At 61.6% G+C, this 107,021-nt stretch carries 127 protein-coding genes, 1 tRNA gene and 3 pseudogenes (1 of these 131 running past the window's edge); 40 read left to right on the top strand and 91 right to left on the bottom strand.

Annotated features, from left to right (window positions below; genetic code table 11):
• Positions 1 to 438: the 3' portion of an endonuclease/exonuclease/phosphatase family protein gene (locus tag AC0L3I_RS19735; RefSeq protein ID WP_473527951.1), read on the top strand. 363 nt of this gene lie to the left of the window's left edge; the window shows 438 of its 801 coding nt (coding positions 364–801); its start codon lies off the left edge, out of view; the stop codon is at positions 436 to 438.
• 276 nt (positions 439 to 714) lie between these two features.
• Here AC0L3I_RS19735 and AC0L3I_RS19730 read toward each other — a convergent pair whose 3' ends face one another.
• From AC0L3I_RS19730 to AC0L3I_RS19710, 5 genes are all read right to left on the bottom strand, one after another.
• Positions 715 to 1,056: a hypothetical protein gene (locus AC0L3I_RS19730; protein WP_473527950.1), complete on the bottom strand. Its 342-nt coding sequence runs from the start codon at positions 1,054 to 1,056 to the stop codon at positions 715 to 717.
• Between the two features lie 216 nt (positions 1,057 to 1,272).
• Positions 1,273 to 1,362 (bottom strand) — tRNA-Ser (locus tag AC0L3I_RS19725).
• A gap of 73 nt (positions 1,363 to 1,435) precedes the next feature.
• Complete coding sequence (locus AC0L3I_RS19720) at positions 1,436 to 1,609, bottom strand: hypothetical protein (RefSeq protein ID WP_473527949.1); 174 nt, start codon at positions 1,607 to 1,609, stop codon at positions 1,436 to 1,438.
• Between the two features lie 517 nt (positions 1,610 to 2,126).
• Positions 2,127 to 2,492, bottom strand: coding sequence for a VOC family protein (locus AC0L3I_RS19715; protein ID WP_473487314.1), 366 nt, complete (start codon positions 2,490 to 2,492; stop codon positions 2,127 to 2,129).
• A 140-nt stretch (positions 2,493 to 2,632) separates the two neighbouring features.
• Positions 2,633 to 3,001: an HAD family hydrolase gene (locus tag AC0L3I_RS19710; protein WP_473487313.1), complete on the bottom strand. Its 369-nt coding sequence runs from the start codon at positions 2,999 to 3,001 to the stop codon at positions 2,633 to 2,635.
• Positions 3,002 to 3,345: 344 nt separating this feature from the next.
• On the opposite strand from AC0L3I_RS19710, the gene AC0L3I_RS19705 reads away from it, so the two are divergent.
• From AC0L3I_RS19705 to AC0L3I_RS19695, 3 genes are all read left to right on the top strand, one after another.
• Positions 3,346 to 4,620, top strand: coding sequence for a hypothetical protein (locus AC0L3I_RS19705; protein ID WP_473527948.1), 1,275 nt, complete (start codon positions 3,346 to 3,348; stop codon positions 4,618 to 4,620).
• An 83-nt stretch (positions 4,621 to 4,703) separates the two neighbouring features.
• The gene (locus AC0L3I_RS19700; RefSeq protein ID WP_473487310.1) at positions 4,704 to 4,952 is read left to right on the top strand and encodes a DUF982 domain-containing protein; all 249 of its coding nucleotides are present in this window, start codon (positions 4,704 to 4,706) and stop codon (positions 4,950 to 4,952) included.
• A gap of 8 nt (positions 4,953 to 4,960) precedes the next feature.
• Positions 4,961 to 5,089, top strand: coding sequence for a hypothetical protein (locus AC0L3I_RS19695; RefSeq protein WP_473487309.1), 129 nt, complete (start codon positions 4,961 to 4,963; stop codon positions 5,087 to 5,089).
• Between the two features lie 155 nt (positions 5,090 to 5,244).
• Here AC0L3I_RS19695 and AC0L3I_RS19690 read toward each other — a convergent pair whose 3' ends face one another.
• Positions 5,245 to 6,129, bottom strand: a complete 885-nt coding sequence (locus AC0L3I_RS19690; protein WP_473487308.1) for a class I SAM-dependent methyltransferase — start codon at positions 6,127 to 6,129, stop codon at positions 5,245 to 5,247.
• A gap of 226 nt (positions 6,130 to 6,355) precedes the next feature.
• Between AC0L3I_RS19690 and AC0L3I_RS19685 the strand changes: the two genes are divergently transcribed.
• The 5 genes from AC0L3I_RS19685 (at position 6,356) to AC0L3I_RS19665 (ending at position 9,836) form a co-directional block, all read left to right on the top strand.
• The gene (locus AC0L3I_RS19685; protein ID WP_473487307.1) at positions 6,356 to 6,721 is read left to right on the top strand and encodes a hypothetical protein; all 366 of its coding nucleotides are present in this window, start codon (positions 6,356 to 6,358) and stop codon (positions 6,719 to 6,721) included.
• A gap of 304 nt (positions 6,722 to 7,025) precedes the next feature.
• Positions 7,026 to 7,325, top strand: a complete 300-nt coding sequence (locus AC0L3I_RS19680; protein ID WP_473487306.1) for a DUF1236 domain-containing protein — start codon at positions 7,026 to 7,028, stop codon at positions 7,323 to 7,325.
• A 75-nt stretch (positions 7,326 to 7,400) separates the two neighbouring features.
• Positions 7,401 to 7,601: a hypothetical protein gene (locus tag AC0L3I_RS19675; RefSeq protein ID WP_473487403.1), complete on the top strand. Its 201-nt coding sequence runs from the start codon at positions 7,401 to 7,403 to the stop codon at positions 7,599 to 7,601.
• An 848-nt stretch (positions 7,602 to 8,449) separates the two neighbouring features.
• A complete protein-coding gene (locus AC0L3I_RS19670) occupies positions 8,450 to 8,749 on the top strand; it encodes a DUF982 domain-containing protein (protein WP_473487305.1) in 300 nt (99 codons plus the stop codon).
• Positions 8,750 to 8,984: 235 nt separating this feature from the next.
• Positions 8,985 to 9,836, top strand: coding sequence for an ATP-dependent DNA ligase (locus AC0L3I_RS19665; protein WP_473527947.1), 852 nt, complete (start codon positions 8,985 to 8,987; stop codon positions 9,834 to 9,836).
• Between the two features lie 68 nt (positions 9,837 to 9,904).
• Here AC0L3I_RS19665 and AC0L3I_RS19660 read toward each other — a convergent pair whose 3' ends face one another.
• The gene (locus tag AC0L3I_RS19660; RefSeq protein WP_473487488.1) at positions 9,905 to 10,558 is read right to left on the bottom strand and encodes an outer membrane protein; all 654 of its coding nucleotides are present in this window, start codon (positions 10,556 to 10,558) and stop codon (positions 9,905 to 9,907) included.
• 42 nt (positions 10,559 to 10,600) lie between these two features.
• Complete coding sequence (locus AC0L3I_RS19655; RefSeq protein ID WP_473487487.1) at positions 10,601 to 10,942, bottom strand: hypothetical protein; 342 nt, start codon at positions 10,940 to 10,942, stop codon at positions 10,601 to 10,603.
• A 16-nt stretch (positions 10,943 to 10,958) separates the two neighbouring features.
• On the opposite strand from AC0L3I_RS19655, the gene AC0L3I_RS19650 reads away from it, so the two are divergent.
• Positions 10,959 to 11,228 carry a hypothetical protein gene (locus AC0L3I_RS19650; protein ID WP_473487486.1) on the top strand — a complete coding sequence of 90 codons (270 nt, stop codon included), beginning with the start codon at positions 10,959 to 10,961 and terminating at the stop codon, positions 11,226 to 11,228.
• 235 nt (positions 11,229 to 11,463) lie between these two features.
• Here the strand turns inward: AC0L3I_RS19650 and AC0L3I_RS19645 are convergent, their stop codons facing one another.
• Complete coding sequence (locus AC0L3I_RS19645) at positions 11,464 to 11,610, bottom strand: hypothetical protein (protein WP_473487485.1); 147 nt, start codon at positions 11,608 to 11,610, stop codon at positions 11,464 to 11,466.
• Positions 11,611 to 11,851: 241 nt separating this feature from the next.
• Here AC0L3I_RS19645 and AC0L3I_RS19640 point away from each other — a divergent pair, with 241 nt between their 5' ends.
• The 5 genes and pseudogenes from AC0L3I_RS19640 to AC0L3I_RS19620 form a co-directional block, all read left to right on the top strand.
• Positions 11,852 to 12,034 (top strand): hypothetical protein, encoded by a 183-nt coding sequence (locus AC0L3I_RS19640; protein WP_473487484.1) that lies wholly within the window; start codon positions 11,852 to 11,854, stop codon positions 12,032 to 12,034.
• A 49-nt stretch (positions 12,035 to 12,083) separates the two neighbouring features.
• Positions 12,084 to 12,335 (top strand): annotated as a pseudogene (locus AC0L3I_RS19635) (hypothetical protein); the annotation flags it as partial.
• A gap of 406 nt (positions 12,336 to 12,741) precedes the next feature.
• Positions 12,742 to 12,981, top strand: coding sequence for a hypothetical protein (locus tag AC0L3I_RS19630; protein WP_473527946.1), 240 nt, complete (start codon positions 12,742 to 12,744; stop codon positions 12,979 to 12,981).
• 77 nt (positions 12,982 to 13,058) lie between these two features.
• Positions 13,059 to 13,427 carry a GFA family protein gene (locus tag AC0L3I_RS19625; protein ID WP_473487482.1) on the top strand — a complete coding sequence of 123 codons (369 nt, stop codon included), beginning with the start codon at positions 13,059 to 13,061 and terminating at the stop codon, positions 13,425 to 13,427.
• A gap of 386 nt (positions 13,428 to 13,813) precedes the next feature.
• Positions 13,814 to 14,018, top strand: a pseudogene (locus tag AC0L3I_RS19620) (cation efflux transmembrane domain-containing protein); the annotation flags it as partial.
• A 445-nt stretch (positions 14,019 to 14,463) separates the two neighbouring features.
• Here AC0L3I_RS19620 and AC0L3I_RS19615 read toward each other — a convergent pair.
• Complete coding sequence (locus tag AC0L3I_RS19615; RefSeq protein WP_473527945.1) at positions 14,464 to 14,736, bottom strand: hypothetical protein; 273 nt, start codon at positions 14,734 to 14,736, stop codon at positions 14,464 to 14,466.
• A gap of 36 nt (positions 14,737 to 14,772) precedes the next feature.
• Here AC0L3I_RS19615 and AC0L3I_RS19610 point away from each other — a divergent pair, with 36 nt between their 5' ends.
• The 8 genes from AC0L3I_RS19610 (at position 14,773) to AC0L3I_RS19575 (ending at position 22,799) form a co-directional block, all read left to right on the top strand.
• A complete protein-coding gene (locus AC0L3I_RS19610; RefSeq protein WP_473527944.1) occupies positions 14,773 to 15,993 on the top strand; it encodes a septal ring lytic transglycosylase RlpA family protein in 1,221 nt (406 codons plus the stop codon).
• A gap of 116 nt (positions 15,994 to 16,109) precedes the next feature.
• The gene (locus AC0L3I_RS19605; protein ID WP_473487479.1) at positions 16,110 to 17,276 is read left to right on the top strand and encodes a D-alanyl-D-alanine carboxypeptidase family protein; all 1,167 of its coding nucleotides are present in this window, start codon (positions 16,110 to 16,112) and stop codon (positions 17,274 to 17,276) included.
• A gap of 62 nt (positions 17,277 to 17,338) precedes the next feature.
• Entirely contained in the window at positions 17,339 to 18,010 is a 672-nt protein-coding gene (gene tmk, locus AC0L3I_RS19600) for a dTMP kinase (protein WP_473487478.1), read from the top strand.
• Positions 18,007 to 19,062, top strand: a complete 1,056-nt coding sequence (locus tag AC0L3I_RS19595) for a DNA polymerase III subunit delta' (protein WP_473487477.1) — start codon at positions 18,007 to 18,009, stop codon at positions 19,060 to 19,062. Before tmk ends, AC0L3I_RS19595 begins: the two co-directional genes overlap by 4 nt.
• Before the next feature lie 81 nt (positions 19,063 to 19,143).
• The gene (metG, locus tag AC0L3I_RS19590; RefSeq protein WP_473527943.1) at positions 19,144 to 20,697 is read left to right on the top strand and encodes a methionine--tRNA ligase; all 1,554 of its coding nucleotides are present in this window, start codon (positions 19,144 to 19,146) and stop codon (positions 20,695 to 20,697) included.
• The gene (locus AC0L3I_RS19585; protein WP_473527942.1) at positions 20,697 to 21,491 is read left to right on the top strand and encodes a TatD family hydrolase; all 795 of its coding nucleotides are present in this window, start codon (positions 20,697 to 20,699) and stop codon (positions 21,489 to 21,491) included. Before metG ends, AC0L3I_RS19585 begins: the two co-directional genes overlap by 1 nt.
• Before the next feature lie 3 nt (positions 21,492 to 21,494).
• A complete protein-coding gene (locus AC0L3I_RS19580; RefSeq protein WP_473527941.1) occupies positions 21,495 to 22,313 on the top strand; it encodes an MBL fold metallo-hydrolase in 819 nt (272 codons plus the stop codon).
• A gap of 15 nt (positions 22,314 to 22,328) precedes the next feature.
• Positions 22,329 to 22,799, top strand: a complete 471-nt coding sequence (locus AC0L3I_RS19575; protein WP_473527940.1) for a YbaK/EbsC family protein — start codon at positions 22,329 to 22,331, stop codon at positions 22,797 to 22,799.
• Positions 22,800 to 22,857: 58 nt separating this feature from the next.
• Here the strand turns inward: AC0L3I_RS19575 and AC0L3I_RS19570 are convergent, their stop codons facing one another.
• Positions 22,858 to 23,511, bottom strand: coding sequence for a TetR/AcrR family transcriptional regulator (locus tag AC0L3I_RS19570; RefSeq protein ID WP_473527939.1), 654 nt, complete (start codon positions 23,509 to 23,511; stop codon positions 22,858 to 22,860).
• Between the two features lie 243 nt (positions 23,512 to 23,754).
• On the opposite strand from AC0L3I_RS19570, the gene AC0L3I_RS19565 reads away from it, so the two are divergent.
• Positions 23,755 to 24,702 (top strand): homocysteine S-methyltransferase family protein, encoded by a 948-nt coding sequence (locus tag AC0L3I_RS19565; protein WP_473527938.1) that lies wholly within the window; start codon positions 23,755 to 23,757, stop codon positions 24,700 to 24,702.
• 188 nt (positions 24,703 to 24,890) lie between these two features.
• On the opposite strand, the gene AC0L3I_RS19560 is transcribed toward AC0L3I_RS19565, so the two are convergent.
• The 4 genes from AC0L3I_RS19560 to AC0L3I_RS19545 form a co-directional block, all read right to left on the bottom strand.
• Positions 24,891 to 25,424 (bottom strand): DUF2076 domain-containing protein, encoded by a 534-nt coding sequence (locus tag AC0L3I_RS19560; RefSeq protein ID WP_473527937.1) that lies wholly within the window; start codon positions 25,422 to 25,424, stop codon positions 24,891 to 24,893.
• A gap of 123 nt (positions 25,425 to 25,547) precedes the next feature.
• The gene (locus AC0L3I_RS19555; RefSeq protein ID WP_029352369.1) at positions 25,548 to 26,264 is read right to left on the bottom strand and encodes a Bax inhibitor-1/YccA family protein; all 717 of its coding nucleotides are present in this window, start codon (positions 26,262 to 26,264) and stop codon (positions 25,548 to 25,550) included.
• A 21-nt stretch (positions 26,265 to 26,285) separates the two neighbouring features.
• The gene (locus AC0L3I_RS19550) at positions 26,286 to 27,059 is read right to left on the bottom strand and encodes an anti-sigma factor family protein (protein ID WP_473527993.1); all 774 of its coding nucleotides are present in this window, start codon (positions 27,057 to 27,059) and stop codon (positions 26,286 to 26,288) included.
• A gap of 8 nt (positions 27,060 to 27,067) precedes the next feature.
• A complete protein-coding gene (locus AC0L3I_RS19545) occupies positions 27,068 to 27,586 on the bottom strand; it encodes a sigma-70 family RNA polymerase sigma factor (protein WP_473527936.1) in 519 nt (172 codons plus the stop codon).
• 341 nt (positions 27,587 to 27,927) lie between these two features.
• Between AC0L3I_RS19545 and AC0L3I_RS19540 the strand changes: the two genes are divergently transcribed.
• From AC0L3I_RS19540 to mazG, 3 genes are all read left to right on the top strand, one after another.
• Positions 27,928 to 29,082, top strand: a complete 1,155-nt coding sequence (locus tag AC0L3I_RS19540; RefSeq protein WP_095494856.1) for an OpgC family protein — start codon at positions 27,928 to 27,930, stop codon at positions 29,080 to 29,082.
• A gap of 202 nt (positions 29,083 to 29,284) precedes the next feature.
• Positions 29,285 to 30,469: an amino acid aminotransferase gene (locus AC0L3I_RS19535; RefSeq protein WP_473527935.1), complete on the top strand. Its 1,185-nt coding sequence runs from the start codon at positions 29,285 to 29,287 to the stop codon at positions 30,467 to 30,469.
• A gap of 133 nt (positions 30,470 to 30,602) precedes the next feature.
• Positions 30,603 to 31,427, top strand: a complete 825-nt coding sequence (mazG, locus tag AC0L3I_RS19530; RefSeq protein WP_123151460.1) for a nucleoside triphosphate pyrophosphohydrolase — start codon at positions 30,603 to 30,605, stop codon at positions 31,425 to 31,427.
• Positions 31,428 to 31,433: 6 nt separating this feature from the next.
• On the opposite strand, the gene hflX is transcribed toward mazG, so the two are convergent.
• The 8 genes from hflX to dusB all read right to left on the bottom strand — a co-directional run bounded on the left by hflX (position 31,434) and on the right by dusB (position 41,755).
• Positions 31,434 to 32,825, bottom strand: a complete 1,392-nt coding sequence (hflX, locus tag AC0L3I_RS19525) for a GTPase HflX (RefSeq protein WP_473527934.1) — start codon at positions 32,823 to 32,825, stop codon at positions 31,434 to 31,436.
• Positions 32,826 to 33,071, bottom strand: a complete 246-nt coding sequence (hfq, locus tag AC0L3I_RS19520; protein WP_006202172.1) for an RNA chaperone Hfq — start codon at positions 33,069 to 33,071, stop codon at positions 32,826 to 32,828.
• Between the two features lie 145 nt (positions 33,072 to 33,216).
• Positions 33,217 to 34,077 (bottom strand): D-amino-acid transaminase, encoded by an 861-nt coding sequence (locus AC0L3I_RS19515; RefSeq protein WP_473527933.1) that lies wholly within the window; start codon positions 34,075 to 34,077, stop codon positions 33,217 to 33,219.
• 194 nt (positions 34,078 to 34,271) lie between these two features.
• Complete coding sequence (ntrX, locus tag AC0L3I_RS19510) at positions 34,272 to 35,633, bottom strand: nitrogen assimilation response regulator NtrX (RefSeq protein ID WP_123151463.1); 1,362 nt, start codon at positions 35,631 to 35,633, stop codon at positions 34,272 to 34,274.
• Positions 35,623 to 37,908 carry a sensor histidine kinase NtrY-like gene (locus tag AC0L3I_RS19505; RefSeq protein WP_473527932.1) on the bottom strand — a complete coding sequence of 762 codons (2,286 nt, stop codon included), beginning with the start codon at positions 37,906 to 37,908 and terminating at the stop codon, positions 35,623 to 35,625. Before AC0L3I_RS19505 ends, ntrX begins: the two co-directional genes overlap by 11 nt.
• A 222-nt stretch (positions 37,909 to 38,130) precedes the next feature.
• On the bottom strand, positions 38,131 to 39,591 hold the full coding sequence (gene ntrC / locus AC0L3I_RS19500; protein WP_023799224.1) for a nitrogen regulation protein NR(I): 1,461 nt from the start codon (positions 39,589 to 39,591) through the stop codon (positions 38,131 to 38,133).
• Positions 39,588 to 40,730, bottom strand: coding sequence for a two-component system sensor histidine kinase NtrB (locus tag AC0L3I_RS19495; protein ID WP_473487462.1), 1,143 nt, complete (start codon positions 40,728 to 40,730; stop codon positions 39,588 to 39,590). The genes ntrC and AC0L3I_RS19495 overlap by 4 nt, the downstream gene beginning before the upstream one ends.
• On the bottom strand, positions 40,727 to 41,755 hold the full coding sequence (dusB, locus tag AC0L3I_RS19490) for a tRNA dihydrouridine synthase DusB (protein ID WP_473527931.1): 1,029 nt from the start codon (positions 41,753 to 41,755) through the stop codon (positions 40,727 to 40,729). The genes AC0L3I_RS19495 and dusB overlap by 4 nt, the downstream gene beginning before the upstream one ends.
• Positions 41,756 to 41,991: 236 nt before the next feature.
• Here dusB and AC0L3I_RS19485 point away from each other — a divergent pair, with 236 nt between their 5' ends.
• Both AC0L3I_RS19485 and AC0L3I_RS19480 read left to right on the top strand, forming a co-directional pair.
• On the top strand, positions 41,992 to 43,221 hold the full coding sequence (locus AC0L3I_RS19485) for a bifunctional 2-C-methyl-D-erythritol 4-phosphate cytidylyltransferase/2-C-methyl-D-erythritol 2,4-cyclodiphosphate synthase (RefSeq protein WP_473527930.1): 1,230 nt from the start codon (positions 41,992 to 41,994) through the stop codon (positions 43,219 to 43,221).
• A complete protein-coding gene (locus AC0L3I_RS19480; protein WP_473487459.1) occupies positions 43,218 to 43,727 on the top strand; it encodes a CinA family protein in 510 nt (169 codons plus the stop codon). The genes AC0L3I_RS19485 and AC0L3I_RS19480 overlap by 4 nt, the downstream gene beginning before the upstream one ends.
• On the opposite strand, the gene AC0L3I_RS19475 is transcribed toward AC0L3I_RS19480, so the two are convergent.
• The 14 genes from AC0L3I_RS19475 to AC0L3I_RS19410 all read right to left on the bottom strand — a co-directional run bounded on the left by AC0L3I_RS19475 (position 43,703) and on the right by AC0L3I_RS19410 (position 56,702).
• Positions 43,703 to 44,161: a type II toxin-antitoxin system RatA family toxin gene (locus AC0L3I_RS19475; RefSeq protein WP_123151468.1), complete on the bottom strand. Its 459-nt coding sequence runs from the start codon at positions 44,159 to 44,161 to the stop codon at positions 43,703 to 43,705. The two genes, AC0L3I_RS19480 and AC0L3I_RS19475, sit on opposite strands and share 25 nt — an antisense overlap.
• Positions 44,162 to 44,173: 12 nt before the next feature.
• Positions 44,174 to 45,139, bottom strand: a complete 966-nt coding sequence (gene lipA, locus AC0L3I_RS19470; RefSeq protein WP_473487458.1) for a lipoyl synthase — start codon at positions 45,137 to 45,139, stop codon at positions 44,174 to 44,176.
• 133 nt (positions 45,140 to 45,272) lie between these two features.
• Positions 45,273 to 45,530: a GlsB/YeaQ/YmgE family stress response membrane protein gene (locus tag AC0L3I_RS19465; protein WP_473487457.1), complete on the bottom strand. Its 258-nt coding sequence runs from the start codon at positions 45,528 to 45,530 to the stop codon at positions 45,273 to 45,275.
• A gap of 96 nt (positions 45,531 to 45,626) precedes the next feature.
• Entirely contained in the window at positions 45,627 to 47,090 is a 1,464-nt protein-coding gene (lpdA, locus tag AC0L3I_RS19460; RefSeq protein WP_473527929.1) for a dihydrolipoyl dehydrogenase, read from the bottom strand.
• 18 nt (positions 47,091 to 47,108) lie between these two features.
• Positions 47,109 to 47,747, bottom strand: coding sequence for an SGNH/GDSL hydrolase family protein (locus AC0L3I_RS19455; protein WP_292189368.1), 639 nt, complete (start codon positions 47,745 to 47,747; stop codon positions 47,109 to 47,111).
• Between the two features lie 145 nt (positions 47,748 to 47,892).
• Positions 47,893 to 49,275 carry a pyruvate dehydrogenase complex dihydrolipoamide acetyltransferase gene (locus AC0L3I_RS19450; RefSeq protein ID WP_473527928.1) on the bottom strand — a complete coding sequence of 461 codons (1,383 nt, stop codon included), beginning with the start codon at positions 49,273 to 49,275 and terminating at the stop codon, positions 47,893 to 47,895.
• 18 nt (positions 49,276 to 49,293) lie between these two features.
• On the bottom strand, positions 49,294 to 50,679 hold the full coding sequence (locus AC0L3I_RS19445) for a pyruvate dehydrogenase complex E1 component subunit beta (protein ID WP_473527927.1): 1,386 nt from the start codon (positions 50,677 to 50,679) through the stop codon (positions 49,294 to 49,296).
• Between the two features lie 15 nt (positions 50,680 to 50,694).
• A complete protein-coding gene (pdhA, locus tag AC0L3I_RS19440) occupies positions 50,695 to 51,735 on the bottom strand; it encodes a pyruvate dehydrogenase (acetyl-transferring) E1 component subunit alpha (protein WP_473527926.1) in 1,041 nt (346 codons plus the stop codon).
• 171 nt (positions 51,736 to 51,906) lie between these two features.
• A complete protein-coding gene (locus AC0L3I_RS19435) occupies positions 51,907 to 52,230 on the bottom strand; it encodes an FtsB family cell division protein (RefSeq protein ID WP_473527925.1) in 324 nt (107 codons plus the stop codon).
• Between the two features lie 180 nt (positions 52,231 to 52,410).
• Positions 52,411 to 53,685: a phosphopyruvate hydratase gene (gene eno / locus AC0L3I_RS19430; protein WP_473487450.1), complete on the bottom strand. Its 1,275-nt coding sequence runs from the start codon at positions 53,683 to 53,685 to the stop codon at positions 52,411 to 52,413.
• A 401-nt stretch (positions 53,686 to 54,086) separates the two neighbouring features.
• Entirely contained in the window at positions 54,087 to 54,452 is a 366-nt protein-coding gene (locus AC0L3I_RS19425) for a PRC-barrel domain-containing protein (RefSeq protein WP_095494874.1), read from the bottom strand.
• A gap of 192 nt (positions 54,453 to 54,644) precedes the next feature.
• Positions 54,645 to 54,848, bottom strand: a complete 204-nt coding sequence (locus AC0L3I_RS19420) for a dodecin family protein (protein WP_095494875.1) — start codon at positions 54,846 to 54,848, stop codon at positions 54,645 to 54,647.
• Between the two features lie 103 nt (positions 54,849 to 54,951).
• Positions 54,952 to 55,782 carry a 3-deoxy-8-phosphooctulonate synthase gene (kdsA, locus tag AC0L3I_RS19415; RefSeq protein WP_473527924.1) on the bottom strand — a complete coding sequence of 277 codons (831 nt, stop codon included), beginning with the start codon at positions 55,780 to 55,782 and terminating at the stop codon, positions 54,952 to 54,954.
• Entirely contained in the window at positions 55,779 to 56,702 is a 924-nt protein-coding gene (locus tag AC0L3I_RS19410) for a VOC family protein (protein WP_473527992.1), read from the bottom strand. Before AC0L3I_RS19410 ends, kdsA begins: the two co-directional genes overlap by 4 nt.
• Before the next feature lie 109 nt (positions 56,703 to 56,811).
• Between AC0L3I_RS19410 and AC0L3I_RS19405 the strand changes: the two genes are divergently transcribed.
• On the top strand, positions 56,812 to 56,937 hold the full coding sequence (locus AC0L3I_RS19405; protein WP_473527923.1) for a hypothetical protein: 126 nt from the start codon (positions 56,812 to 56,814) through the stop codon (positions 56,935 to 56,937).
• Positions 56,938 to 56,965: 28 nt separating this feature from the next.
• Here the strand turns inward: AC0L3I_RS19405 and AC0L3I_RS19400 are convergent, their stop codons facing one another.
• Positions 56,966 to 57,256 carry a Dabb family protein gene (locus AC0L3I_RS19400; RefSeq protein ID WP_192364685.1) on the bottom strand — a complete coding sequence of 97 codons (291 nt, stop codon included), beginning with the start codon at positions 57,254 to 57,256 and terminating at the stop codon, positions 56,966 to 56,968.
• Positions 57,257 to 57,361: 105 nt separating this feature from the next.
• On the bottom strand, positions 57,362 to 57,496 hold the full coding sequence (locus AC0L3I_RS19395; protein ID WP_473487446.1) for a hypothetical protein: 135 nt from the start codon (positions 57,494 to 57,496) through the stop codon (positions 57,362 to 57,364).
• Positions 57,497 to 57,743: 247 nt separating this feature from the next.
• Between AC0L3I_RS19395 and AC0L3I_RS19390 the strand changes: the two genes are divergently transcribed.
• Entirely contained in the window at positions 57,744 to 59,000 is a 1,257-nt protein-coding gene (locus AC0L3I_RS19390) for a class I SAM-dependent methyltransferase (protein WP_473527922.1), read from the top strand.
• 135 nt (positions 59,001 to 59,135) lie between these two features.
• On the opposite strand, the pseudogene AC0L3I_RS19385 reads toward AC0L3I_RS19390, so the two are convergent.
• Positions 59,136 to 59,569: pseudogene (locus tag AC0L3I_RS19385) on the bottom strand (NAD(P)/FAD-dependent oxidoreductase); the annotation flags it as partial.
• 268 nt (positions 59,570 to 59,837) lie between these two features.
• On the opposite strand from AC0L3I_RS19385, the gene AC0L3I_RS19380 reads away from it, so the two are divergent.
• Positions 59,838 to 60,434 carry a 5-formyltetrahydrofolate cyclo-ligase gene (locus AC0L3I_RS19380; RefSeq protein ID WP_473527991.1) on the top strand — a complete coding sequence of 199 codons (597 nt, stop codon included), beginning with the start codon at positions 59,838 to 59,840 and terminating at the stop codon, positions 60,432 to 60,434.
• Here the strand turns inward: AC0L3I_RS19380 and AC0L3I_RS19375 are convergent.
• Positions 60,431 to 60,904 carry an Lrp/AsnC family transcriptional regulator gene (locus AC0L3I_RS19375; RefSeq protein WP_023675099.1) on the bottom strand — a complete coding sequence of 158 codons (474 nt, stop codon included), beginning with the start codon at positions 60,902 to 60,904 and terminating at the stop codon, positions 60,431 to 60,433. The two genes, AC0L3I_RS19380 and AC0L3I_RS19375, sit on opposite strands and share 4 nt — an antisense overlap.
• Positions 60,905 to 61,063: 159 nt before the next feature.
• On the opposite strand from AC0L3I_RS19375, the gene ald reads away from it, so the two are divergent.
• Both ald and AC0L3I_RS19365 read left to right on the top strand, forming a co-directional pair.
• A complete protein-coding gene (gene ald, locus AC0L3I_RS19370; protein ID WP_473527921.1) occupies positions 61,064 to 62,179 on the top strand; it encodes an alanine dehydrogenase in 1,116 nt (371 codons plus the stop codon).
• A 266-nt stretch (positions 62,180 to 62,445) separates the two neighbouring features.
• Positions 62,446 to 63,624 carry an outer membrane protein gene (locus tag AC0L3I_RS19365; RefSeq protein WP_473527920.1) on the top strand — a complete coding sequence of 393 codons (1,179 nt, stop codon included), beginning with the start codon at positions 62,446 to 62,448 and terminating at the stop codon, positions 63,622 to 63,624.
• On the opposite strand, the gene AC0L3I_RS19360 is transcribed toward AC0L3I_RS19365, so the two are convergent.
• The 7 genes from AC0L3I_RS19360 to AC0L3I_RS19330 form a co-directional block, all read right to left on the bottom strand.
• Positions 63,597 to 64,064, bottom strand: coding sequence for a DUF1203 domain-containing protein (locus AC0L3I_RS19360; RefSeq protein ID WP_473527919.1), 468 nt, complete (start codon positions 64,062 to 64,064; stop codon positions 63,597 to 63,599). The genes AC0L3I_RS19365 and AC0L3I_RS19360 overlap by 28 nt on opposite strands.
• A 77-nt stretch (positions 64,065 to 64,141) precedes the next feature.
• Entirely contained in the window at positions 64,142 to 64,948 is an 807-nt protein-coding gene (gene dapB / locus AC0L3I_RS19355; protein WP_473487441.1) for a 4-hydroxy-tetrahydrodipicolinate reductase, read from the bottom strand.
• A 316-nt stretch (positions 64,949 to 65,264) separates the two neighbouring features.
• Positions 65,265 to 65,822 carry an OmpA family protein gene (locus AC0L3I_RS19350; RefSeq protein ID WP_473487440.1) on the bottom strand — a complete coding sequence of 186 codons (558 nt, stop codon included), beginning with the start codon at positions 65,820 to 65,822 and terminating at the stop codon, positions 65,265 to 65,267.
• Between the two features lie 99 nt (positions 65,823 to 65,921).
• A complete protein-coding gene (locus AC0L3I_RS19345) occupies positions 65,922 to 66,485 on the bottom strand; it encodes a GNAT family N-acetyltransferase (protein ID WP_473487439.1) in 564 nt (187 codons plus the stop codon).
• Positions 66,485 to 67,342, bottom strand: a complete 858-nt coding sequence (gene sseA, locus AC0L3I_RS19340; RefSeq protein ID WP_473487438.1) for a 3-mercaptopyruvate sulfurtransferase — start codon at positions 67,340 to 67,342, stop codon at positions 66,485 to 66,487. The genes AC0L3I_RS19345 and sseA overlap by 1 nt, the downstream gene beginning before the upstream one ends.
• A gap of 34 nt (positions 67,343 to 67,376) precedes the next feature.
• Positions 67,377 to 68,117, bottom strand: coding sequence for an alanyl-tRNA editing protein (locus AC0L3I_RS19335; RefSeq protein ID WP_473487437.1), 741 nt, complete (start codon positions 68,115 to 68,117; stop codon positions 67,377 to 67,379).
• Entirely contained in the window at positions 68,117 to 69,151 is a 1,035-nt protein-coding gene (locus tag AC0L3I_RS19330) for a cysteine synthase A (protein ID WP_473527918.1), read from the bottom strand. The genes AC0L3I_RS19335 and AC0L3I_RS19330 overlap by 1 nt, the downstream gene beginning before the upstream one ends.
• A 210-nt stretch (positions 69,152 to 69,361) precedes the next feature.
• Here AC0L3I_RS19330 and AC0L3I_RS19325 point away from each other — a divergent pair, with 210 nt between their 5' ends.
• Positions 69,362 to 70,183, top strand: a complete 822-nt coding sequence (locus AC0L3I_RS19325; RefSeq protein WP_473527917.1) for an SDR family oxidoreductase — start codon at positions 69,362 to 69,364, stop codon at positions 70,181 to 70,183.
• Positions 70,184 to 70,294: 111 nt separating this feature from the next.
• Positions 70,295 to 71,254 (top strand): alpha/beta hydrolase, encoded by a 960-nt coding sequence (locus AC0L3I_RS19320; protein ID WP_473527916.1) that lies wholly within the window; start codon positions 70,295 to 70,297, stop codon positions 71,252 to 71,254.
• A 101-nt stretch (positions 71,255 to 71,355) separates the two neighbouring features.
• Here AC0L3I_RS19320 and AC0L3I_RS19315 read toward each other — a convergent pair whose 3' ends face one another.
• From AC0L3I_RS19315 to AC0L3I_RS19305, 3 genes are all read right to left on the bottom strand, one after another.
• The gene (locus tag AC0L3I_RS19315; protein WP_473527915.1) at positions 71,356 to 72,759 is read right to left on the bottom strand and encodes a DEAD/DEAH box helicase; all 1,404 of its coding nucleotides are present in this window, start codon (positions 72,757 to 72,759) and stop codon (positions 71,356 to 71,358) included.
• 342 nt (positions 72,760 to 73,101) lie between these two features.
• Positions 73,102 to 73,389, bottom strand: a complete 288-nt coding sequence (locus AC0L3I_RS19310) for a type II toxin-antitoxin system RelE/ParE family toxin (RefSeq protein ID WP_473527914.1) — start codon at positions 73,387 to 73,389, stop codon at positions 73,102 to 73,104.
• Positions 73,390 to 73,395: 6 nt separating this feature from the next.
• Positions 73,396 to 73,632, bottom strand: a complete 237-nt coding sequence (locus AC0L3I_RS19305; RefSeq protein ID WP_473527913.1) for a transcriptional regulator — start codon at positions 73,630 to 73,632, stop codon at positions 73,396 to 73,398.
• A 196-nt stretch (positions 73,633 to 73,828) separates the two neighbouring features.
• On the opposite strand from AC0L3I_RS19305, the gene AC0L3I_RS19300 reads away from it, so the two are divergent.
• Positions 73,829 to 75,361: an acyl-CoA carboxylase subunit beta gene (locus tag AC0L3I_RS19300; protein ID WP_473527912.1), complete on the top strand. Its 1,533-nt coding sequence runs from the start codon at positions 73,829 to 73,831 to the stop codon at positions 75,359 to 75,361.
• A 35-nt stretch (positions 75,362 to 75,396) separates the two neighbouring features.
• Here AC0L3I_RS19300 and AC0L3I_RS19295 read toward each other — a convergent pair whose 3' ends face one another.
• A complete protein-coding gene (locus tag AC0L3I_RS19295; protein WP_473527911.1) occupies positions 75,397 to 77,400 on the bottom strand; it encodes a hypothetical protein in 2,004 nt (667 codons plus the stop codon).
• The gene (locus AC0L3I_RS19290; protein ID WP_473527910.1) at positions 77,397 to 78,920 is read right to left on the bottom strand and encodes an NAD(P)H-hydrate dehydratase; all 1,524 of its coding nucleotides are present in this window, start codon (positions 78,918 to 78,920) and stop codon (positions 77,397 to 77,399) included. The genes AC0L3I_RS19295 and AC0L3I_RS19290 overlap by 4 nt, the downstream gene beginning before the upstream one ends.
• Positions 78,921 to 79,298: 378 nt before the next feature.
• On the opposite strand from AC0L3I_RS19290, the gene AC0L3I_RS19285 reads away from it, so the two are divergent.
• Together AC0L3I_RS19285 and glnA are read left to right on the top strand one after the other, a co-directional pair.
• A complete protein-coding gene (locus AC0L3I_RS19285) occupies positions 79,299 to 79,637 on the top strand; it encodes a P-II family nitrogen regulator (protein WP_095494897.1) in 339 nt (112 codons plus the stop codon).
• A gap of 54 nt (positions 79,638 to 79,691) precedes the next feature.
• Positions 79,692 to 81,101 carry a type I glutamate--ammonia ligase gene (gene glnA, locus AC0L3I_RS19280; RefSeq protein WP_095494898.1) on the top strand — a complete coding sequence of 470 codons (1,410 nt, stop codon included), beginning with the start codon at positions 79,692 to 79,694 and terminating at the stop codon, positions 81,099 to 81,101.
• Between the two features lie 170 nt (positions 81,102 to 81,271).
• Here the strand turns inward: glnA and AC0L3I_RS19275 are convergent, their stop codons facing one another.
• Positions 81,272 to 82,312 carry a glutamine synthetase beta-grasp domain-containing protein gene (locus AC0L3I_RS19275; RefSeq protein ID WP_473487428.1) on the bottom strand — a complete coding sequence of 347 codons (1,041 nt, stop codon included), beginning with the start codon at positions 82,310 to 82,312 and terminating at the stop codon, positions 81,272 to 81,274.
• 317 nt (positions 82,313 to 82,629) lie between these two features.
• Here AC0L3I_RS19275 and AC0L3I_RS19270 point away from each other — a divergent pair, with 317 nt between their 5' ends.
• Positions 82,630 to 82,824, top strand: coding sequence for a DUF2735 domain-containing protein (locus AC0L3I_RS19270; protein WP_473527909.1), 195 nt, complete (start codon positions 82,630 to 82,632; stop codon positions 82,822 to 82,824).
• Positions 82,825 to 82,911: 87 nt separating this feature from the next.
• Here AC0L3I_RS19270 and AC0L3I_RS19265 read toward each other — a convergent pair whose 3' ends face one another.
• The 37 genes from AC0L3I_RS19265 to AC0L3I_RS19085 form a co-directional block, all read right to left on the bottom strand.
• Positions 82,912 to 84,801, bottom strand: coding sequence for an MFS transporter (locus AC0L3I_RS19265; protein WP_473527908.1), 1,890 nt, complete (start codon positions 84,799 to 84,801; stop codon positions 82,912 to 82,914).
• A 285-nt stretch (positions 84,802 to 85,086) separates the two neighbouring features.
• The gene (locus AC0L3I_RS19260; RefSeq protein ID WP_473527907.1) at positions 85,087 to 85,878 is read right to left on the bottom strand and encodes an ATP12 family chaperone protein; all 792 of its coding nucleotides are present in this window, start codon (positions 85,876 to 85,878) and stop codon (positions 85,087 to 85,089) included.
• Positions 85,879 to 85,889: 11 nt separating this feature from the next.
• Positions 85,890 to 86,747 carry a DMT family transporter gene (locus tag AC0L3I_RS19255; protein ID WP_473527990.1) on the bottom strand — a complete coding sequence of 286 codons (858 nt, stop codon included), beginning with the start codon at positions 86,745 to 86,747 and terminating at the stop codon, positions 85,890 to 85,892.
• Between the two features lie 68 nt (positions 86,748 to 86,815).
• Entirely contained in the window at positions 86,816 to 87,796 is a 981-nt protein-coding gene (locus tag AC0L3I_RS19250; RefSeq protein ID WP_473487424.1) for an RluA family pseudouridine synthase, read from the bottom strand.
• Positions 87,797 to 87,860: 64 nt separating this feature from the next.
• Positions 87,861 to 88,199, bottom strand: a complete 339-nt coding sequence (locus AC0L3I_RS19245) for a DUF190 domain-containing protein (protein ID WP_287342270.1) — start codon at positions 88,197 to 88,199, stop codon at positions 87,861 to 87,863.
• Positions 88,196 to 88,582: a fluoride efflux transporter CrcB gene (gene crcB / locus AC0L3I_RS19240; protein ID WP_473487423.1), complete on the bottom strand. Its 387-nt coding sequence runs from the start codon at positions 88,580 to 88,582 to the stop codon at positions 88,196 to 88,198. The genes AC0L3I_RS19245 and crcB (AC0L3I_RS19240) overlap by 4 nt, the downstream gene beginning before the upstream one ends.
• A 110-nt stretch (positions 88,583 to 88,692) precedes the next feature.
• Entirely contained in the window at positions 88,693 to 89,082 is a 390-nt protein-coding gene (gene crcB, locus AC0L3I_RS19235; protein WP_473487422.1) for a fluoride efflux transporter CrcB, read from the bottom strand.
• A 79-nt stretch (positions 89,083 to 89,161) separates the two neighbouring features.
• Positions 89,162 to 90,472: a replication-associated recombination protein A gene (locus AC0L3I_RS19230; protein ID WP_473527906.1), complete on the bottom strand. Its 1,311-nt coding sequence runs from the start codon at positions 90,470 to 90,472 to the stop codon at positions 89,162 to 89,164.
• Positions 90,473 to 90,523: 51 nt separating this feature from the next.
• On the bottom strand, positions 90,524 to 92,011 hold the full coding sequence (locus AC0L3I_RS19225) for a DegQ family serine endoprotease (RefSeq protein WP_473527905.1): 1,488 nt from the start codon (positions 92,009 to 92,011) through the stop codon (positions 90,524 to 90,526).
• 192 nt (positions 92,012 to 92,203) lie between these two features.
• A complete protein-coding gene (gene rplQ, locus AC0L3I_RS19220; RefSeq protein ID WP_023799277.1) occupies positions 92,204 to 92,635 on the bottom strand; it encodes a 50S ribosomal protein L17 in 432 nt (143 codons plus the stop codon).
• 39 nt (positions 92,636 to 92,674) lie between these two features.
• The gene (locus AC0L3I_RS19215) at positions 92,675 to 93,685 is read right to left on the bottom strand and encodes a DNA-directed RNA polymerase subunit alpha (protein ID WP_023799278.1); all 1,011 of its coding nucleotides are present in this window, start codon (positions 93,683 to 93,685) and stop codon (positions 92,675 to 92,677) included.
• 102 nt (positions 93,686 to 93,787) lie between these two features.
• Complete coding sequence (gene rpsK, locus AC0L3I_RS19210) at positions 93,788 to 94,177, bottom strand: 30S ribosomal protein S11 (protein ID WP_023799279.1); 390 nt, start codon at positions 94,175 to 94,177, stop codon at positions 93,788 to 93,790.
• A gap of 139 nt (positions 94,178 to 94,316) precedes the next feature.
• Complete coding sequence (gene rpsM, locus AC0L3I_RS19205; protein ID WP_029352234.1) at positions 94,317 to 94,685, bottom strand: 30S ribosomal protein S13; 369 nt, start codon at positions 94,683 to 94,685, stop codon at positions 94,317 to 94,319.
• A gap of 199 nt (positions 94,686 to 94,884) precedes the next feature.
• Positions 94,885 to 95,496, bottom strand: a complete 612-nt coding sequence (locus tag AC0L3I_RS19200) for an adenylate kinase (protein ID WP_473527904.1) — start codon at positions 95,494 to 95,496, stop codon at positions 94,885 to 94,887.
• Entirely contained in the window at positions 95,493 to 96,833 is a 1,341-nt protein-coding gene (secY, locus tag AC0L3I_RS19195) for a preprotein translocase subunit SecY (protein WP_095494912.1), read from the bottom strand. The genes AC0L3I_RS19200 and secY overlap by 4 nt, the downstream gene beginning before the upstream one ends.
• A 192-nt stretch (positions 96,834 to 97,025) precedes the next feature.
• A complete protein-coding gene (gene rplO, locus AC0L3I_RS19190; protein ID WP_029352230.1) occupies positions 97,026 to 97,499 on the bottom strand; it encodes a 50S ribosomal protein L15 in 474 nt (157 codons plus the stop codon).
• Positions 97,500 to 97,521: 22 nt separating this feature from the next.
• Positions 97,522 to 97,719 (bottom strand): 50S ribosomal protein L30, encoded by a 198-nt coding sequence (gene rpmD, locus AC0L3I_RS19185; protein ID WP_006205449.1) that lies wholly within the window; start codon positions 97,717 to 97,719, stop codon positions 97,522 to 97,524.
• A 25-nt stretch (positions 97,720 to 97,744) separates the two neighbouring features.
• Positions 97,745 to 98,308, bottom strand: a complete 564-nt coding sequence (rpsE, locus tag AC0L3I_RS19180) for a 30S ribosomal protein S5 (RefSeq protein WP_006333394.1) — start codon at positions 98,306 to 98,308, stop codon at positions 97,745 to 97,747.
• 155 nt (positions 98,309 to 98,463) lie between these two features.
• Positions 98,464 to 98,823 carry a 50S ribosomal protein L18 gene (rplR, locus tag AC0L3I_RS19175; protein WP_292405045.1) on the bottom strand — a complete coding sequence of 120 codons (360 nt, stop codon included), beginning with the start codon at positions 98,821 to 98,823 and terminating at the stop codon, positions 98,464 to 98,466.
• Between the two features lie 85 nt (positions 98,824 to 98,908).
• On the bottom strand, positions 98,909 to 99,442 hold the full coding sequence (rplF, locus tag AC0L3I_RS19170) for a 50S ribosomal protein L6 (RefSeq protein ID WP_023799285.1): 534 nt from the start codon (positions 99,440 to 99,442) through the stop codon (positions 98,909 to 98,911).
• A 112-nt stretch (positions 99,443 to 99,554) separates the two neighbouring features.
• Entirely contained in the window at positions 99,555 to 99,953 is a 399-nt protein-coding gene (rpsH, locus tag AC0L3I_RS19165; RefSeq protein WP_006205453.1) for a 30S ribosomal protein S8, read from the bottom strand.
• A gap of 12 nt (positions 99,954 to 99,965) precedes the next feature.
• Entirely contained in the window at positions 99,966 to 100,271 is a 306-nt protein-coding gene (gene rpsN / locus AC0L3I_RS19160; RefSeq protein ID WP_029352223.1) for a 30S ribosomal protein S14, read from the bottom strand.
• Positions 100,272 to 100,298: 27 nt separating this feature from the next.
• The gene (gene rplE, locus AC0L3I_RS19155; protein ID WP_023799287.1) at positions 100,299 to 100,877 is read right to left on the bottom strand and encodes a 50S ribosomal protein L5; all 579 of its coding nucleotides are present in this window, start codon (positions 100,875 to 100,877) and stop codon (positions 100,299 to 100,301) included.
• Complete coding sequence (gene rplX / locus AC0L3I_RS19150; protein ID WP_013531428.1) at positions 100,870 to 101,184, bottom strand: 50S ribosomal protein L24; 315 nt, start codon at positions 101,182 to 101,184, stop codon at positions 100,870 to 100,872. Before rplX ends, rplE begins: the two co-directional genes overlap by 8 nt.
• Positions 101,185 to 101,196: 12 nt before the next feature.
• The gene (gene rplN, locus AC0L3I_RS19145; protein ID WP_006205457.1) at positions 101,197 to 101,565 is read right to left on the bottom strand and encodes a 50S ribosomal protein L14; all 369 of its coding nucleotides are present in this window, start codon (positions 101,563 to 101,565) and stop codon (positions 101,197 to 101,199) included.
• Between the two features lie 82 nt (positions 101,566 to 101,647).
• Positions 101,648 to 101,887: a 30S ribosomal protein S17 gene (rpsQ, locus tag AC0L3I_RS19140; RefSeq protein ID WP_023799288.1), complete on the bottom strand. Its 240-nt coding sequence runs from the start codon at positions 101,885 to 101,887 to the stop codon at positions 101,648 to 101,650.
• A gap of 11 nt (positions 101,888 to 101,898) precedes the next feature.
• A complete protein-coding gene (gene rpmC, locus AC0L3I_RS19135) occupies positions 101,899 to 102,099 on the bottom strand; it encodes a 50S ribosomal protein L29 (RefSeq protein ID WP_006205459.1) in 201 nt (66 codons plus the stop codon).
• A gap of 13 nt (positions 102,100 to 102,112) precedes the next feature.
• On the bottom strand, positions 102,113 to 102,526 hold the full coding sequence (gene rplP, locus AC0L3I_RS19130) for a 50S ribosomal protein L16 (RefSeq protein WP_023799290.1): 414 nt from the start codon (positions 102,524 to 102,526) through the stop codon (positions 102,113 to 102,115).
• Between the two features lie 27 nt (positions 102,527 to 102,553).
• Positions 102,554 to 103,279, bottom strand: a complete 726-nt coding sequence (gene rpsC / locus AC0L3I_RS19125) for a 30S ribosomal protein S3 (RefSeq protein WP_077377560.1) — start codon at positions 103,277 to 103,279, stop codon at positions 102,554 to 102,556.
• On the bottom strand, positions 103,279 to 103,668 hold the full coding sequence (rplV, locus tag AC0L3I_RS19120) for a 50S ribosomal protein L22 (protein ID WP_023799292.1): 390 nt from the start codon (positions 103,666 to 103,668) through the stop codon (positions 103,279 to 103,281). Before rplV ends, rpsC begins: the two co-directional genes overlap by 1 nt.
• 2 nt (positions 103,669 to 103,670) lie before the next feature.
• Positions 103,671 to 103,949: a 30S ribosomal protein S19 gene (gene rpsS / locus AC0L3I_RS19115; RefSeq protein ID WP_006205463.1), complete on the bottom strand. Its 279-nt coding sequence runs from the start codon at positions 103,947 to 103,949 to the stop codon at positions 103,671 to 103,673.
• Between the two features lie 16 nt (positions 103,950 to 103,965).
• Positions 103,966 to 104,799, bottom strand: a complete 834-nt coding sequence (gene rplB, locus AC0L3I_RS19110) for a 50S ribosomal protein L2 (protein ID WP_029352208.1) — start codon at positions 104,797 to 104,799, stop codon at positions 103,966 to 103,968.
• Between the two features lie 23 nt (positions 104,800 to 104,822).
• Complete coding sequence (locus AC0L3I_RS19105; RefSeq protein ID WP_010909275.1) at positions 104,823 to 105,116, bottom strand: 50S ribosomal protein L23; 294 nt, start codon at positions 105,114 to 105,116, stop codon at positions 104,823 to 104,825.
• Positions 105,113 to 105,733 carry a 50S ribosomal protein L4 gene (rplD, locus tag AC0L3I_RS19100; RefSeq protein ID WP_473527903.1) on the bottom strand — a complete coding sequence of 207 codons (621 nt, stop codon included), beginning with the start codon at positions 105,731 to 105,733 and terminating at the stop codon, positions 105,113 to 105,115. Before rplD ends, AC0L3I_RS19105 begins: the two co-directional genes overlap by 4 nt.
• The gene (gene rplC, locus AC0L3I_RS19095; RefSeq protein WP_473527902.1) at positions 105,733 to 106,479 is read right to left on the bottom strand and encodes a 50S ribosomal protein L3; all 747 of its coding nucleotides are present in this window, start codon (positions 106,477 to 106,479) and stop codon (positions 105,733 to 105,735) included. The genes rplD and rplC overlap by 1 nt, the downstream gene beginning before the upstream one ends.
• A gap of 94 nt (positions 106,480 to 106,573) precedes the next feature.
• Positions 106,574 to 106,882, bottom strand: a complete 309-nt coding sequence (gene rpsJ / locus AC0L3I_RS19090) for a 30S ribosomal protein S10 (protein WP_006205468.1) — start codon at positions 106,880 to 106,882, stop codon at positions 106,574 to 106,576.
• Positions 106,883 to 106,945: 63 nt separating this feature from the next.
• On the bottom strand, positions 106,946 to 107,021 hold a 76-nt coding region (locus tag AC0L3I_RS19085; protein WP_454589835.1), incomplete at its 5' end, for an EF-Tu C-terminal domain-related protein.

The following is a 107,021-nucleotide window of genomic DNA, read 5'->3' as shown; positions in this document are numbered from 1 at the left end:
GGCATCGTTCGCAATGTCCATCAGATAAAGCTCCCGGGGCTGGAGCCGCGCGGAGCCCTGGTTGCCGAAATCGATCTGGACGAGAAACGAACTCTGCGCATTATCGCAGCCCATCTCGGCTTGCTGCGCCGATCGCGCTCCGAACAGGCCCGTGTCGTGCTCGAAATCATGAACAGACCGGACGAAAAACCAACACTGCTGCTCGGCGATTTGAACGAATGGCGACTCGGAAACCGTTCCGCGCTGAACACGCTGCACACGACTTTCGGTCCCGCGCCGCCGGCGGTCCCCACCTTTCCATCGAGTCTGCCGCTGCTGTCGCTCGACCGGATCATGGCAAATCGACACGGAATGATCTCAACCGTCGAAGCCCATGACACGCCGCTTTCGCGGGTCGCCTCCGATCATCTACCGCTTATAGGATTCGTTCGCCTATGATGTAGCTGCCCAGCCCCATGGATGGAGATCGGTTCAAAGGGAAGCTCTAGTCTAGACTAGCGGAGCGGGGGCGGCCCAGCGGCTTTGGTTGCGGGGGGAGGCCGCTGGGCCTGACCAGCGAGCCTTCGGGGGGCGTGCTCACGTGGCTGGTGAATACGTGAGTTAAAGCTAATGCAATCGAAACATGCGAACGAAGTACGTGTCGGTAATTCCGCTGCGCAGAAGCCATAAGGTGCCCCGCAATGGGTCAATAAGTCTGGCACGGCAGTTGCTTGGTCAGGTATGGGGGAAATGGGGCGGAGGCCCGTCGCTTCGCAAATGTAGCGGCGGGTCTTCTGCATAGAGGTCGCGTCCCAGCCTACGCGCTGCCGTCTCGCTTTCCTCATCGATCGTTCGGACTGGCAGATAGGCGTTGGTTTCCAGCCACTCGTGCGGCACGATCTGAATGAGGTCCGACCGGCCAATTTTCATTTCGGCCGCGATGGAGTTTAGAGCGTCCTCCGTCGCGGGCTCCAGCGGCACGCCGGCAACGTTTCTGAGCATCAATGCGGCGCGGCGCAGGATGATCTGCAGATCCGCCCCACGACATAGCTGCGATGCGGTCGGCGGCGCTTTCAAGCTCTCCCGCAAAAGACAGGCGGGTCATTCAGAGGGCCGAATGATCAGTGGCGGTGCAGCGCAAATTGCGACAATGCGGACCATCAAAGGCCAAGCACGGTTGTTAGCGGCGTTGATTTGGGCCTTCATCTTTTGTGGACGTTAGGAACGGAGTTAGGAACTAGCCTTGATAAAAAATGGAAAAGGTAACTTAAATCAGACACATAGCTTAATATCTGGCGGAGGGAGTGGGATTCGAACCCACGGTGGGCTTGCACCCACGCCGGTTTTCAAGACCGGTGCCTTAAACCGCTCGGCCATCCCTCCAAGTAGTTGTTTTCATTGCGCTATCTCCAACAAGCAACGGGTCTGAAAATGCCCTTTGCTACGCGCTTTGCAACTATTTGGCTTTTCGCTCGCTGCTTATAGCGGCCTGGAGCGCAGCGTCAACTTGCTCGGCAGCGTCGGCCTGCATGCCGGGCATAACATGCGAATAAAGGTCGAGCGTGATTCCGATAGTCGAGTGCCCAAGGCGTTCGCTGGCGACCTTTGGATGAACGCCGGCCGATAGCATCTGCGTGGCGTGGGTGTGCCGAAGGTCGTGAAAGCGGATGCGAGGCAGGGCGGTCTTCCCAAGACGCGCACCCACTCATGCGTAAGCGACCTTGGCTGCAATGGCGAGCCGTCGACTTGGGCAATTACGAAGCTGTCACCGTCCGGCCGCAGTCCAAGCCGCAGTTGTTCCTCGGCTTGCCGGGCTCGATGCGCTTTCAGCTCTGCAACGGTGCTGGCTGAAAGTGCCACTGTTCGCGCTCTGCCTGACTTCGGTTCTTTGTACCGCACCCCGTCAGATCGCGGTTGACGAGGATCGATCCCACCAGCGCTGACGGAGTTCGCACGGGTTGAACTTACGGCAGCCTCATTCTTTGTGACTTGAATGAGAGGCTCGAAGGCGCCGACAAGATCTCTAATGATTGTCTGTTCGCCAGCGCGCATACCGGCCAAAAATCTGCCGTCGGTGGCGGAACGCGACACATGACCAAAGCAGACGTATCAAAACCAACAGCCGCGATCAGCTTTACGTCAGGCTCTCAGTCCTTCTTGAACTCGAATAGCTCGATGACGTTGCCCGACGGGTCTTCGAGCAAGATGGCGCGTCCGGCACCGCCGTCGCTGATTTCGCCGCGGAATCTTGCATCAGCCCGGCGCAACCGCTCAATGAGGACATCGATCTCGTTCGTAACGATCATAAATCGGTTCCACCCGCCCGGCTTCGGATCGCCGCCCGCCTGACCACCGCTCCCCGCACCGGGGGCGCTGAGATACAGCGTCAAGTCGTCGCGCAGCAGCGCGGCGAACTTGCCCGGATTGTGCTTGTCGATCTTGAAAGCGAGATTGTCTCGATAGAACGCGACCGCCTCGTTAACGTCCGCAACGATGTATCGGACGGATGCCATTCAACCTTCTCCTCTGTCTTGTGGCCACAACGGTCAACTCGTGCAAAAGGTTTCCTGTCGGTGGCGCTGAGTGCAGAAGCGGGCTGTCTGCGTGCCAGCCGAAGTAGTCGGATTGAGGGTTTTTGGACGTTTATGACACCCTATACGACCGAGATTGGGTCGTTAGCTGAATGGCTGCTTTTGCCAACTGGATGCTCGAAAGCTTCCGACCTGCTTACGGCCCCAACTGGAACAGCCGAATCGACAGGGGATGATGGCGCAGAATGCTCGGAGAAGCCGGCCAGAATAGCCGGGAGAGACGACTCGCCCGTCCAGTGAGCAGCTTTCCAGCCCGCATTTTCTGCCGCGGCGACGTTCGCAAGAGTGTCTTCAACGAGCAAGATTTCGTTCGGAACGCGGCCCATGCGCAGGCCGATCTTCTGGAAGAAATGCCCTTCGGGTTTTCGGCAGCCCATCTCTGCGGGGTAGAAGATCCCGTCAATGTGCTCGGCGAGCCCAAGAACCTGCAATCAGGTAGATGGCTCTCATATGCTCCTGGTTCGTCGCCAGGGTCGACGTCGCGTTCTGCGGGACAAGACCGCGCACTCTGGGGCGCGGTATCGGATGGTCTGGATTCATCCCAACCGTTACTGGAGACGCCCAGCGGTCCGGGTGACGGAATTTTTTGATCGCCTGCAACGTTTATATTCATTCGGCTGCATTCCGTTTCGCGCGGCCAGAACCCGCGAACCCGAGATGACCGCCGATTGGCAATCATCTTTGGGAGGGACGTGACATGCCCTTGCGTTTCAACGGTACAGCAACAATTTTCGCTCTTCTTCTATCTTCAAGCTTGATCCCCGCCGCGGCTCAAATGAGCGCGAAAGGAAAAACAAGCGGGAAGGATTTCGACAACGCTGCCGCCGAGCAGGCCAAGCGATATCTCGAGGAAGGCCGCGAGACATTCCGCTTCGACACCTTCGGCAGCGAGGATTTCTGGGGCGGCAAACTGAAACTCCACGAGGCAATCGCAGGTGAGAAGCTGGGCGGCATAGGACCCGGCCTGAGCCCGGAGAAAGCCCTCGAACTCGGCCTCAAGGTCGATGTGAACGCCATTCCCAAGGATGTGGCCGATGCGCTCAACAAGGGCGCGGTCGACCTCGCGGATCCCGCGAGCACGCTTGTTCTGCTGAAAGCCAATGCCGTTGTCGGGGTGACCGGGTTCTTCGCTGAGGACGGAAAGACGCTGACTTCGGTGGGCATCCAATGCGCGGTGTGCCATTCAACCGTCGACGACACCTACGCACCCGGGATCGGGCACCGGCTGGACGGCTGGCCCAACCGTGACCTCAATATCGGGGCGATCGTTGCCCTCGCACCTGATCTCACGGCGTTCACCGAGATGCTGCAGATATCCGAAGCGGAGGTGAAGAAGGCGGTTGAGGCGTGGGGTCCCGGGAAGTTCGATGCCGAACTGAACCTCGATGGCAAAGCATTCCGGCCGGACGGCAAGACGGCCGCCACGCTCAATCCGCCGGCGTTCGGATTGGCCGGTGTAAACAATCACACATGGACCGGAGCCTGGGGCACGGTGAGCTACTGGAACGCTTATGTCGGCAATCTCGAGATGCACGGGAAAGGCGTGTTTTACGATCCGCGCCTTGATGACGCCGAGAAGTATCCGGTCGCAGCACGAACGAAGCAGGGCCACAAACAGGACAAGCAGGACCGGATTACAGCCAAGTTGCCGGCGCTCCATTTCTATCAGCTCTCGCTGCCGACACCGAAACCGCCGGAGGGCGCCTTCGACAGCGCGGCCGCAGAAAAAGGTGAGGCACTTTTCAACGATAAGGCCAAATGCGGCACTTGCCACGTGCCGCCGCTCTTCACGGAACCGGGCTGGAACCTGCATACGGCCGACGAGATAGGGATTGACGACTTCCAGGCGATGCGGTCCCCAGACGAGCGCTACAGGACGGCGTCCTTGCGGGCCTTGTGGGACGTGGAAAAGATCCACAAGGGCGGATTTTACCACGACGGCCGGTTCGCCACCCTCAATGATGTTGTCAAGCATTATGACGGCCATCTTCGCCTTGATCTGACCGATCAGGAAAAGAGTGATCTGATCGAGTACCTCAAATCGATCTGATCCGGCATTCGACGGCGCCAGCGCTTCTTTGAGGCGGCTGCCAGGGAGGCGAGCGTGTATCTCTCGCCTGAGTAGGAGGTGCCATGGCAACTCTTTGGTTCGTCCCTCCGGTGTTCGTGAAGAGTGAAACGGACGGTGTCAGGCACGGCTGCAACAATACGAGGGCAGCTCTTGAGCAGCTCAAGAGGTGGACCCGGAGAGGGCCTCGCTGGCACAAGGCGTGGACCCTCTGCCTGTCAGCACTGGAGGGCGATCCGATCGACCCTCATGTGATCCGAAAGGCTTTCGTGGCTGCCGCTAAGGAGGCGGAGATGTATCTCTCGCCCGAGTAGGAGGTATCATGGCTCTCCACTGGTATCACCCTCCGGTCTACATCGAGACGGACCGACCTGGGCTCACCTACGGCTGCAACAACGTCGAGGGGGCGGCTGCGGAACTCATGAAGTGGACCAAGCGGGGACCCAAGTGAGGTTAAGGCCTGCATTGAAGGCGAGGGCACAGCCGACGACGTAAGGAAGGCCTTCGAGGTTGCTGCCAAGGAGGAGGGTTTGCTACGCTCCTCCTCTAATTAGGCTCACTTTGCGTGGACGCTGTTGAACACCGGATGCCGCAGAGTCAGCTGCGCTATTTGCGTGCGAGCACGACGTGAGCCTCTTGGGGGACCATCAGCTCTCCTCCAGTTGAATAGATTGCCAGCGAGGAACTTACATCACTCATGATCGCTGCGATGACTGCGTCCCGCTGTCCGGCATCCATTCCGCTGACCAGCCCAGCCTGCGGAGTCGCTGCCAGCTGTAATCGCACATATTCCTTTGACGAGGGGAATCGGATGTTCTGTGTCGTCGTGTGGATGGTCACCTGACGAAATCCCGCCCCGGCCACCAATCGGTAGAGCTCGTCCGCATCGGCAAGTGAATGCTCGGACCGTTTCGTTGCCGAAGCGCCTGGACCGAGGTGTCGATCCAAGGCGTCCACCAGCGCCTTTGCCGCAGGAGTGCGCTCAATAGCGCTGAAAACGCTTAAGGCCAGTCGGCCGTCAGGCACCAGCACCCGGAACATCTCACGTAGCGCACTCGACCGGTCCGGGAAAAACTGCAGTCCGAGCTGGCAAAGAACCAGATCGAAGGTGGAGTCAGGGAACGGCATTTCGAGCGCGCTTCCCTTGTGCCAGTCGATACGCGGTCCAGCGCCTCTCGGGAGTGATCGAGCAACGGCAAGCATGCCCGTGTTGATGTCGAGGCCGACGACCTGCCCACTTCCCATACGCTCGGCCGCCGAGCGTGCCACCACGCCGGTGCCGCAAGCTACGTCCAGAACCCGCTCACCAGATAGAGGCGCGGCACGATCCACGAGGTCGGCAGCCCACAGGGCTGTGATTGCCGGGACCAGGTAGCGCTCGTAGAGTTCCGCGGCGCTGCCTTCCAGCTGCCACTGCTCCTGCTGGCCCACCGCGTCCCTCCCGCACAACAGCCGCTCGGCAAAAGGCCCAATCGGCGCTTTGAGCAGCATAAGCGTGTCTGTCAAACAAGCAACCGGGCCAACCGCCGGTTGGTAGACGTGCGGCCGACGGCGCGCGTAGGATTCTGCGCACCGGGCACACCACCCCCCGCCCACACCCCGTGCCTGGTGAACGACTGACGCGTCTCGCCCGCCGTGCCGAAAGGTGCGGCGGGCTTTTTTGCGTTGTGCAATTCGCTAAGTCAGGTTAGCTCCGCAAGTCCATCCGGAGGGTCACATGCCGATTTATCGGAAAGCTAAAGAAGCTGGCGTCTTCAATCCGTCCGATGTCGCCTTGCTGGGTCGCGTGTTCGACCGGCTCAAGATCGAGGGGCAATCCGAACAGCGGCCCGAAGCGCTCGCATCCCGACTCATTGCAAACTATTCGGCTGGTATTACGGATGAGGACGAGCTTGTCTCGTCTTCCAAACTGCCCTTGGGCGCTAAGGACCGGCTACCGGTTCAGCCTTCAACAGTTGGCGGACTTGGTCAGCCGTTCTTTTCTGCGGACCACCCGCCAAATCGAGGAATGGCGGGTGATCCCCTTATCAGCGCAGGAAGGGACTTAGCTGCGCAGATCTCAAATCGGGCGGCCCCTAGCTAACGATGATCCCTATCGCCCGGAATGCGACGGAGACGGCAAAGACCGGAGCGAGTAACCAGCGAGCTTGGTGGACACTATTCTCCATGGTCTCCTCCGGTGAGCACCTGGCGAGCAACGAGTGACCGGCAGTCGCGGTTCCGGGCTGCACTCGGCCCTCGTCCTTTGCCAGCAAGGTCAGACTTAGGTCCTATCTTTGAGAAGACCGAAGCCCAATCAAGGAACGTTTGCGGCCGCCCGAGGTTGGGTGGGGCTGGCGCGAAGACGATGTCGTGCAGCGCAACAGAACTCACGCAAGGAGGCAATTATGAGAATGCGTCTTTCAACTTTCGCCGCGGGATTTCTGCTGCTGGCAGGTATTGGCGCCGCTACCGCTCAGGACGTTGTCATCGCGCCTGAACAGGAGACGGTCATCAGGGAATATGTGAAGAAACAGCCGCTCGCCTCGGTGAAAATCCCTGGAGTAGAACTCAATATCGGCTCAACCTTGCCCGAGACGGTCGAGCTTCATGAAGTCCCCGACACCGAATACCGCTACGTAGTCGTCGACAACAGGACCGTTGTCGTTGATCCGGGCACACGTAAGATCATCAAAATTATCGACTGACCAAAGCGACTGGGAGCACAGCCCGCCGTGCCGAAAGGTGCGGCGGGAAGTCAGCAAGGGAGGAATGTGATCACCATGTCGAACCGTGAGATTGAAGCGTCCCAGGCGCTTCGAATGCGCGTGGCCGACCTCAATGAGAGGATGCGCGGCGCCCGGATTACCGAAAGTGAACTGAAGACCTTTCAAAAGGTCGCAGCCGTCATGGAGGACGGCAAGGGCAGAATCGATGCCGACGATTTGATTGCCGCATCCTTCGTCGTCGAGCCGCTGGACTAGCCAAACTGGCTTTAGCTCTTCAGAAAGCGAAACGTTGCAATGTCCCTCTCCCCCAGTCTCTTCTCTGTTGGCCTGACTTTCCAATGCCCGCAATGCGACTTCGCCGTCATCAAGAACGGCAGCTGGTTTCAGGTCGTTTCCCATTACAAGTGTGAGGGATGCGGACGCGAGATTCGGATTACCTACCCCGACAAGATTGCTATCTTCCAGAAGCACGCGCACTTGGCCACGACCCCGCCGGGAGCCGCGGAACCACGTTCCGTTCACTCTGGCTAATGTAAGCCGGCCGCTAGAACCGAATTAGCGCGCAAAATTGGGAGTTACTGGCGCTAATCGGGACATCTCAGATCTCATCCTAGATCCCATACCTCAGAGCAATGAAGACCACCGGTGCAAAGATCAGGAAGATCGCCATTACTATAATAACGGCAAGGGCCAGGTTCTCTGTTCGCCTGACAAGGGCAGCAACCTCATCGTCGCTCGACGAAACGAGATCAACCACCGAGAAATCCGTTGGGCTAGGGGTTTGATTGTCGTTTGCGGGTCGCCCTGCGACCTCATCGACGTTCTGTCTGCTTTGGATAAGGGTCACAGTTCTCTCCGTGATTTCGGGTGCCCGCTGTTCGGGGGGCAAACCGCGGGCACCCGGTGAACCACCGATGAAGGGACTTTGCTCGGCGGCCCAATACCAATGCAATGGTAATGTCTTGGTTGCCGGCCCTCAGCCCTATGTCCATGACGCAGGGACTTCAGTCTTACCGCTTGTCGACCATAGCCCAGCGGCGGAACCGAGTGCTGCCCGCCCCGTTTGCCGGCCAATGATAATTCAGAGGTAGGAGAGGTAGTCCATGGCTGGCGATCCAACCGTTCTTAACTCAGGCGAAAATGGCGGCGGCACCCTCATGGGCATCCATTGGTTTCACCCTCCGGTCTACATCGGAACCGACCGACCTGGGTTCACCTACGTATGTACCAATGTCGAGGGCGCCGCGGCGGAACTCATGAAGTGGACCAAGCGGGGACCTAAGTGGAAGGAGGCCATCGAGGCCTGCGTCGCTCTCATTAAAGGCGAGCGCACGCCCGACGATGTAAGAAAGGCGTTCGAGGCCGCTGCCGAGGAGGAGGGGTTGCTACGCTCCACTCATTAAGTTCGAGCGGCCCGACAGCCCCTCAAGGATCACGAGAAGCCGCCGGGCCTAACCGGCGGGGGTATCTTGCGGGGGGCGGTCGCCAGCTGGTTCTACCATAAGCTCTACATGCAACATTGCTAATTTAGTAAAATGGTCACGTTCCGTTCCCCTGGCTGTCAAATCGGATGAGCCTAGAGTCAATTTGGTGCCTAAACGAGTGAGTGCCGACCGCCGGCTAGAATTTATTCCTCCGATGATGCCCATCTTGGTCGCCAAGCCGCCCCAAGGCGATGACTGGATGCATGAAGCCAAATTCGACGGCTACCGCTCCCAGATCATCATCGACGCCGGCGGCGCTCGGATTTTCACCCGCCGCGGACTCGACTGGACCTCCAAATACCGCGACCTAGCTGCGGCGGCGCGAACGCTGGACGTCGAGAATGCCATCATCGACGGCGAGGTCGTCGTCTTGAATGAGGCTGGCCTTTCGGATTTTGCCGCGCTGCGCAAGGCAATCACCAGGCGCCAGCACGACCTCTACTTCGTGGCGTTCGATCTGCTGCATCTCAATGGCCACAACTTGCGCGACATGGCTCTTGAGGATCGGCGGGAAATCCTGGCCGGCCTCATAGGGTCCGACAGCCGCATCCAGTTCAGCGAGACGATGCCAGGCGAAGCTAACGCGATCTATCATCTAATCGACGCGGCCGGCCTGGAAGGGATGGTATCGAAGCGTCGAGACGGCAAATATCGCAACGGCCCGACCACCAATTGGCTGAAAACCAAGTCCTTCACCGAAAGCGCGTTCGAGCTTCTTGGCGTCGAACGAGAGCGGGGCAAGCCGGCGTTTGCCCTGATGGCCGAGCCGGGGACCCGCAAATATGTTGGCAGCGCCTTCGTCAGCGTCAACCGCGAGATGCGGGAGCGGCTTTGGAAGCGCGTCCAGGAACATGCCGGGCCACCGCCCAAGGGCATGCCAAAGCGGCCGGCAACGCAGTGGGTCAAGCCGGGAATCAAAGCTCGTGTGAAGCACCTTCGAGGCGAGGAAGACCTTCGGCACGCGTCGTTGCAGGATTTTTGGGAGGAATCGGCTGACGACGGCTAGGCCGTCAGCTCTTGGTAGGCTGAACCATCAGCCCCAGTTAGCATACTGCTATGCGATTCTTGCCCTTGTCAGAATTTATAGGCAATGGCGGCGCGAACGACGCTGAAGTTCGTCTCCACGTCATAAGGCGTCCCCGGCGAAAAACCAAAATCTTCCTTGCCAAGATCGACGTAGAGATATTCTGCGCGAGCAGTCCAATTGCTATTGAACGCATACTCAAGGCCGCCGCCGACCGCATAGCCTGTCTGGAACTTGCTCTCGCTCGCTGCAAAGACGTGCTCATCAATCTTCACTTCGCCCATCGCGACGCCTGCGGTGAAGTACGGTAGCCAGCGATCAAAGGCATAGCCGACACGGCCACGGATCGTCCCGAAAGCATCCAAGCTTGCTTCAGCGCTAAGCCCGCCGCCGAGGCCTGGCGAGAATTCTTCCTCGAAGCCGAGGTAGTTGATATCGCCTTCAATACCAAAGACCCATTGCCCGTACTGATAGTTCGCACCCACCAGGACACCGCCGGTGAAATTGCTGATGTCGGCGTTTCCGAGAACACCGATGAAGTCGCCGTCAACATCCCCGAAGGCCCCGCCCGCGTTTGCGCCGACATAGAAGCCTGTCCATGAATATGGGAGATCCATGGAGGCCACCGGTTCTACCACATCTGCTGCATAGGCCCCGGTTACGCTCATGGCCGCAGCCAAGAAAATTCCTGAAAAAATCCGCATAAATTCGCCCCTCGGTCAAACCACTCTCGTATGGGTTGTAACTCAAATGTTGAAAATTGCTGTGTCAGAATAGCCACACAGTTGATTAATTAGCATGACCGTTGGTCGCCTTGGCGGTCTGATCATCCACGCCTCTTCATAGAAATTGTTCGCCGTCGGCGCGGTGCTCGAAACAGAACCAGTGCGATGGCTGCCGCGGCTTGGCAAAGCCCCATCCTGCGTTCTTGCCGCAGCCAGGGATCCCAAAATCGGACGCTTTTTCAGCCGGAATAAATCGGGCGGGAGGAACGTTATCTCCTCATAGACGGCGGGTGAGGCAAAAGGGATATTTCGAGACATCCCTTCGTTGAAGCCGCCAGAATGGCTGCGGCTCGTTCTGGCCACTCAAAGGAGTCCAGAGATGAAAACGCACGCACTTATCCTTGCCGTCACATGCGCATCGCTCCTTGCCTTTGCTGGCGTTGCCAAGGCAGACGACCATCTGTTCGATGCCCTTCAGCATGGTCTCAGTCCGGATAGCCAACCCTTCCAGACCAACAAGGCTGGCCACAACGGCGATCTTGCGCCCGGGCAGGGCAGCCCGTTCACCGGTCATGATACACAGACCCCGGCCACGGACACGGAAGCAGCTAACGACCATGCGAATGTAAAGGCTCGCGAGCCGAAGTGATCAGAATCCGACGCGAGGGCCGGCCGCCAATCGGGCCGTGGATGGCATTGGACGAAAAAGGCCGGCGAAACGCCGGCCTTTGAGTCATGAAGCGGTGATCCGGGCCTGTAGTCGTGCTTGAACAGATCCACCGCCCTTTGAACCGTGATGGCCTCGGCCCGTGGGATGTAGAGCGGCCGAACGCGCTCGCCTGTTTCAGGCGCAGTTTTGGCAGGGAGACGGACAACGCTCGACCTCATTCCGCGCGCCCTTCCGGCCAGCAGCGCCACAACTCGCGATCGAGCACGGCGGCCACCATGTCGACAGACGGCGATCGTGGCGCGTCATGCGCGGTCTGGTGCTCTGCGAGGAACACCGCTTCCGGCCTCGGCGAAGCAGGCAAGGGCCGTCTCAATCCAGGCCGCGGCCGCACGAAATGCGGCGCTTTTTTCCGGGGTCGCGAACTCTTTTCTAGACGAATTGCGCAGGTGTTGGCCCCAGCGGTGTCCGCTTGCGCGGCGCCTGAGATTGTTGCCCTCCCGCCCCTGGTCATGCCGCGTGCCCATTTGCGACAGCGTAGGTCGGACGTCGGAACGAAAGGCGGCTCCGCGAATTCTACTGCTAGATAATCGGAATCGTCGCCCATGAGGCTCGCGACCCTCCACCTTGAAACTGCGAGATACGGGGACGTTTATCGCGCCGCAAGGCTCGTGCTGCTAAGGCAGCAAATGATGCGGCACATCAAGCGCACGGACGCCTCGGCGCAGAAAGTCGAGCAAGCGCTGGCCAGGCTGGCTGAAGCCAACGCGCTCACGGACTGGCAGTAGGGCCGCGCTCATGCGCGCCTCCGCAACATCGGCACGATGAGCGGGGGATTCAAAAAAGGTCGAGGCGCACGCCAACGCGGTTGGCCTCCACTTCATGTACTACAATTTTGTCCGCATTCATGCTTCGCTTCGCATGACCCCCGCGATGGCCGCTGGCGTCACCGGCAAGCTTTGGGAGATTGGCGATATCGTGGCGCTGATCGAGGCCAAGGAGGCCGAAAAACCGGCCGCTCGCGGGCCATACAACAAGCAAAAATCTGATATTGTCATTTCCCCCACGTCGGAGGGTTATTATTCATGACCCGTCATTGCATTATGCTGACGGGTGATGGTTGAACGTTGGGAGGTGGCAAATGCGCTTATTCTCTCCATTCGCTCTACGGACTGCTCGAACCCTCGCACTCCTACTGCTGGCTCTCACACTTGCACGCCCAGTCAGTTCGCAAACCACGGCGCCCGACGACACGATCCAAGTCATTGCTCAGCAGCAGAAAGTGATCAGTCAAATATACAAACTGGAAAGGGCCGGCGAGGGGGTCATGTATCTGGAAACTCTTGCGCTTCTCGCAGCCTATGGCGGCTGGACGCGGTGACCCAGAAATCACTTTTGGCAGCAAGAGGATAGAAAACCTTAAGCTTATCGAAGCCGTTGCGCGATTTAAGCTGTCAATCATTTATGCAAAGAAAGCAGTACAGAGAAACAAAGCATGTCTGAGGACGAACTGAAACGGTTTTCAGATATCTACCTTAATGTCGAGACTTTGTTCGCGGTGGCAAATGACGTGCATGACCTGCTTGAGGACGGCAAGATCGACGAAGCCAACGCTCTCTATCGCGACAAATCGATGCCCTTGATAGTCGCGATAAAGGCAGATTCATATACATTGATTTCGAGGTTCGAGGACAAGATTGATAAAGCTGCGCTTCATGCTCGTATCGCCAAGTAGGACGACGGGCGCGCCTCGCGGTCGCGGCGGCCTGCGCGTGTGAAGGCCATCAAAACCGCCAACATATCCCGCTTGGGATGAAGTGGAACGTTTCGCTGCTCCTTACCGTTGAAGCGGGAAGGAGAACGCCCGTGGCCGACCAAAATGTGCCATTTCGATCCGGCAGCTGCATTTGCCGTGGCGTGACGTTTCGCGTAACCGGCGATCCGCTCCGGGTTGGCATTTGCCACTGCACAGACTGTCGCAAGGCCAGCGGGTCGACTTTCTCTGCGTTTGCGGTGTGGCCACTGGAGGCATATGAACAAAGGACGGGCTTCACCGGCACATATGCGGAGAGGAGCTTCTGTTTGACTTGCGGCGGACGTGTCACCTCGATCCGCGACGACGAAGTGGATTATGATCGGCAGCCTCGACGAAGTACCAACGGACCTGACGCCCGAATATGAACTTTGGACATCGCGAGAGCTGGCTTAATCCTCTGCCATCCGCAACGCAGTTCGAAAAAGACAGAGAAGACCCCGGAAAAGAAACCGAGGTGGAACCACCTGAGCAGCCAGATCCCGACGCTGCAACTGAGCGCAATCCGCGTGGCTGACAATCTCGCCGGGCCGGGCCCTAACTTTAGCGACGCCTAGACGTACTGGGCGGTGTTCGGCGCGGCTCAACGCTGCCTCCTCTCAACCCTTATCTGCTGAGGGCCGCGCGCCACACCGAGCACGGTCTCGAGCATGTTTCATTGGAGCGCGGCGCCGAGCCACCGGAGCAATCCAAGGGCGGCAAGTTCCGTCAGATCGTTCCGCTTAAGTAAGGTGCCCTCCGCAACAATGGGATCATGGATTTGAATGCGTCGCTCCGCCGTGCCGTTATCGTCGTGGCGGCCCTCAATCTGAGTTATTTTGGCATCGAGTTCGCCGTGGCGCTGGCCATCGGCTCGGTGTCGCTTTTCGCCGACAGCGTGGATTTCCTCGAGGATACCTCGATCAATCTGCTGATCGCCTTAGGGCTGGGCTGGACGGCCCGCAATCGGGCACGGCTTGCCATGTCCTGTTGCTGGATGGAGGCGATGATTGGTCCCCACACTTATTGCAATTGGATCGGATGGTGTTTCCGGCGTTCGCCAAAACTCCCTATGTCGCTTCCATCGCGTGGATCTGCCGATACTCGCAGGAAACGCCTGGAAAGCAACGCGCGAACATGCTGAGAACGTGCTGCTACGCTTTTTGCAACGCAATGCTACGGTGTCGGAGGGGACGACGCGGCACGAACGGCGCTGGTTGGTCTTCAAATGCTTGACAGACAAGGCTTTGCAGGGACGCTGCGGGATGGCTCGGTATGGCTGGCACCGAATTTCAAGACCGGTGCCTTAAACCGCTCGGCCATCCCTCCATCGTGATTTTTCAATCACTTGGATGCTCGTCCTGATCTCAACTCATACCTGTCGGCACTGCTGCGCCACCCGGAGATCGTTCGCGCTTCATTGCTCTAGTGCGCCCGACGAAGTCCTGTCAACCAGCCGTTGCCTGTTCCTGCCATGGGCGTTTGACGGCGGAACTGAACCAGGACGAACATCGCTGCGCCGAAGATTGAAAAGCGGTGGTTTTTCACAACAATCGCCGGGACGGTTTGCGCCACAATCTCGCCCGGTTCCGACCACAATCGGTTAATACGGTGATAAACAATTCCTGTGCACAAGGGATTGCGAATCAAGGTGGCGCTGGCATTTGTCGAGTGGGTTTTGGCCCTGCCGACGGTCAAGTTGCGGTGCCTTTGTTGAGAGGGGACAATCGAAAAATGCAAAGCACGGCGCGCCCGCGTCTTCGTCGCGCTTCCGCTTTCGCGTTGTTTGCCCTGTCGGCTGCCTTGCTGGCGGCTTGCGCCGCGCCGCCACAGCCAAAGGCGATGGTCAACAAGAAACCCCGCTCCAAGGAATATTTTTCCGAATCCGAATACGGCGTGAAGGCCAGCCCGCGCGTCACCTTCAAGATGTCGGGCCTGCAGCGTGGCGGCGGACGCGACCAGCTCGGCAAGCCCTATCAGGTGCGCGGCAAGTGGTATTATCCGAAGGAAGACAAGCGCTATGCCAAGATGGGTCTCGCCTCCTGGTATGGCGAAGCCTTCCACGGCAGGCTGACCGCTAACGGCGAAGTCTACGACATGACACATCTGACCGGCGCGCATCCGACAATGCCGCTGCCGAGCTATGCGCGCGTCACCAATCTGAAGACCGGCAGCTCGGTCATCGTGCGCGTCAACGATCGCGGCCCTTACCATGACGGCCGCATCATCGATGTGTCGAAGCGCGCCGCCGAAATGCTCGACTATGCCAATATCGGCACGGCCAAGGTGAAGGTCGAATATGTCGGCAGGGCGCCGCTTGACGGCAATGACGATCGGTACCTGATGGCCTCCTATAATCCAGGCAACAGGGTGCCGGATCCGTCGGACGGCTTGCCCACCGGTGTCATGATCGCCATGAATGGACCATCGCCGAGTACGGCGTTGGCCGCCGCCGCTCCATTTCCCGGCCAGTTGACGAATTCCGCATCGGCACAGCCTGTCATTGCGGCGCAGGCGCCGGCCTCCGGCAATGTGACGCTGCCCGATTTCGGGCCGATCGTGCCGGAACGCCCGCAGATCAATCTGCCGGCGCAATCGCCGTTCAGCGTAGCGTCGCTGTCTTACGCGGACGAACGCGTGCAGCGCGCCCGCAATGTCTTTGCCGCGCTGGATAGCGCCGGAATGTCGCCTGCCGAAATCCTTCAATCGTGGAAGCGGCAGGCTCCGTCGCCCGCTGAGTATATCGCGGCGGGCTCATTCGATGATGCCGCCGAGGCGCAGCGTGTGGCGAGCCAGCTTTCCGGCTTCGGCAGGACCGAAATCCAGCGCTCCGAATTCGAGGGCAAGAACTGGTATTCGGTCGATCTCTATCCGGACGGCCATGCCAGCCTGGACGAGATGCTGCAGGCGGCATGGTCGCATGGCGCGCCAGACGCGCTCGTGGTTAGGAACTGACCGGCAAAACCCTGAAGTTTTGCCCTGTTGTCCATCGCGCGGTTGATCGGCCGGGACAAAGCCTGATAGCTTGTAGAGCTTGCCCCAGAAATGCCGGCTGACAGGTCGAACCTCTCATGAAATTTCGCTTCGCCGCGCCTCTCGCCGGGCTCCTGGGTTTTGGCCTCGTGCTGCTTTCGCTGGCTCCGGCCGCGGCGCAGCTTTTCGAAACCAAGTCCGCGCAGGCCTTCATGATCGATGCCGAAACCGGAACGGTGCTGTTTTCCAAGGATGCCGACAGGCCGATTCAGCCGGCATCGCTGGCCAAGCTGATGACGATGGAGGTGGTGTTCAACGCCATCAAATCGGGCCGCGTGACCCTCAACGATACATTCGTGGTGAGTGAGAACGCATGGCGCACCGGCGGCGCGCCATCCGGCACGTCGACAATGTTTGCCAAACTGAAGTCAACGATCCGGCTTGAAGACCTGATCCAGGGCGTGACGGTTCAGGCCGCCAATGACGGCTGCATCATCATCGCCGAAGGTTTTGCGGGATCGGAGGCGAATTTCGCGACTGAGATGACCGAGCGCGCAAGGCAGATTGGCCTCGAAAAATCGACATTCGTCAATGCAACCGGTCTGCCGGCCGACGGTCAGCAGACAACGGTTCGAGAGCTTGCGCTTCTGGCCCTGCATATCTGGCGCGAGTACCCGGACCTCTATCGCTATTACGGCCAAAAGGATTTCACCTGGAACAAGATCACCCAGAGGAACCGCAACCCGCTGCTGGCGATGGATATCGGTGCCGACGGCCTGGCGATCGGCAGGAGCGAGGCATCCGGGTTTGGCGTCGTCGGCTCGGTCAGCCACAGTGGCAGGCGGGTCATTGCGGCGATGAGCGGCCTGGCAAGTGACCGCGAGCGCGCCGAGGAAGCGCGAAAGCTGCTCGATTGGGGCCTTCGTTCCTTCCAGAAGACCGAGATTTTCGCCAAGGACGAGGTGGTCGGCGAGGCCCAGGTTTTCGGCGGTGCGAAATCCGGTGTGGCGCTGAAGGCAAAAGCGCCCGTGGTCATCTTCCTGCCCATCGCCAACCGCGACAAGCTGACCGCCAAGATCGTCTATGACGGGCCGGTTGCAGCTCCCGTGGAGGAGGGACAACCAGTGGGTGCGCTGCAGGTCTGGATCGGTGATACGCTGAGCCAGGAGACGCCGCTTTTCGCGGCCGAATCGGTTGGCGTCGGCACGCTGCCGCAACGCGCGCTCGATGCCGCCAAGGAACTGGCCGTCGGCTGGCTGCGTTAGCACCATGCGTGGATCTTTTCTCAAGTCAGGACTATTACGGTCCCGCAGCATGGATAAGGGCTTTGGCGTACGGATTTTTCATCACCTTCGAAGGCGGAGAAGGGGCAGGCAAGTCGACGCAGATCGAGCGGCTGGCCAGTAAGATGCGCGCCAAGAAATACGATGTCCTTGTCACGCGTGAACCGGGTGGCTCGCCGGGCGCAGAGGCGGTCAGGCATGTCCTGCTTTCCGGGGCTGCCGAGCCATTCGGCCCCCGGATGGAGGCGCTGCTTTTCGCCGCCGCGCGTTCCGACCATGTCGAGCAGGTCATCCGGCCGGCGGTCGAACGCGGCTCGATCGTGCTTTGTGATCGCTTCATGGACTCCTCGCGCGTCTACCAGGGCGTCACCGGAGGCCTCGACCCGGCGTTTATGGGAGCGCTGGAAAAGGTCGCCATCAATGGCATGGTGCCCGACATAACGCTGATCTTTGATATCGACCCGGCCGAAGGACTGCGGCGCGCCACGGCGCGGCGGGGCACCGATGCCGGCGCCGACCGCTTCGAAAAGGAAACACTTGATATCCACCAGCGCCGCCGCGAAGCCTTTCTGGCAATCGCCGCGGCAGAACCCGAGCGCTGCATCGTCGTCGACGCGTCCGCCGACCCCGACACGGTGGAGAATGTCGTCACCGCCGCCGTATTCGCGGCCCTGGAGACGATGACGCCGGCGCACAGGAAGGAGGCGCCGGGATGATTTTCGAACGGATCGCACCAGAACAGCACGACACGCTGGACGGCGTCCCGGAGCCATCCGAGACGCCGCGTCTGGTCGGGCATGGCCAGGCGGCGAACATGCTCGCCACCGCCTATCGCTCCGGGAAGCTGCCGCATGCGCTGATCTTTGTCGGACCGGTCGGCATCGGCAAGGCGACGCTCGCCTTTCACCTGGCGCATCATCTATTGAAGCATCCGGCGTTCGAACAGGCGCCGGAGGTCCTTGCCGTTCCCGATCCGGCGTCATCGCTGTTTCGCCAGATCGCCACCGGCGCGCATCCCTCGGTGCTGCATCTGACCCGCCCGCCGAACGACAAGACGAAGAGTTTTAAGACGGTCGTCACCGTCGACGAGATCCGCAAGGTCAGCCGCTTCCTGTCGCTGACCTCGCATGACGGCAGCTACCGGGTGGTGATCGTCGATCCGGCCGACGACATGAATACCAATGCTGCCAACGCTTTGTTGAAGAATCTTGAAGAACCACCGGCACGCACACTGTTCATCCTCATTGTCCATGCGCCGGGCAGCCTTCTGCCGACGATCCGCTCGCGCTGCCAGATGGTGCGGCTGACTCCGCTCGATGCCGAGAGCCTGATGACGGTTCTGGAGAGCGTCGAACCACCGCCACCGGACGATCCCGCGGCGCGCGCAGCACTGGCCAAGCGGGCAGGGGGCAGCGCGCGCACCGCAATCCTGTTGACGCAGTATGGCGGGCTGGAAATCGCCGAAACGCTCGACGCTCTGGCGACAGCGGGAAAGAGCGATGTTGCCGGCGCCTATCGCCTCGCGGAGGCGGTCGCCGGGCGCGACCGGGCCATCCAGTTCGATATCTTCAATCGCCGTGCGCTCGACCTGCTCTCGACCGGTGCAAGCCAGGCCGCGCTGGCGGGCGATCTGGCGCGGGCGAAAACGCTGTCGGATACTTGGCACGAGGCTTTGAACGCTATATCTGAGACCGACACCTACAATCTCGACAAGAAGCAGCACGCCTTGACCATGATCGACCGCCTGAATTCTGCAATGCGAATGTGACGGCCCATCGGGATGGCAATCGCCGTTTCGATACGATATCTCACCGGCATCTTTCATTCAGACATTCATGACGGCTCATCCATGGCACTCGAAAAATACTACCTCACGACGCCGATCTTCTATCCGAACGGCAAGCCGCATATCGGTCATGCCTACAATGTCATCGCCAGCGACACGCTGGCCCGCTTCCAGCGGCTCGACGGCAAGGACGTCTTCTTCGTCTCGGGAACCGACGAGCACGGTTTGAAGATGCAGCAGACGGCGGACGCCGAAGGCCTGACGCCGAAAGCGCTTGCCGATCGCAATTCGGCGATCTTCCGCTCGATGCTCGAAGCGACCGGCTGTTCGAACGACGTTTTCATCCGCACCACCGAGGAGCGCCACTACAAGGCGTGCCAGGCGATCTGGACGCGCATGGCGGAAAACGGCGACATTTACCTCGACCGCTATAGCGGCTGGTATTCGGTGCGACAGGAAGCCTATTTCGACGAGGCTGAAACCAAGGTCGGCGACGACGGCATACGTCGCGAACCGCTCGGCTCGCCCGTCGAATGGACCGAGGAAGAGAGCTATTTCTTCCGCCTTTCCGCCTATCAGGACAGGCTGCTCGCGCTCTATGAGAGCAGCCCCGAATTTGTCGGACCGGCGGAGCGGCGCAACGAAATCGTCAGCTTCGTCAAATCCGGGCTGAAGGACCTGTCGATCTCGCGCACCACGTTCAAATGGGGTGTGCCGGTGCCGGGCGACGACAAGCATGTGATGTACGTCTGGGTCGATGCACTGACCAACTACATCACGGCTGCCGGTTATCCGGATGCGGCCGATGACAGATGGTCCTTCTGGCCGGCGAACGTCCACGTCATCGGCAAGGACATCGTCCGCTTCCATGCCGTCTACTGGCCGGCCTTCCTGCTGTCGGCAGGGATCGAACTGCCGAAGCGCGTATTCGCGCATGGCTTTCTGTTCAACCGCGGCGAGAAGATGTCGAAGTCGGTCGGCAATGTCGTCGATCCGTTTGCGATGATCGAGCATTATGGTCTCGATCAGGTACGCTATTTCTTCATGCGCGAGGTGCCGTTCGGCCAGGACGGCAGCTATAGCCACGAGGCCATCGTCAACCGCACCAATGCCGACCTCGCCAATGGCCTTGGCAATCTGGCGCAGCGCTCGCTGTCGATGATCGCCAAGAACTGCGGCGGCGTAGTGCCGAAACGCAGCGATCTGGCGGAGGTCGACAGGGCGATCCTCGACCAGGCGGTGGAGGCGCTTGCTACTGCACGCAAGGTGATGGCGGAGCAGGGCATCCACCTAGCGCTGGCGGCGATCTTCGGCGTCGTGGCGGAGGCCGATCGCTACTTCGCCTCGCAGGAACCCTGGGCGCTCAGAAAGACCGATCCGGCGCGCATGGAAACGGTGCTGTGGACGACCGCGGAAGTCGTCCGACGCGTGGCGCTGCTGTGCCAGCCCTTCATTCCGGGATCGGCCGCTAAGCTGCTCGACCTGCTGGCCGTACCGGCGGACAGCCGCGATTTCGTACATGTCCACGCGGACTGTGCGCTGGTATCAGGGGCAGCTTTGCCCGCGCCGGAGGGCGTGTTTCCGCGTTACGTCGAGCAGCCGGACGCGAACATCTGATGTTGGTCGACAGTCACTGCCATCTCGACTTTCCGGATTTCGCAGAGGAGCGGGCGGCCATCGTCGCCCGCGCTGTAGCCGCTGGAATCGGCCGCATGGTGACGATCTCGACGCGTGTGAAGCGGTTCCAGCAAGTGATTGAGATCGCTGAGTCTTTCGACGAAGTTTACTGCTCGGTCGGCACCCATCCGCACAATGCCGCCGAGGAGCTGGACGTGACTGTCGAGGCGCTTGTCCGGCTGTCCGCTCATCGCAAAGTGGTGGCGATCGGCGAGGCCGGGCTCGACTATTTCTACGATCATGCGCCGCGCGATGCGCAGGCGCAGGGCTTTCGCACGCACATCGCCGCAGCGCGCGAGACGGGCCTGCCTTTGGTCATCCATGCGCGCGACGCCGACAGCGACATGGCTGATATCCTCGAGGACGAAACAGGGAAGGGCGCCTTCCCCTTCGTCCTGCACTGTTTTTCGTCCGGGCGCAGGTTGGCCGAAGTCGGGGTGGGGCTCGGCGGCTTTGTTTCCTTTTCCGGCATCGCGACTTTCAAGAATTCGGCCGAGCTGCGCGCCATCGCCGCCGATGTGCCACACGACCGCCTGCTGGTCGAAACCGACGCGCCGTACCTCGCGCCGATACCGTTTCGCGGCAAGCGCAACGAGCCTGCCTATGTCGCGCATACGGCCAAGGTGCTGGCCGAAACGATCGGCGTCAGCGAGGCCGAAATCGCCGCCGTCACCACCGACAATTTCTTCCGGCTGTTCAGCAAGATGCCGCGCCCGACCGCGCTGAGCGCCTGACGCATGAGCGACCGGCTGCGCCTCACCATACTCGGCTGCGGCTCATCGCCGGGCACGCCGCGCATCACCGGCGACTGGGGCAATTGCGATCCGGCCAATCCGAGGAACCGGCGCATGCGCAACGCAGCGCTCATCGAGCGGATCGCGGCAAACGGCGACAGGACCACAGTCGTCATCGATACCGGACCGGATTTTCGCGCGCAGATGCTGCTGGCATCGGTCAGGCGCATCGATGCGGTCGTCTATACGCATCCGCATGCCGACCATATCCACGGTATTGACGATTTGCGCGGCTTCGTGCTCGAGCAGCGTCATCGCATCGATATCCACGCCGACCAGCCCACCATGCTGCGCTTGCGGCAGGCGTTCGCCTACTGTTTTGAAACACCGCAAGGCAGTTCCTATCCGCCTATCGTAGAGCCTCATATCATCGACCACACCAGGCCGGTGGTGATCGAAGGCGAGGGGGGTACCCTCGCCCTCGAGCCGCTGCCGCAGATCCATGGCGATATCATATCGCTTGGTTTTCGCATCGGCGGGCTCGCCTATTGTCCCGATGTCAGTGATTTCCCCGACGCCACCGCCGAACGGCTGCGCGACCTGGACGTGCTGGTCATCGACGCGCTGCAGTACAGGACACATCCGAGCCATCTGTCGCTCGGCCAGGCACTCGGCTGGATCGAAAAACTGACGCCGAAAAAGGCCGTTCTGACGCACATGCATGTGCCGCTCGACTACGCTGCGGTGATGGCCGAGACGCCGGCCGATGTCGAGCCGGCCTATGACGGCATGACAATCGAAATCCCTTATGACTCTGCATGATAGGTTCGGTTCTTCATGGCTGGAAGCATTGATCGTGTGACCAGGGCAGCGGCCGATGCCGGCCTCGAGATCGAAATCACGCGCATGGGTGCCTCGACACGCACCGCCGAGGAAGCCGCCGCGCAATGCGACTGCGCAGTCGCCCAGATCGTCAAATCCTTGGTGTTCCAGGGGGAAACCAGCGGAAAGCTGTTTCTCTTCCTGGTTTCCGGCTCCAATCAGCTCGATCTGGCCAGGGCTGCCGCACTGACCGGCGAGCCGCTGAAGCGCGCCGACCCGCGGCAGATCCGCGACGAGACCGGCTTTGCAATCGGCGGCGTAGCCCCGATCGGCCATCTGATTGCAATCCCGGCGTTCGCCGACGAAACGCTGCTCGGTTTCGATCGCGTTTGGGCAGCGGCCGGCGCGCACGACGCGGTGTTCGCCGCCGAGCCACACGCAATGGTCAGGGCAGCGCAGGCTGTCGTAGCGACGCTGGCAGTCTGAATCGAACGCGCCTGATATCGCAGCCTCGGGGCTGCAGCGAGCGCCGCCCGGCGCACTCCTATTCGGCGGCGATGGCGGTGGGAAGCAGCATGACGTCAGGCGCCGCCGGCGCGAACAACATCTTTACGACGTTTCGGAAGGCGAGGATCTGGCGTTCGAGGACACGCGGGTCGCCGAGCTCCCTCGACATGATGATGCCGCCATCGATCACACAGGAGAACATGATGGCCACGTCTTCGAGGTCCATGCCTTTGCGGGCAGGATAAACGGCCGCGATCTCGTTCAGCGCATCGCGAATCCGCCCGTTCCAGGAGCGTACGGCGGCGGCGGCGATGTCGCGAACGGTGCGGTCGAAGAGGCGCTCCTGATAGGTGAACGTCGCGATCAGGCAGCCGGGGTGGCCGTTCGGCAGATCACCCATCAACTCGGCAAGCAGCTTGAGCGTGATCAGGAACGACTGCAACGGATCATCGGACAATTGCCGGCCGCGGTGAAACACATCATCGAAGATGCGGTCGTTCTCCTCGACGTAGCGCAGCATCAAGGCGCGGGCGAGTTCGTGCTTGTCCTTGAAATGATAGAAGAAGCCGCTCTTGGTGATGCCGGCTTCGGCAATCACCTCCTCGATGGAAGTCGCGCCGAACCCCTTGGCGAGCACCGAGGCCTCGGCGATCTCCAGAATGCGTTCGCGCGTTTCCGCACCCTTGCGCATGACCGAATGCCCTCAAATCTACTGTACCGGCGGTATGGTTTTCACACCCGCCAGCATCGGCACCGATAGCAATACGACCGGCCCGGCGCGGCTATCCGTCTGTAATTGCTGCGGTTCCCGCTTCAGTGGAGTACCGGACCACAAGCCTTCTATCGCACCGGCGGCACGCGCTGCTAAAACTTGGCTATTCCGAACCGGCCGCCACCAGGGCAGCACGATGTCATCTTACCACTGGAGACAAACATGGCCAAGTACCGCCAGAACCTGCCGCAACTCGCCAACAGAACATTCCTGAGCGATGGCGGCATGGAAACGACTTTCATCTTTCACGAAGGCCTCGACCTTCCGCACTTTGCTTCATTCACGCTGATGGCAACGCCTGAAGGCCGGCAGAAGCTGAGGGAATATTACGTCCGTTATCTGACCATTGCGCGCAGAAGCGGGACCGGCTTCATCCTCGACACGCCGACGTGGCGAGCCAACCCCGATTGGGGAACCTTGCTCGGCTACGGGCCGGAAGCGTTGCGGGCCGTCAACGAGAGCTCGATCGAGCTTCTTCTCGACCTGCGCAATGAGTTCGAGACCGCCGAAACGCCGTGCGTCGTCAGCGGCGCGATCGGGCCGCGCGGCGACGGCTACAAAGCCGGCAAGATGGACGCCAACGAGGCGGAAGCCTATCACGCGCCGCAGATCGAGAGTTTCGCGCGGACCGAGGCCGACATGGTTGCGGCCTATACGCTCACCAATTTCCACGAGGCAATCGGCGTGGCGCGGGCGGCCAAGGCGCATGCCATGCCGTGCATGATCTCGTTCACGGTGGAAACGGACGGCAAGCTGGTGACCGGCATGGCGCTCGGCGAGGCGATCGACAGGGTCGACGACGCGACAGACGGTGCGCCGGCCTACTATATGATCAACTGCGCCCATCCAACGCATTTCATGCAGGCGCTGAACAAGGGCGAGCGCTGGCTCGATCGCGTCTATGGCGTGAAGGCGAATGCTTCGGCCAAAAGCCATGCCGAACTGGACGAATCGGAGACGCTCGACGCGGGCGACCCGGACGATCTCGGGCGGCGCTACAGCAGGCTGACAGCCTCGTTTCCGACGATGCGCATCCTGGGCGGCTGCTGCGGCACTGACCACCGGCACATCGCGGCGATCTGCGAAGCCTGCGTGCCGCAAGCGGCGTAGGAGCCTGTGTGCGTCCCAGGAGACGCTACGCTATCAACCGCAGTTCCGCTTAGTTCCAAGGAACAAGGAGTTGCGGTTGGGCCGAATGCATGCAATCAAAACCGCATCTCAGTTCCATAATCTATCTTATGCGACTTCCGGATAGGTGGCCAGATGCAGTCGCGGCTGATGACCGCCCGGCTCGCCGCCTAGCAAGCAGTGCATATGCTGGACCGTGCCTGCCTTGACCATGAACTGGCAAATGCCAAGCTGATCAACGTCGAGTATGCCTTGGATCCGGCTGCTAACGGTCGACCTGTTCGGCTGCCTGCGCTTCGCTTCCGCCAAACATGCCTGGCGGCTCCGCCGAGGAAACCGCCGCCTGCCCTCTGCCGATCATCGCCCGAAAGCGGCTCCTGCGGCGCGGCGGCAGCGGTGCGCCCGACCCGCGGGACAGAACCCGCGCGCCTGGCGCCGCTGCTGCCAAAGAGGCCGCCAAGCAATCCGCCGCCGGCAGACTGCTGTGCCTGTTGCTCCAGTTCTTCGATGCGGGACTGCGCCGCGTTCAGCGCCTGTTCCTGCACAACGATCGTCTGCGCCATGTCGTATGGCGCGCCGGGCTGCCGGGCAATCTGATCGCTGATGAAGCGTTCCGCTTCGGCATCGCGCGGCGGCGTCTGTCGCTCGACGTTCGCAAGTTTCTCGAAAAGATTGCCGATCGCCTGCTGGTCGTTCCTGTCCATGGGAAGCACTCTGACATCCAGGCGCGCCGCGTTCCAAGAGATTTTCGCGACGCGCTTCAAGTCTCTGTTTATGCATGTCGCAGCCCCAAAAACGCTGCCGCGACATGCATTGATTTGACGCGGCTATTCGCGCTCGCCGGTGAAGTTCAACAGCAGCTGGAAGATGTTGATGAAGTTCAGATAGAGCGAGAATGCACCGAACACGGCGAGCTTCTGCTGCGATTCCGCACCGAAGTTTTCCGCAAACTGCTCCTTGATCGTCTGGGTATCCCAGGCGGTGAGACCAATGAACACGGCGATGCCGATCACCGAGATGGCGAACTGGAGCGCAGTCGAGCCGAGGAAGATATTGACGATGCTGGCGATCACCACGCCGATCAGACCCATGATCAGGAAGGACGAGAACTGGGTCAGGTCGCGTTTGGTCGTGTAGCCGTAAAGGCTGGTTGCGCCGAACATGGTGGCGGCGATGAAGAAGGTGCGCGCGATGCTGGTCCCGGTGAACACCAGGAACACGGAAGCCAGCGACAGGCCCATGACCGCACAGAATGCCCAGAACATCGCCTGAGCGCCGGCCGCGGACATCGTTTGTATCCGGAACGAGAACAGCAGCACGAAGGCGAGCGGTGCCAGCATCACCACCCACTTCAACGGGCTGGAAAAGATCGGCACGTAGAGGGCTGGCGTGGAAGCCACCACGAAGGCGATCACGCCGGTAACGACGAGGCCAACGCCCATATAATTGTAGACGCGCAGCATGTGCTGGCGCAGGCCCTCGTCGTAGACGGCGCCGGTTTGGGCTCCGACGCCGGTGCGGTATCCTAGATTGGGGGTGTTCATGCCGGTTCTCCTTTGTGAGGGTCAGTAAAGCGTGTTGGCGAGCGTTTCTGCGGTGCGATCGAGATCGCGGACACCGCTTCGGGCGACGACTGCGTAAGCAACTTCGCCGATCTGGAAATAGGCCGAGGAAATTTCGCCCAAGGGGGCGACGGTCGGCTGGACCACGTCGAACGTTCCGGGCCTGATCGCGAACAGTGAGACCAGCCCCAGGTCCCCTGTTTCGACAGCCATCTCGACGCTCGGGCCGAACTGCGACGGATAGATCTGCACGTCACGCACCTTCCAGTCCTTCGGCAGCGACGGCATGACGATCGCCGTGGCGGCGCGGATTTCGTCCGCATCGTAGTTCGGCGCTTCGGGCTGGGATGACATGGCCTCGCGCATGATCGTCGTCCTGTGTGCCCGGATCGCTTCCTCCAGATAGACAGGCGGCTGGGTCGAGGCGACGACTTTCGTCACCGATATCGGCCCGACGATCCCGTTCGCCAACCAGCCCGCAGCCACCAGGACTGCGACCGCCGCAGCCCGCTGCGCCGTGCGTAAGGCGCGCCCCCGGGCCAGTCCCCGCTCCAGCCGCCGTGCCGCATCGGCCGTTGCCGGCCGCGCCATGCCCTTGGATCCGGCAAGCGCCACGCGCAGTTCGTCGCGCGTCCTGAGGTCGGACATCACGCGAGCGGCCGCCTCCGGACGGGCGGAAAGAAACGCCTCGACCTCGATGCGGCGGGCAACGTCCAGCTGGTCGTCGACATAGGCGTCGAGGTCGGCATCGGTCACCGGGTCGCGCAGTTCGCTCATCATGGACATCACGGGCCTCCCACGATCTTGAGGTGGCTTTTCGCATGTGCCGGCAATTTGTCCTCCATCTCGCGGAGCGCTGCGCGCGCCCTGCCGATGCGCGACATCAGCGTTCCCAGCGGTACGCCGCTGGCCTCGGCCGCCTGGGTGTAGGTAAGTCCCTCGATTGCGACGAGATGCAGCGCCGAACGCTGCTCATCCGGCAATTTGAAAAAAGCTTCGCGCACCTGTGCCAGGCGGACGGAATGCTCCTGGGGAGCCTGCATGCTGGCGTCGGCAAGATATCCGGCCTGCTCGACGCGCACCGCTTCGGATTTGCGGGACCGCAAGCCGTCAATGAAAGCGTTGTGGACGATCGACAGCAGCCATGCGCGCAGGTTACCGCCGGATCGAAAGGTGCCGCGCCGCTCATAGGCACGCACCAGCGCGTCATGCACCAGATCCTCTGCTTCTGCGCTGTCGCGCGCCAGCGAACGCGCGTAGCGCCGCAGGGAACCAAGCTGTCCTATGATATCGAAGCGTGGCATCGACCCTCTCATGTCCTGTTTACGGAGCATGACAGGTTTTAATCCCGCTCTTTGAGTTTTTGCGATCCGGGAAGATCAGGCATCACCGGTATAACGCCACCATCGCGCGTACGGCTTGTTTGTCCGCGAACGATCCCTCAGCCGCCACAATTCGGAGCGCGGTTTTAGCGCACCGGGGATTTCGATGTTTATACCTGAATTAATTTGTGACGCGGAAAATCGCGAAGGTGTCATCTTTCTCGGGGCACGTGCGAGTTATAGGCAGGAAACATTCACCGCCGAATCTTCGCTTCGCCGACGGCCCTTTGGGCCCGCTTTGTTCAACGAATTATCGACCCGACATGACAAGCAATGTGCCAACCCAGCGGGATACCCGCATCGATGTCTTCCGCGCGCTAGCGCTACTGACGATCTTCGTCAACCATGTGCCGGGGACGATCTTCGAGTATTTCACGCATAAGAATTTCGGCTTTTCCGATTCGGCCGAAGCCTTCGTGCTGATTTCAGGGATTGCCGTTGGGCTCGCCTACGGACTGAAGTTCCAGCCGGGGAACCGGTTGCTCATCACCCTGAAGGCCTGGCGGCGTGCCGGTGTCCTCTATGTCACCCACGTCATGACCACTGTCGCGACGCTGGCGATCTTCTCGGCGGCTGCATTGCATTTTTCGCGGCCCGACCTTTTGAAGCTGATCAATATCCAGATGATCATCGAGGACACGCCGGAAGCGCTGCTCGGCATCGCGGCGCTCGGGCATCAGATCGGCTATAACAACATTCTTTCCATGTATGCCGTCGTACTTCTGATGATGCCGCTTTTCTTGTGGATCGGCACTTTCAGCCTGCGCCTTATGCTTGCTGCGTCCGCTCTCCTCTGGCTCATCGTCGGAATTTTCCAGATCGCGCCTTCGAATTTTCCCGGCGACGGCTTCTGGTTCCTGAACCCGCTCTCCTGGCAGTTTCTTTTCGTCATCGGGATCGCCGGCATGCTGCATGTCAAGCGCGGCGGCGAAATCCGCTTCAACTGGATGATGGCGAGCGCGGCTGTCGGGTATCTGGTCGGTGCGCTGATTTGGGTGCGGCTGCCGCTGTGGGGCATCGAGACGGCCTCCGGCCTGCCTACCGTGCTGACCGGCTTCGACAAGACGTTCCTGTCGCTGTCGCGCCTCATGCACATTTTGGCGATCGCCTATCTGATCGTGGCAATCCCGGCGCTTTCCAACCTGGCGAGGACCAGGCCCGGACACCCGCTCGCGGTTCTCGGTAAGCATTCGCTGCCGGTCTTCATCGCCGGAACGATCTTCGCCATGATCGCGCAGGTCATGAAGGTCGTCAGCCCAGGCGGGCTCCTCTACGACGCAATCCTGATCTCGACAGGCATCGCGCTGCAATTCGGCTTCGCCTATTACCTCGAATGGTTGCCGCGGATCGGTTGGGGCGGCAAGAAACAGCAACCTGTCGCCGCCTTGCCGTCGGCCGCCCTCAAGTTGGCGTCATAGAACGGCGTCGACCAACTGACATGCGGAAAGCCACATTTGCCTGCTGCGTCCTCCTCGCCGTGTCGTGTAAATGACGAGTACGATGAGCCGTGCCAATAGAGGCTTGTCTTCCGGTTTGGCGGTTTTCAGCTTGGTGCAAATGAAACCGCTGGCGCAGCACGGCCGATTTGCGTATCACTCCGCCGCCAACGGAACCGCGCCGATGTTTGAAGACCTCCAGCCTGCCCCAGCCGACAAGATCCTCGCCTTGATCGGCCTCTTTCGCGCCGATCCCCGCCCCGGCAAGGTCGACCTCGGCGTTGGCGTCTACAAGGATCGCGATGGCAAGACGCCGGTGATGCGCGCCGTGCGCGAAGCCGAAAAGCGACTGCTGCAGGGCCAGGATACCAAGACCTATCTCGGCCTTGCCGGAGATACCGGCTTCAACACGGCGATGGCGAAGCTGGTCTTTGGCCCTGCGGCCGAGCTGACGCGCATCCGTGCGGCGCAGGCGCCCGGCGGCTCGGGCGCGCTGCGACTGGTGGCTGAGCTGCTCAAGAGGACGCGATCGGACGCGACGATCTGGCTGTCGGACCCGACCTGGCCGAACCACATGCCGGTGATGCGAGCCGCCGGCCTGCAGATACGCGAATATCCCTATTTCGACACCGCCTCAGGTGCTGTTCGCTTCGCCGACATGATAAGTGCGCTGGCGACCGCCAAAAGCGGCGACGTGGTGCTGCTGCATGGTTGCTGCCACAATCCGACAGGCGCCAATCTAGACACCGCGCAGTGGGCTGAAATAGCCGACCTCGTCGTCGAGCGCGGCCTGCTGCCTTTTGTCGACATTGCCTATCAGGGCTTTGGCGAAGGCCTCGACGCTGACGCCGTTGGCTTGCGCCTGCTGGCGGCGAAAGTCCCGGAAATGGTCGTTGCCTCGAGCTGCTCGAAGAACTTTGCCGTGTATCGTGACCGTGTCGGCGCGGCGATGATCCTGGCCAAAGACAGCACGCAGGCGGATGTGGCAATGAGCCAGATGCTGTCGGCCGCCCGCGCCATGTACTCGATGCCGCCTGACCACGGCGCGGCCGCGGTGCGCATCGTGCTTGAAGACGCCACGCTGCGCGCCGACTGGGAAGCTGAGCTCGAGGAGATGCGCCTGCGTATGCTGCGGCTTCGTGTCCAGTTCGCCGAAGCGCTGCGGCGGCAGTCCAATTCCGATCGCTTCGATTTCGTCGCCAGCCATCGCGGCATGTTTTCCCGGCTTGGCCTGTCCGAAGCGCAGGTCGAGCGGCTGCGCGCCGAGCACGGCGTCTATATGGTCGGCGACAGCCGCATCAACGTCGCTGGCCTGCCGGAGGACGGCATGGACGCGCTCGCCAAGGCGATCGTCTCCGTGCTCGACTGAGCACTTTGCTTGACTATGATCTTTTCCGAAAACCGGCTTCCACTTTTCGGATCATGGCCCGCAACTGTGGACAATGCGCCCTTGCCGGCTGACAGCATTTGCCGAGTGATCGGTGCACGATAGCATTCGACAGATGAAACCCTCGAAAGACATTTCCCGGCTGATCGAAATCATGGCGGCGCTGCGGGCGCCGGAAACCGGCTGCCCGTGGGATATCGAGCAGGATTTCTCGACCATCGCGCCCTACACGATCGAAGAAGCCTACGAGGTGGCGGATGCGATCGCGCGCGGCGACCTGGGCGATCTACGCGACGAGCTCGGCGATCTGCTGCTGCAGGTCGTCTACCATGCGCAGATGGCCGAGGAGGCCGGTGAATTCGCCTTTGGCGACGTGGTCCAGGCCATCACCACAAAAATGATCCGCCGCCATCCGCATGTCTTCGGCGACGACAAGGCGCGCAGCGCCGGCATGGCCAAGGGCATGTGGGAGAAGATCAAGGCCGAGGAAAAGGCGGAAAAGCGAAACGCCCGCCTCGCCCGCGGGCACGATCCTGAGGATCATGGCAAGGGTTTTCTGGACAGCGTACCGGTCGCCCTGCCCGCTTTGACCCGAGCGCTCAAGCTACAGGAAAAAGCGGCCCGCGTCGGCTTCGACTGGAGCGAGGCCACGCCGATCCTCGACAAGATCGAGGAAGAGATCGGCGAGTTGCGCCAAGCCCTTGCCAAGGGCGATACGGCTTCGATCAAGGACGAGTTCGGCGACATGCTGTTTGCCGTCGTCAATCTCGGACGTCATCTCAAGGTCGATTCCGAAGCGGCGCTCAGCGGCACCAACGAGAAATTCCGGTCGCGGTTCCACTATGTCGAGCACGCGCTGGAAGCGTCCGGAAACACCCTGGAAAAGGCGACGCTCGACGAGATGGAGGCGCTTTGGCAGCAAGCCAAGAGCGCGAAGTAACAGCGATTACCCATTGTTTTTACGGCGCAATCTGCTTTCTATCTCTTCATGCGCGCTTTGCGTCGCCTTGAGCGCGACGGTCACGCCGCCGTCTTCATTGTCGGTGCGCGAGACGACGTCGCCATTGCGGTAGAGCCAATCGACGAGCCCGAGCTGCTCAGGCTTGAGCGTGACGGTCAGCGTTTCCAGTTCGCCAGACACTCTTGTCTCGATGATCGCCTTCAGCACATCGATGCCCTCGCCGGTGGCGGCCGATATGGCAATCGGCGGCGCCTTGTTGCCGTCGATGCCGTCGGCGAGCAATCGCGCCCGGTTGCCTTCATCGAGCCGGTCGATCTTGTTCCACACTTCGATGACACGCTTGGTGTCGCCGGCATCGACGCCGAGATCGGCGAGGATGCGCTCGACATCCTCGGCCTGGGCGGCCGTGTCGGGGTCCGAAATATCGCGCAGGTGGATGACGAGATCGGCCTCGACCACCTCTTCCAGCGTTGCCCGGAAGGCTGCAATCAGATGCGTCGGCAGATCCGAAATGAAACCGACCGTGTCCGAAAGGATGACCGGCGTGCCGTGCGGCAGTCGCACCCGACGCAGTGTCGGGTCGAGCGTGGCAAACAGCATGTCCTCGGCCAGCACCCCTGCTCCGGTCAGCCTGTTGAACAGCGTCGACTTGCCGGCGTTGGTATAGCCGACGATCGCCACCACCGGGAACGGCACCTTCTTGCGCTTGGCGCGGTGCAGGTCACGGGTGCGCCGCACGGTTTCCAGCTCGTGCTTCAGCTTCTTGATCTTGTCCTGCAGGGCACGGCGGTCCGACTCGATCTGTGTTTCACCAGGACCGCCGAGGAAACCGGCGCCGCCGCGCTGGCGCTCGAGGTGGGTCCAGCTTCGCACGAGCCGGCCCTTCTGATAGTTGAGGTGAGCCAGATCGACCTGCAGCGTGCCTTCCTTGGTCCGTGCGCGCTCGCCGAAAATTTCCAGGATCAACCCGGTGCGGTCCAGCACCTTGGCGTTCAATTCCTTTTCCAGGTTGCGCTGCTGCACCGGCGTCAGCGGATGGTCGACAATGACCAGTTCGGCACGGCCCTCTTTGACGATCTCGGCGAACTCCGCGACCTTGCCGCTTCCGAGCAGGGTTGCAGGCCGCGGATCGTTGACGGTCACCACCGCGGTATGGATCGGGTCGAGGTCAATGGCTTGGGCAAGGCCAACCGCCTCGTCGTGGCGAGCCTCGGCGGAACGCGTCAGGCGCGGGCGATTCGTGTCTTCGTCGCCTCGTGGCTGGCGGGTAAGCACGGGCACAATGACCACGGCCCGGGTCGGGCCTTCGGCTTCCGGCCCCGGCTGATATGCTGGTTTTTCGCGAACGCTGCGGTCCGCGTCTTTCTTACGTGCCAATCAGGCGCCCTGGCTTTCCTCACCATCGAACATCTGAACCGGCTGGCTCGGCATGATCGTGGAAATGGCGTGCTTGTAGACGAGCTGAGAATGGCCGTCTCGACGCAGCAGAACGCAGAAATTGTCGAACGAAGTGACCACACCGGTCAGCTTCACACCGTTGATGAGAAAGATGGTGAGTGGGTTTTTGCTTTTGCGAACTGAATTCAGGAACAGGTCCTGAAGATTTTGCGATCGTTCCGCCATTGTTCTTGTCTTTCGCCGATCCCCTTCGGTTTGCAGGCCAATGCGCCAAATTACCTGGCACATGTCAAGCGCGCAAACACCGTCTTGCCGTCAATAACGACAAGCAGAACGAGATATATTGATGTTCATTCCACCTGTGCGGTTATCAGGCTGGACTTTTTTCCGCAACGTCAAAAAAGGCGTGCCGCAAGGAAAGTGTTATGGAGCCCGGATGGCCGTTGGCGACGGGTGCACCGTCGATCGCCACGATCGGCATGGCGATTGTGGTCGCGGAGCTGATGAAAACCTCGCGCGCGGCCTTGGCTTCGGCGACCGAAAAGCCCCGTTCCTCGATCTTCAGGCCGAGCTTGGCGGCCACTTCGAACAGCGTGGTGCGGGTGATGCCTCGCAGGATGCCGTGCTCGGCCGGACGCGTGACCAGCACGCCATCCCTGGTGATGATCCAGGCATTCGACGATCCACCTTCCTTGACCGTGCCGTCGGCATCGACGAACCAAGCTTCCTGGGCGCCGGCTTCCTTGGCCTTCTGCTTGGCGAGCACATTTGGCAACAGGCCGACCGACTTGATATCGACCCGATCCCAACGGTTCTCCGGCACGGTGATAACCTTGATTCCGCTTTCGGCTCTCTTCGTGGCAGCAGCGGGGTCGGCTTTCCTGGCGGTCACCACCAGCGACGGCTTCGTGCCCGCCGGAAAAACAAAGTCACGGCTGGCGACGCCACGCGTCACCTGAAGATAGACCAGGCCATCGGTGACATGGTTGCGGCGGACCAGCTCGCGCATGATGATCGGCAACACGCCCCGCGTGACCGGCCAGGCGATCGACAATTCGGTCAGCGAACGGTTCAGCCGCCCGAGATGGCGAGGCATATCGACGATGAAGCCGCGCGCCACCTCGCAGACCTCGTAGACGCCATCGGCGAACTGATAGCCGCGGTCCTCGATATGCACGAAAGCGTCGGCGTGAGCGACATAGCGCCCGTTCACATAGGCAATGCGCGGCATGGGTCACCCCTGGAGAAGTCAGCGCATGACCCCGAAAATCGGAATCGATTTTCGGAAAGGATCATGCCCGCAAAAATCAAAACGCTACAGCGCCCTTTGCGCGTCCCAAAAGACGCGCGGCGCTGTAGCGCTTTCTTATGCGATTCCGCCGCCGCCGTAACCGATAATTGCGTAAGCCACGATTGGATTGGCTATCAGACGCCCAGCGACTTCAGCTTGCGGTGAAGCGCCGAGCGCTCCATGCCGATGAACTCGGCCGTTTTCGAGATGTTGCCGCCAAAACGGTTGATCTGGGCGATCAGGTAGTCCTTCTCGAACTGTTCGCGCGCTTCACGCAACGGCAGCGCCATGATGTGCTGATCGGACTGGTTTGGTGTGCGCGGCATGACATCGCCGATCTCGGCAGGCAACAGATCGGCGGTGATCGGTGCATCGATATCGTCGCCGCGCGCCAGGATCATCAACCGCTCGACATTGTTGCGCAACTGGCGGACGTTGCCTGGCCAGTTGTGCGCCTGCAGGACCGCCAGCGCGTCGTCGCCGATGCGCCGTGGCCGGATGCCGGCCTGGCGGGCGATCTGTTTCATGAAATTGTCGACCAGATATGGGATGTCCTCCCGCCGCTCGGCCAGTCCCGGCACCATGACCGGAACCACCGCCAGACGGTGATAGAGATCCTCGCGGAAGCGACCGTCGGCAATCATTGCCTCCAGATTCTGCGAGGTCGACGAGATGATACGGACATCGACCTTGACCCGTTTGGTGCCCCCTACCCGCTCGAACTGCTGTTCGACCAGCACGCGCAGGATCTTGTTTTGCGTTTCGCGCGGCATGTCGGCCACTTCGTCGATGTAGAGAATGCCGCGATGGGCTTCCTCAAGCGCGCCGACCTTGCGTTCGACACCGTTGGATTCGGTGCCGAACAGCTCGACTTCCATGCGTTCGGGCGTGATGTTGGCAGCGCTCAGCGTGACAAATGGGGCGCTCTTGCGCGCCGACAGCGTGTGGATGGCGCGTGCCGCGAGTTCCTTGCCCGAGCCGGACGGGCCGATGATCATGACGCGGCTGTTGGTCGGCGCGACGCGCTCGATGGTCTGGCGCAACTGGCTCATCGCCGACGACATGCCGATCAGGTCGAAGGTCTCGCCGCTGCGCAGCTTGAGATCAGAAACCTCGCGTCTCAGTTTCGAGGTTTCAATTGCACGTTCGGCGATGAGGATCAGCCTGTCGGCCTTGAACGGTTTCTCGATGAAGTCATAGGCGCCGCGGCGGATGGCCGAGACCGCCGTCTCGATGTTGCCGTGGCCCGAGATCATCACCACGGGCAGGCTCGGATGCATCGTCTTGATCTCGTCCAGCAACGCCAGTCCGTCCAGACGTGAGCCTTGCAGCCAGATGTCAAGGAAAATCAGCCTAGGCGCCCGGTCGGCGATCGCCGCCAGGGCGCTGTCGGCATCGAATGCCGTGCGGGTTTCGTGACCTTCGTCGCTCAGGATACCGGCGACAAGTTCGCGGATGTCTTCCTCGTCATCGACGATGAGAATGTCAGACGCCATTACCGACCTTTTCAGTTTGTCTTTCGTGTTCCGTCCTGCCTTCGCCGCGCGGCGGCACGGTGGCGGCGAGCGGCAGGATGATGCTGATCATCGCGCCTCGCCCGTCGTGGAAATCCGCCGGCGCGTCATGCAATTCGAGCCGGCCGCCATGGTCCTCCACTATCTTCTTGACGATAGCGAGGCCGAGCCCAGTGCCCTTCTCGCGTGTCGTCATGTAAGGCTCGAGCAATCGCTGACGATTCTCGCGCGGCAAGCCCTTGCCGTTGTCGATGACATCGATGCGAATCGCACCATTCTGGCGCCTGGCTTGAATCCGGATTATGCCGTGCGAGCGGTCCTTCTGATCAAGTCCGTCAATCGCCTCGGCCGCGTTCTTGATGACATTGCCAAAGGCCTGCGCCATCAGGCGGCTGTCGAAAGTGCCTTTGAGCGGTTCGTTGCCGAACACGCGCTCGAAGGTAATATCGGCGCGGCTCACTTCGACGAGGAACGAGGCTTCGCGCAACGATTCGCGCAAATCGAGGGCCTTCATTTCGGGCTTGGGCATGCGTGCGAAAGCGGAGAACTCGTCGACCATCCGGCCGATGTCCTCCACTTGCCTGATGATCGTGTCGGTGCACTGATCGAAAACCTCGCGGTCTTCGGTGATGACCTTGCCGTAGCGGCGCTTGATGCGCTCGGCGGATAGCTGGATCGGTGTCAGCGGGTTCTTGATCTCGTGGGCGATGCGCCGCGCCACATCCGCCCAGGCCGAAGAACGCTGCGCCTGAACCAGATCGGTGATGTCATCGACCGTCACGACATAGGATTTCTCCTCCGCACCGTCATCGCCGGCCTCGACCGTGATCTGCACGTTGAAGGTGCGCTCCGTACCGGCGCGATAGAAGGTCACCTGCTCGCGGTGGACAGGCTTGCCCGACTTGCGGCCGATCTCGAAGACGCGGCCGACATGCGGCAGCACCGCGGAGAGGTTTTGCCCGAGTGCGGCGGTGGCGGATATGGCCAGCATCGTTTCCGCCGAGCGGTTGACGATGGTGACGATGCCATATGGATCGACCCCGATGACGCCGGCGGTGACACCGGCAAGCACGGCCTCCGAAAAGCGCCGCCGCTCGTCGATCAAATCTTTGGCGGACAGAATCTCGTTGCGCTGCGATTTCAGTTCCAGCAGCATCTTGTTGAAGGTGTCGCCGAGCGAGGCGACGTCGCCGTCGGAGGGCCGAACCGGCACGGCAACGTCAAGATTGCCGGTCGCGACCTCGTCGGCTGCGCCGATGAGCTGGCGGATCGGCCGCACCAGGCGGTCTGCCACGGCGATGCCGGTCCAGATGGCGGACAGAATGATGATCAGCGTCAGCGACAGGTAGGGAAGTGCGAAGGCGACCTGCGAGGTGCGGCGATTGTCTTCCAGACCGCGATATTCGTCGGTGTTGGATCTGACAATCTGCCGCGCCTTGATCACCTCGGGATCGACGAGCCGGATGGTGTAGAGATAGAGCCCTTCGATCTCGCGCAGCTTGACGATGGCGCCCATGATGTTGCGCGTCTTCGGCTCGATCAGCACCGGCCTGCCGTCGGCGGCACTGCTCATGGCGCCTTCCGGTGGCTCCGGCATGGCAAAATCGGCGTCGGTCTTGGCGCTCATGACGAATGAACCGTCGGGCCTGACCAGTGCGGCATGGGCCAAGGAGCGTCCGACGGCTTCCTTGTTCATGAGATCGAGGAAGCCAGTTCGATCGAGGCCGTAGAGCGTGCGGGAGGCGTCGAGATCGTAAGCCATCGACAGGGTCGTCCCCTGGAGATTGCGCGCGTTCTCCTGCACATAGGCGTCGGCGATCGAAAGCGACGAATTGACGATCGTCTTGGTGCGGATCTCGAACCAGCGATCGAGGCCGATATCGAGTGTGATCGAGGCGATGATCGCCACCATGATGGCGGGAATCGCGGCGACCAGCGCGAACATGGCGACGATCCGCACATGCAGCCGCGACGCCGCCTTGCCGCGCCGGCGCGCCATCAAAATGCGATGCACTTCGCGGCCGACCAGCGCGATCAGGAACAGGATGAACGCCGCATTGAGGGCGATAAGCGCCAGCGTCGTCCTCTCGTCCGGCGTGATCGGCGTGGCGCCGACGAGAATGGCGAAGGAGATCGCTGCCGTAACCAGCGCACCGGCAATTGCCACCACGCCCGGCAGCGCGAGCAGCCGGCGCCCGTCCCGTGTGCCAGGTTCGCTGAAAAGCGTTTCGCTCGGTGTCGGTGCCTGTGAAGCCATGTCGCCGTCTAGAGCCAGTGATTGCGTCGGATGTATGCAACGCATTGTGGCGATTATGCAACAAGTGTGGCCTGTACGGAAATGTTTCGGCGATCGATCCCCCGAAAAGGCTTCGCTCTGTCGCACCAGCCCGAAAAATCGGAATCGATTTTTCGGAAAGCACGATGCGACTACTCAAAGTGCTAGAGCGAACTTTGTACGTCCGAACGGACGGACGTCGCTCTAAGCCTGCCTGGTCGATTTATAGACGTTGACGCCGAGTTCGCGAATTTTCTTGCGCAGCGTGTTGCGGTTTAGCCCGAGGAGTTCCGCAGCCTTGATCTGGTTGCCGCGGGTTGCCGTCATCGAGGCCAGGACCAGCGGATATTCGACCTCGGAGAGAATACGCTGATAGAGGCCGGCGGGCGGCAAATCGCCGGCGAACGAAGCAAAATAGCGCTGCAGGAAATGTTCCACCGCCTGGCCGATGGACAGATCGTCGGGTATGAGGTTGCCGCCACCGGGAACGACCGGCCTCTCGCCGGTCTTCAGTTCCGCCTCGATGACTTCGGCGGAAATCTCATCCTGCGAATAGAGCGCGGCCAGCCTGCGGACAAGATTTTCGAGCTCGCGCACGTTGCCTGGCCACGGATAGCGCTTCATCAGCTCGATGCCGCCTGTGGAAATGCGCTTGGTCTGCAGGCCTTCGCTGGCGCCGAGCTTGAAGAAGTGCCGGACGAGATCCGGAACGTCCTCGGACCGCTCGCGCAGCGCCGGCAGCCTTAGCGGCACGACATTCAGGCGATAGAACAGATCCTCGCGGAAAAGCCCTTGATTGATCAGCGTGCGCAGATCCTTGTTGGTGGCGGCGACGATGCGCACGTCGGTCTTGATCGGCGTACGGCCGCCGACGGTGGTATATTCGCCTTGCTGCAGGACACGCAGCAGGCGCGTTTGCGCTTCCATCGGCATGTCGCCGATCTCGTCGAGGAAGAGCGTCCCGCCTTCGGCCTGCTCGAAACGGCCGGTGGAGCGGTTTTGCGCACCGGTGAAGGCGCCCTTCTCGTGCCCGAACAGTTCCGATTCGATCAGGTCGCGTGGGATCGCCGCCATGTTGATCGCGACGAACGGGCCGCCGCGGCGGCGGCCGTATTCGTGCAGCGCGCGCGCCACCAGTTCCTTGCCGGTGCCCGATTCGCCTGAAATCATCACCGTCAGGTCGGTCTGCATCATGCGCGCCAGCATCCGGTAGATATCCTGCATGGCGGCCGAGCGGCCGACCAGCGGCATCGTTTCCGGCGGCTCGTCGGCCCGCGCATCGATCTTCGGCCGTCGGGGCTCGGAAAGCGCCCGGTTGACGATGTTGAGAAGCTCGGTCAGGTCGAACGGTTTCGGCAGATATTCGTAGGCGCCGGTCTCGGAGGCGCGAATCGCGGTCATGAACGTGTTCTGGGCGCTCATGACGATGACGGGCAGTTCCGGCCGTGCCTTCTTGATGCGCGGCAGCATGTCGAAAGCGTTTTCGTCCGGCATGACCACGTCGGTGATGACGAGATCGCCCTCGCCCGCCGCCACCCAGCGCCACAGCGTCGAGGCGTTGGACGTCACGCGCACCTCATGGCCGACGCGCGAAAGCGCCTGATTGAGGACGGTGCGGATGGCCGCATCGTCGTCGGCGACGAGAATATTGCCGCGAACCGTCATTTGCGGTCTCCTTCACCATCGTCATCTGTGCCGAACGGCGTTTCTTTCCAGGCTGGCATCAGGATGCGGAAGGTGGTTGCGCGGGGCGTTGAATCGCATTCGATGATGCCGCCATGCTCGCCGACGATTTTCGCGACCAGCGCCAGACCAAGCCCCGACCCGTTAGGCTTGGTGGTGATGAAGGGATCAAACAGGATCGGCAGGATATCTTCGGAGACGCCAGAACCGTTGTCGCGCACGCAAAATTCCAGCGGCAGCGACACGCGGCCCTGCGTTCCCGGAACGGAAACACGGATGCCCGGCCGGAACGCGGTCGACAGAGTGATCTCGCCTTGCGGATCGCCGCCAATGGCCTCGGCCGCATTCTTGACCAGGTTGAGGAACACCTGGATGAGCTGGTCGCGGTTGGCGAAAACTGGAGGCAACGATGGATCATAATCCTCCAATATCTTGATCCGCTTGGCAAAACCGTTCTTGGCAATCGCCTTCACATGGTCGAGCACGACATGGATGTTGACCGGATAGCGGTCGATGGGCCGCTCGTCGGAAAACACCTCCATGCGATCGACCAGCGAGACGATGCGGTCGGTCTCGTCGGTGATCAGCCGGGTCAGCGCGCGATCTTCGTCGGAAGCGGATAGTTCGAGCAGCTGGGCAGCACCCCGAATGCCGGATAGCGGGTTCTTGATCTCGTGGGCGAGCATCGCAGCAAGGCCGGTCACCGAGCGTGCCGCACCGCGGTGCGTCATCTGACGATCGATCTTGTCGGCCATCGATCGTTCCTGGAACATCACCACGACGGAGCCCGGGAATTCCGACACCGGCGCGACATAGAGGTCGACGACCTTCTCGATGCCGAGGCGCGGCGACGATACGTCGACCCGGTATTCGTTGACGGGTGCCCGGCGCTCGCGCACCTGGTCGACGAGCGTCAGCAGTGGGCTGCCGAAGGGAATGAGCTTGGGCAATGTGTTGCGGGCGAGCATGGTCGCGCTCGAGCGGAAGAAATCTTCGGCATCGGCATTGGCGAAGGTGATGACCCCTTCAGCATCGACCATGATCACCGGGCGGCGGATGGTGTTGAGTACGATGTGGGCGGCGTCCGCCATACCCATGCTCTGTGCAATGGTGGCATTCATGCTGCGCTCCGCAGGTTCATCGCCTTGGCAGCGCGTGAAAACACCTCGCGCAACGCGGCAACGACGCGGACGGGCTCGAAGGAGGTGAGGATGGCCTTTCGCCGCTCATCAACGACGCCAGCGGCGTGGCGGTCGAGATACCAGCCAAGATGCTTGCGCGCCTGGCGCACGCCGCTTTCGATGCCGTAGAGCGTTAGCATGTCCTCGTAGTGGGCAACGATGTAGTCGGCCAGCGCTTGCGGACTTTCGGGCACATCAGGCGCCGCCTCTTTTGCCGCGGCTGCCGCGATGCTGCCTGCCGTCCAGGGCGCGCCATAATGCGCGCGGCCGATCATCACCGCGTCGGCGCCCGACTGGTCGAGGATCATTGCTGCCTCCGCCGGCGAGCCGACATCGCCATTGGCGACGACCGGGATCGACACAGCCTGCTTTATGCGCGCGATGGCGCGCCAGTCCGCCTTGCCCTGGTAGAACTGGCAACGCGTGCGGCCATGCACCGTCACCATCTTGACGCCCGCCTGCTCGGCGCGGCGCGCCAGCAGCGGCGCGTTGAGCGCGCTTTCGTCCCAGCCGAGCCGCATTTTGACCGTGACCGGCACCTCGACGGCGCCGACCACCGCCTCGATCAGCGACAAAGCGTGATCGAGATCGCGCATCAGCGCCGAGCCGGCATAGCCGCCCGTCACCTTCTTGGCCGGGCAACCCATGTTGATGTCGATGATGTCGGCGCCCTCGCCCGCGGCGATTCGAGCGCCCTCGGCCATATGCGCTGCATCATGGCCGGCAAGCTGGACCATGTGCACAGGCAGCCCGGAATGGCGGATGCGAAGGCCGCAACCGGTCCTGCCCTTGGCAAGCTCGCCGCTCGCCACCATCTCCGACACGACCAATCCGGCGCCATGCGCATAGGCACGCTGCCGGAACGGCTCATCTGATATACCCGACATGGGCGCGAGAAAAGCGCGATTGCGGATTCTCACACGACCCACATCCAGCGGCGAAGCCAATTTGGTCAGGTCAAGCATGCACAAAAACCAAGCATTTCTAATTGCTGCACATTCTCTAGCCAGAATGGCAGCAATGTGCAACGCGCAATGACGTCACATTAAGGCGCATTTGGGAAAAATGCTGGCGTTCGGCCCATACCGCGTCCAAAGCGCCGTGCGTCCTTGGGAAAGGAAGCTTTGGCGCTTTGCATCTGCGCATGATCTCTTCCGAAAAGCGATTCCACTTTTCAGGATCATGCGCTAAGCGTCTCGGCATGACAGATGCAAGCGAAAAGCAGGCCTTGGCTGCGGACGACAAGGTTGCCGTTGTTATCGTCGCCGCTGGCCGCGGCGCGCGCGCCGGTCAGGCCGACGGACCGAAGCAATACCAAAGGATCGGTGGCCGTGCCGTCATCGCGCGCACACTGGACATGTTTCTGGCGCATCCGAGAATCGGTCCTGTCGTCGTCGCCATCCACGCCGACGACAGCGCGCTTTTTCGCAGCGCCGCCGGAGCCAACGCCGATCGGGTCATCACGGTGACCGGTGGCGCGTCCAGGCAGGACTCCGTCCGGCTCGGGCTGCTTGCGCTGAGAGGCTATGCACCGAGCCAGGTCCTGGTCCATGATGCCGTTCGCCCGTTCGTCGACGCGGAATTGATAGACCGTACGATCGCCGGCATCGGCGAGCGCCAGGGAGCGCTGCCTGCCCTGCCCGTCGCCGACACGCTGAAACGTGAGTCGGCCGCCGGCATGATCGGCGAGACGGTTTCCAGGAACGGGCTTCATGCCGCCCAGACGCCGCAAGGCTTTCCGTTCTGGCCGATCCTGGCCGCCCATGAAAAGGCACATCATCTGGGCAAGACGGACTTCACCGACGATGCCGCGATTGCCGAATGGGCGCGTATTCCGGTGAAAATAGTTCAGGGTTCGCCGGACAATGTCAAGCTGACCTGGGCAAGGGATATTTCGATGGCGGATCAGCGGCTTTCCGGCGAGCGGCCGCGTTTTCCGGACATCCGCACCGGCAATGGCTACGACGTCCATGCCTTCGAGCCCGGTGACCATGTCGTCCTGTGCGGCGTCTCCATCCCGCACGACAAGAAACTGGCCGGCCATTCGGACGCCGATGTCGGTCTCCACGCCTTGACCGATGCGCTGCTCGCCACCTGCGGCGCCGGCGACATCGGCACGCATTTCCCGCCGTCGGATCCGCAGTGGAAAGGCGTGGCCTCGCGGATCTTCGTCGAACATGCGGCAAGACTGGTGCGCGCGCGCGGCGGGCGCATCGCCAATGCCGACGTCACGCTGATCTGCGAGGCGCCACGGGTCGGTCCGCATCGCGAAGCAATGACCGAAGCCCTTTCGGCAATGCTGGCAATTTCCCGGGACCGTATCTCGATCAAGGCGACAACCAACGAAAAGCTCGGCTTTATCGGCCGCGAGGAAGGCATAGCCGCCATCGCGACCGCCAGTGTCGTGTTTCCAGGGGACGTCCCCGAATGAGCAACAGCGACCTCGCAGATGCCCTGCTTCAAGCCTGCCAGCAGCGCGGCATCCTGCTGGCGACGGCCGAGAGCTGCACCGGCGGCATGATCATCGCCGCCCTGACCGACATCGCCGGCTCGTCCACGGTGGTCGACCGGGGTTTCATCACCTATTCCAACGAGGCCAAGACGGAGATGCTCGGTGTTTCCGCCGCCACGCTTGAGGGGCACGGCGCGGTCTCGCGGGAAACGGCGGTGGAGATGGCGCAGGGCGCCCTGACCCGTTCGCGCGCCGGACTCACCCTTGCCGTCACCGGTATTGCCGGTCCAGGCGGCGGCTCGACGGAAAAGCCCGTCGGCCTGGTCTGGTTCGGTGTCGCCTTGACTGGCCGGCCGGTCGTCAGCGAATGCCAGTTGTTCGCCGATAAGGGCCGCAATTTCATCCGCCGGGAGACGGTCAGGCATGCGCTTGAACTGGGCTTGCGCGCGCTCGCTGCGGATCAGGCTGCCGGCGCTGGCCCATAGATGATGTCGGCGCGCTTCTCGAACGCCTCGGAGAACATGCGGAACGCGCGATCGAACATCGTTCCCATCACCGCGCCCAAAATACGGCTCTTGAACTCGTAGTCGATGAAGAAGCGGACATTGCAGCCGCCATCGGCCGGCTCGAAGCGCCAGACATTGCTCAGATATTTGAACGGGCCGTCGATGTATTTGACGTCGATGGCGTTCTCGTCAGGCTTCAAAAACACCTGCGTCGTGAAAGTCTCGCGGATCGCCTTGTAGCCAATGCTCATGTCGGCGATGAGCAGGGTGCGTCCGTTGCGTTCCTTGCGCGAGCGAACCGTCAGTGCCTCGCAAAGCGGCAGGAATTGCGGATAGGATTCGACATCGGCGACCAGAGCGAACATCTGTTCAGGCGTATGCGTGACGCGGCGATGGGCTTCGAATTGTGGCATGAAACCAGTTTGTTAGGCGGATTTCCTGAGAAACGCTTCTCGCGCCGCGCGCAGCCTGGCGAAATCGTCGCCGGCATGGTGCGACGAGCGCGTCAGCGGGCTTGACGCCACCAGCAGGAAGCCCTTGGTCTTGCCGATTGTCTCGAAGGACTTGAATTCCTCCGGCGTGACGAAGCGGATCACCGGATGGTGCTTTTTCGATGGCTGAAGATACTGGCCGATGGTCATGAAGTCGACATTGGCCGAACGCAGATCGTCCATCAACTGCAGGATCTCGTTCCGCTCCTCGCCCAGGCCAACCATGATGCCGGATTTGGTGAAGATCGACGGATCGAGTTCCTTGACCCGCTGCAGCAGCCTGATCGAATGGAAATAGCGGGCCCCTGGCCGGACCGTCAGATAGTTCGACGGCACGGTCTCCAGATTGTGGTTGAATACGTCCGGCTTCGCCGCCACCACGATCTCCAGCGCTCCTTCCTTGCGCAGGAAGTCGGGCGTCAGGATTTCGATCGTCGTCGAAGGCGTTGCCGCCCTGATGGCGCGGATGACCTCGGCAAAGTGCTGAGCTCCGCCATCGGCGAGATCGTCGCGGTCGACTGAGGTGATGACGACATGGGTCAGATCCATTTGCTTGACGGCGTGGGCGATGCGCGCCGGTTCATCGGGATCAAGCGCGGTCGGAATGCCAGTGGCAACGTTGCAGAAGGCACAGGCGCGCGTGCAGATCTCACCCATGATCATGAAGGTGGCGTGCTTCTTCTCCCAGCACTCGCCGATATTGGGGCAACCGGCCTCTTCGCACACCGTCACCAGTCTGTGCGACTTCACGATCTCGCGCGTCTCGGCATAGCCTTTCGACATCGGCGCCTTGACGCGGATCCAGTCGGGCTTGCGCAGCACATCCTGGTCAGGCTTGTGCGCCTTTTCAGGGTGCCGCAGGCGCGGCGCATTGGCGATCGTGTCGAGGACGGTGACCATCAGAAATCCAGTTCATTCGCGATCGCCTTCCGGCGTTCGCTTTCACAAGTCATCTAGGACTTTTCGCAGCAAAGAAAAAGGCCGCGGCGGCGCATGCCGCCACAGCCGTTTTCGCATGGCAAGAGTTCAGCAACTAACGGCGCACCATGCGCCCTGCCCAGATCAACAGGCAGGCGCCAATGAAACCGGTGATCAGATAAGCGATCCAGCCGGCGCCGAAAGCGCCGATATTGAGCGCCTGCAGGATGGCATTCAGCACGATCGCGCCGACGATGCCAAGAACGATGTTCATCAAGATGCCCATGTTGCTTTTCATGAACATCTCGGCAAGCCACCCCGCTAAACCGCCGATGATGATAGCTGCGATCCAGCCCACGCCATTCACGTCCATATGCCCTCTCCTTGTGTGATGAATGCATCCGGAAACGAATTACCTTGCCGTTGAGTTCCTTGGCTTTCACGTGTCGAGTCTCACGCGGTCAATTTATCACGCGTTCAGCGCGCGGCCATAGGCGTCGAGGACGCTTTCCTTCATCATCTCCGACAGCGTCGGATGCGGGAATATCGTATGCATCAGTTCTTCCTCGGTGGTCTCCAGATTCATCGCCACGACAAAGCCCTGGATCAGCTCGGTCACTTCGGCGCCGACCATATGCGCGCCGAGCAACTGCCCAGTCTTCTTGTCGAAGATGGTCTTGACGAATCCCTGGTCTTCACCGAGCGCGATGGCTTTGCCGTTGGCGGCGAACTGAAAGCGGCCGACGCGGATGTCCTTGCCCTCGGCCTTCGCTTTCGCTTCGGTCAACCCGACGGAGGCGACCTGCGGGTTGCAATAGGTGCAGCCCGGAATCTTCAGCTTGTCAGTGGCGTGCACGCCGGGGAAATTGGCGATCTTTTCCACGCAGACCACGCCTTCATGTTCGGCCTTGTGGGCGAGCATGGGCGGGCCGGCGACATCGCCGATGGCATAGATGCCGGGGACATTGGTGTTGCCGTAGCCGTCGACGACGACGCAGCCGCGTTCGGTCTTCACACCGAGCGCTTCGAGGCCGAGATTTTCGATATTGCCCTGCACGCCGATGGCCGAGATCATGCGGTCGGCGGTGATCTTCTCGACCTTGCCGTCCTTCATCTCGACATGCGCGGTTACCGAATTCGTACCCTTCTCGACCTTGGTGACCTTGGCCTCGAGGATGATCTTCATGCCTTGCTTCTCGAACTGCTTCTGCGCGAATTTCGAGACCTCTGCGTCCTCGACCGGCATCACCGCCGGCAACAACTCGACCACTGTCACCTCCGAGCCCATGGTGCGGTAGAATGAGGCGAATTCGATGCCGATTGCGCCCGAACCCATCACCAGCAGCGACTTCGGCATCTCCTTCGGCACCATCGCTTCAAAATAGGTCCAGATCAGCTTGCCGTCGGGCTCGATGCCGGGCAGCGCACGCGGCCTGGCGCCGGTCGCCAGGATGAGGTGCTTGGCGGTGTAGGTGCCCTCACCCTTGACGCCCTTGGGCGCCGGCGGCTGCGGCTCCATCGGCTTCTTCGACGATTTCGACACGACGATCTCGGCTGGTTTATCGCCGGAAGCCGCCTTGGCCAGCTTGGCCTCGCCCCAGATGACGTCGACCTTATTCTTCTTCATCAGGAAGGCAACGCCGCCGTTCAGCCGCAACGAGACCTTTCGCGAGCGGTCGACCACGGCAGCGGTATCGACGCTGACCTTACCGTCGATCTTCAAGCCGTAGTCCTTCAGATGATCGGAATAGTGCATGATCTCGGCCGAGCGCAGCAGCGCCTTGGTCGGGATGCAGCCCCAGTTGAGGCAGATGCCCCCGAGATGCTCGCGCTCGACGATTGCCGTCTTGAAGCCGAGCTGGGCGGAACGCACCGCCGTGACGTAGCCGCCGGGGCCGGAGCCGATGATGATGACGTCGTAGTTCTCAGCCACGGATTTCTCCCTGATTCTCTAGAGTTCCAGCATGACGCGCACGATTGGCGCCAATGCCTGCCCGATTTTCCGCGTGTTCTCCGCGTCGAGATGGACACCGTCGAGCGGCGTGGTCTCGGCCACCGAGCCCGCATCGAAGAAGCCGCAGCCGGCCTCGTCGGCAAGAGCGGAATATTGCGGTGCCAGCCGCTTCGACGCTTCATCGCCGCCGGCGAACATTTCCTTGAACTCGGCGTTTTCCGTGCGGCTGACCGCGGGCGGCGCGACGATCAGGATCTGCGGCGCCGGCCAATCGAATGGGTAATCGTGCCCGCGCACGATATCGACCAGGCGCTGGACGCCCTGCTTGGCGGCGACCGGATTGCCGTGGATCCACGGCTTCATGTCGTTGGCGCCGAGCATGATGATGATCAGGTCGATCGGCGCATGCGTCATCAGGATCGTCGGCAGCATTCTTGCGCCGTTACGGTCGGCGCCGGCCAGATGGTCGTCGAAAGCTGTTGTGCGGCCGTTCAAGCCTTCGGCGATGACCTCGATACCGCCTCCCAACGTCGCCTGCAGCACACTCGGCCAGCGGTCCTTGAGCGGGTGGCGATCCAGACTTGCGGCATCATAGCCCCAGGTCAGCGAGTCGCCGTAGCAAAGAACTGTTTTCATGCGCTTGCCCCGCTCCCGCCAAAGCCTGCTTGTGCGCGCTTTACCCGCCAGCCCACGAACAGCCAATGCACGACGATCGTTGCGACGCTGGCAAGGCTGAAGGCAAAAAGGCTGGTGGAGAATTTCCGCACCGCCTTCTTCCTTTCTAGACCAGCATGCCCATCGGGTTTTCGATTATGCGCTTGAAGGCGCCGAGCAGTTCGGCGCCGAGCGCGCCGTCGACGGTGCGGTGATCGGTCGACAGCGTCACCGACATGATTGTCGCGATCTTGATCTCACCGTTCTTGACCACCGCACGCTCCTCGCCGGCGCCGACCGCCAGGATCGTCGCATGCGGCGGGTTTATGACGGCGGCAAAGTCCTTGATGCCGAACATGCCGAGATTGGACACTGCCGTGGTGCCGCCCTGGTATTCTTCCGGCTTCAGCTTGCGGCTGCGGGCACGGCTGGCAAGATCCTTCATCTCGTTGGAGATGACCGACAGCGTCTTTTCGTCGGCGCGCCGGATAATAGGCGTGATCAGGCCGCCGGGGATCGATACGGCAACGCCGACATCGGCATGTCTGTGCTTGACCATGGCGCTCTCGGTCCATGAGGCATTGGCATCCGGCACCGCCATCAGCGCCTTTGCCATCGCTTTGATGACCATGTCGTTGACCGACAGCTTGTAGGCCGGCGTTTCACCCTTGTCGGTTTTCTTCACCGGGGCGGCCGCGTTGATCTGCGTGCGCAGCGCCAGAAGTGCATCGAGTTCGCAATCGAGCGTCAGGTAGAAATGCGGGATGGTGGTCGTGGCCTCTACCAGCCGGCGCGCAATGGTCTTGCGCATGTTGTCATGCGGGACAAGTTCGTAGGAGCCTTCGGCAAACAGTTTAAGCACCTGGTCGTCCGACATTGGTCTTGGCGCGACAGCCGGAGCCGGAGCGCCGGCAGGTGCGGCTTTCGCGGCTGGCGCCGCCTTGGCGCCACCACCGGAAATCGCTGCATCGACATCGGCCTTGACCACGCGGCCATGCGGGCCGGAGCCGGTCACCGCGGAGACATCGACACCGGCTTCCCGGGCGATGCGACGGGCAAGCGGCGAGGCGAAGATGCGGTCACCGCTTGCATGGCCGTTGGCGACCGGAGCCGCCTGGGGCGCCGGTGCGGCCGCAGGTTTCGGCGCTTCCGGCTTTGGGGTTTCCGCCTTTGGTGCTTCAGTTTTGGGGGCTTCTGTTTTTGGTGCCTCGGCTTTTGCCGGAGCGGCAGCGCCGTCACCGCTCTTGGCGGCAGCCGCCGCATCCTCGCCTTCGGCGGCGAGCACGGCGATCAGCGCGTTGACCTTGACGCCTTCGGTACCGGCCGGAACCACTAGCTTCGCGACCGTGCCTTCGTCGACGGCCTCGACCTCCATCGTCGCCTTGTCGGTCTCGATCTCGGCGATCACGTCGCCCGGCGAAACCTTGTCGCCCTCCTTGACCAGCCACTTGGCAAGGTTGCCCTCTTCCATCGTTGGCGAGAGGGCCGGCATGGTGATGTTGATCGGCATGTTTTCCTCCCGCCCTGCTCAGCGATATGTGACGGCTTTGACCGCCTCGACGACCTCGCCGACATTGGGCAGCGCCAGCTTTTCGAGGTTTGCCGCATAGGGCATCGGCACGTCCTTGCCGGCAATGGTGATGACCGGCGCGTCGAGGAAATCGAAGGCGCGCTGCGACACCTGGTTGGCGATATGGTCGCCGACCGAGCTCTGCGGAAACCCTTCTTCCACCACCACCAGCCGATTGGTCTTCTTGACCGAGGCGATAATGGTGTCGAAATCGAGAGGGCGGATGGTCCTGAGGTCGATGACCTCGGCATCGATACCCATGCCGCGCAATTCGGCCTCGGCCTTCACCGTGTAGGTCATGCCGATGCCGAAGGAGACGATGGTGACATCCTTGCCGGATTTGTGGATGCGCGCCTTGCCGATCGGCAGCACGAAATCGTCCATCTTCGGCACGTCGAAGGACTGGCCGTAAAGGATCTCGTTCTCGAGGAAGATGACCGGGTTCGCGTCGCGGATCGCGGCCTTCAGCAACCCCTTGGCGTCCGCGGCGGTGTAGGGCATCACCACTTTCAGGCCGGGAATGTGGCTGTACCAGGCGGCATAGCACTGCGAATGCTGGGCGGCGACACGGGCGGCCGCGCCGTTCGGCCCGCGAAACACGATGGGCGCGCCCATCTGGCCGCCGGACATATAGAGCGTCTTGGCGGCGGAGTTGATGATCTGGTCGATCGCCTGCATGGCGAAGTTGAAGGTCATGAACTCGACGATCGGTCTCAGGCCGGCCATCGCCGCGCCAACGCCGACGCCGGCAAAACCGTGCTCGGTGATGGGCGTATCGACGACGCGCCGCGCCCCGAATTCCTGCAGCAGCCCTTGCGTGATCTTGTAGGCGCCCTGGTACTCGGCGACCTCCTCGCCCATCACGAAGACGTCGTCGTCACGGCGCATTTCCTCGGCCATCGCGTCACGCAGCGCTTCGCGCACGGTGGTCGAGACCATTTCCGTGCCGGCCGGGATGTCGGGATCGGCGGCGATTTCGGTTCTCGGCGCCGCGGCGACAGGTGCTGCGCCCTCGCTTTTGGCCGCAGCAGGCGCTGGCGCTGCTGTTTCAGCCTTGGCAGGTTCCTCGCCGATGCCTTCGCCTGCCTTGTCGATGTCTTCACCATCAAGGGCGAGCACGGCGATCAGCGTGTTGACCTTGACACCTTCGGTGCCGGCAGGAACCACGATCTTGGCTAGCGTGCCTTCGTCGACGGCCTCGACTTCCATCGTGGCCTTATCGGTTTCGATCTCGGCGATGACATCACCAGCGACAACCTTATCGCCCTCTTTCTTCAACCATTTGGAAACATTGCCCTCTTCCATGGTCGGCGAGAGAGCGGGCATGAGAATTTCGATCGGCATGTCCTTGCCCTCTCGTTACAATACGATGTCGGTCCAGAGCTCGGACGGATCCGGCTCTGCGTCGTTCTGGGCAAATTCGGCGGCGTCGGCGACAATGTCGCGAACCTCCTTGTCGACGGTCTTGAGCTCGTCCTCGTCGGCCCACTTCTTGTCGAGCAGGCGAGCCCTGACCTGCTCGATCGGGTCACGCTCGGAGCGCATCTTCTGCACTTCTTCCTTGGAGCGATATTTTGCCGGATCGGACATCGAGTGACCGCGGTAGCGGTAGGTCTGCATTTCGAGAATCAGCGGCCCCTTGCCGTCACGGCACCATTCGGTTGCGAGATCGCCGGCTGCCTTGACTGCACGGACGTCCATGCCATCGACCTGGATACCGGGGATCTTGAAGGAGGCGCCGCGGTGCGAAAAATCCGTCTCGGCCGACGAACGCGATACCGAGGTGCCCATGGCATAGCGGTTGTTCTCGATGATATAGATCACCGGCAGCTTCCACAGCGAGGCCATGTTGAAGCTCTCATAGACCTGACCCTGATTGGCGGCGCCGTCGCCGAAATAGGTCAGGGTCACGTTGTTGTTGCCGCGATAGCGATTGGCGAAGGCGAGGCCGGTGCCGAGCGAAACCTGCGCCCCGACAATGCCGTGGCCGCCGTAAAAATGCTTCTCCTTGGAGAACATGTGCATGGAACCGCCCTTGCCCCTGGACAAGCCGCCGCGGCGCCCGGTCAATTCGGCCATGACGCCGCGCGGCGACAGTTCCATGGCCAGCATGTGACCATGGTCGCGGTAGGCGGTGATCATCTGGTCGCCGTCGATCAGCGCCATCTTCATGCCGGTGACAACTGCTTCCTGGCCGATATAGAGATGGCAGAAGCCGCCGATGAAGCCCATGCCGTAGAGCTGGCCGGCCTTTTCCTCGAAGCGGCGGATAAGCAGCATGCGCCGGTAGGCGTCAAGCTCCTCGTCCTTGGTGAAGTCGACAGGTTTGGGGGCTGAAAGCCCCGCCGATTTGCCGTCGGATCTGGATTTGGCAGGCGCTTTTCTGGCGGCGGTGGCCATGCATCACTCCCTGTTGGCGTCTCTTGCGGACACTGAGGGAGATCAGTTCTCCCCACCGATTTGGGAAGGCTAACACGCGAGAAAGCGTTTCGCCATGCTGAAAAATGCATGGCTGACATGCATCTAAGCGATTAAAATCATTGAAAATATCGGCGATTAACTTGAAAATGGTTATCTTGCCGGTGGCGGTAACATGATGGTGATTTCGTCGGCATGGGACATATTGAGCGCCCTACGCGCCTGCTCGTCGAGCATATCCTTCTCCATCGTGCCCTGATGCATCAGCTGAACGCGTCTCTGCAGGTCGATCCGGCGCGCCTTGACGGCATCGAGCTTACTTTGCAGATCGACGGTTTCGGCTTGCAACCGATACTTGGAATAGATGCCGAATTCGCCGTGATAGGCGTGGAAGCCGAAATAGGCGAGGAATGCCACGCAGAGCGAGGGAATGATCAGCCGACCGGTATTTCTCTGCTTGTGCTGACGTGTCCACATGATCCAAATCCCTTAGAGCGCCGCGCGTCCTCTTGGACGCGCAAAGGACGCTCTAACACTCTGCGACCTAGCCCTTTCTCGCTCGATTGTGCTTAATGGACGGTTACGGACGACCGGATTTGGTGGTGTTGAGACAGAAAAGGCGGGGAATGCCCCCGCCTTTTCATTATTTGTGTGGACTCAGCCTTTCACGATCGACTTGCCGGCGTAGAGCGCCTGCTTGCCGAGCTCTTCCTCGATGCGGATGAGCTGGTTGTACTTGGCCATGCGATCCGAGCGCGACAGGGAGCCCGTCTTGATCTGTCCGCAATTGGTGGCAACGGCGAGATCGGCGATGGTCGAATCTTCGGTTTCGCCCGAGCGGTGCGACATGACAGCGGTGTAGCCGGCCTTGTGCGCGGTCTCGACGGCGTCGAGCGTTTCGGTCAGTGAGCCGATCTGATTGACCTTGACCAGGATAGAATTGGCGACGCCCATGCGGATGCCGTCGCGCAGCCGCGCCGTATTGGTGACGAACAAATCGTCACCGACCAGCTGCGTCTTCTTGCCGATGAGGTCGGTCAGCGTTTTCCAGCCATCCCAATCGTCTTCGGCCAACCCGTCCTCGATCGTGATGATCGGATAGTCTGCCGCGAGCTTGGCCAGATATTTGGCCTGGGTCTTCGGATCGCGGGTCTTCTTCTCGCCTTCATAGACGTAGTTGCCGTCCTTGAAGAATTCGGTCGCGGCGCAATCGAGGCCGAGCGCAACCTCTTCGCCCGGCTTGAAGCCAGCCTTCTCGATCGATTCCATGATGAAATCGAGCGCAGCGGGCGCGCTTTTCAAGTTAGGAGCGAAGCCGCCCTCGTCGCCGACATTGGTGTTATGGCCGGCGTCCTTCAGCCGCGTCCTCAATGTGTGAAAGATTTCCGAGCCCCAGCGCACCCCGTCGCGCAGTGTCGGCGCGCCGATCGGCAGGATCATGAATTCCTGGAAGTCGATCGGGTTGTCGGCATGCGCGCCACCGTTGATGATGTTCATCATCGGCACTGGAAGCACATGCGCCTTGCTGCCACCGACATAGCGGTAGAGCGGCAGGCCGGCCGCTTCCGCCGCAGCCTTAGCGACAGCCAGCGAGACGCCGAGGATGGCATTGGCACCGAGCCGGCTCTTGTTGGGCGTGCCGTCGAGCTCGATCATGGTCTGGTCGATGTGGATCTGGTTCTCGGCTTCCATACCGCCGATCGCCTCGAACAGCTCGCCATTGACGGCCTCTACCGCCCGCAGGACCCCCTTGCCGAGGTAGCGTGCGCCGCCGTCGCGCAGTTCGACCGCCTCATGCGCGCCGGTCGAGGCGCCGGAGGGCACCGCAGCGCGGCCCATCGAGCCGTCTTCGAGCACGACGTCGACCTCGACGGTCGGGTTTCCGCGGCTGTCCAGGATTTCACGCCCGACAATGTCGATGATGGCAGTCATTGCGATGTCCCCGATTGATCCGACGAAGCGTCGGGCACCTCTTAGCCAAAGTGCTGCAAAACGCAATCGGGGCGTCCGCAAATAGTGCCGCCACCTCCGCCATGCCGGTTCACGAAGCACAAATTGCTGTCATCATAAGTCATGTCAGTCATAAGTCTTGGCGGCATACGGCTTTCTGGTTTATGCTCGCGCTGCGCGGGGCGAAACAGGAGGAGTTTCGCCATGTCTCAGTTGAGCGGTATCGTGAGTTTGTTCCTGATCGCGGCGGCGTTTCTCACGTCGTGTGACACTCAGCAGCCTCAGCAGGGCGCGGTAGAGTTGTCGACCCTTGCGGCGGAGTAGATATCCCAAAAAAAGGCCCCGGTCCAACCGGGGCCTTTTTTGATTCCGGCAGAGCAAGGTCAATGCCAATAAGGCTCCACCTTGTAGTAGCTGTATGAAGCATCACGCGCGGCCTCGCCGTCGGCGCCCGTCAATTCGTTGATCGAATAGGCGGGAGCAGCCTTCAGTTGCTCCTTCGTGAACGGTACGACATAGCCGCCCTTGTTCTCGTCATAGTCGAGGCTCGCCCACGGAATGGCGTGGTACTTCTCGCCGATGCCGAGAAATCCGCCAAAGCCGATCACGGCAAACATGATTCCATTCGACAACTTGTCGAGCATGACATCCTCGATGTCGCCGATGTGCGTGCCTTCCGTGTTGTAGACGGATGTGCCGATGACCCGCGAGGCAGCGATGGCTTCAGTGTGTCCTGTCTGGGTGGTCATTGTGTACTCCTCGTTGTCGTTGACGCTATGCCTGACAATGAGGGGCGCGGATGAAGGTTCCAGAGTTTTCGACGCTAGAGCGGGATGCATTCAAATTGAACTGAGCATGAGCATCCCGCTCTATCTATTTGTTTTAGCTGCATTTCAGCGACGTCAAGTGATTCCACTTGGCTGCAAAAATGCTCTAACCGGTCACTCAGCGAGGATGAAGGTGACCTTCATATTGACGCGATACGCGGAGATCTTGCCGTCCTCGACGACCACCTTCTGGTCCTGAATCCAGGCGCCTTCGACGTTCTTCAAGGTCTTTGCGGCGCGCGCAATTCCCAGTTCGATGGCTTCTTGAAAACTCTTATTAGACGATGATGTGATTTCGGTGACGCGGGCGACGGACATGGCTTCCTCCTCCAAGGCACTCTGTTGCCTGGGCAGCGTACAACCGGCACCGGTTGATCACAAGTTGAGGGGTCGGGATTTGGGGTCGGCCCCCCAAGCCTGCTCAGCCCTTGGCGACGCGATCGAATGCCATCAGCCTTTCAAGCAGCGCCCGAAGGTCCTTCAGCGGCACCATGTTGGGACCGTCGGAGGGGGCATTGTCGGGATCCTGATGCGTCTCGATGAAGACGCCGGCGACACCGACCGCAACCGCAGCGCGCGCCAGCGTCTCGACGAAGCGCCGATCGCCACCCGAGGAGCCGCCCTGCCCGCCCGGCTGCTGCACCGAATGCGTGGCGTCGAAAATCACCGGCGCGCCGATCTCGGCCATGATCGGCAGCGCGCGCATATCGGACACCAGCGTGTTGTAGCCGAAAGACGCGCCGCGCTCGGTGACCAGTACGTTGGGGTTTCCGGAACCGGTGATCTTGGCGACAACGTTCTTCATGTCCCACGGTGCGAGGAACTGGCCCTTCTTCACGTTGACGACCTTGCCGGTTCTTGCTGCCGCGATCAGCAGATCGGTCTGCCGGCTGAGGAATGCCGGAACCTGCAGGATATCGACATGCGGCGCCACGACCGCGCACTGTTCCTCGGTGTGGATATCGGTCAGGATCGGCAGCGAAAACGCCTTGCGCAAATCGTCGAAGACGGGCAGCGCCGCATCGAGGCCGGCGCCGCGCGTGCCGCCAAGCGAGGTGCGGTTGGCCTTGTCGTAACTGGTCTTGTAGACGAGGCCCAGCCCCAGCTTCTCAGTCAGTTCCTTCAGCGCCCCAGCCATGTCGAAGGCGTGCTGGCGGGATTCAAGCTGGCACGGGCCGGCAATCAGCGATAGCGGCGCGGTGTTGCTGAAGACGACATTGCCGACAGTTACGGACGAATTGGGCTTGTTCATGCGATCTCCCGGAAAATGAAGGCCGCACCCTGCCCGGATGCCGGCCGCACGACAATATCATTGCCGCGTATTTCGTGTTCGACGGAACTGGCTGCAAGCAGCTTGGCGACCGTGTCTGCGAAGCGAACTGAAAAGACGATCCCCGCGAAGCGGAGTTCCGATGGCGCGCCGGCAGGTATGTCGAAGCGCGTTTCGAAAGCAACGGGGTCAAGCAGGGTCAAGGTTGCGTTCGGCAGGCCAAACGCAGTGCTGCTCCCCTGTCCGGCAGCCGGACTGCGCGTCGCGATCGAAATCAATCGGTGCTGTTCGGATGGCTCGTTGCTGACCGCCACGACTTCGATGATGCCGGTTGCGCCATTGGGGTGGATCTGCAACGCGGTGCGGTCTACCTTCGGCGCATTGATCCGCTCGCAGGCGAACAGGAATGCGTCCGTCGCCCCGGTGCCGGAGGCGAAGGCCAGTTTGAACGATGCCGTGTCGCTCTCTCCCGCCGGGTCGGTGAAGGCGCGCGAAAAGCTCAGCATGTCTCCGGCAGACAGGCCGGCTTCGACATAGCGCACGTGATCGGCATCCGCATCTTCGGTGCCCAAGACCAGGGCGGAAAATCCCTCATTGCCGCGCTTGTCGCGATAGGCACGATCAGACGCGACGAAGACGTTGCCGTCGGCGATCGCTTTCGCCGCCGCTTGCCCGTTGCCAACTGCCAGTGGCTCGAGATATGTGCCGTCCTCAAGGAAGACGCAGCAGTTTTCCGTCCCGAAAGGATGGATGCCGGTCGGCGCCACGACAAAGCCAAGCGAAACCAGCCGCGCCCGCGCCACGTCGAGGCTCGCGGTCGGCAGCACAAGATGGTCAAGCGGATAGGTGCCCGGCGGATAAGGGCCTGGCGGATAAGGGCCTGCTGTCTTCGTCTCGGTCATGCCGGGCGCGGTGTGCATCATTCCGGAATTTGGTTCAAGAGCCTCGCCTGACGCCGCAAGGATCCAAGGCAGCCGATCGCGTGGCCGCGTTACGCGAACGTCAACCAAAATGAGAAAGATCCTGTTCATAGCGGCAGCGGTCGTCGCGATGGCTGTTCTCGCCATGCTGGTCTGGGACGCGCCGAAGCGGCCGGGCGCCGAATCGACAGACCCGACCGCCGCTCAGACGGAGTAACGTTGCTCCTGCTTCGCTCAATTTCTCTTCAGGTTGCAGCCACAACATCCGCCGAATATCGCAATTCGCGCAGCGGTTTGACCTGGCTGGTCGTCTCGGCATAGAGCGGATGCGCCTTGTAGGCGGCCAGAGCGGCATCATCCTCGAACTCGGCATAAACGACCACGTCGATCTCGTCCGAAAGCGGGTCGACCTTGCTGTTGAGCGTCACCTCGAAAAGACGGGAATGGGGGATGTTGCCCAGCGCCAGCAAGCCCGTGCGCACGACCTCGACATCCTCTTTGTGCCGCGCGCTGAAGAAAACGATATGCCGGATCAACCCCAGCCTCCTCGATCGATGTGCAAGCGTGTTTTGTGTGGGCAAAACGGTCGCGTCAACCGGCAACGATGTCGCGGCGACAACGCGTTGGGCGGGGAAAAGAACCTATACCATCCCGGTGATGTAGCGCACGATGCGCGTTATCTCGCTGACCGTGGTGTCGAGATAGCGGCCCTGATTGTAGAGTCCGTCCCAGATCAGGAAGAACGTGACGGTGCAGATGACGATGACATAACGCATGGCTAAAACTACTGCATCTGGGTGGCTGCAACCATAGTGATTCCGGCGTTGATCAGCGCCCTCCCGCAAAATCTATCCATTGATCCATGTTCGCTTGCCTTGGCTCTTGAAGTTCCCTTTGATGGCATGAAAGATTGCTGCGGGGATTCATCGGGAAGCGGCGTTCGCGCCCTGGCGAATGAACTGCGAGAGAGTGTTGAAACCGGCGATTTTGCGCCGGCGCCGCAAAAGTCCCGGGGGGCGTGACATGGCTCACAAGGAAGACACCAGCGTTGCGTCGGGCGACGCGGTCAGATTGGACGAATTCAATTTCGCCGAGACCGTCAAAGGCCTGCCGGCCAAGGCGCGCATGGTGCTGTCGGCGGCGATGAACCTGCCGCGTGGCTCGCTCAAGGTGAGGATGCCGGACGGTCGCGCCGTCCTCGTCGGCGGCAAGGGCCCGGGTCCGGACGCCGAACTGGTGCTCAAGAACTGGCGCTTGCCCGGCCGTGCCTTCACCGGCGGCACCATCGGCATCGCCGAATCCTACATGGACGGCGATTGGGACAGTCCCGATGTGACCAGTTTCCTGGAACTGTTCGTAGTCAATTCAGAAATCGGAGAGCGCATCGCCGGGGGCGCCAACTGGCTGATCAACGCCGTCCAGCGTGTTCGCCACTGGTTCAACCAAAACACCCGCACCGGCTCGAAGCGCAACATTTCGGCGCATTACGATCTCGGCAACGCCTTTTACAAGGAATGGCTGGATCCGAGCATGACCTATTCGTCGGCGCTCTATGCGGCTGGCGCCAACGATCTGGAAAGCGCGCAAGCCGCCAAATATCGCGCGCTGGCCAAGGACACGGGCATCGGCGCGAACGACCACGTGCTTGAAATCGGTTGCGGCTGGGGCGGCTTTGCCGAATTCGCGGCGCGCGAGATCGGCTGCCGCGTCACCGGGCTGACGATCAGCCGCGAGCAGCATGATTTCGCCAGCGCACGCGTCCAGAAGGCTGGATTTGCCGACAAGGTCGACATCAAGCTGCAGGACTACCGCGACGAAACCGGTTCCTACGACCGCATCGCTTCGATCGAGATGTTCGAGGCGGTCGGCGAAAAATACTGGCCAGTGTTTTTCGGCAAGATGAAGGATTGCCTGCGGCCTGGCGGCACCGCCGGCCTGCAGATCATCACCATCAACGAGAAAGCCTACGACACCTATCGCGCCCGGCCGGATTTCATCCAGCGTTACGTCTTCCCGGGCGGCATGCTGCCGACGCCGTCGATCCTGAAAACGCTCGGCAAAGACCATGGCCTTGCTCATCTGCGCGAGCGCATTTTCCCGGACGACTATGCCCGCACGCTCGCCGAATGGCGCCACCGCTTTTGGGGGTCATGGGAAAAGATCGTCCCACTCGGTTTCGACGACCGCTTCAAGAAGCTCTGGGTGTTTTACCTGCATTATTGCGAAGCTGGCTTCCGCGCCAGCTACATCGATGTGCGCCAGGTGGTTTACAGGGCTTAGGGCGTCCGCCGACGGGTTGATCGTGCCCTGGCTGATGAGGTAGCACAATCACGTCGCGGTTGGTGTCCGGCGCCTCGCAGATGATCTTCGAGGCGTTGATCTCCGGGAATTGCCGCCCGCGGGCACGGTAATTTTTTGGTGGAAGGCCAGCAGAATGCGCCGTCGAATGGTGGTGGCATCCTCCAGCGTCTTCAACCCTGGCGCGAAAGGCTCCCATTCGTCATGGCCGAAATAGGCGTGGCGGGCGCCGGTGGCCAGCAGCAGCGTGTCGTAGGCGACCGCGCCGCCATCATCGAACAGCACGCGCTTGCCGACGCGGTCGACGCCGCTGACGGTGGCGAGCAGCGTCGTCACGTCCTTGCGCTTGCGCAGGAGATGGCGGATCGGCCAGGCGACTTCCGAGGTCGCCAGCGCCGTGGTCGCCACCTGGTAGAGCAGCGGCTGGAAGAGATGATGGTTGCGCTTGTCGATCATGGTGATGCGCACCGGCGCACCGTCAAGCGCGCGGGTGAATTCGAGCCCCCAAAGCCCGCCCCGACGACGACGACATGATGGCTGGATTCGTTCATCTCATTCACTCCGGGAGAACAGGTTGGCCGGGAGAGAAGGTCGGCCGGGAGAGAAGGCTGGAGAGCAATTTCGCCAAATCTGATGTAGGGACTTTTGTGCACTGCAACAACATCCGACTTTGCTGACTGCCCGCCCTAAGATGTCGCGAATGTACATGCCCTATCCTGCCGCCGAGTATAATTTCATTGAAACTGACGACAGGAGTGGAACTTGGATAGCGATCATGACGATGAACGTCCGGCTCACTATTCCTCGCCCCCTTGCTTCATGCACGACCCGGAATTCCGGGCGCCCCTATCCGACTGGACCGACGTGAAACGATGGCGCAAGACCGAGCGCGAGCGGCTGATTGCGGCGCGCCTCGCTGTCTCGGCTGACGCGCGAACGGCAATGTCGCAGCGCATCGGCGAAAGCCTCGACGCGGTTATCGGCGACGTCGCCGGCCGCGTGGTCAGCCTCTACTGGCCGTTCCGCGGCGAGCCGGATCTGCGGCCATGGATGGCTTCCGTCAATGAGCGCGGCGGCCGTACCGCACTGCCTGTTGTGATCGAGAAAGGCCGGCCGCTTGTCTTTCGCGCCTACACACCGGGCGACCGACTGGAGAAGGGCGTCTGGAATATCCCGATCCCGGCTGAAGGCGATCCGGTGCTGCCCGACATCGTCATCTCACCGATCGTCGGCATCGATCCGGGACAGTATCGGCTGGGCTATGGCGGTGGCTTCTTCGACCGCACACTGGCGGCGATGCCTTTCAAGCCGCTGGTCATCGGTGTCGGCTACGAACTGCAGCGCATTGCCACCATCTATCCGCAGCCGCACGACATCCCGATGGACCGGGTGGTGACGGGGGCCTTCAAGGCCTAAGCAAGTTCCGGCTTCATCCCCACCGCCGTCCGGTCGACGATCTCGCGCAAGGCGAAGGATGAATTGATCTTCGTCACATGCGGCATCGCCGACAGCCATTCCTTGTGGATACGCTCATAGTCGACGAGGTCCTTTGCCGCGATGCGCAGGATATAATCGTATTCACCCGACATCAGGTGGCAGGACAGGACATTCGGGCAGCGCTTTATCGCCGCCTCGAAATCCGACAGCGTCTTCTCGAATTGCCCCGACAGCGATATATGCACGATCGCCGTCATCTGGTGGCCAAGAGCGGCATTGGAAAGCCGGGCGTGATAGCCGCGGATGGTTCCGGATTTCTCCAGATTGTCCAGCCGCCGCGAGCAGGCCGACTGCGACAATCCGACCTTCTCGGCAAGCGCCGCGTTGGGTATCCGCCCATCCTTCTGCAACGTTTCGAGAATGGCGATATCGATCCTGTCGAGTGGCATTTTTCGGGATTCCTGCGACAATCCAGCTGTTTTGCGCAACGATTATCGAGCCGTGCCCTTCTGCGCAAGCGCATTCGCAAACACTTACGGGACGATTCGTGGTTCACTATGTCTAAACAGGGAACGTGCCTCAAAGGGCCGGATCAGGAGGAGAAGAAGATGCGCGTCGGCTGCCCCAGGGAAATCAAGAACCACGAATACCGCGTCGGCCTGACGCCGGGCTCGGTCCGCGAATATGTCGCGCATGGCCACGAAGTACTGATCGAGGCCGGTGCCGGCGCCGGCATCGGCGCCGACGACAACGCCTATCGCGCCGCTGGCGCCACCATCGCCAAGACGGCCGCCGACGTGTTTGCCAAGTCCGACATGATCGTCAAGGTCAAAGAGCCGCAGCCCAATGAGTGGGCTCAGCTCCGCGACGGCCAGATCCTCTATACCTATCTCCATCTCGCTCCGGATCCGGAGCAGACCAAGGGCCTGCTGGCCTCGGGCGTAACGGCCATCGCCTACGAGACGGTCACCGACGACCGCGGCGGCCTGCCGCTGCTGGCGCCGATGTCGGAAGTCGCCGGCCGCCTGTCGATCCAGGCCGGCGCCACCGCGCTGCAGAAGGCCAATGGCGGCCGCGGCGTGCTGCTTGGCGGCGTGCCCGGCGTTCTGCCCGGCAAGGTCACGGTGCTCGGCGGCGGCGTCGTCGGCCTGCACGCCGCCCGGATGGCGGTCGGCCTTGGCGCCGACGTCACCATCATCGACCGCTCGATCCCGCGCCTGCGCCAGCTCGACGATATCTTCGGCGGCCGCGTCCACACCCGCTATTCGACCGTCGAGGCGCTGGAAGAGGAATGTTTTTCGGCCGACATCGTCGTCGGCGCCGTGCTGATCCCGGGCGCCGCCGCGCCGAAACTCGTTTCGCGCGAGATGCTGTCGGGCATGAAGAAAGGCTCGGTGCTTGTCGACGTCGCCATCGACCAGGGCGGCTGCTTCGAGACCTCGCACGCCACAACTCATGCCGCGCCGACCTATGAGGTCGACGGCGTCATTCACTATTGCGTTGCCAACATGCCGGGTGCGGTGCCGGTCACTTCGGCCCACGCGCTCAACAACGCAACGTTGCATTACGGCCTGCAGCTCGCCGACAAGGGCCTGAAGGCGCTGATCGACGATCATCATTTGCGCAACGGCCTGAATGTCCACAAGGGCAAGATCACCAATCGCGCGGTGGCCGAAGCACTCGGCTATGAGTTGGTCGAGCCGAAGGCCGTTCTCGCCGCCTGAACCCGCCGCTCAATCCTCTCCCGACAGAGCCGCCGACGCCCTCGGCGGCTCTTTTTTCCACAAGCAAATTTCACGGTTTGCGATTGGCTGATCGGCTTTGGTGGTGAAGGCGTTTACGGTGAACTGACCGTTGGGTACGACTATATGGTGTCGCCGCGCTTCCTGATCGGCGGACTTCTGGATGCCCATGCCGGCAACATTGAAACCACGCTCGATGTTGCTGGTTTTGAAGCTTCGGTCCGCGAGACCTACGGTTTCGACGCTGGGTGCGGCTTGGTTATCTCTTCACGCCGAACACTTTGGGCTATGTGCTGGGTGGCTATTCCTGGCAGAAATACAAACTCGACACGAACGCTGGTTTTGATTTCGATTGGGACCAGAGCGGCTACTTCGTCGGAGCTGGCGTTGAAACGGCCATCAACAGTAACTGGACCATCAAGTCAGAATATCGCTATACCCGCTTCGGCACTAATGATGATCTCCTTTCCGATTTCGGTGTGCCGGATGGCACCCTCAACCTCGACACGTCGCGGCATACGTTCCAGGTTGCGGCCAACTACCGCTTTGGCGCCCAGAATGGTGGCGTCGCCTCTTTTGAGGCTCCTGCCTACAACTGGACCGGCTTCTACGTCGGCGGCGCCGCCGGTGCGGGTGCATCGGTGCATCAGATCGACGTTCCGCCGGCTGGCGACCTCGAGTTCAACGGGATCGGTGGCGAAGGCGTGTTCGGCGAATTGAACGTCGGCTTCGACCATGATTTCGGCAGCTGGGTCGCAGGCGTCATGGTGGATGCCCGCTACTCCGGCATGACTTCGGAACTTGAGATCCCGGGCGGGTCGATCAATCTGGATACTGATTACGGATTCGATGTGCTTGGTCGTGTCGGTATGAAAGTCAACGAATCAACCCTCGCCTACGTGCTCGGTGGTTACAGTTGGCAGCACTTCGATCTGAACGCGTCTTCACCCATCGGCGATATCCTCGATTGGGACTCCAGCGGCTTCTCGGTGGGTGGGTGGTCTGGAAACGGCCATGTCCAGCAACGTGACCGTCGGCCTCGAGTACCGCTATTCGCAGTTCTCCGAGAAGGATTTCTCGTCGGAACTTGGGCTGCCGGACCACCTCCACGCCTTCGTTCCATACCGTCCGCATCGGCGCGAAGTACAAGTTCAACTAAAAACCGTCCAGACAACAGTCAAAGCCCGCCGGTCATTCCGGCGGGCTTTTTCTTTGGGGCGGAAGAAATGCGGGGCGGACAGGGCGGGCAACAAAAAAGCGGAGCCAAAGCCCCGCTTCCTCTGATATCGAGACTTCCCGCCGGTTCATCCGCGGTCGGCAAATCGATCGACAGTCATTCCGTAACGCGACAATGCGACAGGCGTACGACAGCTGCGACCGATGAATACCGCCCGGATCGTCACGCGCGCTCGATCCGGCACTGGTAGCAATTGTTGCGCGCCGAGCGGACATGCACATAGGCGATATCGTTGCGCTCGAACAAGGTCTCGGCCCGCGCCGCGATAGCGGCCGTTGGAATGACGCCGCCGCTGCCATAGACGATGCGGTCGTCCCTGCCGTAGCCGCGCACGATGTAGTCGGCACTTTCGAGCATTTCTGGAAGCGCCTCGGCTTCGGCGGCGCGCTCGCATTCCTCGGCATGCAGAAAGATCGGTCCGGTTTCGGCGTAGGGCTGCAATTCCGGGAATGGCCGGTAGGCCAGGATGAGATAGGCGCCTCGGGCGATCACGTTCTTCAGGCAGTGGCGGCAAGGCACGCCGTCGCCGTCGGATATTTTCCGCTCTGGTATCAGGCCATAGGCGTCCGGCGCGCCGCGCTGCAAGGCTCTGACATCTTCCGTGGGCAAGGCTTTGAACTGGATGGTCATGGCGAAATCTCCGGTATCGTCGACCGGAAATTACGCCGCTGCGCCAGCGTCTCCCACCCGATTCCTGCCAATTTGGATCAGTCCATCAAGGCGTCGAGACCGCGCACCAGCCCTGTGATCTCCTGTACCCGCCTGATAGCGAGCAGTGTGCCGGCCACGTAAGGAGCAGCGGACGAGCCGGCGTCGTGACGAATGGTCAGCCGCTCGTCGGGCAGGCCGAACAGCGCCTCACAGGACAGGATGTAGGAAGGCAGGCGAAGCGCATGCACCTGCACCCCCTCGCCCGTACCGACCGCCGCACCGCGGGTTCCCGGCACACCCGAGACCTCCGAGACCGGCCGCACCGTCGAAGCCTTGCGGACATCGGCCAGCGCTTCGGCAAGCTCGCGCGCGGTGCCGGACGGCGCGTCGGGTTTCTTGGCGCTCGCATAGTCGATCACCTCGACATCCGGCACGTATTTCGCCGCCATCAGGGCAAACCGCTTCATCAGCGTGGCGGTGATCGAAAAATTGCCGGCTGCAATGACGCCGACACGATTGGCGCGTGCTGCAGCGTCGATCTCGCCGAAATCGGTCGCACCCAGCCCCGACGTGCCGATCACAACGTGCCGCCCCTTCTCTATGGCCAGCAGCGCATGGTCTTTCACCACATGCGGCCTGGTGTAGTCGACCAGCACGTCCGACGGTACCTCCAGCGCCTCGGTCAGCGAGGCGGAAACGGTGATGCCGTTGGCCGGCATGCCAACCAGGAGGCCGGAATCCTGCCCCGCGCCGCTGCGCGACACAGCCCCGGCCAGTGCCATGTCGCCTTGCGCCCCGATCGCCGGAACCAGTGCCTTGCCGATCCAGCCGGTCGCACCGGCCATCACCACCCGAATCGTCATCGTTTGATCCTCCATCATCATTGGAGCGCCACGCGTCCTTTTTGGACGCGCAAAGGACGCTCCAACATTTGAGTCTACGCATCGTGCTTTCCGAAAATCGATCCCGATTTTCGGGCCGATGCGGTAGGCTTTGACCGACAGCGATATGGAAAGAGCGCGACTCATTCAAGCCAGGCTCTTTTTCGGCTGTTGATCCAGACCGCAGTGACTGAGCCTGTTTCGAAAATTACAGCGGCGAGTCAGATGATGGTGTCTTCGAGAACCGGAAGCGCAGAAAACGCCTTCAGATGGCCGCCAATGCGGATTTCGGACAGGCTCAGCGGATGAAGTCGTCGAAGCGGCGCAGCGTCACCCGGCGATTGCGCCAATTCTCGTTCTGCGTCTGCACCAGCAGGAATTCCTCGCCGTAGCCGACGGTTTCCAATGTATAGTCCGGCACGCCGAATTCGCGCACCAAGGTGCGCTTCAGCGAAGCGGCGCGCTGTTCGGAGAGGATCTGGTTCGACTGGAAAGAGCCGACCGCGTCGGTATGGCCTTCGATCAGCACGCGGGCACCGCGGTCGCGCCGCAGGATGCGCCGAAGCGCATCGGCGATATTTTCGATCTTGCCATATTGCGATTCGGAAATGGCCGCCGAGCCAAAGGCGAAATTGATCGACTGGATATCGATCGAACGGGCCATGCGCCGCAGGTCCGGCCGCCTCTTGAATTCGCGGATGGAGACGCGCTGGTTCGGGCGCAGCTTAACGCGGGGTGCGGCCTCGAGCTGACGCTCGATCGTCGCCGCCGAAGGCGTGGTTGCCTGGGCGGCGGCAAAGGTCGGCACGGCGAGGGCCGCAATCAGCGCGGCGGCAAATGTGCGTCGGGTCAGCATGTCTTTTCTCCTTCGGCCTCTGCCGCATTGATGGTGCCGGCAAGATGGCAAAGACAAGCTGAAGCATTGATGAACAATAGGTTCAGTTTGCGGAGAAAATCATGGCCGCATGACACTGGCCGCACGCTCGGCGAAGGTCATTGGATGCACGATCTCCTTCTTTTGCGCGACCGGTGCAAAGCCGAGCTTCTGGTAGAGCGGCAATGCCGCCGGATGGTCGAGCGTGCAGGTCTGCACCGTCACCCGCCTTGGGCCGTGCGACCAGGCGGCGGCGATCGCCGCACCGAGGAACCAACGGCCGATGCCTTGGCCGGTCGCGTGCTCCATCATGCCGAAATAGGCAAGTTCCACTTCTTCAGGCAGATGCGGCTTTAGGTCGAAGAAGCCGGCCGGAGATCCATCGAGATACAGCACCCTGATGTCGCGGTCCTCGCGATGGATGCCTGCAGAAAGCTCCTCGTCGCTCAGCCTCAGCACGTTGACCCAGTGCCATTTGCGGCCTACCCGATCCATCAAATAGCGGTAGAAATGCAGCGGAATGTCTTTGGTCTTCAGCAGAGCGACCTGGCGGTTGTACGGCACCGGCGGCGAATAGGCCGGCGGCACATGCATTTCGAGAAACGTCACCGTGACCTCGATGTCTTCAAGCGCTCCGTTTTCCATCACTGTCGATCCTTGCCCGTCACGACGGGCGTATCGCCAAGCCCTCCCCATTCCGTCCATGAACCGTCGTAGAGCCTGTTGTCGGTATGGCCAAGCGTCTCAAGCGCCAGCGTGATCGCCGCCGCAGTGACGCCTGAGCCGCAAGAGGTGACAACCGGCTTCGACAGGTCGATGCCTGCGTCCTCGATCACCTTGCGCAATCGGTCTTTCGACAGCAGCTCGCCGTCCTCGGCAAGCGCCGAAAACGGCACATTGTGCGCGCCGGGCATATGGCCCGAGCGGATGCCGGCGCGAGGCTCCGGCTCGGTACCGGCAAACCGGCCAGGCGAACGCGCGTCGGCGATCTGGCTTTCCCCGGTCTCGACGATCCGGCGCATATCGGCCAGGCTGGCGACGCGAGCGGCATCGAAGTCGGCATGAAACACGCAGGGCGCGATCTTCGTCGGCTCCGCCGTTACCGGCCGTCCCTCCGCTTTCCAGCGGTCGAAACCGCCGTCCAATACGTAGACCTGGAACACCCCCATGACACGAAACATCCACCAGGCGCGCGGCGCCGAGAAGAAGCCCGGACCGTCATAGACGACGATGGTGTCGTCGGCCGAAATGCCCATGGCGCCGACATATTGGGCGAAATGCTGCGGCGACGGCAGCGTGTGCGGCAGTGGGGAATCAGGATCCGAGATCGCATCCTGATCCAGGAAACGGGCGCCTGGAATGTGCGCTGCGTCATATTCGGCGCGCGCGTCGCGCTTCTGCGCCGGCAGATACCAGGACGCGTCGACGATGGTCAGGCCAGGCTCGCCGAGGCGCTTCTGCAACCAGTCCGCATCGACGGTGAAAGGGCCGTCTTCGGCCATTCTTCTTCTCCTGCACGCCTTTGACATCTGTTTATCAGGCCGGCGGCATCGGTCCAAAGCGTATTCGGAAGCGCCGGTTCTCGCGACCCTTCTTCTCGATCTTGCCGATATGGATCTCGCCGACTTCTCCAGTGCTCTTTACATGGGTGCCGCCACAAGGCTGGCTGTCGATCGAGGCATTCTCGCCAATGCAGACCAGTCGGATCTTGCCCGTGCCGACGGGTGGCCGAACATTTTTCGATTTCACCAGTCCCGGATTGGCCGCCAGTTCCTCGTCTGTGATCAGCCTGACAAAGACCGGGTGGTCGGCCCGCACCAGATCCATCAGCCTGGCCGTCACGTCTTCCCTGGTGAACCCGGCATCCGGGATGTCGAAGTCGACACGGCTGTCGTCCTCGGAAACCGAGGCGCCGGTGATCGGGAACGGGCAGACGACGGTGAGCAAATGGCAGGCTGTGTGCATGCGCATCAGCAGATACCGCCTCTCCCAATCGACGGCGAGCTTTATCGGTTCGCCGACCTCAAGCACTGCCTGCTCAGGCGGCACATGGATGATCTCGTCCTTGGTCTCGCCGGTGATGGTGGCGGCAACGTTGATCAGGCTGCCGTCGGCGCGTTCGAGGGTGCCGGTATCGCCCGGCTGCCCGCCCGACGTGGCATAGAAGACCGTCCGGTCCAGAATGATGCCGCCACGGTCGTTGACGGCGACAATCGTGGCATCAGCCGTCCTGAGATAGGCGTCGTCGCGAAACAGCGCTTCCGTTTTGTAAGCCATCACGCGACCTTCTCGAACGGCACCGAAATTGTGCTCCGCTGTTCCATCCAGCCCGGCACCGGCAGTTTCTTTTGGCGCAGGAATTCAGGGTTGAACAATTTCGACTGATAGCGCGTGCCGTAGTCGCAAAGCACGGTCACGATGGTGTGGCCGGGACCCATCTCACGCGCCAACCGGATCGCGCCGGCAATGTTGATGCCGGTCGAGCCGCCGACGCACAGACCCTCCTCCTGGATAAGATCGAAGACGATCGGCAGTGCATCCTCGTCCGGAATCTGGAAGGAGAAATCCGGTGTGAACCCTTCCAGATTGGCGGTGACCCGCCCCTGCCCGATGCCTTCGGTGATCGAGCTGCCTTCGGATTTCAGCTCTCCGGTGGTGTAGAAACTATAGAGCGCCGCACCCAGCGGATCGGCGAGCGCGATCTTGACGTCCTTGCTCCTGGACTTAAGCCCGAAGGCGACGCCGGCCAGCGTTCCGCCGGAGCCGACCGCCGAGACGAAACCGTCGACCTTGCCGCCAGTCTGGGCCCAGATTTCTTCCGCCGTGGTGCGGGTATGGCCGTCACGGTTGGCGACGTTGTCGAACTGATTGGCCCAGATCGCGCCGTTCGGCTCGGACTGGGCCATCTGCTCGGCCAGGCGGCCCGACAGTTTCACATAATTGTTGGGGTTCTTGTAGGGAACGGCAGGCACCTCGATCAGCTCGGCGCCAAGCAATTTGATCGTGTCCTTCTTCTCCTGGCTTTGCGTGTCGGGGATGACGATCACGGTGCGGTAGCCAAGCGCCTTGGCCACAAGCGTCAATCCGATGCCGGTGTTGCCGGCCGTCCCCTCGACGATGACCCCGCCCGGCCTCAAGAGCCCGCGCTGCTCGGCGTCGCGGATGATGAACAGCGCGGCGCGGTCCTTCACCGACTGGCCCGGATTCATGAATTCGGCCTTGCCCAGGATCTCGCAGCCGGTTTCTTCCGAGGCTTTGTTGAGGCGGATCAGAGGCGTATTGCCGATCGCTTCGATCACAGAACGGGGCATGGAGATTCCTTTATGCTTGCGGCGGAACCCTAGAAACCCGAAGCTTCGGTTTCAAGGCAAGAATTTGTCTGGTCCAGCGGCATTTCTGGGCTGCAATTCCTAAAATAGACGTCGCCTTCCGCTATTCGTTGAAGCTCCCACTGAAAAGCGCTCTTTTCATTCGATTTCTTCACCGCTAGAGCACAGGCTAAAAAAGTCGCAGGGCATAGCATGACTCTCTACCGGGCCAACCCGAAAGACGGCGTCGCGTGGATCACGGGCGGCAGCAGCGGTATCGGCCGTTCATTGGCCAAGGACCTTGCGGAGCAAGGCTATGCCGTCGCGGTGACGGCGCTCGACGACGATCCGATCGACACGCTTGTTGTCGAGACGGCGCAGATGCCGGGCCATGTCACGGCCTATCCTTGCGACGTCACTGACGAGAAGCGCATGGCAAAGACAGTCGCGGCGATCGAGAAGGATCTTGGCCCGATCGTCTTGGCCGTCTTCAATGCCGGGAGCTATATTGCGACCGCCGGCGAAGACCTCACCGTCCATGGATTTCGCCAGTCCTTCGATGTCAATTATTTCGGCATCATCAACGGCCTGGTGCCGGTCATCGAACGCATGCGCGTCCGCGCGCGCGGCCATATCGTCCTGGTCGGTTCGGTCACCGCCTATTTCGGCTGGCCGACCACGGCCGCCTATGGCGGCACCAAGGCAGCGGTCAATATCCTCGCAGAGTCGCTGAAATACGATTTCGACAAGATGAACGTCCGCATCCAGGTGATAAATCCGGGCTTCGTCGACACCCCGCTGACCGAGAAGAATTTGCTGCCGATGCCCGGTCTGATGCCCGTCAATCGCGCCTCGCGCCGCATGGCGCGCGGCATCAAATCCGGCGGCTTCGAAGTCACCTTCCCGCGCCGCTTGAGCTGGGGCCTGAAGCTGCTCAGAATCCTGCCGAGACCGTTCTGCCGATGGGTCATCGGCACCGCGACCCGCTGGAAGGCGCGTCCGCTGATTTTCGACCGCAAGCCGCCAAGCGAATAGACGGGCCTTCAAAGTTGGCGATCCCGCCGCCGGCGAGACGCCGTTGCCTGTTTGCCATCGCGGCCATAGGTTGCAGATTGTTGCGTGGAGTCTGCGAAGGGGCGACGGATCGTGCTTGCGGTATTGGGTCTCGCCGTCATTCTTGTCCTGGCCTTCGCGCTTGGCCCGCGCATCCAAGCCGACACCACGATCCGCTTCGATCCTTCCGTGATCGGCGATGATCCACAAGCTTATCTGGCACGCAAGGAGGCTGCCGTACCGGGCGTCTACTACGGGCTGGAGAAGGAGATCATCTGGGCCAATCCGATGGTTCACGCCAGGACGCCGCTGTCGATCGTCTATATCCACGGCTTTTCGGCGTCGAAGGGCGAGGTTCGTCCGCTGCCGGACGAGGTGGCCGACCAGCTCGATGCCAATCTTTACTACACCCGCCTCACCGGCCACGGACGGGGCGGTGCCGCAATGGCGGACGGCAGCGTCAACGCCTGGATCAACGACTATGAGGAAGCTCTCGCCATAGGCCGGGCGATCGGCGACAAGGTGATCGTCATCGCCACCTCGACCGGCGGCTCGCTGGCAGCCTGGGCTGCGACGCAGCCGGGCGCATCGGACGGAGTGGCGGCAATCGCGTTCATCTCGCCGAATTTCGGCGTCAAGGCTTCCGGCGCCGAACTTCTGACCATGCCGTGGGGCCGAGAGATCGCCGAGTTGGTCGCCGGCAAGGAGCGCAGCTTCGTGCCACGCAATGCGCTGCACGAGAGATTCTGGACCTACCGCTATCCGATCGCCGCGACCCTGCCGATGGTGGCGCTGACCGAGCTTGCCTATGGCGCGCCGGTGGAGAAGGCGACCATCCCTGCCCTCTTCATCTTTTCGGATTCGGACAAGATCGTGCGGCAAGACCGCACCCGCGAAATCGCCGGGCGCTGGGGCGCCGCGCACGAACTGGTGCCGGTCGACGATACCGGCGATCGAGACAACCACGTCATTGCCGGTGACGCGCTGTCGCCAGCAACCACAGCTTTCCTCGCGCAGCGCATTGTCGTGTGGGTACAGGCGGTGGTGAAGTAGATCTCAGGCGAAAAAGGCGACCGAAGCATCGCTCCGATCGCCTTTTTCAATTGTGAGCAGCCGAGCCGAGCCCGACAGGCTCGGCCGGCTGCACTATCTGATTACGCAGCCCGCGCCGCTGGCCGCTTGCCGCCGAAACGACGCTTGTTGTTGCCCTTGAAGGGCTTGGCGCCTTCCGGCTTACGCTCGCCGGCGAAGGCCTCGCCGAAGCGCTTCTTGCCGAAGCCGTTGTTCTGGCCACCGGGACGCCTGCCGTCGCGACGGCCATTGCGGTCGTTGGCCGGCTCGAAGCTGCGCTCGTTCTTTTCGGCGGGATTGCGCTGCGGATCGGGGCTGCCGAGATGGTCGGCAACAATCGGCAGCTTGGTGCGGATGATACGCTCGACCTGGCGCAGCTTGCTGTTCTCGGACGGGTCGCAAAGCGTGATGGCGATGCCGTCCATACCGTTACGACCGGTGCGGCCGATGCGGTGGACATAGCTCTCCGCCTCGTCCGGCAGGTCGAAATTCACCACGTGGCTGATGCCGGGCACGTCGATGCCGCGCGCCGCGATATCGGTCGCCACAAGAATACGCACCGAACCCTCGCGGAAATCATTCAGCGCCTTCTGGCGGGCGTTCTGCGATTTGTTGCCATGGATGACGGCGGCCTTGAAGCCGTCGCGCTCGAGGTCCTTGGTCACCCTGTCGGCGCCATGCTTGGTGCGCGAAAAGATGATGACGGACTTCATGGCGTCGTCGGCGAGCATCGTCGACAGCACCTGGCGCTTCTGCTTGGTACGGGCAAAGACGACGCCCTGCACGATCTCGGCCGCCGCAGTGCTGTGAGGCGCCACTTCGACGCGGATCGGGTTCTTCAGCAGACCCTTGGCCAGTTCGGCGATTTCGGCCGGCATGGTCGCCGAGAACAACACCGTCTGACGGTCCGGCGCGGTCGCCCTGGCGATGCGCTTGACGTCGTTGATGAAGCCCATGTCGAGCATGCGGTCGCCCTCGTCCAGCACCAGCCATTTGGTGTCGGCAAGCACGAGATCGCCCTCACGCACCAGGTCGGTCAGCCGGCCGGGTGTGGCAATAAGGATGTCGACGCCGGGAGCAATCTTTTTCACCTGGCTGAAGCGCGAGACGCCGCCAAGCACGAGTGCTGTCGAGACATGCGCGCCCTTGGCGAGCAGCTTGATCATCTCTTCGATCTGCACGGCGAGTTCCCGCGTCGGCGCCAGGATCAGCGCGCGAGCGGTCTTCGGCCGGCGCTTGGTGCCGAGCGCGATGATCTTCGACAGGATCGGCAGCGCGAACGCCGCAGTCTTGCCCGATCCGGTCTGGGCGATGCCGAAAATGTCACGGCCTTCCAGCTGCGGCGGGATCGCCTGCGCCTGGATCGGCTTCGGATCGGTGAAGCCGGCGCCATGGGTGGCCTTGAGCAGCGCGCCCGTAATTCCAAGTGCTGCGAAACCTGAAAGTTCCCCAGTGTCCTTGCCGGTCAAAGTGTTTTCGTTGGTCAAAATATTCTTCTTTCACGCGGCTCCTGGCCGCAAACATCGATGGCGGCAGGGCGCAACAACCTGCCGTCGAAAAAACTGTCATGAAACGACAAGGCGTCGGACGTTATCGTCCGCACGGCTGCGCTGTCGTGCCCGCAGGCATCATGCCACGGGGCTTTTCGCCGCCTTGCCGATATGTCGGAAAGAGGGAAAACAGACGCAACCAGTCTCATTCGTCGAGAAGGCCGGATGGTCCCGGCCCAAGCGCCTATGTCGCCGCATATGGCCCAGTTCGCCGCGAAATGCAAGGGGCGTCATGTTGCAGCGCAACAAAAACAGCCAGGAGCAGCAGTGGACGTCAACTTAAACTTCGTCCGGCCATTCCCTCGCCCCATGCTGGACGAATAGAACTTCTATTTGAGTGTCTTTCACGCGATACGCGACGACGTAGGGTGTGCCGGAAATCACCAGTTCACGAGTGCCTTTGATCTCACCGATGCGCCCGATAAACGGATTGGCAGACAACAGCCGAGCAGTCTTTGAATGAATATCATTGACGACACGGGCGGCAGCACGTGGGTTGTGTTGGCCGATATGGTCGCCGATTGATGCAAGCTCGATCAGATAATGTCGGGTCCAGACAATCCGCACAGACCTTTATGCCCGACTGTATTTGTTGAGAACCGCCGTAATCTCTTCTTCGCTTGCGAAGTCCTCACGGTCGGCGGCCTCGATTCCCGCCTGGACACCGGCGATCCATTTTTCCTGCCAAGCCAGAGAACGGCCGTGCGACAGCGCATCCTCAATGATCTGATCGCGAGTCAAAGTGGACCGTGAGGCCAGCATGTCGATCCGGCGGCTCAAATCCTCGGATATTTCAATGTCGTTCTTCATAGCTCTAGTCTGCCATATCAGGCGAATGCCTGCCAAGAAGTTTCGCCGCGGGAGAGCCAGCCATGGGGCACCGGCGTATCGAGACCGGAGGCAAAAGCGCGGCCAGTATTGCGCAGCAAAAGCCGTGACGAAAGCAGAGCTTGCGCTCCCCTGTCGCCATGATACCACAAATCAGCTTCCATTTGGGGATCGACCGATGAAGGACGTGCTGAAGGAACTCGAGCGCCGCCGCGATATGGCGCGCATGGGCGGCGGCCAGGCCCGCATCGACGCCCAGCACAAGAAGGGCAAGCTCACCGCGCGCGAACGCATCGACGTCTTTCTCGACGAGGGTTCGTTCGAGGAGTTCGACATGTATGTCGAGCATCGCTCGACCGATTTCGGTATGGAGAAGACCAAGATCGCCGGCGACGGCGTCGTCACCGGCTGGGGTACCGTCAACGGCCGCCCGGTCTATGTCTTCGCCAAGGATTTTACTGTGTTCGGCGGCTCCCTGTCCGAGGCCCACGCCGAAAAGGTGGTCAAGGTGCAGGAGATGGCGTTGCGCAACCGCGCGCCGATCATCGGCCTCTACGACGCCGGCGGCGCTCGCATCCAGGAAGGCGTGGCAGCACTTGGCGGCTATGCCGAGATCTTCCAGCGCAATGTGCTCGCCTCCGGCGTCATCCCGCAGATTTCACTGATCATGGGCCCTTGCGCCGGCGGCGACGTCTATTCGCCGGCGATGACTGACTTCATTTTCATGGTTCGTGACACCTCATACATGTTCGTCACCGGGCCGGACGTGGTGAAGACGGTCACCAACGAGACGGTGACTGCCGAGAGCCTCGGCGGCGCCTTCGTCCACACGACCAAGTCCTCGATCGCCGATGGCGCCTACGACAATGACGTCGAGGCGTTGCTGCAGATGCGCCGGCTGGTCGATCTGCTGCCTGCCTCCAACACGGCTGATATCCCCGAGATCGAATGCTACCAGTCGGTCACCGATCACGATTTGTCGCTCGATCGACTGATCCCTGACAACGCCAACAAACCCTACGACATCAAGGAGTTGATCCTTAAAGTTGCCGATGAGGGTGACTTCTTCGAGATCCAGCAGAATTTTGCGAAAAACATCGTCACCGGTTTCGGGCGCGTCGAGGGCCGCACGGTCGGCTTCGTCGCCAACCAGCCGATGGTGCTGGCCGGCGTGCTCGATTCGGACGCCAGCCGCAAGGCGGCGCGGTTCGTGCGCTTCTGCGACTGTTTTTCGATTCCGATCGTCACCTTCGTCGACGTTCCAGGCTTCCTGCCCGGTACCGCGCAGGAATATGGCGGGCTGATCAAGCACGGCGCCAAGCTCTTGTTCGCCTATGCCGAAGCGACGGTCCCGAAGATCACCGTCATCACCCGAAAGGCCTATGGCGGCGCTTATGACGTGATGGCGTCAAAGCATCTGCGCGGCGACATGAACTATGCCTGGCCGTCGGCGCAGATCGCGGTGATGGGCGCTAGGGGCGCGGTCGAGATCATCTATCGCAAGGACATCGGCGATGCGGAGAAGATCGCAGCGCATACAAAGGCTTACGAGGATCGCTTCCTGTCGCCCTTCGTCGCCGCCGAGCGCGGCTATGTCGATGAGGTGATCATGCCGCATTCGACCCGCCGCCGCATTGCGCGCGCGCTCCGCATGCTGCGCAACAAGGATATGCAGAACCCCTGGAAGAAGCACGACAACATTCCGTTGTGAGACGCTGATGTCGCGAAAGCGACCACAGCAAAAGCTCACTCCGCTTCCGCCGCGCCAGACCCCGCCCACATGGTGGCGCGGACAGCGCCCGCCCAGGGTGTGGCATGATTGTCGATGCGCATCTGGAAGATAAAATAGGTCGGCGAGCAGAAGCCGATACCTTTCACCTTGCCGATACCAGGCGTATCGGGCGGCAGCGATTGGCACATATAATCCTCGCGGCAGAAATGATCGGCCGAGCAGGCCGGCCTGTTGCCGCGATTAACGGCGCCGCCGAGGCACTGGTCGAAATTGTTGGTCGCCACGCAAATGTCGAATTTTTTCCCGCCGACGAGCCCGCAGATCTCGTTCGGCATCGGCTTGCCCGGCTTGAAGCCGGCAAAAGCACGATCCTTGTCATTGCAGCCGCGATAGGCGATGCCGGCCGGCACGCCGATCTTCGGCGGCCGGCAAGTGTAGGCGGTGCGCGAAATATCGGTGGCGAAGGCCGCGAATTGGCCTGATATGATGTAGCGGTCTTTGAAAGGCTGCGCCGGGTTGCTGGCGATCGAGCCGGTCAGACATGGATGGCCGGAGAACATCTTTTCGCTGTGCTTGGGCAACAGGCATTGCGCCAGTTTCATCCGCACGCCCGATGCAGTCGCTAGCACCGTGCAGACGGTGCCGCCGCCGCATTGCCAGCCCGCAGCGAAGTGCTTTGCGTCCTCCGGCATCAGACACGGCATCGCCACCTCGGCCGGCAGATAGGCGACCTCGCCGGCGTCCTGCCATGCGGCCGGCGGCGCGAAGGACAGCGGGCGGAGGCGGTTCGGCTCCTTGCCCTCGACGGTCGCGCGCAGCCACGCTTCGCGCCGCGGTATCTCGGCGTGGAGATGCGGCGAGATGCCGACTTCGATGCGGTTCAGCGGCGATGTGGTCTTGTCGTCGAGGCCGATGAAATGGAAACCGGCGGTCGAACCCGCCTGATGGCAACCCTGGCAGGCGCCATTATCCAGCCGCTCGACCAGCGCTTCCGGCGTGCGCACCAGCTTCAGTGCGGAATAGTCGAGCCCAGAAAAATCCGCGGGCTGGAACAGCGGCGTGAACGGGTGATTGGCCTGCCTTGCGCTGCCGAAAGTCGACCACGAAATGACCTTCTTCGCCAGGAATTCATCGGGGATTTCATAGACGCCGAGATCGACCGCCGCGAGATTGGAGCTGATATAGTCGGCAAGTTTTGCTTTCAGAGCGGCGTTTTCCGAGAGCAGCGCCACATCCGGCGTGTTTTCCAGCGGCTTTTCGCTGACCGTTTCTCCATCGACGCCGAAAATCCGCATGAGATAGGCGGCCTGCCCGCCGAATTCGGTCTCCTGGCCGGAGGGGAAGCGCACCACCTGGGCGTTGAGCTCGAGCTGCTTGAAGGTCAGCCCGGCCTTCTCCAGCGGCCCGCCGATGAGCCAGCCGGTATCGACGGTCTCGTCGAGCTGCGGCGTCCAGCGCCCGGCAACGCCGACGCAGCCGCCGTCGGCGTCCGGCGCGGCGCTGTAGATAGCATTGAAGTTGAACGGCAGGCGCGAGGCCAGAACCTTGCCGTTTTTCTTGAAGCTGTAGGCAAGGCGATAGATGAAACGCACCTCGCCGCAGCGCCCGTCGCCTCGTATATCGGCGAAATCACGCCGATCGAGCCGGTTGACGACACCGACCAGCCGGAAACGGGCGGCGTCGGTCTTCAGCCAGCGCATGTCCATGATGCGGCCGACATTGCCGTCGGTGACTTCGTAGAGCGGCCGCCCGCCAGCCTTCATCTCGGCCCGCAGCGCGGCGACATCGCCGGCAACCGTTTCGACGATCTGGTGATAAGCAGGCGTCTTGTCATAGAGCGCCTTCAGGTCGCCCCCGCCATCGACGCCAAAAATGCCGGCGAAGCCAAAACCCTTGGTGTCGAGGGCGGCAAGCAAGGCCGGATCGTCGACGATCATCACCGGACCTTCGGCGCGCGCGAGGTTGGCTAGGAAGAGGCTGACGAAAATCACAGCGATCAAGGCGAGCCGACGGTTCATTCAGCGGTCATCCCGTGGCGATTTTCGACAAGCTCGCGCAGCACCGGCACCAGCAAGTCTTCGGCGATCAGCCCAGGCCCGAAACGGCTGCCGGCCTCGGCATGGATCCAGACCGCCGCGCAGGCGGCTTCGAAAGCCGGCATGCCTTGCGCCAGGAAGCCGGCGATGATGCCCGACAGCACGTCGCCCGAACCAGCTGTGGCCAGCCATGGCGCGCCGTTGCCGTTGATCGCCGCCCTGCCATCGGGCGCCGCGATCACCGTGTCCGCGCCCTTGTAGACGACGATGGCGCCGGCGCGCGCGGCGGCAGAGCGCGCCTTGGCCAGCTTGGACAGGTTCTTGTCTCCGGCGATGTCCGGAAACAGCCTGGCGAATTCGCCCTCATGTGGCGTCAGCACCAACGCCGGTGCGTTCGGGCGGCGGGCGGCTTCGAACAAAACGTTGGGCGTATCGCGAAACGCAGTGATGCCATCGGCATCGAGCACCAGCCCGTCGACCCTGCCGTCTGGCCGTTGTCCGGCGGCCAGTACGCCGAGGGCAAAATCGCGTGTTTTTTCGCCGACGCCAAATCCGGGTCCGAGGACGAAAGCCGACGGCCGGCGGTCGCCGATGAATTCCTGTACGTCCGCGATGGTGTCGGCCTTGCGCAACATGATCGAAGTCAAATGCGCGGCATTCACCTGCACCGCATTCGCCGGCGACAGCACGGTCACCGCCCCTGCCCCGCTTCTGGCCGCGGCAAGCGCCGACAGCCGTGCCGCACCCGTCGCAGATGGCCCGCCCGAAAAAACGCCGACATGGCCGCGCCTGTATTTATGCGCGTCGACGACTGGAATCGGGAAACTTTCTAACCAAAGCGGCGGGGTGTTCTCGAAGGTCCGCGGTTCAAGCTGCGCAATGATCCTATCGCCGATGCCGATGTCGGTAAGCACGAGTTCGCCGCACATCTCGCGCCCAGGCAACAGCAGATGGCCGGGCTTTTTTCGCGCGAACGTCACCGTGATTCGGGCGCGGAATGCCTGGCCGAGAATCTGGCCGCTCTCTCCGGACACGCCTGAGGGCAGATCGACCGCGACGACAGGCAGGTTCAGTTCTGTCGCAACTTCGACCGCCCTGGCGGCATCACCGGACAGCGGCTTGGACAGCCCTGCCCCATAAAGCGCATCGACCAGGATCGCTCCTGTCTCGGCGGCAAATTCCGACAGCGGCCGAGGCCTGACGGGGCATTCCGAAGCGGCGAGCGCCGCGTCGCTGCCGGCTTTGGCCGAGCCGGATGCCCACGTCAAGACGTCGATGGCGCTGTCCTGAAGAATGCGGGCGACGACATATCCGTCGCCGCCATTGTTGCCCGCCCCGCACAACACGTGGACGCGCCTGGCAGCCGGAAAATGGGCGAGCACCACCGCAGCGACCGCGGCACCTGCATTGCGCATCAGGCCAATGCCGTCGAGAGGTCCGGCGGAGATCGTCAACCGGTCGGCCTCAGCCATTTCGGCCGGAGACAAAATTTCATTGTTCATGGATGCCGATCCGCATTGGCTCAAGCCCGATCCTTGTGGTCAAAACATTGTCCAGTTTTCGGTTCGAAGCAAACGGTGATGAGGTGGCACAATCCATAAGCACATCTTGGGGACAATGGCTTCGTCGAAGCACAAATGCTCACGAAATGCTCTGTCTGCCCAATTATTGTGCGGACGAAAGCGCCGACAATGTGTAGGTTCCCGGTATCCATGACGCATCCAACGCAGCGAATGACGCGAATTTACCCCCCAACGCGGCATGGCATCGAAATCGCGTGATACCGCTTCGAATCCCCTCAAATTGGCACAATTCGTGCTTGAAGGAGGCGCAAGCGGGGCTCACAACCCGTCTTTTTGGCAGTGGAGGCCATTTTTTACATGAAAAAGATCGAAGCGATCATCAAGCCGTTCAAGCTAGACGAAGTGAAGGAAGCGCTTCAGGAGGCCGGGCTGCAAGGCATCACCGTTACGGAGGCCAAGGGTTTTGGCCGCCAGAAGGGCCATACCGAACTCTATCGCGGCGCTGAATATGTCGTGGATTTTCTGCCCAAGGTGAAAATCGAGGTCGTGCTCGGCGACGAGGCGGTCGAAGGCGCGATCGAAGCCATTCGCAAGGCGGCCCAGACCGGCCGCATCGGCGACGGCAAGATCTTTGTCTCCAACATCGAGGAAGTCGTGCGCATCCGCACCGGCGAAACAGGGATGGACGCGGTCTGAGCTTTCTGATTTCAGATCATTTCCTCGAAACGTCATCAGACAGGGAAACATGACATGACGACAGCCAAAGACATCATGAAGCAGATCAAGGACAACGACGTTAAATTCGTTGATCTGCGCTTCACCGATCCGAAGGGCAAGCTGCAGCACGTGACGATGGATGTCGTCGAGGTCGAGGAAGACATGTTTGCCGACGGCGTCATGTTCGATGGGTCCTCCATCGCCGGCTGGAAGGCGATCAACGAGTCCGACATGGTGCTGATGCCCGATACCGAGACGGTGCATATGGATCCGTTCTTCGCGCAGTCGACCATGGTCATCCTGTGCGATATCCTCGACCCGATCTCCGGAGAATCCTACAACCGCGACCCGCGCGGCACCGCCAAGAAGGCCGAAGCCTATATGAAGGCGGAAGGCATCGGCGATCAGATCTTCGTCGGCCCGGAAGCCGAGTTCTTCGTGTTCGATGACGTCAAGTACAAGGCCGACCCGTACAACACCGGCTTCAAGCTCGACTCCACCGAATTGCCGTCCAACGACGACACCGACTATGAGACCGGCAACCTCGGTCACCGTCCGCGCATCAAGGGCGGCTATTTCCCGGTGCCGCCGATCGACTCGGCGCAGGACATGCGCTCGGAGATGCTGACCGTGCTCGCCGAAATGGGCGTGCGGGTCGAAAAGCATCACCACGAAGTGGCCGCTGCCCAGCACGAACTCGGCATCAAGTTCGACACGCTGGTCCGCAACGCCGACAAGATGCTGATCTACAAGTACGTCGTGCACCAGGTCGCCAATGCCTACGGCAAGACGGCCACCTTCATGCCGAAGCCGGTCTTCGGCGACAACGGCTCGGGCATGCACGTCCACCAGTCGATCTGGAAGGAAGGCAAGCCGACCTTCGCCGGCAATGAATATGCCGGCCTCTCGGAGAGCTGCCTGTTTTACATCGGCGGCATCATCAAGCACGCCAAGGCGATCAATGCTTTCACCAACCCGCTGACCAACTCCTACAAGCGCCTGGTCCCGGGCTATGAAGCGCCGGTGCTGCTCGCCTATTCGGCCCGCAACCGTTCTGCCTCCTGCCGCATCCCATTCGGCTCGTCGCCGAAGGCCAAGCGCGTCGAGGTCCGCTTCCCCGATCCCGGCGCGAACCCCTACCTCGCCTTTGCCGCCATGCTGATGGCCGGCCTCGACGGCATCAAGAACAAGATCCATCCCGGCCAGCCGATGGACAAGGATCTCTACGACCTGCCGCCGAAGGAACTGAAGAAAATCCCGACCGTCTGCGGCTCGCTGCGCGAAGCCCTTCAGAGCCTCGACAAGGACCGCGGCTTCCTGAAGGCCGGCGGCGTGTTCGACGACGACCAGATCGACAGCTATATCGAGCTCAAGATGGCCGAAGTGATGCGCTTCGAAATGACCCCGCATCCGGTCGAGTACGACATGTATTATTCGGTCTGACCGGATCGGCTAAGCGACAAACAAAACCCCGCCGGAGCGATCCTGCGGGGTTTTGTTTGGGATGGAGAAAATACTCAATCGAGCAGTTGGTGTAGTCGCCCTTGGCAAACGCCGACGCGACGAGGAGCAGTCACGACGCAGACACTCAGGTCCGCACCGTGACTACATGTTCAAGCGGCAGCCGAAACCTGGGCGCTGGTCGGGACGGAGGCGATCGTCTTCAGGATCTGCGAGGCGATCTGGTAGGGGTCGCCCTGCGAGTTCGGGCGGCGATCCTCGAGATAACCCTTGTAGCCGTTGTTAATGAAGGAATGCGGCACACGGATCGAGGCGCCGCGGTCGGCAATGCCATAGCTGAACCTGTTCCACGGCGCGGTCTCATGCTTGCCGGTCAAACGCTTGTCGTTGTCCGGGCCGTAGACGGCGATGTGATCCATCAGGTTCTTGTCGAAGGCGGCCATCAGCGCCTCGAAATAGTCCTTGCCGCCGACCTCGCGCATATAGGCGGTCGAGAAATTGGCGTGCATGCCGGAACCATTCCAGTCGGTGTCGCCGAGCGGCTTGCAGTGGTATTCGATGTCGATGCCGTATTTCTCGGTGAGGCGCTGCATCAGGTAGCGGGCCATCCACATCTGGTCGGCGGCCTTCTTGGAGCCCTTGCCGAAAATCTGGAATTCCCACTGGCCCTTGGCCACCTCGGCGTTGATGCCTTCATGGTTGATGCCGGCGGCAAGGCAGAAGTCGAGATGCTCCTCGACGATCTGCCTGGCGACGCTGCCGACGTTGCTGTAGCCGACGCCGGTGTAGTACGGGCCTTGCGGCGCAGGGTAACCGCTCTCGGGGAAGCCGAGCGGGCGGCCGTCCTTGTAGAAGAAATACTCCTGCTCGAAGCCGAACCAGGCGCCCTCGTCGTCGAGGATGGTTGCGCGCTTGTTGGATGCATGCGGCGTCATGCCGTCCGGCATCATGACTTCGCACATGACGAGCACGCCGTTTGTGCGCGCAGGGTCCGGATAGATGGCGACCGGCTTCAGCACGCAGTCGGACGAGTGGCCTTCGGCCTGCATGGTCGAGGAACCGTCGAAGCCCCACAGCGGAAGCTGGTCGAGCGTCGGGAACTCGGCATATTCCTTGATCTGCGTCTTTCCACGAAGGTTGGGAACCGGGGTGTATCCATCGAGCCAAATGTACTCGAGCTTGTATTTCGTCATTCTAGCCTCTCGTTGCTTTGATCACCGAACCTTGGACGGCGCTGGCGTGCCAGCCACCCTGCAGCCGACCTGCCGGACTATTAAAAAGCAATTCGTGTGCCATTCTCGCCGGCAAGGATGCGGCAGAAGTGACGCCGGATCCCGACAAAATTCATTGCGCCGTCACCGCAATGCGTCCGGATCAATCACAAGCACATTTCGCACAAATAATAGGCAACTACTGATCTTTTCGTAATCATGTTGCCTAACTGGATTGCAGAACCTATGTTCGGGAAAGATTGAATCGGCAAGGCTCTGCAGAAGAAGGGAGACCGACAATGGAAATCACTCCTACCCGTCAGTCGGCCAAAATCCTGATGTTCCCGGCGGCAGCGCGCGCTTCTGCCTCAAATTTAAGCGGAAAGGCTAAGTTCGCGGCAGAACTTGCTTCATTGCGCAACCGTACGGATTTCGGAAGCGGCTGGTATCACGAAGCGGCCATCGAGGAAGAAAAACAGGACCGGAAGAGCTAAACCTTTCGTCCGCATCGCTTTTGACGAATTGCAAAGCCCGGCGCGATCACTCGCGCCGGGCTTTTCATTTTTGCTGTCAGGCGAGGATCAGGTCTTGGCGTGCAAGTCCGTTCCCAGCGTATCCTTGACAAAGATCATACCGATGACCAGCGACATCGCCGCGATCACCACCGGATACCAGAGGCCGTAATAGATATCGCCGCTGTAGGCGCTGAGCGCGAACACCGTCGCCGGCAGCAGGCCGCCGAACCAGCCATTGCCGATGTGATAGGGCAACGACATGCCGGTATAGCGGATGCGTGTCGGGAACATCTCGACCAAGATCGCGGCGATCGGTCCGTAGACCATGGTCACGTAAAGGACCAGGACGAACAGGATGCCGATGACCTTTGCCCAGTTGACCTGTTCAGGGTCGGCAAACATCGCAAAGGCGCCTGCTGCCGGGACGCTGTAGACGGTGACCTCAGGCGCTCCCGCCGCGGCCTCGTCGGCCGTCAGCAGCTTGTCCTTGATCGCCTGGTCGGCCGCAACCGTCGTCTTGTCGCCGGCGCGGATTGCGGCGGCGTCGAGCTTCAGTTCCGGATTGGCCGCGACGAAGGCGTCAAGCTTCTGGTCGGCGACCTTGGCCGCAGCACGCTTCAGCGGATAGCCGCCGTCCTGCAAAGCAATGTTGATTGCCTTCTTGAACGCGGAGTCGCTTGAAGCTGCCTTGTCTGCGGCTGCCACGGCATCATAGGACGCCACCGTTTCGTTGCCGATCTTGACGCTGGCCGCGGTGCCCGCTGCCGCTGTCGTGACAATGTCATAGGGGACGGAGCTCTTGGCAAGGAAATCCGTCGCAATATCGCACGACGTGAGAGGCTTGCGCGTTCCGGTTGGATTGAACTGGAACTTGCAGTCGCCAGGCGCAGCGGTAATCGTCGCACGGGTGTTTTGCTGCGCAGTGGCGAGCGCCGGGTTGGCTGCCCAGGTCAGCGCCTTGAACAGCGGGAAGGTGGTGACGATCGCCAGCGCCAGGCCCGCCATGATGATCGGCTTGCGGCCGATCTTGTCGGAGAGCCAGCCGAACACGACGAAGAAGATCGTGCCGAGCGCCAGCGCGATGGCGATCATGATGTTGACAGACTGGCCGTCGACCTTGAGCACGTTCTGCAGGAAGAACAGCGCGTAGAATTGGCCGTTGTACCAGACCACGGCCTGGCCGGCAGTAAGGCCGAGAAGCGCCAGAATGGCGATCTTGGCATTTTTCCATTGGCCGAATGCTTCCGTCAGCGGCGCCTTGGAACCCTTACCTTCGTCCTTCATCCGCTGGAATGTCGGCGATTCGGCAAGCGACAGGCGAATCCAGACCGAAATGCCCAGCAGGATCGCCGAAACCAGGAACGGAATGCGCCAGCCCCACTCCGCGAAGTCTTCCTTGCTCAGTGAATTCTGCACGGTCAGGATGACGATCAGCGACAGGAACAGGCCGAGCGTGGCTGTCGTCTGGATCCACGACGTGTAGAAGCCACGACGGTCGTCGGGAGCGTGCTCGGCGACGTAGGTCGCGGCACCGCCATACTCGCCACCGAGCGCCAGGCCTTGCAGCATGCGCAGCGCAACCAGGATGATCGGCGCCGCGATGCCCCAACTGGCCGCGCCAGGAAGTATGCCGACCAGGAAGGTCGACAGGCCCATGATCAGGATGGTGACGAGAAAAGTGTATTTGCGGCCGACGAGATCGCCGATGCGGCCGAACACCAGCGCACCGAACGGGCGCACGAGGAAGCCTGCGGCGAAAGCCAGCAGCGTGAAGATGTTGCGCGTTGTTTCGGGATATTGCGTGAAGAACGCAGCGCCGATCGCGGCCGCCAAAGTGCCGTAGAGATAAAAATCATACCATTCGAAAACGGTGCCGAGTGAGGAAGCGAAGATGACTTTCTTCTCTTCCCGCGTCATGCCGCGGCTTGCTCTGCCGGCGGTCGCTGCCATTGCCATGAATTTGTCCTCCCGTGACATCTCGCTGTGCTTGATGCTGCGCGGTGTCGTGCCTAGACACGAACTCGGGCAGCAATCGCCGCGAGAAATGACAGAAAGCGCCGCCCAGAGGCAGCCCGCCTTTGGGATTATGACTTTGGTCCAATGCATCGGCCCGAAGATCGGAATCGATCTTCGGAAAGCATGATGCATAGATTCAAGGTGTTAGAGCGTACTTTGCACGTCCAACTGGAACGCACGTCGCTCTAATGGGCAACACGAAACGAATGAGGGCGGTGATTGTGGTCAGCCCTTGAGCGCCTCGAGAAGGCCGACGGCGGCCATCATGTCGCGCTTGCGGTGGGCACGGCGGGCGACGGCCTCCGCGTCATGGCCCCAGTGCTCGGCCTGCCAGTCCTCGTCGACATGGCCGGCAGTCCAGGCGGCGTCGCCGTCGATCTCGCCGAACTCGACGGCCAGCGCCAGCAGAGCCGATCCTGTCAGCGACGTCATGACGTGGATGGCCGCCAGCCGCAGCGGGTCGGCACGCTGGGCAAGATGAACCCCGAGCACCGCAATGCTCTCGCGCGGCTGCTCGACATGGATCACCCCTTCGGCGAGGTGAAACCGGGCGCCGAGCGCGCTCCGCGCCCAGTCGATGATGGGATCCCAATGTTCGTTCTGACGGTCGACCAGCCCTTGTGGGGCGTCGGCGCGATAGCAGAGCAGGTCGGACGAGGCGAAGCGCAGGATGTCCTCCAGCACCGCCTGCGGGTCACTGGCGACGCCGTCGATGGCCGTGTTGACCAGACGCATGACCGGCATCGTCATCGGATTGATGGTCTCACCTTGCGCAGCGAACTCGTCGGCGACCAGCGCGGCCGCTTTTTCGGTCGGCAGCACCAGCAGCGCCTTGCCCGGCGTGCGAACCGGCTTGCCATCGAGATGAACGGCAAAACCAGCTTCGGCCGGTGCGACCGAGACGGCTTTGTAGAAGCGTTTCGGCAGGTGCGTCTTCATCTGGATCTGGGCACGGCGTACCGGATCCGGATCGGAGAGCTGCTTTCCCGCTTCGAGGTCGTTGAGAATATCGCGCATGCCGGAGCCTTTCATCCGGGGATCTGTTTTCGGGCCGGCCGATTCACAATGATCAGGCCGGCTGCGATGAGGCCGAGTGCCAGGAAAATACGAATGGTCAGCGGCTCGTTCAAGAAGATGGCGCCGCACAGCACGCCGAACACCGGCGACAGGAAGGTGAAGCTCGACAGGCCCGACGCCGGATAGCGCCGCAGCAGCCAGAACCACAGCACATAGGTGAAGGCGACGATGTAGACCGCCTGAAAAAGCAGAGCCAAGGTCGGCAACGCGGCGAAGTCGCGGACAGGCGGCCCGGCAAAAGGCGCCACCAAGGCGCCGACCACGGCAGCGCCGGCCAATTGGTAGAGCAGCAATTTCTCGGCGCTCGTTTCCGCCAATTTCGTCCGCTTGATGACGATGTAGGTCAATGCCCAAAGAATGCCGGCGCCAAGACTGAGCAGGTCACCGGTCAATGTCGCACCATAATCGGCGCTCAACTGGTCGGAAAACACCGCGACCAGGCCAGCGAATGCGAGCAGAAGTCCGACGAGCCGGCGCACGGTGATGCGTTCGCCCAGCAGGAAATGCCCGCCGACCAATACCCAGAACGGCATGGTGTTGACCAGCAAGGTGTTGCGCGCGACGGTCGTCTGTTCGAGCCCGACATAGAGAAACAGGAACTCGAGACCAAAAAGCGCACCTGCCAGAATGCCGGCGACAAGCGTTCCGTCGCGGGTAAAAAGCACAATACCGCGCCAGCGGCAGCAGGCGAGAACGCACAGCCCGCCAATGATCGACCGCGCAATCGACAGGAAAACGGGATCATAGCCGGCATAGGAGATCTTGGCAGCGACGTAGTTCAGCCCCCAGGAAAAGGTCAGTCCGACCATGATGGCGGCGGCCGCTATGTCGACCCTGTCGCGGCGGTCGAGTGTATCGGTGGCGATACCCACTGGACCTAGTCCTCCGCGCTGGCCTCGTCGAAGCCGATCAGATTCCAGCTCTGGCGCATATGCGGCGGCATCGGTGCGGTGACGTCGATAAGACCCTTGTCGGGATGCGGGATGACGATGCGGCGCGCGTGCAGGTGCAAGCGGTTCTGCATGCCGCCGGGAAAATCCCAATTGGTGTCGGCCTCGAAATATTTGGGGTCGCCGATGATCGGGCAGCCGATGTGAGCGGCATGGACGCGAAGCTGGTGGGTACGGCCGGTATAGGGTTCCATTTCCAGCCAGGACAGGGTCTGCGCCGCCTGTTCGACGATCCGGTAATAAGACACCGCGTGGTCGGCACCCTTTTCGCCATGCTTGGCGACGCGAACGCGGTCGCCGTCGGGTGTCGGCTCCTTGATCAGCCAGGTCGAGATCTTGTCCTCGCGCTTCGGCGGCACGCCCTTGACCAGCGCCCAATAGGTCTTCTTGGTCTCACGCGCCCGGAACGCCTCGGCAAGTTTCATGGCGGCGAGCCTGGTGCGGGCGACGACCAGCACGCCTGACGTGTCGCGGTCGAGCCGGTGCACCAGACGCGGTTTCTCGCCCTTCTGGTTGCGCCAGGCTTCCAGCATGTCGTCGACATTGCGGGTGACACCCGAGCCACCCTGAACGGCAAGGCCTGCAGGCTTGTTGAAGACGAAGACTTTCGGATCTTCATGGATCAGCATCTTGGCCAGAACGTCGGCGTCGCCCTGGTTGCGGATCGAGTGACCGGTGAGCGGGCTCTCGCCCTTCTTGTCCACTTCGAGCGGCGGGATGCGGACCATCTGGCCCGGCTCGACGCGGGTATCAGCCTTCACCCTGCCACCGTCGACACGGATCTGGCCGGAACGCAGCAGTTTTTGCAGATGGCCGAAGCCAAGACCCGGAAAATGGGTCTTGAACCAGCGGTCGAGCCGCATACCCGCCTCGCCGGCCTCTACCGTGATCTGTTCAACGCCTGCCATAATTCCAATCGCCGTTTCGCTGGCATGCAACGGCATTCACCGGCACCCGCAACCTCACACTCGATCATTCGTTATCGGTTCCATATTGCAGAACCTGAACTTTCTCCAGTGTGATCAAACCACTTGTCATGATTGTTTCAAGGACGGGCAGGAAAGCGGCTATCTTTTCCTCGTCATCGACGATCTCGATCACAAGGGGCAGATCCTCCGACAGACGGAGGATCTTCGAGGTGTGAAGCCGGCTGGAATGGCCGAACCCCATCGCCCCGCGCAGGACGGTAGCGCCGGCAATCTGCATTTCGCGGGCCTTCAGCACAATCGCCTCATACAGCGGACGGCCGTCTGCCCTGTCGTTCTCGCCGATGAATATGCGCAGCAACTGCGCCTGTCTTGGTATCTTCATTGCCTGGATCCTCTCAGCCGGTTGAGGCGCACTGCAAGGATGTGGCCAAGCCAGACGGCGGCAAGCCACGTTACCACGGAGATCGCGATATTGGCCGCAGCCGCCATAAGCTTCCCGCTTTGCGCGAGGGTGAGCGTTTCAAGGCTGAAGGCGGAGAAGGTTGTCAGGCCACCGCAGAAGCCGGTCATGAAGAACTGGCGCTGCAACGGGCTGGCGAAGACGCGGCCATCCGGCCCCGTCAATGTCGCATAGAAGCCGATGAGGAATGAGCCGACAATATTCACGAGGAGCGTGCCGAATGGGAATCCATTGCCCCACAGGGCAGTGCTCGTCAGCGAGGCAAGCGCCCGCAGCACGCCGCCAATCATGCTGCCTGCGGCCACGGTCGCATAGATCCGAACCGCTTCGTTCGTTTTGCGCCAGCTAATAAGGCGCGCCGCATGCTCTGCTGCGGCGGTGTCCGTCCCGCCGGAGCGGAGCTTCCGCGGGCTGCTCATGGCGCCCCACTGCCAATCAGAAGACTTCCTGCGGCAAAGCCCAGCGTCACACCACCGAGGCTCAGAAAGACCGAAAGCAGCACATTGCCGCCGGCGCGCAGCCATTCGCCCTCGCGCGCCAGTGCCAGCGTCTGCTGGCTAAAGGAGGAAACCGTGGTGTAGCAGCCGAGGCCGCCGGTTGCGGCAAAGGCCCAGATGGCGGGCATGCTGTCGCGCGCCACCGCATGCGCAACGACACCGATCGCAAATGCCCCCGAAACGTTGACGACCATAGTGCCCCAGGGAAAGGTCTCGCCGACCCGGCGGGCGACGAAGCCGGACAGGAAGAAGCGGGCCATTGCGCCGATCGCGCCGCCAAGACAGACAAGCAACAGATGATACGTCATGCTCCCTCCTGCCGGTCAAGCTACGGTGTCAGGCACCTCGGGCCTTCTTGGTCTCAAGAGACCGCAGGGCCGCGCGAGCCTACTTTTGCCGCTCGCCGCGCAGCTTCGCCCAATAGTCGAGCCGTTTCCTGATATCACGCTCGAAACCGCGCTCGGGCGGATCATAGAATGTGCGGCGGCCCATCTTTTCCGGAAAATAATCCTGTCCGGAAAAAGCGTCCGGCTCGTCGTGGTCGTAACGGTAGCCGGCGCCGTAATCTTCTTCTTTCATCAGCTTGGTCGGCGCGTTGAGGATGTGTTTGGGCGGCAGCAGCGAGCCGAAGTCCTTCGCCGCCTGTGTGGCGGCCTTGAACGCGGTGTAGACGGCATTGGATTTGGGCGCGCTGGCGAGATAGACGGTGGCCTCGGCGAAGGCGAGCTCGCCCTCTGGCGAGCCCAGGTAGTCGTAGGCATCCTTGGCCGCATTGGCGATGACCAGCGCCTGCGGGTCGGCCAGCCCGATATCCTCCATCGCCATGCGCACTAGCCGGCGGCCGAGATAGAGCGGATCCTCGCCGGCGTCGAACATACGGGCGAGATAATAGAGGGCGGCGTCCGGGTCGGAGCCGCGCACCGATTTGTGCAGTGCCGAGATCAGATTGTAGTGGCCGTCCTGGCCCTTGTCGTAGATCGGCGCCCGGCGCTGGACGATGCGCTGCAGGCCCTCGGCGCCGAACACCTCGCCTGACTTGGCGGCGCGCCAGACCTCTTCGGCCAGCGTCAGCGCCGCGCGGCCATCGCCATCGCTCATGCGGATGAGCATCGCCCTCGCCTCGTCGTCGAGCGGCAGCGCCCTGCCCTCGGTCTCCTCGGCACGCGCCAGCAGTCTTGCGATGCTGTCCTCACTGAGCGAATGGAAGACCAGCACGCGCGCGCGGGATAGAAGCGCCGCGTTCAGCTCGAAGGACGGGTTCTCGGTTGTGGCGCCAACCAGCACGACGGTGCCGTCTTCCATGACAGGCAGAAAACTGTCCTGCTGGGCGCGGTTGAAGCGATGGATCTCGTCGACGAAGAGCAGCGTCTGACGGCCGTTGGAGCGGCGCAGCTTCGCCGCCTCGAACACTTTCTTCAGGTCGGCGACACCGGAAAACACCGCCGATATCTGTTGGAAGGCAAGGCTGGTTTCGCCGGCAAGCAGCCGCGCGACCGTGGTCTTGCCCGTCCCGGGCGGCCCCCAGAAGATCATCGAGCCGAGCGAGCCAGAGCCGATCAGCCGCGTCAGTGCGCCGTCGGGCCCGGTCAGATGCTCCTGGCCAACGACCTCGCCGAGGTTCTTCGGGCGCAGCCGGTCGGCCAGCGGCCTGCCGGGCGGCGCCTTTTCCGGTTCATCGACACTGAACAGATCGGCCATGCACTTCGTTTCGTTGGAGCGCGATCTCGTCCGAAGGATCGACGCTCGGGCTCAGTAACGCAACACCTGGCGCAGTATCTGCCCGCCGCGCTCGACGGTAAAGCGCCACCAGCGCGTCTCTTCCATGGCTGCCTGTTCCAGGGTCGCGGCGGTATCGATGGTCAAGCCATTGACCTCGCGAACGATGTCGCCCGGCTGGAACCCGAAATCGGCTGCGGGCGAACCCCGATTGATGTCGACCACCGTAACACCCTTGACATCGGCACGCATGCCGAGCCGCTGGGCGAGCCGGGGCGACAGTTCCGCAACCTTGGCACCGGAAAACGGGCTGCGACCGCGCAGTGTCACTTCCGCGAGTTTTGCACCTTCCGGCGCGCGCTCCAGCGCAATCTCCATCGTCGCTTGCTGGCCTTTGCTGAGGACGCCGAAGCTGGCATTGGTGCCGATCGACAGCGTCGCCATCCGGTAATCCAGCGCCTCGATACTCTCGACCGGCGTGCCGTTGAGCGACAGCACGACATCGCCGGGCTTGAGCCCCGCCGTGGCCGCCGGCCCTGCTTCTTCGACGGTCGAAACCAGCGCCCCGGTCGGGGTCTCCAGACCGAGCGATTCGGCGATCTGCGGCGTCACGCGCTCGAATTCGGCGCCGATATAGGGCCGCTCGAAGAAGTCGCGCCCGGCCTTGGCCGCATCGGCAAACGCGCGAACCATGTTGGAGGGAATAGCAAAGCCGATGCCGATCGAGCCGCCGCTGCGGCTGTAGATCGCCGTGTTGATGCCGACCAGTTGGCCACCCATGTTGATCAGCGCACCGCCGGAATTGCCGGGATTGATCGCGGCGTCGGTCTGGATGAAGAAACTGGAATCGGAAACGCCGATGTGGCTGCGGGCAAGCGCCGAAACGATGCCGCTGGTGGTGGTCTGGCCGACACCGAAGGGATTGCCGATGGCCAGCAACAGGTCACCAACCTCGAGCGCGTCGGAATCGCCGATGGCGACGACCGGAAATGGCTTGTCGGAGGAGATCTTGAGCACAGCGAGGTCAAGCGTCTCGTCCTTGAGCAGCATCTTGCTGTCGAATTCACGCCCGTCCGCGGTGGCGACCTTGACCTGATCGGCGTCCTTGATGAGGTGGAAATTGGTGACCACTATGCCTGTCGGATCGACCAGCACGCCGGAGCCGAGCGAGGACTGCGCACGCGGCTGCGAACGGCCGAAGAACTCTTCGAAGAAAGGATCGCCGTCGAAGGGCGACCTCAACTTGGCCGTTTGCGAGGCATAGACATTGACCACGGCTGGCGCCGTCTGCTTGACCAGCGGCGCGAAGGACAGTTGCATCTCCTCGCGGCCGAACGGCACGCGCTTGTCTGGACCGGAGGTGGCATTTTCGCCTTCGGCGCCGCGCAGCATGTCGGTCAGCACATCGGACAGACCGGGATCGGCCTTGGTGTCCTGAGCCAGCGCCTGCCTGGCCGCCGGCACGACTGCCAGCGCCATCAAGGCGCAGAGTAGAACAAGGGACAGCCGTTTTACGCGCATTCCGAATCCTCCGGGTCGGGCGCCATTGTCCCGACGATTGTGCAAAATGAAAGGCTAAGGCAATGAAATCGAATTATTCTCGAGGAAAAGACATGAGCTGAGTCAAGAAAATCGCCGCAATGCTCCGTACCGCTTCCAGAATGCACAAAAGGGCCCGCAGGCCCTTTTGAACTCTTTCAAGCAAACCGAAGCTTATGCGGCTGCGGCTTCCTCGTCGGTGCCTTCTGCCTCGATGCGGGCACGGTCGCCGGCGCCCTTGGCCGAGGTATCGCGATCGACGAACTCGATGACCGCCATGGCGGCATTGTCGCCGTGGCGGAAGCCCGCCTTCATAATGCGCAAATAGCCGCCGTTGCGAGTGGCGTAGCGCGGCGCGATCGTGTCGAACAGGCGCTTGACGACGCCTTCATTGCCGATCTGGGCAATCACCTGGCGGCGGGCATGCAGATCGCCGCGCTTGCCGAGCGTCACCAGCTTCTCGACGATCGGACGCAGATCCTTCGCCTTCGGCAAGGTGGTGAGGATCTGCTCATGCTCGATGAGCGATACGGCAAGGTTGGCAAACATCGACTTGCGATGGCTTATGCTGCGGGCGAACCGGCGGCCTTTAAATCCGTGGCGCATGGCTCTTCTCCTTCATTCCGGGTTCAAGAGGCCACAGCCTCAATATTGATCTTCGTAACGCTTGGCGAGGTCTTCGATGTTTTCCGGCGGCCAATCCGGCACTTCCATGCCGAGGTGCAGGCCCATCGCCGCCAGGACTTCCTTGATCTCGTTCAGCGACTTGCGGCCGAAGTTCGGGGTGCGCAGCATCTCGGCTTCGGTCTTCTGGATCAGGTCGCCGATATAGACGATGTTGTCGTTCTTCAGGCAGTTGGCCGAACGCACCGAAAGCTCGAGCTCGTCGACCTTCTTGAGCAGCGCCGGGTTGAAGGCAAGCTCGGTCACCTGTTCGGCGGCGACTTCCTTCTGCGGCTCGTCGAAATTGACGAACAGGCCAAGCTGGTCCTGCAGGATGCGGGCGGCGAAAGCCACCGCGTCCTCGCCCGAGATCGAACCGTCGGTGTCGATCGTCATGGTCAGCTTGTCATAGTCGAGAACCTGGCCCTCACGGGTGTTCTCGACCTTGTAGGAAACCTTCTTGACCGGTGAGTAGAGGCTGTCGACCGGGATGAGGCCGATCGGCGCGTCTTCGGCGCGATTGCGGTCGGCCGGCACATAGCCCTTGCCGGTATCGACGGTGAACTCCATGCGGATTTCAGCGCCCTCGTCCAGCGTGCAGATGACGTGGTCGGGATTGAGGATCTCGACGTCGCCGACCGTCTGGATGTCGCCGGCGAGAACGGCGCCCGGTCCCTGCTTGCGCACGACCATGCGCTTGGGGCCGTCACCTTCCATGCGGATGGCGATTTCCTTGATGTTCAAGACGATATCGGTCACGTCCTCGCGCACGCCGGCGATGGACGAGAATTCATGCAGAACGCCGTCGATCTGCACGGCGGTCACAGCCGCGCCACGCAGCGAAGACAGAAGCACGCGACGCAGCGCATTGCCGAGGGTAAGCCCAAAGCCGCGCTCGAGCGGCTCGGCGACCAGCGTGGTCAGCGTCTTCTTCTTCGACGAAAACTCGATCTTGTTCGGCTTGATCAGTTCCTGCCAATTTTTCTGGATCATGATGCTTTCCTTCCGTTGACCCGCCACCATCCAATCGTGGCGGGCGACCTGGAATGCCGTGGAGGAACGCTACTGGGCGTTCGCGCGGCGTTCGGTAATTCTTTAGACGCGGCGCTTCTTGCGCGGGCGGCAGCCATTGTGCGGAATCGGCGTCACATCACGGATCGAGGTGATGGTGAAGCCGGCTGCCTGCAGCGCACGCAGCGCCGATTCACGACCGGAGCCGGGTCCGCAGACCTCGACCTCGAGCATGCGCATGCCGTGTTCCTGGGCCTTCTTGGCAACGTCCTCGGCAGCCATCTGGGCGGCAAACGGGGTCGACTTGCGAGACCCCTTGAAGCCCTGGGCTCCCGCCGACGACCAGGCAATCGAATTGCCCTGCGCGTCGGTGATGGTGATCATCGTGTTGTTGAAGGTCGAGTTGACGTGGGCAACGCCCGACGAAATATTCTTGCGTTCGCGACGGCGAACACGTGTGGCTTCCTTGGCCATGATGGTCCTTTCAGTTGATCTCTACACCGCCGTAATGCCAGCGGCTCCACCAGGGAGAAGGCAGTAGGGGAATACGGCAGTAGGGCAGTATGTCTGCCGATCCTATTGCCTTACTGCCCTACTCCCGTACTGCCCTAAATTACTTCTTCTTGCCGGCGATCGACTTGGCCGGGCCCTTGCGGGTGCGCGCATTGGTATGCGTGCGCTGGCCGCGAACCGGCAGCGAGCGGCGATGACGCAGGCCGCGATAGCAGCCGAGGTCCATGAGCCGCTTGATGTTCATCGACACTTCGCGGCGCAGATCGCCCTCGACCTGATAGTCGCGGTCGATCGTCTCGCGGATCTGCAGCACTTCCGCGTCGGTCAACTGGTTGACGCGGCGCTCGGCCGGGATGCCGACCTTGTCGACGATCTCCTGGGCGAAATTCTTGCCAATGCCGTGAATGTACTGAAGCGCAATGACGACGCGCTTGTTGGTCGGAATGTTGACGCCGGCTATACGAGCCATGTTCTTCTCTTCTCCATGTGGGCCGGGCAAGCCGGCGCTATCAAAGTTGCCCCGCGTCCGGTGGAGGCCGGCCCATGCGGGAGTTTCCAGTTCAAAGCGGCTGCCTTGCCCTTGCGGGCAAGCAAACCTCATGCCTGATAGGAAGACGGGCCGCCATACCCCAGCGAACCGCTCCAGTCAAGCGTAATCGTTCAATTCTCTAGCTGGCCGCCTGGCCAACCTGCTGGGTCGTCGCCGTGAGCACCATTTCGATCTGTCGCGTCACCGCGTCGATGTCAGCCATGCCGTCGACATCTCTCAGCTTGCCCTTGGCATAGTAGTAGCCGATCAGCGGCGACGTTTTCTTGTAGTACTCCTTCAGGCGTTCTTCGAACACAGCTGGATTGTCGTCCTTGCGTACCGGCAGACCCGCGGCCTTGGCCTCTTCGGCGCGCTTGCCGATTCGGCCAACCAGTGCCTTGTCGTCGACGACAAGTTCGATGACGGCGTCGAGCGTGAGGCCGCGATCCGAGAGCATCGATTCAACCGCGTCCGCTTGCACCAGGGTTCGCGGGTATCCGTCAAGGATAAAACCGTTTGCGCAATCGGCCTGATCGATACGCTCTGCCACGATGGCGTTGACGATGGCGTCCGAAACCAGTTCGCCAGCGTCCATCACCGCCTTGGCGCGCTTGCCGACTTCGGTGCCGGCCTGAACAGCGGCGCGCAGCATATCGCCCGTGGAGAGTTGGGGTATGCCGTATTTTTCTACCAGTCTTTGTGCTTGCGTCCCCTTGCCCGCCCCTGGCGGTCCAAGCAATATCAACCTCATCTGGCCTTTTTCCCCCCGCGCAGCTTCGACTTCTTGATCAGGCCCTCATACTGGTGCGCGATCAGGTGACCCTGAATCTGCGCCACCGTATCGAGCGTTACACTGACCACGATCAGAAGCGATGTGCCACCGAGGTAGAATGGTACGCCAGTCGCTGAAATCAGGAACTCGGGCAGCAGACACACCAGCACCAGATAGATGGCGCCGACGACGGTGATGCGGGTGAGAACATAGTCGATGTAATCGGCGGTGCGCTCGCCCGGACGGTAGCCCGGAATGAAACCCGAATGCTTCTTGAGCTGGTCGGCGGTGTCCTTCGGGTTGAAGACGATCGCCGTATAGAAGAAGGCGAAAAACACGATCATCGCCGCATAGAACGCCATGTAGAGCGGCTGGCCATGGCCGAGTGCCGCCAGGACGGTGCTGGCCCAGGCCGGCATGTTGGTCGTTTGCGAGAAGCCGGCGACCGTCGCCGGCAGCAACAGCAGCGAAGACGCGAAGATCGGCGGAATGACGCCGGCCGTGTTGAGCTTGAGCGGCAGGTGCGAGGTGTCGCCCTGGAACATGCGGTTGCCGACCTGGCGCTTCGGATACTGGATCAGCAAGCGCCGCTGGGCGCGTTCGAAGAACACGATCAGCGCGATAACGACGACGGCGAGAACGATGATCGCCAGGATCAGGCCGGTCGACAGCGCGCCGGTGCGGCCAAGTTCCAGCGTACCGGAGATGGCTTGCGGCAGGCCGGCGACAATACCGGAAAAGATGATCAGCGAAATGCCGTTGCCGATGCCGCGGGCGGTGATCTGCTCGCCGAGCCACATCAGGAACATGGTGCCGCCGACCAGCGTGATGACGGTCGAGATGCGGAAGAACATGCCGGGATCGCTGACGATGCCGTTGCCGCCTTCCAGCCCGACCGCAATGCCGTAGGCCTGGACCAGTGCCAAAAGCACAGTGCCGTAGCGGGTATACTGGTTGATGACCTTGCGGCCCTGTTCGCCTTCCTTCTTCAGCGCCTCCAGAGACGGGATGACGGAGGTCATCAGCTGCATGATGATGGAAGCGGAGATATAGGGCATGATGCCGAGGGCAAAGATCGCCATGCGCTCCACGGCGCCGCCGGCGAACATGTTGAACATGCCAAGCACGCCCTTGCTCTGCGACGAGAAGGCCTGGGCGAAAGCGTCGGGATTGATGCCAGGCAGCGGGATATAGGTGCCGAGGCGGTAGACGAGCAGCGCGCCGATGGTGAACCAGATGCGCTTCTTCAGATCCTCCGCCTTGGCGAAGGCCGAGAAATTCAGATTCGAGGCTAGTTGTTCAGCAGCCGAAGCCATGCCTGATTCTCCGCTTGGTCACGCTCGATGGCCCGCAACTCAGGCGGCGCGTGTCACCGAAGCTCACGAGATAAGCTCCGGACTGCAAACATGCAAGCGGCCGCGTTGATGCGGCCGCCATATTGATCGGATCAAAGCGCAAATCGAAAGCGAAACGTGTCCCACTCTTGCCGATCGCGCTTCAAATCGCCGTTACTCGGCGGCTGCCTTTTCCGGCAGCTTCACCGAACCGCCGGCCTTTTCGATCTTCTCGATGGCAGCCTTGGAGGCGCCGGCCACGTCGAAGGCGAGCTTCGACTTGATGTCGCCGTCCGAGAGGATGCGCACGCCGTCCTTGACGCGGCGGATGACGCCGGCCGCGACCAGCGCTTCAGCTGTCACGGTCGTCTTGGCGTCGAGCTTCTTGGCGTCGAGCGCGGCCTGGATGCGGGCCAGCGACACGACGGCAAAGCTCTTGGCGAAGATGTTGTTGAAGCCACGCTTCGGCAGGCGCCGGTAGAGCGGCATCTGGCCACCCTCGAAGCCGTTGACGGCGACGCCGGAGCGCGCCTTCTGGCCCTTGACGCCGCGACCAGCGGTCTTGCCCGAGCCGGAACCGATGCCGCGGCCGAGACGCTTCTTGGAATGCGTCGCGCCGTCCTTGTCACGCAGATCATTGAGTTTCATCTGAGTTCTCCTGCGCTCTGGTTCAGCCCTCGTCCACGACGCGGACGAGATGCTGGACGGCAGCGATCATGCCGCGCACGGAGGGGGTGTCCTCCAGCGTGCGCTGCTTGTGCATCTTGTTGAGGCCGAGGCCGACCAGCGTCGCGCGCTGCTCCTTCGGCCGGCGGATCGGCGAACCGATCTGCTCGACGGTGATGGTCTTGGTTGCTTTCTTGGCCATGGTCAAAATCCCTGGTCAGCGTCGACTATTCTTCGGCCGCAACGGCGGTGCCGCGGCGGGCCTGAAGGGTCGAATACTTGATGCCGCGCGCAGCAGCCACATCCTTGGGATGCATCTGGCTCTTCAGCGCGTCGAAGGTGGCGCGAACCATGTTGTACGGGTTCGACGAACCCATCGACTTGGCGACCACGTCATGCATGCCGAGCGTCTCGAAGACGGCGCGCATCGGGCCGCCGGCGATGATGCCGGTACCCTGCTTGGCAGCGCGCAGCAGAACGCGTCCGGCACCCCAGCGTCCCTCGACGTCGTGGTGCAGCGTACGGCCCGAGCGCAGCGGCACGAAGATCATGTCGCGCTTGGCCGATTCGGTCGCCTTGCGGATCGCCTCAGGCACTTCGCGCGCTTTGCCATGACCGAAGCCGACGCGGCCCTTCTGGTCGCCGACGACGACGAGTGCTGCAAAGCCGAAGCGCCGGCCGCCCTTGACGACCTTGGCGACGCGGTTGATGTGGACGAGCTTGTCCACCATGCCGTCGTCGCGCTCTTCGCGATCACGGCCGCGGCCGCCATCCCTACGTTCCTGTGCCATATCCTGTTCCTTGTTTTTTTCCGGAAGCACGGTTGATGATGATATCCGGCACCTCTGTGGGTTGCCGGGGGCGAAACTCATTTTTCCCTTCGCATGATCTTATCCGAAAAGTCTGCAACTTTTTGCTGCGCTAACCTCCGGTTCGGGATCATGCTTTAGAAGCTCAAGCCACCTTCACGGGCGGCCTCGGCCAGCGCCTTGACGCGGCCGTGATAGATGTACGGTCCGCGGTCGAAGACGACTTCCTTGACGCCGGCCTTCGAAGCGCGCTCGGCGATCAGCTTGCCGATTGCCACAGCGGCGGCAGTGTCTGCACCGGTCTTGAGCGAACCCTTGAGGTCCTTCTCCAGCGTCGAGGCGGCAACGATGGTGTGGCCCTTGGCGTCGTCGATCACCTGGACGTAGATGTTCTTCGACGTGCGGTGGACCGACAGACGCGGACGCTCGCCCGCGACCTTCTTGATCTGGCGGCGGACGCGCTGAGCGCGGCGTTGTGTGGATTCTTTCGAGCCCATGATATCAGTTTCCTTGCCTTCAAAAAACGGGGGCAACCCTATGCGGTAGACAAGCCTCCCGCGACCGCTCCCCGCGGCGTTGAAATTACTTCTTCTTGCCTTCCTTGCGGACGATCTTCTCGCCAGCGTAACGGACGCCCTTGCCCTTGTACGGCTCGGGACCGCGATATTCGCGGATCTCGGCAGCAACCTGACCGACCTTCTGCTTGTCGATGCCGGTTACGGTGATTTCCGTCGGCTTCGGCACGGTGATCGTGATGTCCTGCGGCGTTTCGTAGACGACGTCATGGCTGAAGCCGAGCGCCAGCTGCAGGTTCTTGCCCTGCATGGCGGCGCGATAGCCGACGCCGGTGATCTCAAGCTTCTTTTCGAAACCGTCCTTGACGCCCTGCAGGATGTTGACGATCTGCGTGCGCGACATGCCCCATTTGGAACGGGCGGTCTTGGTCTGGTCGCGTGGCTGGACAGCGATCTCGCTGCCTTCCATCTTGACCAGCACTTCGTCGTTCACCACGAACTTCAGCTCACCCTTGGGGCCCTTTGCCGTGACGGTCTGGCCGTCGACGGTCGCGGTCACGCCCTGCGGCAGCGAAACGGGTTTCTTTCCAATACGAGACATTTTGTTGTCCTCGTCACTTCTCTTGTTTCAGGTCTCTGTTTCGAGCGTGATCTTGTCCGAAGGCCGGGTTCCACTTTTCACTGCGTGGTTCGGTTCGGGATCGCGCTCCAGATCAGAAGATCTGGCAGAGGATTTCCCCGCCGACATTCTGTTCACGCGCTTCGTGGTCGGCCATCACGCCCTTCGGTGTCGAAAGGATGGCGATGCCGAGGCCGTTGGCGACGTGCGGGATCGACTTCGCCGAAACGTAGACGCGACGGCCCGGCTTCGAGACGCGGGCGATTTCGCGCACGACCGGCGCACCGTCGAAATACTTCAGTTCGATCTCGATTTCGGACTTGCCGTTGTCGAAGTCGGTCTGGCTGTAGTCGCGGATATAGCCTTCCGCCTTCAGCACGTCGAGGACGCGGGTACGCAGGCGCGAGGCCGGCGTCGAAACGCTCGACTTCTTGCGGCCATAGGCGTTGCGGATGCGGGTCAGCATATCGCCGAGAGGATCGCTCAATGACATGTTATGTCCTCCTTACCAGCTCGACTTGACCAGGCCCGGGATCTGGCCGTTGTTGCCGAGATCTCGAAGCGCGATGCGCGATACTTTGAGCTTGCGATAGTAGGCACGCGGGCGTCCGGTGACTTCGCAGCGGTTGCGGATGCGGATCTTGGCCGAGTTGCGCGGCAGTGCCGCAAGCTTCAGCTGAGCGCGGAAGCGCTCTTCCATCGGCTTGGACTGATCCATGATGATCGCCTTGAGGGCCTTACGCTTGGCAGCGTACTGGTCCACAAGCTTGCGGCGCCTGTTGTTCTTCTCGACTGAGCTGGTCTTTGCCATTTCAGATTTTTCCTTTTCTCGCTGCCGTTACTGGCGGAAGGGGAAGTTGAAGGCCTTGAGCAATGCCCTGGCTTCGTCGTCCGTCTTCGCAGTCGTACAAACGATGACGTCCATGCCCCAGATCTGATCAACCTTGTCGTAGTTGATCTCCGGGAACACGATGTGTTCCTTGATGCCCATGGCATAGTTGCCACGGCCATCGAAGCTCTTCGGATTGAGCCCGCGGAAGTCGCGGACGCGCGGCAGCGCGATGTTCACGAGACGGTCGAGGAACTCGTACATGCGTTCCTTGCGCAGCGTGACCTTGGCGCCGATCGGCATCTTTTCGCGGACCTTGAAGCCGGCGATCGAGTTGCGGGCGTGCGTGACGACGGCCTTCTGGCCGGCGATCAGCGCAAGATCTTCCGCCGCGATCGAGGGCTTCTTCGAGTCGCCGGTCGCTTCGCCGACACCCATGTTCAGCACGATTTTGTCGATGCGCGGAACCTGCATCTCGTTCTCGTAGCCGAACTGCTCCTGCAGCGCCTTGCGGATGGTCTCGTTGTAGACCTGTTTGAGGCGCGGCGTGTTCTGGGCAGTCGCCTGCTTGGTTTGAGCCTTAGCCATTGATGACTTCTCCCGAGCGCTTGGCGACGCGCACCTTCTTGCCGTCCTTCTGGAAGATGAAGCCGACGCGAGTCGGCTTGCCATCCTTGGGGTCGGCCAGCGCGATGTTCGACAGCTGGATCGGCGCTTCCTTGGTGATGATCCCGCCCTCTTGGGACTGGGACTGCTTCTGGTGACGACGGATCATGTTGACGCCGCGCACCAGCGCGGTGTCTTCCTTCGGCTGTACCGAGAGGACTTCGCCCGATCGGCCCTTGTCCTTGCCGGCCAGCACGACGACCTTGTCGCCTTTTCTAATCTTCTGCATTGGTCCGGCTCCTTACAGCACTTCAGGCGCGAGCGAGATGATCTTCATGTGGTTCTTGGCGCGGAGTTCGCGCGGAACCGGTCCGAAGATACGCGTGCCGATCGGCTCTTTCTTGTTGTCGACGAGAACGGCTGCGTTCTTGTCGAAACGGATCACGCTGCCGTCCGGACGGCGGATGTCCTTGGCCGTGCGAACCACGACCGCCTTCATCACATCGCCCTTCTTGACGCGGCCGCGCGGGATGGCTTCCTTGATCGACACCACGATGATGTCGCCCACGGAAGCGTATTTCCGCTTCGAGCCGCCCAGCACCTTGATGCACATGACACGACGGGCGCCGGAATTATCCGCGACGTCGAGGTTTGTTTGCATCTGAATCATGACTGGCCGCCTTCTTCTCTTCTAACGGGACGGGTTCTTCACCCTTCCCCGGTCTGTCCAAAATTCGTTTCGTTCGCCCTGATCAGGCCTGGTCCGAAGACACTACGGTCCAGCGCTTGTCCTTGGAAATCGGCTTCGATTCCTGGATGAACACCTGATCGCCAACCTTGTGGGCGTTGTTCTCGTCGTGCGCCTTGTACTTCTTGGTCATGCGCACGGTCTTCTTCATCACGGGATGCGTGAAGCGCCGTTCGACCTTGACGACAACCGTCTTCTCGTTTTTGTCGCTGACGACGGTGCCCTGCAGAATGCGCTTTGGCATGGTTTTCGTCCTTAAGCCTTCTTAGCCGCGGACTTTTCCGCAGCGATGGTCTTGATACGCGCAATGTCCTTGCGGACCTGCCTCACGCGCGCGGTCTTCTCGAGCTGGCCGGTAGCCTTCTGGAAGCGCAAGTTGAACTGCTCCTTCTTCAGGCTGGCCAGGTCGTCGGTCAGTTGGTCCTGGGTCTTGGTCCGGATGTCTTCGGCTTTCATGATCAGCCCGTCCTTATTCTGCGATGCGCTGTACGAAGCGCGTCCTGACCGAGAGCTTGGCCGCGCCGAGACGCAGCGCCTCACGGGCGGTTTCCTCATTGACGCCGTCGATCTCGAACATGATGCGGCCCGGCTTGACGCGCGCCGCCCAGTAATCGACCGCGCCCTTGCCCTTGCCCATGCGGACTTCGGTCGGCTTCGACGTCACCGGCACGTCCGGGAAGATACGGATCCAGACGCGGCCGGCGCGCTTCATTTCGCGAGTGATCGCGCGGCGGGCCGCCTCGATCTCGCGCGCGGTGACGCGGTTCGGCTCAAGCGCCTTCAGCCCGAAACCGCCGAAATCCAGATTGGTGCCACCCTTGGCGGCACCATGGATACGACCCTTGAACTGCTTGCGGAACTTTGTGCGCTTTGGCTGCAGCATCGTTCTAACTCCAAATTCTCAACTGTCTCAGGCGTTTTCGCGACGGCGACCGCGTTCGCGCTCACCACCACCGCCATGGGCATGATCGCCCTCGGTGGCGCGGCGCTCCGAAGCCATCGGGTCGTGCTCGAGGATTTCGCCCTTGAACACCCAGACCTTGACGCCGCAGATGCCGTAGGCGGTGTGTGCTTCGGCCGTGCCGTAGTCGACGTCGGCGCGCAGCGTATGCAGCGGCACGCGACCTTCGCGGTACCATTCCATGCGCGCGATCTCGGCGCCGCCGAGACGGCCGGCGCAGTTGATGCGGATGCCTTCGGCACCGAGGCGCATCGCAGACTGCACGGCGCGCTTCATGGCGCGGCGGAACGCGATGCGGCGCTCGAGTTGCTGGGCGATCGACTGGGCGACCAGCGTGGCGTCGATCTCGGGCTTACGCACTTCGACGATGTTCAAATGCGTCTCGGACTTCGTCATCTCCATCAGCTTCTTGCGAAGCTTCTCGATGTCGGCGCCCTTCTTGCCGATGATCAGGCCCGGACGCGCCGCATGGATGGTGACGCGGCACTTCTTGTGCGGGCGCTCGATCACGACCTTCGAAATCGCAGCCTGCTTGAGTTCCTTCTCAAGATACTTGCGGATCTTGATGTCCTCATGCAGCAGCTTGCCGTACTCGCCGGTGTTGGCGAACCAGCGCGAATCCCAGGTGCGATTGATGCCAAGACGCAGACCGATCGGATTGATTTTCTGGCCCATTATGCGGCCTCCACTTTTTCTTCGACTTCACGAACGACGATCGTGAGGTGCGAGAACGGCTTCTCGATACGGCTGGCGCGGCCACGGCCACGGGCATGGAACCGCTTCATGACGATCGACTTGCCGACATAGGCTTCCGCCACGATCAGCGCATCGACGTCGAGGTCGTGGTTGTTTTCCGCGTTGGCGATCGCCGATTCCAGCGTCTTCTTGACCGTGCCGGAAATCCGCTTGGCCGAGAATTCGAGATCGGAAAGCGCTGTCGCGACCTTCTTGCCGCGGATCAGCGCGGCAACCAGGTTCAGCTTCTGCGGGCTGATACGGATCGTGCGCAACACGGCGCGCGCTTCGTTATCAGCAAGCCTGCGCGGAGCTTTGGCCTTGCCCATGATTATTTCCTCTTCGCCTTCTTATCCGCGCCATGACCGTAATAGGTCCGGGTCGGAGCGAATTCACCGAACTTGTGGCCGACCATGTCCTCGTTCACCGAAACGGGAACGTGCTTCTGGCCGTTGTAGACACCGAAGGTGAAGCCGACGAACTGCGGCAGGATGGTGGAGCGACGGCTCCACATCTTGATCACCTCATTGCGACCACCTTCACGAACCTTGTCCACCTTCTTGAGAAGGTAGCCGTCGATGAAGGGGCCTTTCCAAATCGAACGAGTCACTTGGCGTTACCTCTTCTTAGCTCTTGCGCTGATGGCGCGAGCGCAGGATGAACTTGTCGGTCGCCTTGTTGGACCGCGTCTTCTTGCCCTTGGTCGGCTTGCCCCAAGGCGAAACCGGATGGCGGCCACCCGAGGTGCGGCCTTCGCCGCCGCCATGCGGATGGTCGACCGGGTTCATGGTCACGCCGCGATTGTGCGGACGTTTTCCCCGCCACACCGTGCGGCCTGCCTTGCCGTCATTGATGTTGCCGTGGTCCGGGTTGGACACGGCGCCGACAGTGGCCATGCACGAGCCGTGGACGACACGCTGCTCACCCGAATTCAGGCGCAGGATCGCCATGCCCTGGTCACGGCCGACGAGTTGGGCATAACCGCCAGCCGAACGGGCAACCTGGGCGCCCTTGCCCGGCTTCAGCTCGATGTTGTGGACGATCGTGCCGACCGGCATCGAGGCCAGCGGCATCGCATTGCCCGGCTTCACGTCGACCGCTTCGCCGGCCACGATCTTGTCGCCGGCAGCAAGGCGCTGCGGGGCGATGATGTAGGACAGCTCACCATCGTCATACTTGATCAGCGCGATGAAGGCGCTGCGGTTCGGATCGTATTCGATACGCTCGACAGTGCCGACAATGTCGAACTTGCGGCGCTTGAAGTCGATGATGCGGTATGTACGCTTGTGACCGCCGCCGATGAAGCGGGCCGTGATGCGGCCGTAATTGTTACGGCCGCCCGACTTGGTCAGGCCTTCGGTCAAGCCCTTGACGGGCTTGCCCTTGTAGAGGCCCGAGCGATCGACGATGACCAACTGGCGGGTGCTCGGCGTTATCGGGTTGAATTTTTTCAGTGCCATCTTTGTTGTCCTCGCGGTCTTGCTCAGAGACCCGTCGCGACGTCGATCGACTGGCCGTCAGCCAGCGTCACGATCGCCTTCTTGACGTCGCTCTGGCGGCCGATCGTGCCGCGGAAGCGCTTGATCTTGCCCTTGCGGACAAGCGTGTTCACGGCCATCACCTTGACGCCGAACAGCGCTTCGACGGCAGCCTTGATTTCCGGCTTCGACGCCTTCTTGGCGACGTTGAATACGACCTGGTTCTGCTCGGAAGCCATGGTCGACTTTTCGGTGATCGCCGGCGAGACGATCACGTCGTAGTGACGAAGGTCGGTCATTTGAAACGCTCCTCGAGAGCCTCGACGGCGGCCTTCGAAAGGACCAGCGTGCCGCGGCGCAGAATGTCGTAGACGTTGATGCCCTGGATGGGCAGCACGTCGATGTTCGGGATGTTCGTGGCCGCCAGCTTGAAGTTCTTGTCGAGCTCGGCGCCGCCGATCAGCAGGGCGTTGGACAGGCCCAGCGTCGCGAAATTCGCGATCAGTGCCTTGGTCTTGGCCTCGGTCAGCATCAGCTCGTCGATGATGATGAGCGACGCGCTCTTGGCCTTGGCCGAGAGAGCATGCTTGAGGCCCAGCGCACGCACCTTCTTCGGCAGGTCGTGCTCGTGGCTGCGGACGACCGGACCGTGGGCCTTGCCGCCGCCGCGGAACTGCGGAGCGCGTGCCGAATGGTGACGGGCGCGGCCCGTACCCTTCTGCTTGTACATCTTGGCGCCGGTGCGGGCGATCTCGGCGCGACCCTTGGTCTTGTGCGTGCCCTGCTGCTTCTTGGCAAGCTGCCAGCGCACGACGCGCTGCAGGATGTCCTCGCGCGGATCAAGGCCGAAAATCTCCTCGGAGAGTTTCACCTTGCCGGCGTCCTTGCCGCCAATCGTTGTGATCTTGAGGTCCATTATTCCGCTCCCTCTGTGGCCGGGGCATCTACTGTGGCCGGGGCATCGTTCTTGGCGCCATCACTGGTTGCAACGGCGCGGATTGCGGCGGGCTTCGGCGCATTGGCCGGCAGCGCAACCTTGGCCGCGTCACGGACCAGGATCCAGGCGCCCTTCGAACCGGGAACCGCGCCGCGGATCAGGATCAGACCGCGATCGGCGTCGGTCGAGACGACCTCGACATTCTGCGTGGTGACGCGGGTGTCACCCATGTGGCCGGCCATATGCTTGCCCTTGAACACCTTGCCCGGGTCCTGGCGCTGGCCGGTCGAGCCGTGGGTACGGTGCGAGACCGAGTTGCCGTGGGTCGCGCGGCCACCGCCCATGTGGTGCCGCTTGATAACGCCCTGGAAACCCTTGCCGATCGTGGTTCCCGTCACATCGACCTTCTGGCCGGCGACGAAATGATCGACGGTGATCTCGGCGCCGACATCGATCATGTTGTCGGCGGAGACACGGAATTCGGCAACCTTGGCCTTCGGCTCGACGGAAGCGGTCGCAAAATGGCCGCGCATCGCCTTCGACGTGTTCTTCACCTTGGCAAGGCCAACGCCGAGCTGGACGGCGGTATAGCCGTTCTTCTCCTGCGTGCGCTGCGCCACGACCTGGCAGTTCTCCATCTGGAGAACAGTGACGGGAACATGTTCCCCGGCATCGTTGTAGATGCGGGTCATTCCCACCTTCTTTGCAATCACACCTGAACGCATCGGTTCAATTCCTTTAGAGTTCCCTGTCGGGGCTGTCGCCCCTCCACGCCTCTTGTTCCTTCAGAGTTCCGGGTCGCCCCGCCCCTCTGGTTCCTTAGAGCTTGATCTCGACGTCGACACCGGCGGCAAGATCGAGCTTCATCAAAGCGTCGACCGTCTGCGGGGTCGGATCGACGATATCGAGGAGACGCTTGTGCGTGCGCATCTCGAACTGCTCGCGGCTCTTCTTGTCGACGTGAGGCGACCGGTTGACCGTGAACTTTTCGATCCGCGTCGGCAGCGGAATGGGGCCGCGGACGTTGGCGCCGGTGCGCTTGGCCGTCGACACGATTTCCCGCGTCGAGGCGTCAAGCACCCGGTGATCGAACGCCTTCAGGCGGATGCGGATATTCTGTCCGTTCATGCGTCACTTCCTTGTTCTGGCGCGGCGCGGGCAGCGCCCGCGACAGATCGGTTTAAGTCCAAATTACTCTTTGATGGTGACGACGATGCCGGCACCGACGGTGCGGCCGCCTTCACGGATGGCGAAGCGCAGCTTCTCT

The organism is Mesorhizobium sp. WSM4840 (assembly GCF_055811755.1).
This window is presented reverse-complemented; position numbering and strand designations above follow the sequence as displayed.

What these genes read in the sequence shown, in the direction of transcription:
- AC0L3I_RS19720 (WP_473527949.1), bottom strand. Translation starts at nt 1,609, where the DNA reads ATGCTATCGGCCGGCGTTCATCCAAAGGTCGCCAGCGAACGCCTTGGG.
- AC0L3I_RS19715 (WP_473487314.1), bottom strand. Translation starts at nt 2,492, where the DNA reads ATGGCATCCGTCCGATACATCGTTGCGGACGTTAACGAGGCGGTCGCG.
- AC0L3I_RS19705 (WP_473527948.1), top strand. Translation starts at nt 3,346, where the DNA reads ATGAGCGCGAAAGGAAAAACAAGCGGGAAGGATTTCGACAACGCTGCC.
- AC0L3I_RS19700 (WP_473487310.1), top strand. Translation starts at nt 4,704, where the DNA reads ATGGCAACTCTTTGGTTCGTCCCTCCGGTGTTCGTGAAGAGTGAAACG.
- AC0L3I_RS19695 (WP_473487309.1), top strand. Translation starts at nt 4,961, where the DNA reads ATGGCTCTCCACTGGTATCACCCTCCGGTCTACATCGAGACGGACCGA.
- AC0L3I_RS19690 (WP_473487308.1), bottom strand. Translation starts at nt 6,129, where the DNA reads ATGCTGCTCAAAGCGCCGATTGGGCCTTTTGCCGAGCGGCTGTTGTGC.
- AC0L3I_RS19685 (WP_473487307.1), top strand. Translation starts at nt 6,356, where the DNA reads ATGCCGATTTATCGGAAAGCTAAAGAAGCTGGCGTCTTCAATCCGTCC.
- AC0L3I_RS19680 (WP_473487306.1), top strand. Translation starts at nt 7,026, where the DNA reads ATGAGAATGCGTCTTTCAACTTTCGCCGCGGGATTTCTGCTGCTGGCA.
- AC0L3I_RS19675 (WP_473487403.1), top strand. Translation starts at nt 7,401, where the DNA reads ATGTCGAACCGTGAGATTGAAGCGTCCCAGGCGCTTCGAATGCGCGTG.
- AC0L3I_RS19670 (WP_473487305.1), top strand. Translation starts at nt 8,450, where the DNA reads ATGGCTGGCGATCCAACCGTTCTTAACTCAGGCGAAAATGGCGGCGGC.
- AC0L3I_RS19665 (WP_473527947.1), top strand. Translation starts at nt 8,985, where the DNA reads ATGATGCCCATCTTGGTCGCCAAGCCGCCCCAAGGCGATGACTGGATG.
- AC0L3I_RS19660 (WP_473487488.1), bottom strand. Translation starts at nt 10,558, where the DNA reads ATGCGGATTTTTTCAGGAATTTTCTTGGCTGCGGCCATGAGCGTAACC.
- AC0L3I_RS19650 (WP_473487486.1), top strand. Translation starts at nt 10,959, where the DNA reads ATGAAAACGCACGCACTTATCCTTGCCGTCACATGCGCATCGCTCCTT.
- AC0L3I_RS19640 (WP_473487484.1), top strand. Translation starts at nt 11,852, where the DNA reads ATGAGGCTCGCGACCCTCCACCTTGAAACTGCGAGATACGGGGACGTT.
- AC0L3I_RS19630 (WP_473527946.1), top strand. Translation starts at nt 12,742, where the DNA reads ATGTCTGAGGACGAACTGAAACGGTTTTCAGATATCTACCTTAATGTC.
- AC0L3I_RS19625 (WP_473487482.1), top strand. Translation starts at nt 13,059, where the DNA reads ATGAAGTGGAACGTTTCGCTGCTCCTTACCGTTGAAGCGGGAAGGAGA.
- AC0L3I_RS19610 (WP_473527944.1), top strand. Translation starts at nt 14,773, where the DNA reads ATGCAAAGCACGGCGCGCCCGCGTCTTCGTCGCGCTTCCGCTTTCGCG.
- AC0L3I_RS19605 (WP_473487479.1), top strand. Translation starts at nt 16,110, where the DNA reads ATGAAATTTCGCTTCGCCGCGCCTCTCGCCGGGCTCCTGGGTTTTGGC.
- AC0L3I_RS19595 (WP_473487477.1), top strand. Translation starts at nt 18,007, where the DNA reads ATGATTTTCGAACGGATCGCACCAGAACAGCACGACACGCTGGACGGC.
- metG (WP_473527943.1), top strand. Translation starts at nt 19,144, where the DNA reads ATGGCACTCGAAAAATACTACCTCACGACGCCGATCTTCTATCCGAAC.
- AC0L3I_RS19585 (WP_473527942.1), top strand. Translation starts at nt 20,697, where the DNA reads ATGTTGGTCGACAGTCACTGCCATCTCGACTTTCCGGATTTCGCAGAG.
- AC0L3I_RS19580 (WP_473527941.1), top strand. Translation starts at nt 21,495, where the DNA reads ATGAGCGACCGGCTGCGCCTCACCATACTCGGCTGCGGCTCATCGCCG.
- AC0L3I_RS19575 (WP_473527940.1), top strand. Translation starts at nt 22,329, where the DNA reads ATGGCTGGAAGCATTGATCGTGTGACCAGGGCAGCGGCCGATGCCGGC.
- AC0L3I_RS19570 (WP_473527939.1), bottom strand. Translation starts at nt 23,511, where the DNA reads ATGCGCAAGGGTGCGGAAACGCGCGAACGCATTCTGGAGATCGCCGAG.
- AC0L3I_RS19565 (WP_473527938.1), top strand. Translation starts at nt 23,755, where the DNA reads ATGGCCAAGTACCGCCAGAACCTGCCGCAACTCGCCAACAGAACATTC.
- AC0L3I_RS19560 (WP_473527937.1), bottom strand. Translation starts at nt 25,424, where the DNA reads ATGGACAGGAACGACCAGCAGGCGATCGGCAATCTTTTCGAGAAACTT.
- AC0L3I_RS19555 (WP_029352369.1), bottom strand. Translation starts at nt 26,264, where the DNA reads ATGAACACCCCCAATCTAGGATACCGCACCGGCGTCGGAGCCCAAACC.
- AC0L3I_RS19550 (WP_473527993.1), bottom strand. Translation starts at nt 27,059, where the DNA reads ATGAGCGAACTGCGCGACCCGGTGACCGATGCCGACCTCGACGCCTAT.
- AC0L3I_RS19545 (WP_473527936.1), bottom strand. Translation starts at nt 27,586, where the DNA reads ATGCCACGCTTCGATATCATAGGACAGCTTGGTTCCCTGCGGCGCTAC.
- AC0L3I_RS19540 (WP_095494856.1), top strand. Translation starts at nt 27,928, where the DNA reads ATGACAAGCAATGTGCCAACCCAGCGGGATACCCGCATCGATGTCTTC.
- AC0L3I_RS19535 (WP_473527935.1), top strand. Translation starts at nt 29,285, where the DNA reads ATGTTTGAAGACCTCCAGCCTGCCCCAGCCGACAAGATCCTCGCCTTG.
- mazG (WP_123151460.1), top strand. Translation starts at nt 30,603, where the DNA reads ATGAAACCCTCGAAAGACATTTCCCGGCTGATCGAAATCATGGCGGCG.
- hfq (WP_006202172.1), bottom strand. Translation starts at nt 33,071, where the DNA reads ATGGCGGAACGATCGCAAAATCTTCAGGACCTGTTCCTGAATTCAGTT.
- AC0L3I_RS19515 (WP_473527933.1), bottom strand. Translation starts at nt 34,077, where the DNA reads ATGCCGCGCATTGCCTATGTGAACGGGCGCTATGTCGCTCACGCCGAC.
- ntrX (WP_123151463.1), bottom strand. Translation starts at nt 35,633, where the DNA reads ATGGCGTCTGACATTCTCATCGTCGATGACGAGGAAGACATCCGCGAA.
- AC0L3I_RS19505 (WP_473527932.1), bottom strand. Translation starts at nt 37,908, where the DNA reads ATGGCTTCACAGGCACCGACACCGAGCGAAACGCTTTTCAGCGAACCT.
- ntrC (WP_023799224.1), bottom strand. Translation starts at nt 39,591, where the DNA reads ATGACGGTTCGCGGCAATATTCTCGTCGCCGACGACGATGCGGCCATC.
- AC0L3I_RS19495 (WP_473487462.1), bottom strand. Translation starts at nt 40,730, where the DNA reads ATGAATGCCACCATTGCACAGAGCATGGGTATGGCGGACGCCGCCCAC.
- dusB (WP_473527931.1), bottom strand. Translation starts at nt 41,755, where the DNA reads ATGCTTGACCTGACCAAATTGGCTTCGCCGCTGGATGTGGGTCGTGTG.
- AC0L3I_RS19485 (WP_473527930.1), top strand. Translation starts at nt 41,992, where the DNA reads ATGACAGATGCAAGCGAAAAGCAGGCCTTGGCTGCGGACGACAAGGTT.
- AC0L3I_RS19480 (WP_473487459.1), top strand. Translation starts at nt 43,218, where the DNA reads ATGAGCAACAGCGACCTCGCAGATGCCCTGCTTCAAGCCTGCCAGCAG.
- AC0L3I_RS19475 (WP_123151468.1), bottom strand. Translation starts at nt 44,161, where the DNA reads ATGCCACAATTCGAAGCCCATCGCCGCGTCACGCATACGCCTGAACAG.
- lipA (WP_473487458.1), bottom strand. Translation starts at nt 45,139, where the DNA reads ATGGTCACCGTCCTCGACACGATCGCCAATGCGCCGCGCCTGCGGCAC.
- AC0L3I_RS19465 (WP_473487457.1), bottom strand. Translation starts at nt 45,530, where the DNA reads ATGGACGTGAATGGCGTGGGCTGGATCGCAGCTATCATCATCGGCGGT.
- AC0L3I_RS19455 (WP_292189368.1), bottom strand. Translation starts at nt 47,747, where the DNA reads ATGAAAACAGTTCTTTGCTACGGCGACTCGCTGACCTGGGGCTATGAT.
- AC0L3I_RS19450 (WP_473527928.1), bottom strand. Translation starts at nt 49,275, where the DNA reads ATGCCGATCAACATCACCATGCCGGCCCTCTCGCCAACGATGGAAGAG.
- AC0L3I_RS19445 (WP_473527927.1), bottom strand. Translation starts at nt 50,679, where the DNA reads ATGCCGATCGAAATTCTCATGCCCGCTCTCTCGCCGACCATGGAAGAG.
- pdhA (WP_473527926.1), bottom strand. Translation starts at nt 51,735, where the DNA reads ATGGCCACCGCCGCCAGAAAAGCGCCTGCCAAATCCAGATCCGACGGC.
- AC0L3I_RS19435 (WP_473527925.1), bottom strand. Translation starts at nt 52,230, where the DNA reads ATGTGGACACGTCAGCACAAGCAGAGAAATACCGGTCGGCTGATCATT.
- eno (WP_473487450.1), bottom strand. Translation starts at nt 53,685, where the DNA reads ATGACTGCCATCATCGACATTGTCGGGCGTGAAATCCTGGACAGCCGC.
- AC0L3I_RS19425 (WP_095494874.1), bottom strand. Translation starts at nt 54,452, where the DNA reads ATGACCACCCAGACAGGACACACTGAAGCCATCGCTGCCTCGCGGGTC.
- AC0L3I_RS19420 (WP_095494875.1), bottom strand. Translation starts at nt 54,848, where the DNA reads ATGTCCGTCGCCCGCGTCACCGAAATCACATCATCGTCTAATAAGAGT.
- kdsA (WP_473527924.1), bottom strand. Translation starts at nt 55,782, where the DNA reads ATGAACAAGCCCAATTCGTCCGTAACTGTCGGCAATGTCGTCTTCAGC.
- AC0L3I_RS19410 (WP_473527992.1), bottom strand. Translation starts at nt 56,702, where the DNA reads ATGACCGAGACGAAGACAGCAGGCCCTTATCCGCCAGGCCCTTATCCG.
- AC0L3I_RS19405 (WP_473527923.1), top strand. Translation starts at nt 56,812, where the DNA reads ATGAGAAAGATCCTGTTCATAGCGGCAGCGGTCGTCGCGATGGCTGTT.
- AC0L3I_RS19395 (WP_473487446.1), bottom strand. Translation starts at nt 57,496, where the DNA reads ATGCGTTATGTCATCGTCATCTGCACCGTCACGTTCTTCCTGATCTGG.
- AC0L3I_RS19390 (WP_473527922.1), top strand. Translation starts at nt 57,744, where the DNA reads ATGGCTCACAAGGAAGACACCAGCGTTGCGTCGGGCGACGCGGTCAGA.
- AC0L3I_RS19380 (WP_473527991.1), top strand. Translation starts at nt 59,838, where the DNA reads ATGCACGACCCGGAATTCCGGGCGCCCCTATCCGACTGGACCGACGTG.
- AC0L3I_RS19375 (WP_023675099.1), bottom strand. Translation starts at nt 60,904, where the DNA reads ATGCCACTCGACAGGATCGATATCGCCATTCTCGAAACGTTGCAGAAG.
- ald (WP_473527921.1), top strand. Translation starts at nt 61,064, where the DNA reads ATGCGCGTCGGCTGCCCCAGGGAAATCAAGAACCACGAATACCGCGTC.
- AC0L3I_RS19360 (WP_473527919.1), bottom strand. Translation starts at nt 64,064, where the DNA reads ATGACCATCCAGTTCAAAGCCTTGCCCACGGAAGATGTCAGAGCCTTG.
- dapB (WP_473487441.1), bottom strand. Translation starts at nt 64,948, where the DNA reads ATGACGATTCGGGTGGTGATGGCCGGTGCGACCGGCTGGATCGGCAAG.
- AC0L3I_RS19350 (WP_473487440.1), bottom strand. Translation starts at nt 65,822, where the DNA reads ATGCTGACCCGACGCACATTTGCCGCCGCGCTGATTGCGGCCCTCGCC.
- AC0L3I_RS19345 (WP_473487439.1), bottom strand. Translation starts at nt 66,485, where the DNA reads ATGGAAAACGGAGCGCTTGAAGACATCGAGGTCACGGTGACGTTTCTC.
- sseA (WP_473487438.1), bottom strand. Translation starts at nt 67,342, where the DNA reads ATGGCCGAAGACGGCCCTTTCACCGTCGATGCGGACTGGTTGCAGAAG.
- AC0L3I_RS19335 (WP_473487437.1), bottom strand. Translation starts at nt 68,117, where the DNA reads ATGGCTTACAAAACGGAAGCGCTGTTTCGCGACGACGCCTATCTCAGG.
- AC0L3I_RS19330 (WP_473527918.1), bottom strand. Translation starts at nt 69,151, where the DNA reads ATGCCCCGTTCTGTGATCGAAGCGATCGGCAATACGCCTCTGATCCGC.
- AC0L3I_RS19325 (WP_473527917.1), top strand. Translation starts at nt 69,362, where the DNA reads ATGACTCTCTACCGGGCCAACCCGAAAGACGGCGTCGCGTGGATCACG.
- AC0L3I_RS19305 (WP_473527913.1), bottom strand. Translation starts at nt 73,632, where the DNA reads ATGAAGAACGACATTGAAATATCCGAGGATTTGAGCCGCCGGATCGAC.
- AC0L3I_RS19300 (WP_473527912.1), top strand. Translation starts at nt 73,829, where the DNA reads ATGAAGGACGTGCTGAAGGAACTCGAGCGCCGCCGCGATATGGCGCGC.
- AC0L3I_RS19295 (WP_473527911.1), bottom strand. Translation starts at nt 77,400, where the DNA reads ATGAACCGTCGGCTCGCCTTGATCGCTGTGATTTTCGTCAGCCTCTTC.
- AC0L3I_RS19290 (WP_473527910.1), bottom strand. Translation starts at nt 78,920, where the DNA reads ATGAACAATGAAATTTTGTCTCCGGCCGAAATGGCTGAGGCCGACCGG.
- AC0L3I_RS19285 (WP_095494897.1), top strand. Translation starts at nt 79,299, where the DNA reads ATGAAAAAGATCGAAGCGATCATCAAGCCGTTCAAGCTAGACGAAGTG.
- glnA (WP_095494898.1), top strand. Translation starts at nt 79,692, where the DNA reads ATGACGACAGCCAAAGACATCATGAAGCAGATCAAGGACAACGACGTT.
- AC0L3I_RS19275 (WP_473487428.1), bottom strand. Translation starts at nt 82,312, where the DNA reads ATGACGAAATACAAGCTCGAGTACATTTGGCTCGATGGATACACCCCG.
- AC0L3I_RS19270 (WP_473527909.1), top strand. Translation starts at nt 82,630, where the DNA reads ATGGAAATCACTCCTACCCGTCAGTCGGCCAAAATCCTGATGTTCCCG.
- AC0L3I_RS19265 (WP_473527908.1), bottom strand. Translation starts at nt 84,801, where the DNA reads ATGGCAATGGCAGCGACCGCCGGCAGAGCAAGCCGCGGCATGACGCGG.
- AC0L3I_RS19260 (WP_473527907.1), bottom strand. Translation starts at nt 85,878, where the DNA reads ATGCGCGATATTCTCAACGACCTCGAAGCGGGAAAGCAGCTCTCCGAT.
- AC0L3I_RS19255 (WP_473527990.1), bottom strand. Translation starts at nt 86,747, where the DNA reads ATGGTCGGACTGACCTTTTCCTGGGGGCTGAACTACGTCGCTGCCAAG.
- AC0L3I_RS19250 (WP_473487424.1), bottom strand. Translation starts at nt 87,796, where the DNA reads ATGGCAGGCGTTGAACAGATCACGGTAGAGGCCGGCGAGGCGGGTATG.
- AC0L3I_RS19245 (WP_287342270.1), bottom strand. Translation starts at nt 88,199, where the DNA reads ATGAAGATACCAAGACAGGCGCAGTTGCTGCGCATATTCATCGGCGAG.
- crcB (WP_473487422.1), bottom strand. Translation starts at nt 89,082, where the DNA reads ATGACGTATCATCTGTTGCTTGTCTGTCTTGGCGGCGCGATCGGCGCA.
- AC0L3I_RS19230 (WP_473527906.1), bottom strand. Translation starts at nt 90,472, where the DNA reads ATGGCCGATCTGTTCAGTGTCGATGAACCGGAAAAGGCGCCGCCCGGC.
- AC0L3I_RS19225 (WP_473527905.1), bottom strand. Translation starts at nt 92,011, where the DNA reads ATGCGCGTAAAACGGCTGTCCCTTGTTCTACTCTGCGCCTTGATGGCG.
- rplQ (WP_023799277.1), bottom strand. Translation starts at nt 92,635, where the DNA reads ATGCGCCACGGATTTAAAGGCCGCCGGTTCGCCCGCAGCATAAGCCAT.
- AC0L3I_RS19215 (WP_023799278.1), bottom strand. Translation starts at nt 93,685, where the DNA reads ATGATCCAGAAAAATTGGCAGGAACTGATCAAGCCGAACAAGATCGAG.
- rpsK (WP_023799279.1), bottom strand. Translation starts at nt 94,177, where the DNA reads ATGGCCAAGGAAGCCACACGTGTTCGCCGTCGCGAACGCAAGAATATT.
- rpsM (WP_029352234.1), bottom strand. Translation starts at nt 94,685, where the DNA reads ATGGCTCGTATAGCCGGCGTCAACATTCCGACCAACAAGCGCGTCGTC.
- AC0L3I_RS19200 (WP_473527904.1), bottom strand. Translation starts at nt 95,496, where the DNA reads ATGAGGTTGATATTGCTTGGACCGCCAGGGGCGGGCAAGGGGACGCAA.
- secY (WP_095494912.1), bottom strand. Translation starts at nt 96,833, where the DNA reads ATGGCTTCGGCTGCTGAACAACTAGCCTCGAATCTGAATTTCTCGGCC.
- rplO (WP_029352230.1), bottom strand. Translation starts at nt 97,499, where the DNA reads ATGAAACTCAATGATCTGCGTGACAAGGACGGCGCGACGCATTCCAAG.
- rpmD (WP_006205449.1), bottom strand. Translation starts at nt 97,719, where the DNA reads ATGGCCAAGAAAGCAACCAAGACCATCACCGTCGAGCAGATCGGTTCG.
- rpsE (WP_006333394.1), bottom strand. Translation starts at nt 98,308, where the DNA reads ATGGCACAGGAACGTAGGGATGGCGGCCGCGGCCGTGATCGCGAAGAG.
- rplR (WP_292405045.1), bottom strand. Translation starts at nt 98,823, where the DNA reads ATGGGCTCGAAAGAATCCACACAACGCCGCGCTCAGCGCGTCCGCCGC.
- rplF (WP_023799285.1), bottom strand. Translation starts at nt 99,442, where the DNA reads ATGTCTCGTATTGGAAAGAAACCCGTTTCGCTGCCGCAGGGCGTGACC.
- rpsH (WP_006205453.1), bottom strand. Translation starts at nt 99,953, where the DNA reads ATGTCATTGAGCGATCCTCTCGGCGATATGCTGACCCGCATCCGCAAC.
- rpsN (WP_029352223.1), bottom strand. Translation starts at nt 100,271, where the DNA reads ATGGCAAAGACCAGCTCAGTCGAGAAGAACAACAGGCGCCGCAAGCTT.
- rplE (WP_023799287.1), bottom strand. Translation starts at nt 100,877, where the DNA reads ATGGCTAAGGCTCAAACCAAGCAGGCGACTGCCCAGAACACGCCGCGC.
- rplX (WP_013531428.1), bottom strand. Translation starts at nt 101,184, where the DNA reads ATGCAGAAGATTAGAAAAGGCGACAAGGTCGTCGTGCTGGCCGGCAAG.
- rplN (WP_006205457.1), bottom strand. Translation starts at nt 101,565, where the DNA reads ATGATTCAGATGCAAACAAACCTCGACGTCGCGGATAATTCCGGCGCC.
- rpsQ (WP_023799288.1), bottom strand. Translation starts at nt 101,887, where the DNA reads ATGCCAAAGCGCATTCTGCAGGGCACCGTCGTCAGCGACAAAAACGAG.
- rpmC (WP_006205459.1), bottom strand. Translation starts at nt 102,099, where the DNA reads ATGAAAGCCGAAGACATCCGGACCAAGACCCAGGACCAACTGACCGAC.
- rplP (WP_023799290.1), bottom strand. Translation starts at nt 102,526, where the DNA reads ATGCTGCAGCCAAAGCGCACAAAGTTCCGCAAGCAGTTCAAGGGTCGT.
- rpsC (WP_077377560.1), bottom strand. Translation starts at nt 103,279, where the DNA reads ATGGGCCAGAAAATCAATCCGATCGGTCTGCGTCTTGGCATCAATCGC.
- rplV (WP_023799292.1), bottom strand. Translation starts at nt 103,668, where the DNA reads ATGGGCAAGGCCAAAGCTCCGCGCAGGCTTGCTGATAACGAAGCGCGC.
- rplB (WP_029352208.1), bottom strand. Translation starts at nt 104,799, where the DNA reads ATGGCACTGAAAAAATTCAACCCGATAACGCCGAGCACCCGCCAGTTG.
- AC0L3I_RS19105 (WP_010909275.1), bottom strand. Translation starts at nt 105,116, where the DNA reads ATGACCGACCTTCGTCACTACGACGTGATCGTCTCGCCGGCGATCACC.
- rplD (WP_473527903.1), bottom strand. Translation starts at nt 105,733, where the DNA reads ATGGACCTCAAGATCACAACGATTGGCGGCAAGGACGCCGGCAAGGTG.
- rplC (WP_473527902.1), bottom strand. Translation starts at nt 106,479, where the DNA reads ATGCGTTCAGGTGTGATTGCAAAGAAGGTGGGAATGACCCGCATCTAC.
- rpsJ (WP_006205468.1), bottom strand. Translation starts at nt 106,882, where the DNA reads ATGAACGGACAGAATATCCGCATCCGCCTGAAGGCGTTCGATCACCGG.